Origin of the sequence: Mediterraneibacter agrestimuris (assembly GCF_943193195.1) — a bacterium.
Taxonomy (GTDB): domain Bacteria; phylum Bacillota; class Clostridia; order Lachnospirales; family Lachnospiraceae; genus Schaedlerella; species Schaedlerella agrestimuris.
On sequence record NZ_CALPDG010000011.1, the window covers coordinates 1 to 96,084 of the forward strand.

The window sequence follows — 96,084 nt, forward strand, 5'->3', positions numbered from 1 at the left end:
AACAAAGATCCAGTGTTTTTGCATTTTTATTTAAAAAACAGTAATTGTGATGACTTTAAAAAATGGGGAAACTCAAAAAAAATCCGATATGATGTTGTCTCCCGTTTTGGTTGTTTTTTGCTATGAGTACAACCCCAGTGTAAGTACAAAACATTTCCTTTTCGCAGCGCATTTACCAATTCGGCTTCATTCCCGTCCGTATGTTCAGCGCCATCAAATGCTTTTTTATTACGAAATATACCGTTTCATAATCAGCGGCTTTTTCTTCTCGTATCATCATAAAAGATACCGACCTATTGCAATCTATTACTTTCTTTTCCGTTATTGGTCTGGTCTTTTCAGCGATTATTCGGGTGCATATAAATAGCACCTTTTCACATGGTCATTTACCATTCCGATTGCCTGCATATACGCATAGACAATCGTACTGCCTACAAACTTAAACCCTCGTTTTTTTAAGTCTTTGCTGATTCTGTCTGAAAGCGGTGTTGCTGCAGGAATTTCAGCTTCCGATTCAAAATGATTATAAATCGGTCTGTTCTCAACATAAGACCAGATAAATGCGTCAAAACTTCCGTATTCTTCTTGAACTTTCATGAATTGCTGTGCGTTTGTGATTGCCGACCTGATTTTCAGCCTGTTGCGAACAATATTGGCATTTTGCATTAACCCGTCAATCTTCACTTCATCATAGAAGGCTATCTTTTGATAATCAAACGCATCAAAGGCTTCTCTGAACGCCGCCCTTTTATTCAGTATCGTCAGCCATGACAAGCCGGCCTGCATTCCTTCGAGAATGAGCATCTCAAATAATTTTCTATCATCATGAACCGGCTTTCCCCACTCCGTATCATGATACTCCTTATAGAGTTCCGTGGTTGCCCACGAACATCTTTCTCTATTGTCCTTTTTCATGAGGTCTTCCCTTTCGCAAATACCCTTTTCTTACGCTATTCGCTGTGTCTATCCTATCATAGAACTGCGATTTTTTCCATCACGAATAAAAATCAGATTTCCGTTTTTTAATGTTGCCTGCTCCCACAGCTTTCTAAAGAGATTGCTTGCCAAACCATACAACCCGTCTATTGCTAATGTTTTTTATCTGGTCGGTCTGATTGAAAGCTGGGGACATGGAATGGAAAAATTTCAGGGACAGCCTCCTGTTTAAAATTATTTTCTTTTTAAATATTTGATGGCACAAATAATTACCAGAATAATTGCGACTATTGATAGAAATTCTTTAAAAACATTAAATATTATCAATAAAATTGCATAATTCATTAATACACCTCCTATATTGCATTATGGGGCTGTCGGGAAATGGCAGATTCACTACAATATATACAGGAGTTTATTCAGACTCATAACCGTATATTGTATATGGATTCCATTTCCCGACAGCCCCTGATATTTTACTATATATATTTTGTAATAATATCATCCCGTTCCTTTGCGTGGCTTTTTGACCACTGCTCCCATCGTTGGCCGGAAGCCTGCGCCGCCTTGCCTAGTTCTACCATAAGAGCCGGCATATCCTGTTCCAATATAGTAACAGAACCATCACCAAACCGTGCCTCACCGAGCCGGTCACTTCCCCCAAGAGTCATTTTAAATGCAGGACAAGAAGCCTTGTCTACCTTCTTCACGCCCCCCTGAAATCCGATACTTCCCGCCTGATGGGCTGCACAGCTAGACGGGCAGCCGGATATACAAATTTTAGGCAATGCGCCGTCTGAAATTCCCGCTTCCCGTACTGCCTTTACGATTGACCGCAGCACGCCCTGACTGTCACGTACGCCCTGCTGACAAGTAGCAGCGCCAATACAGGCAACGCTATGCTCAAATTCTGTCTGCGCACCATCATCGGTTGCCGCAAGAATCTTCTTTGCCTCATAAGAATTGAGATTTATGATATATAAACTCTCATCTGGAGCAACTCGGATTTCTGCCCCTTCCATATCCTTAAGCAGCTCATAAAGCTGACGTGGTTTCTCTACAGGCAGCAGACCGCCAATCGGATGATACTTCACCGCATACAGACCAGGCTGCTTTTGAGGAATGGCACGGACATGTTCTATCAGATTATCATCTGTCTGTTTTGTAATCTCCGCCTTCTCAAATCCTGAAAGCTCCAAGTCCCCGGCGGCTCTAAGCGATTCTACTTGTTTTAAAAAAGCTTCCCTCAGACCGTCACATCCCAGTGTGTCCTGCAGAAACCGTGTACGCGCTTTGGCACGGTTTTCATAATTGCCATGAGCACAAAAAACATCCACCATTGCCTGAACATAATAGAGTATATCCTGCGGTTTCACATGTTCTTCCACTAATACCCCCATCGAAGGATTGACCGCTCCAAGACCGCCGGCAATACGCAGTGCAAAAGTTCCATCCGGCTGAGCCAGAAACCCCATATCCCGGAAAGCACTGTGAACGCAGTCATCCACACCGTTGCAGAAAGCAATCTTAAGTTTACGGGGCATGTGAATATCCCGGCATATAGACAAAAGATAACGGGTTACTGCCTCTGCCCATGGTATCACATCAAAAGCTTCCCCCGCCTGAACACCGGACAATGGACTTGCCATTACATTTCGGGGATTGTCACCGCCTCCGCCTTTTGTATAAATCTCACAGCCAATCGCCTCTTCCATAATCTCTGGTACCTGTACAACAGACAAATCGTGAAGCTGGATTGTCTCGCAAGTGGTCAGCTTTATTCTGCCAATCTGCTCTCTCTCTATAATCTCTGCTAAAAATTTCAGCCTCTCCAAAGTCAGCCTTCCGCCGGGCAGGCGCAGGCGCAGCATGTGTCTGGAAGGATCTCTCTGTGCATAACTGCCCAAACCGCCGGAAATGCCTTTATATGACTTGCGCTCGATTTCTCCTTTATCAAATGTATTTATCGTATTTTTGAAATCTTCAATTTCTTCAAGGAAAATACTTGTCCATTGTTTGTCCATCTTTTTACCCTTTCTTTCAGACTGTCATAATATTTCAAGTAGTTCAAAACCGGCTTCTGCTTCGGATTAGTATACTACAAAAATAGTTTCTTTATAACAACTTTTCTCAGCTTACTTTACAAGCAGTGATTTTCCTGTCATTTCTGCCGGTTGTTCCATTCCCATCAGTTCGATCAGAGTAGGTGCAATATCTGCCAGACATCCGCCTTCTCTGAGTGTATATGCCGGATCGGCATTTACCAGAATGAAAGGAACTGGATTGGTTGTATGAGCAGTAAATGGCTCCCCTGTCTCATCATCGATCAACTGTTCTGCGTTGCCGTGATCAGCACAGATAAACATCTGTCCATCCACATCTTTTATTGCCTGAACAGTCTTGCCAACACATTCATCCACAGCCTCGATCGCCTGGATTGCTGCCTCTTCCACACCTGTATGTCCTACCATATCTGGATTTGCAAAGTTAATAATGATCACATCATATTTTCCGGAACAAATTGCTTCTGTCAGCTTATCGCATACTTCATAAGCGCTCATTTCCGGTTTCAGGTCGTATGTTGCAACCTTCGGAGATTTTACGAGAATTCTGTCTTCTCCCTTATTTGGCTCTTCTACACCGCCGTTGAAGAAGAATGTAACATGCGCATACTTCTCTGTCTCAGCGATACGCGCCTGTGTAAGACCATTGTCTGCAAGAAATTCACCAAATGTATTTGTAATCTCTTCTTTTACAAAAGCCACCTGCTTATTCTCAATAGTTACATCATATTCTGTAAAGCAGACAAATGTTGTCTTCACTCTTTCCCCTCTTTCAAAGCCTGTAAATTCATCATCACAGAATGTTCTTGTGATTTCTCTTGCTCTGTCCGGGCGGAAGTTATAGAAAATAATGGAATCATTTTCCTTGATTGCAGCAAGCGCCTTGCCATCCTTTACAACAACAGTAGGAAGCACAAATTCATCTGTTACTTCCTTATCATAAGAGGCCTGGATTCCTGCAGGTGCACTTTCACAAGTCTCGCCTTCACCGAATACAAGCGCTCTGTACGCCTTCTCTACACGATCCCAGCGGTTGTCTCGATCCATTGCATAGTAACGTCCTGCAACGCTGGCTACCTGCCCCACACCGATTCCTGCCATCTTAGCTTCTAATTTCTCTACATATTCTTTTCCAGAAGCCGGAGGCGTATCACGTCCGTCAAGGAAACAATGTACATATACTTTTTCAATTCCCTGTTTTTTTGCCAGTTCCAGAAGACCTGCAACATGGTCAATGTGGCTATGCACGCCGCCGTCGGACATCAATCCCATCATATGCAAGGAACTATTGTTTTTCTTTACATTTTCACATGCTGCCAAAAGCGCTTTATTTTCAAAGAAATCGCCGTCCTGAATTGCCTTTGTAATCTTCGTCAGATCCTGATATACAATTCTTCCTGCTCCCATGTTCAGATGTCCTACCTCTGAATTACCCATCTGTCCGTCCGGCAGCCCGACTGCCATTCCGCTTGCATTTCCTTTTACAAAAGGATACTCTTTCATCAAGTTGTCCATAACAGGAGTTTTCCCCTCTGCCACTGCATTTCCTTTTGCATTATCATTCAGTCCATATCCGTCTAAGATCATCAATACGGTTGGTTTTTTACTCATCGTTGTTCTCCTTTATTATTTGAAATCATAAAATCGTGGAGAGCTTCCGCAGAAACTCCCCACGACTTAGGTTCTCTGATCTATCGGCTTATTTGTAATTTACAATCTTACCAAAATCAGCCTTCAGGGATGCTCCGCCCACAAGACCGCCGTCAATGTCTGCCTGCGCAAACAGTTCTGCAGCATTACCCGCATTTACAGAACCGCCGTACTGAATACGAACTGCCTCTGCTGTTGCCTCGTCATACATCTCAGCAATACAAGCACGGATGCCTGCGCAAACTTCTTCTGCCTGCTCTGTTGTAGCTGTTTTTCCTGTTCCGATTGCCCAGATCGGCTCGTAAGCGATTACAGAAATCTTAGCCTGATCTGCTGTCACATTCTGGAATCCAACCTTTACCTGCTGACGGATAAAGTCCATTGTCACACCCTGTTCTCTCTGCTCCAGAGTCTCGCCGCAGCACATGATCGGTGTAATGCCGTGCTCAAGTGCCTTCAGAACTTTTTTGTTTACGTCTTCATTTGTCTCACCAAAGTACTCTCTTCTCTCAGAATGTCCAAGAACTACATATTTTACACCTGCATCTACAAGCATGTTCGGTGCGATCTCACCTGTGTAAGCGCCGCTTTCCTCAAAATACATATTCTCAGCGCCAACCTGGATGTTGCTTCCCTTTACAGCCTCTACTACCGGAACAATGTCGATTGCCGGTACGCAGAATACTACATCCACTTCCTCATTAGCAACAAGTGGTTTCAGTTCCTCTACAAGTGCAACAGCCTCACTTGGAGTTTTGTTCATTTTCCAGTTACCTGCGATAATTTTCTTTCTTGCCATAATAATGGTCTCCTTTTAAGTATATTTTCTAATTCGCTCTCGCTCGTCCTCGCTAAGTTGCTTTTGTGCTCACTGCCAAAGCTGGTATCTTCTCTCAACTAACCTCGCGCCCGTGCGCTCGCTAAGGTTCGAGAAGGACCTCGCACTAAGCTCTGACTTCGCTCCCGCTCGTCCTCGCTAAGTTGCTTTCGGTCTCGCCAAGCTTTTTACGGGTATGTTCAGTCTCGCTAGGCTCGAGAATACCTCGTCAACCTCGCTGAACTAAGTAAACGCTAGGCTCGAAAACACCTCGCCAAGCTTTTTACTTATCGTTAGCTGCTGCTACTCCCGGGAGTTCTTTACCTTCTAAAAATTCCAGTGAAGCGCCGCCGCCTGTAGAAATGTGTGTCATCTTGTCGCCATATCCAAGTTGGTTTACTGCCGCTGCGGAATCTCCGCCGCCAATAATTGTTACAGCATCTGTCTCTGCCAGCGCTTTTGCAACTGCTTCGGTACCTGCTGCGAACTTCGGCATCTCAAATGCGCCCATCGGTCCGTTCCATACAACTGTTTTAGCTTCCTTTACAGCATCCGCATAAATTTTTGCAGTCTCAGGTCCGATATCCAGTCCTTCCCAGTCCTCTGGAATCTCTCCACGTCCGACAATCTTTGTATTTGCATCATTTGAGAAATCATCTGCAATAACGTTATCTATTGGGAGAAGCAGTTTCACACCCTTGTCTTCTGCTTTTTTGATCATATCCAGTGCATACTGGCAGTAATCCTCTTCCAGAAGAGATTTGCCAACACTTCCACCTTGCGCTTTACTGAATGTATAGGACATTCCTCCGCCGATGATCAGTGTATCTACTTTCTCAAGCAGATTTTCAATTACGGAAATCTTACTGGAAACCTTTGCACCGCCAAGAATTGCTACGAATGGTCTCTCTGGATTGTTAACTGCATTTCCGAGGAAGTCAATTTCTTTCTGCATTAAGTATCCGACAACAGCCGTATCTACGAACTGTGTCACGCCTACGTTAGAACAGTGTGCTCTGTGAGCAGTACCAAACGCGTCATTGACAAATACATCACACAGTGAAGCAAGATCCTTGCTGAATGCTTCGCCGTTCTTTGTCTCTTCTGCTCTGTAACGTGTATTCTCAAGAAGAACTACCTCTCCATCCTGCATTGCCTCAACAGCAGCCTTTGCATTCTCTCCTACAACCTCTGCATCTGCTGCAAATTTCACTTCCTGTCCAAGCAGTTCAGATAAACGTGCAGCAACCGGTGCCAGTGACAGTTCCGGCTTCGGCTCTCCCTTTGGCTTGCCAAGGTGAGAACAAAGAATCACCTTTCCTCCATCGGAAATCAGCTTCTTAATTGTCGGAAGCGCTGCAACCAGACGGTTCTCATCTGTGATTTTCCCGTTGATCAATGGAACGTTAAAATCACATCTGCAAAGCACACGTTTGCCCTTTACATTAATATCATCTACTGATTTTTTGTTAAGCATAATATTGCCTCCCTTATATTTAATAAAAGTAACTATTCAGCCTTCCGGCTTCATAGTCACTGAATCCCCCTGTTAAGTTCACTTCGGTGAAAAGGCGGATTCTTTATATTTGCAGATATAAACAGGGTCCGGTCCTTATGAGACCGGACCCTGTGTGAGTCTATTTTTGGATTATCATCCGTTCAATATTCTCAAGCTTCGGATTACATTAATGTTCCGAAGTGTTTGATTGTTCTTACCATCTGGCTTGTGTAAGAGTTCTCATTGTCATACCATGATACTACTTGTACCTGTGTTGTTCCGTTATCCAGCGGAAGAACCATTGTCTGAGTAGCATCGAACAGAGAACCATATGTCATTCCAACGATATCGCTGGATACAATTTCATCTGTGTTGTATCCGAATGACTCATTAGCTGCTGCCTTCATAGCTGCATTGATCTCGTCAACTGTAACTGTTCCTTCTACTACTGCTGTCAGGATAGTTGTTGATCCTGTCGGAGTCGGAATACGCTGAGCAGCTCCGATGAGCTTGCCGTTCAGTTCTGGAATAACCAGACCGATTGCCTTAGCTGCACCTGTGCTGTTCGGTACGATATTAACTGCTGCTGCACGAGATCTTCTCAGATCGCCTTTTCTCTGCGGTCCGTCAAGAGTCATCTGATCTCCTGTATAAGCGTGGATTGTACACATAATACCTGTCTTAATCGGAGCAAGATCATTCAAAGCCTTAGCCATCGGTGCAAGACAGTTTGTTGTACAAGAAGCTGCAGAGATGATCTTATCATCTGCTGTAAGCTTATCGTGGTTTACATTATATACGATTGTCGGCAGGTCGTTTCCAGCCGGAGCGGAAATAACAACATATTTAGCGCCAGCATCAATATGAGCCTGTGCTTTAGCTTTAGATGTATAGAAGCCTGTACACTCCAGAACTACGTCAACACCGATTTCTCCCCACGGAAGCTCTGCTGCGTTAGCTTTTGCGTAGATTTTGATTTCCTTTCCGTCTACTACGATAGAATCTTCTTTTGCTTCTACCTTGTCAGCCAGAGCGTATTTACCCTGAGATGAGTCATACTTCAACAGGTGAGCAAGCATAGTCGGAGATGTCAGGTCGTTAATTGCTACAATTTCAAATCCCTCTGCTCCGAACATCTGTCTGAATGCAAGACGTCCAATACGTCCAAATCCATTAATCGCTACTTTTACTGCCATGATTAATTCCTCCTAAAAGTTTATAAATTGTTAACTGTTACTACAGTCTATTATGGTGAAATCTCAACACCCAAAAAGTTTGTTAAAGATTCATCAACTGAAATTATTGTACTAAATTGAGAACAAAAATTCAAGTCCTATTTCCATTTTTTCGGACATTGAATATATTTTCTCTATTCCGTTTCTCTATTCCGTTATATTTTCAAGAATTCCGGTTTCCGGTTCCTGAACTGGGTATAGTAAGTAAAACCACATAGTTTCAATACTTCCTCAGCTCTTTTGAAATCATATGCCACATGTTCCGGCTTATGTGCATCAGAACCAACCGTAATGATCTCGCCGCCCAGCTCCCTATATCTCCGAAGCACATCCGGATGCGGATGGCAAAAATCCAGTCCATATTTCCATCCCGACGTGTTCAGTTCAATTCCCCTGCCGGAAGCAATGACCTTTTTCAAAACTTCATCCAGTATATCACAAAATCTTTCATAAGAATAGGCTTCTTCCTGCCGCCTTCCATATCGCACAATATAGTCAATATGTCCAAGCACATCAAAATCTTCAATCTGATCTAAATTGCTGAGTGTCTCGTCAAACGCTTTCTGGTACATCTGTCTGTCTGTGTATTTGTCCCACCAGTCTTTATAATAAGGATCATCCTTTCCTATCACGTGAACAGAACCTATAACAAAATCATAAGGATACTGATTGACCAGTTCTTTATAAAAACTTCCCAGATGGGGCTGCATTCCAATTTCAATTCCGATTCGCACGTCCAGCTTTTTGGCGTATTCTTTTTTAACCGTTTCTAATCCCCTGACATATGCTTCACTGTCAAACTGAAACAGCACTTCCTCATATTTCTCAGGGTAATCTGCATCCCAGTGGTCTGTGATACAAACCGTTTTCATTCCTTTCTCTATGGCAGAATTCAGAACAGCATGTACATCTGCTTCACTGTCTGCTGAAAATGCCGTGTGTATATGAAAGTCTCCTGAAATCACAGTATTGTTCCACCTCCCAGCACATAGTCATCCTTGTAAAACACGACTGCCTGTCCCGGAGTCACAGCCCTCTGCGGTTCATCAAACATACAAACCAGCTCATCCTCACCTGTCTTTTCGATCGTACCCCAGACACCCTTATGATTATATCGTATTTTTACAAAAACATGCATGGATTCCGTTAAATCCTCTACTGCCATGAAATTCAGCTGATTCGCTCTCAGAGATTCTGCCATAGATTCTGCATGGGTTCCGATAACCACCTCATTGGTTTCGGGACGGATTGCCAGCACAAAAGCAGGATACCCCAATGCCAGCCCAAGACCTTTTCTCTGTCCTACGGTATAATGTATAATACCTTTGTGCTGTCCCAAGACCTTTCCCTCTAGTGTTACGAAGTTGCCTTCCGGCATTTTTTCTCCGGTTTTTATTTCTATATAAGAAGCATAATCTCCATCAGGTACAAAACAAATATCCTGACTGTCCGGCTTGGATGCCACTCGAAGCCCGATTTTCTCTGCGATCGCGCGAATTTCATTCTTAGAATAAGCCCCCGCCGGCATCAGCGTCCGCTTTAACTGCTCCTGTGTCAGATTATACAAAGCATATGTCTGATCCTTATCGAGTGTGGCAGAACGCTGAAGTGTATACCGTCCGTTCGGAAGCTGAACCACTCTTGCATAATGCCCTGTCGCAATATAATCCGCACCGATCGCAAGACTTCTCTGCAGAAGAGATTCCCATTTTACATACCTGTTACATGCGATACACGGATTTGGTGTTCTGCCCTCAAGATATTCCTCTATAAAATAATCGATGACATTTTTCTTAAAAGACTCTTTGAAATTCATCACATAATAAGGGATGTCAAGAGCTGCCGCAACACGTCTTGCATCATCTACAGCGCTTAATCCGCAGCAGCCTCCGTTTTCTTCCTGTACTGCCTGTTCCTCGTCCTGCCAGATCTGCATTGTAACACCGATCACATCATACCCCTGCTCCTTTAACAGATATGCCGCTACAGAAGAATCCACACCTCCGGACATTCCAACCACTACTTTACTCATTAATATTCCTCTTCTTCCTCTTCCTCATCCTCGTGGATATCAGATTTTGGTTTCTCCAGTCCCTCAATCTTGATGTCGTGTTTCTCTGCATAATCCCAAAGTGCAGCATGAATTGCTTCTTCTGCAAGCAACGAACAGTGTACCTTTACCGGTGGAAGTCCATCCAGCGCTTCCATAACTGCCTTGTTTGTCACCTGTAACGCTTCATAGATTGTCTTTCCCTTTACCAGCTCTGTTGCCATACTGCTTGTCGCAACAGCGGCTCCGCAGCCAAACGTTTTGAACTTCACATCACGGATCACTTTATTTTCATCAATATCCAGATAAATACGCATGATGTCTCCGCACTTCGCATTACCCACAGTTCCTACACCACTGGCATTTTCAATCTCTCCTACATTTCTTGGATTTTGAAAATGATCCATCACTTTTTCTGTATACATAACCTGTTACCTCCTAAATTTCCCTCTGTTTCTCTTTTCTATTTCACGTCTTAAGTTCTATTGCAGAAGATATTACTGTTCACAGCCTACTGTTGTGCACAGCAACCTGAAGATATTTCTTATTTACTCTGCTTCTTCACAAAATCCTCGTACAACGGAGACATATTTCTTAAATTCTGCACTATTTCTTTCAGAGATTCTGCTACATAGTCCAAATCTTCCTTCGTAGTCTCGTCACTGAGAGTCAGCCTAAGTGAACCATGTGCAATCTCATGAGGCAGTCCGATCGCCAGAAGCACATGAGACGGATCCAATGAACCAGATGTACAGGCAGAGCCGCTGGAAGCACAGATTCCTTTCATATCCAGCATAATGAGCAGAGATTCTCCCTCGATAAACTGAAAACTAAAGTTTATATTGTTCGGCAGACGATTCGCTCTGTCACCATTTAACCGGCAGTATGGAATCTCTGTTTCTATCCTCTTTATCAGATAATCCCGCAATTCACGTTCTTTTGCAGTACGCTCCTTCATTGTTGTCACAGCACGCTCTGCCGCTTTTCCAAAGCCAACGATTCCCGGTACATTTTCCGTGCCCGCGCGGCGCTTTCTCTCCTGTGCCCCTCCATGGATAAAGGAACGAATCTTCACCCCTTTACGGATATACAAAAAGCCGATTCCCTTCGGTCCGTTCAGCTTATGTCCGCTGGCACTTAACATATCGATATGACATGCATCCACATCGATCGGCACCTGTCCAAAAGCCTGCACCGCATCTGTATGGAATAGAATTCCATGCTCTTTGGCAATCGCTCCGATTTCCTGAATCGGCTGGATCGTTCCGATTTCGTTATTCGCAAACATAACAGAGATCAGGATCGTATCTTCCCGGATTGCCTCCCGAAGCTGCTCCAGCTTCACCTCTCCATTCCCATCCACATCCAAATAAGTAATCTCAAATCCTCGTTTCTCCAGATATTCACAGGTATGCAGAATCGCATGGTGTTCAATCTTGCTTGTAATGATATGTTTTCCTTTTGCTCCATAAGCCTCCGCCGTTGCAACCAGCGCCCAATTATCAGACTCACTTCCGCCCGCAGTAAAATAAATTTCATTGGGTGCAGCGCCTAATGCGCCTGCAATCTTCTCTCTCTGAGCTGTAACCACTTCTTTATTGGCTGCCGCAAATCCATACACACTGGACGGATTACCATAATACTCTGTAAAATACGGCATCATCGCCTCTACTACTTCTGGTGCTGTTTTTGTTGTTGCCGCATTATCCAGATATATCAGTCTGTCCATTTCTCTTCCTCCTGTCTCTTCTATATCTTAATTTCCACATGTAATCTTGTCAGATGTACCACACAGCTTTTTGCTTTCCGCAACGAGCTGATCCAGTTTTATCTCATCTACCGTCTGGTTGATACTGTCATTGATCCGCTTCCAGACATATTTGGTTACACAACTGTCCGCAGACTTACACCCATCTTCTGGCAGAAGCCCCGGACAATCTACTGGTTCCAGGTTCCCTTCCAAAGCCCGCAGAACATCCCCTACGGAAATATCTTCCAGTTTCTTTGCCAGCATATAGCCGCCCCCTGCGCCACGGGTACTTTTAACAAGACCACTCTTTTTCAAAAGTCCCATCAGCTGCTCTAAATATCGTTCCGAAATTCCCTGCCTGTCCGATATACTTGTGATGGAGACAGGCTCTTTTGTACTGTATTTTGCCAGATCGATCACAGCACGCAGTCCGTATCTTCCCTTTGTAGATAATTTCAAATTCTCACCTTCTTTATTCCTAGAATTTTAATCCCTATTATTTTACTGGGATTTATTCCTTCTGTAGGATATCACCCTTCCTCTGTTCTGTCAAGGCACAAAATGGAATATGATGTAAAAACCATGTTATATCAGGAGATTTCACGTGTCTGGAAAACAAAACATCATCCGTGGTACTATTATATTAACTTTGACAGGGTTCCTAAGCCGTTTCATGGGTTTCTTCTACCGTATTTTCCTAAGCCGTACATTCGGAGCCGAAGGAGTGGGATTGTATCAGCTCATTTTCCCTGTTTATGCACTCTGCTTTTCACTGACCACCGCCGGGATTGAAACTGCAATTTCCCGCACAGTTGCCTGTAAGATGTCTCTCGGAAAACGAACCGAAGCCCGGCAGATTCTTCGCGCCGGACTTCTGATTGCTTTTACACTTTCCTGTATATGCACTATTTTACTGCAGCACTATGGGAAATTTATTGCCACCCAATTCTTAGGTGACGAGCGTTGTATCCCATTACTGACAATCCTTTCCTATACCATGCCTTTTTCTGCCATCCACAGTTGTATCTGCGGTTACAGCTATGGATTAAAACAAACAAAAATCCCGGCACTGTCCCAGCTTGCTGAGCAGACTGTGCGCATTCTGGCCGTTTACTTATTGTACCAGCTTCTTATAAAACAAGGACGGACTGTATCCATTTCTATTGCAGTATGCGGACTTGTCATCGGAGAAATGGCTTCTGCACTTTACACATGTCTTGCCTTATCAAAAGAAACCAGAAAATTCGGACGCCTGTCACTGAGTTATCAGGCATTCTGGAAATCTTCCCGTGAACTGCTTGTCCTTTCGGTTCCGCTGACTGCCAACCGGATCCTGATTAATTTCCTACAAAGTGTGGAAGCGATCTCTATCCCCGGAAAGTTACAGCTATACCGGCTCAGTGCATCAGAAGCATTGAGTGTTTACGGAGTCTTAAACGGAATGGCGCTGCCTTGTATCCTCTTTCCTTCTGCCATCACAAGCTCTGTTGCAATTATGCTCATGCCGACTGTAGCAGAAATTCAAGCAGCTGAAAACAAAAGGAAATTATGGATCATCATCCGCAAATCTACAGGCGCCTGCTTCTTATTGGGCATGTTCTGTTGTCTATTTTTCCTGCTGACTGGCAGTTTCATCGGCATAACATTATTTGGCAGTAAAACTGCCGGACAATTTATTGTTACACTGGCATGGATCTGTCCGTTTTTGTATACAAACAGCGCCCTGATCAGCATCATCAACGGATTAGGGAAAACAGGCTCCACTTTCCTGATCAATACCTTGGGTCTGGTGATTCGTATCGGAGGGGTTTTCTTTGCCATCCCCAGATTCGGAATCCAGGGATACTTGTGGGGACTGCTTGCGAGTCAGCTGGCGGTGAGCCTTTTGGCAATAAAAAACATCTTTCATATTCTAAAAAAATAAAGCCGCAAAACAGGTTGCATAGCACCTTTCATTTCCTGTTCGGGCTGAGTGCTCACCTACTGTTACTCAGCCCGCGTAACGGAAACCTTTCGTTGCTATTATAAACCTGTTTTGCGGCTTTAATCCATTAAAGAGCTCCATCTCTCAAAGGGTTTTTAGAAAAACTTGTAAAAATAACGGATTTATGTACGCTTCCAGAACAATTCCCATAGTCATCATCAGTACGACAAAGACTGTCTTCTGACGGTTCCAGGTACTTATAGATACAGTCATAGCATACCAGAGAAGTACCACATATGCGGGTATATATAAGATAAATTGAGGCATCACACCCACAATACAGAGAATAATTCCCTTCACTCCCATGCTAAATGCCGCCATTGTAAGAAGCATTCCGCCCAAAAAGCCCGTCCACACAAGAAATATTCCTGCTGCTATCCTTCTTGCCCTTGTAAATATAAGTCCAGTCATCACCAAAAACGGAAACAGCCTGGTTCCCGCCAGATATACGATGTATTCAGGCGCCGTCACTTCTGCCAAAGCATACTGCTTCAAAAAATACTCACTGAATATCCCCGATTCTGCCAGATATTGTCCGGCGATCAGATTCACATACAGAATCCCCAGCAGAAATCCCGGCATAAAAAATGCAAACATCCGCTTTTTAGTTTGAAGTGTCTTCACAGCTTTTCCTCCCAATGCTCAGATACTTCAATATATGCCTCAAATCCTATATTTATTCACAGGATGCACTGCTCAGCGCAGCCTCAACTCCCGGACTGTCATTTCCTTCTATTTCTGATATTTGACTGCATACGCCATTAATGCAGAAACTGTCTTAGAATCTTCGATTTCTCCTGTCAAAATCTTTTCTTTTAACTCATCCAATGTGTACGCTTTCAATTCAATAAATTCATCTTCGTCTAGATGCTGGCTGGATGGAATCAAATTCCGTGCGACAAACACCTCGATTCGCTCATTACAAAAAGCCACAGTTGTCCGAAGTGTGATCAGCCACTCCAGATTGTCACAGCGAAATCCTGTCTCTTCCTCCAGTTCTCTTCCCGCACATTTAATTCCCGGCTCATCTTCTGCATCTAAAGCTCCTGCCGGAATCTCCAGTGTATACCGCTCCAGAGCATTTCTGTACTGTCTGACCATCAAAATCCGTCCGTCTTCCATGACCGGCACAACCGCGGCTGCTCCTTTATGACGGACAAAATCCCAAATTGCAGTATGTGTTCCATTAATCTCCATCGTATCCTGATAGAATTCCAAAATAGTTCCTTTAAATTTTAACTCTCGTTTAATACGCTTTACTTGTTCACCCATTGCTTTAACTCCTGTTTACTAGTATTTTGTTCTCTATGACATTCTGCCTGTCGTATACATAGCACACTACCATAAAACCCCTGCCTATTAAATAGGCAGGGGTCGTACTTTCTAAACTGGTCTGATTCAAATCGTCCCTTCTTTTGAGACAATTTCTGATTATACTATTTCGCGTAATCAGTTACCCGTGACTCGCGAATTACATTTACCTTGATCTGACCCGGATATTCCAGCTCAAACTCAATCTGCTTGGCAATATCTCTGGCCATAAGTACCATCTCATCATCAGATACCTGTTCTGGAACTACCATTACTCGAATCTCTCTACCTGCCTGAATAGCAAAAGACTTATCAACCCCCTTAAACTGGTTGCTGATCTCTTCTAATTGTTTCAATCTGTTTGTATATGTCTCGATGGTTTCACGTCTTGCGCCCGGTCTTGCCGCTGAAATTGTATCAGCCGCCTGTACAACACATGCGATCAATGTCTGTGGCTCCACATCACCGTGATGTGATTCTACAGCATTGATAACTGTTGCAGACTCTTTGTATTTTCTGCAAAGATCTACTCCGATCTGAATATGGGAACCTTCAACATCATGATCGATGGATTTTCCTATATCATGTAAAAGTCCCGCACGCTTTGCCATGCGGACATCCAGCCCGATTTCTCCAGCAAGAAGCCCCGAAAGCTGTGCAACCTCTATGGAATGCTTTAATGCGTTCTGTCCATAGCTGGTTCTGAACTTCATACGTCCCAGCAGACGGATCAGTTCCGGATGGATGCCCGGCACACCAACTTCCAGTCCTGCGGCCTCCCCTTCTTCCCTGATCATCGAGTCAACTTCTTTCTGCGCTTTTTCTACCATTTCTTCAATTCTTGCCGGATGAATACGCCCATCGACAATCAATCGCTCTAAGGCAATTCTTGCCACTTCGCGGCGAATCGGATCAAATCCGGAAAGTACAACCGCTTCCGGCGTGTCATCGATAATTAATTCCACACCTGTCAGCGTCTCCAGAGTACGGATATTCCGTCCCTCTCTTCCGATAATTCTCCCTTTCATCTCATCGTTCGGCAGCTGGACTACAGAAATTGTAGTCTCTGCCACATGGTCAGCAGCGCATCTCTGAATTGCATTGACAACATATTCTTTCGCTTTCTTATCAGCGCTTTCCTTTGCCTGTGCTTCCAGTTCTCTGACCATCTTAGCAGTGTCATGCTTTACATCATCTTCAACAGTTTTCAACAGATATTCTTTTGCTTGTTCGGAGGTAAGTCCTGAGATTCGTTCCAGTTCCTGTAACCTTTGCTTGCTGAGTTCTTCCACTTTCTCTTCGCGTTTTTTCAGCTGCTCTTCTTTAGCTGTAAACTTGGCTTCACGTTGTTCAATCGCCTCGGACCGCTTATCAACAGATTCTTCCTTGGCAAGTACACGTTTTTCATAACGCTGCAATTCAGACCGTCTTTCTTTCGTCTCTTTCTCCAGTTCATTCTTCGTCTTAATAGACTCTTCCTTCACCTCTAAAAGAGCTTCTTTCTTCGTTGTTTCAGCAGTCTTAACGGCATCATCAATGATTTCTCTTGCTTTGCTTTCTGCATTCCCAATCTTAGATTCTGCATTCTTCTTCAGATTGGATACAGTCACAAAGTGTACAATAACACCTACTATCAACGCGAGGGCCACAGCAATAATGATTTCCATTATCGGCACAGGAGCACCTCCTTATTTAATTTTCATTGTACAAATATAGCTCAATACAACAGTTAAATTTTATACTGTTTTCACAATTCTGTCAAGCATTGCCGTATATCTTTCGTCAGTTTATGTGTAACTATTGTTTTTCATCCTGACATCTCTTCGATTACTTTACGGACCTCTTCATAATGAAATCCTTTTCGTGCCAGATAACCATAAAGTTTATATATCTCTCCCTCATCCGCCTGAGTAATATCTATACGGCGTTTTACGATCAGCCTGCGTATAGCTTCTGACTCTCCTTCTTTCTCATAACAGACTTCAAAGGCAAGGTCAATCTGTTCCAAAGACACTCCTTTTTTCAAAAGAGCAGCACAGATTTCCTTCTTGCTTTTACTGCTTTTACGGCTTTCTATATAGCTCTCCGCATATTTATCATCATTCAAATATCCAAAAGAACGGACATAATCCATTGCCGTCTCTATAATATCCTCTGGATACTGATTCAGCCGCAGTTTTTCTTTAAGTTCCTTTTCCGTCCGCGCCATATCCGTCAGCAGATGAAGGGCCCGGAGCTTCGCCCGTTTTAACACAACTTCATTATAAATCTTCTCATAGACTTCCCCTGTAATCTCTGCCTCTTCAGCTATCCCAAAACGTTTAAGTTCGCCTTTGTATAACACAAAGGCGAACTCCTCGTCTATTTCTACTCTGAACTTTGTTTTTGTAACTGATTCTACTTTCGTTACCTGCATCCTGTTCCCCGTTCTTTTACACAAATCATATCCGCAGCAGTTCTTTACTTTTCACTGCTCTCTTCTACTTTATCTTTCGCTGTCTTGTCCTTCGCTGTCTTAGCCGTCAGCTTCAGATCATCAGCTGCGCCCGCACTCTGAGTTTCCTCACCGAGATGATAATGTGCCCGCACCTTCTGTTCAATCTCCTCCATCACTTTTGGATTAGATTCCAGATAATTCTTGGCATTCTCGCGTCCCTGGCCAATCTTATCACCCTCATAGGCATACCATGCGCCGCTTTTCTTTACGATATCAATCCCGGCTGCCAGATCCAGAATGTCCCCCGAACGGGAAATCCCTTTTCCGAACATAATATCAAACTCTGCCTCCTTAAACGGCGGCGCAATTTTATTCTTTACAATCTTGATACGTGTCCGGTTACCTACCATCTCACCGCTCTGCTTCAGCGTCTCTGTCCGTCTCACATCCATACGTACAGACGCATAGAACTTCAATGCACGTCCGCCTGTTGTCGTCTCCGGACTTCCAAACATCACGCCTACCTTCTCGCGCAGCTGATTGATAAAAATAACGATGCACTCAGACTTGCTGATCAACGGTGTCAGCTTACGCAGCGCCTGCGACATCAGCCTTGCCTGTAATCCCACATGGCTGTCCCCCATCTCGCCTTCAATCTCCTGTCTGGGAACAAGAGCAGCCACCGAATCAATAACGATAATATCCATTGCACCGGAACGTACCATTGTTTCAGCGATCTCCAATGCCTGATCTCCGCTGTCCGGCTGGGAAATATAAAGCTCGTCAATATCCACACCAATATTCTTTGCATATACCGGATCAAGTGCATGCTCCGCATCCACAAATCCCGCAATTCCTCCGCTCTTCTGCACTTCTGAAATCATATGTAATGCAACGGTCGTCTTACCACTGGACTCCGGCCCGAACACTTCTATCACACGTCCCTTCGGAACTCCGCCCAGACCCAGAGCCAAATCCAGACTCAAACATCCGGTTGGAACTGTTTCTACACTTACACGAGCAGAGGGATCTCCCAGCTTCATCAAGGCTCCCTTGCCAAAATCTTTCTCAAGCTTCGCTATAGCCGCCTCCAATGCTTTCTTCTTATCTTCACTGTTATTTAACTTTTCAACACTCACACTTGTACTTGTCTTTGCCATAATTCGTCTCCTTTTGATACGAACAGTTGTTCGTTTCTATTGATATAGTATTATACTTGTTGTAAAATGTCAACAAGATTTTTTATAAAATAATTTTACACCTTTTCCTATGTCATAAATAGGACTCAAGTATGGATAAAAAAGCTTTTTCACTTTTGGGATCACATATCAGATTTTGATATTTTTGAATCTTAGAATCATTACTTTTGCGGGTGCATTTATCTTAACACACCCGCACCATATTCACAATAGAATTTGAACTATTTCTCTTTTAATACGACCTTGCGGATATAGGCAAATGTCTTCACCTCTCCCTTCTCCGCAAGCATACGTAAGAGCTTCTCCAGGAGTGCTTTCGTCTCTGGGTGCATCACATATGCTTCTGTTCCGCCTTTCATGAAATAATTCAGTGCATCACAGTCCTTATATTGCCGCCCCCGGTACACTTTGCTGGCCGCCATCCGGTCCAAAAACATTTCCACAATATATTTCACCGGCATTCTCATACCGATCAGATTCTTGCTGCCATCAACACCATAATCAATCCAGTATTCATAATGATGCTTATTGCGGCCCTTGTGATGAAGCCATGCACGTGACAGTCCCGTTGCCTCCCGCTCTGCGTTGTTAGGGCTTCTGTTTCCCTGGTAATACTTACATCCCACCAAAAATTCCGCAGGGCTGTACTTTGACAAGTCATGAAGAAGTCCCTGTTTATATAACCCTACTCGGAAACACGCTTTCATCACCAGTATTTTATGTCTTGTGATTGTACAAAAATGTCCAATTGCTTTCATTTTTTCATCACCTTCCAACCAGAAATGCTATACTTCTTGCTTCCAGTCTGATCCTTTTCTGATCTTCTATCAGAGTTTCTTCTGTCTGCATGTCCGTTCCGGTATTGTATACCAGATACCACTTCTTCCTGTTCGGCAGAGTCGGCAGGGCATATTCATGACCGGTCCAATGCATATTGCAGGCAATGTAACAATCCACATCCTTTACATCCGCACCACTGTACATCACACCAAGCTGACGGCTGGGCACTTCCGCCGGAGCCTGCCATGCATTTTCACCGTGATAAGACACATCCGGCATTCCGCACCCGATCACATCCTGTTCCAGAAGTCTCTGCTCCTTATGAAGCGCCGGATGCTCTCTGCGAAGGGCGATCAGGCATTTCACATATTCCAGAAGTCCTCCGTTTCGTTCCGTACCATTCCAGTCCAGCCATGCGATCTCATTGTCCTGGCAGTAAACATTATTATTGCCTTTCTGACTGTTCCCAAATTCATCTCCCGCCAAAATACACGGAGTTCCCTGTGCGGTCAGCAGAAGAGCAAATGCATTTCTGATCTGATTGTTCCGCAGCTCCACAATCCGTTTCTTTCTGCTCGGACCTTCTACACCGCAGTTCCAGCTGTAATTATAATCTGGTCCATCGAAATTTCTTTCTCCATTTGCCTCATTGTGCTTGCCGTCATAGGACACCAGATCATGCAATGTAAACCCTGTTTGTCCCGTAATATAATTACATTTTCCATCTGCCTTTGTATTATGCTTGAATGCCTCCATCACATCACGCACCATTCCCTCGTCCCCTTTTAAAAAACGGCGCATAATATTCTGAAATCCATCCTCCTTCTGCATCAATTTTATGCCTTTTAGCAAAGGATCCTGCTTCAACGAATCCCACGGAACAATATACGGATTCACAATAAACCCGTCAATATGATATTCCAGCATATAGTATTTGAGACATTCTACTGCGATCTGCGGCAAAATTCCCTCATAGAATGGCATCTCGAGGACTACTTCAATTCCTGCCTTATGAAATGCCTTCACCATATCCTTTAATTCTTCTGCCGCATGTCCGCAAGCGCTGTAGGCTGTCTTCGGCGAGAAAAAATACCCCTTTCCATATCCCCAGTAATTAACCTTTCCATCTACAATTTCGTCAAATTCATATATCGGCATACACTGAATCTGATTAATTCCTAGTTCTTTCAAATAAGGAATTTTCTCTGCGGCTCCCGCAAATGTTCCTTTTCGCTTCACTTTAGAAGAACTGTGCTTTGTAAATCCGCGTATATGGAGACTGTAGGCGGTCACCTCATGATAAGGAATCTTTAAATATGTGTCTCCTTCCCAGTCATATTCTGCATCTGGAAACTTTCCGCGGATTTCATGAGCTTCTGCGTTTATTTTTTTCCCAAACTGTCTCGTTCGGGCAAGTCCCTTTACAAAAGGATCCACAAAAACCTTGCCGCCAATTCGATAATTGTACTCGTATTTTCGTCCGTCCAGACCTTCCACTGCCAGAAAACGGACTTCTCCTAATCCTTCCTCTTCCGGCATCTCAAATATTGTTCCCGGCTCCTTATGTCCTACCCGATACAACAGCAGCTCACACCGCTTTCCCGCCGGTACAGATACTGCAAAATTTACTTTTCCGTTTCCGTACGTTACACCAAACGGCTGCGGGTAACCTTCCACTTTTTTCATACTCTGCCTCTCCTTCTACTGCCATCCATCGGTTCCATATAATTCAACATTATCTCTGGTGATCAGAAATGTTTTTTCAAATATCTCATTTTCAAAACTATCTCCGTTCAATACTGCCAGCGCAGTTTCTACTGCCCGTTTTCCGATATTGATCGGCGACTGTGCACCTGTTCCTATTAAAGACAGATTATTCTCTGCCAGTTTCTGTTTCACCTCAGGAGAACCATCCACTCCATAAATCAGAACCCCTTTCTTGTCTGCTTCCTCTACTGCTTCCAGCGCTCCCAGCGCAATAGGGTCGTTTCCGCACATAACCGCGTCTATTTCAGGATATTCTGCCAGAAACTTCTTCATTGCCTCTTTTGCCTTTTCCCGGTCACCCTCCACATCTGCACGGTTGAGCACCTCGAATCCGGAATTGGCAATGGACTCTTCAAATCCTGTAATCCTCTGATTAACAGAATTATGTGAAGAACGTTCTAATATAACAACCTTCCCGCCGTCTGGCAGGCGTTCCTTTAAATCTTCTCCGCATACGAACCCGGCATTTTTATTGTCTGATCCGATAAATGCTTCTGTAAGACTGCTGTTCTTTACTTGTGTATCCACATTGATCACCGGAATTCCTGCATCATCAAGAGCTTGCAGCCCCTCATTAATCTGTTCACTATCCACCGGACACAGGAAAACAGCCTTAACGCCCTCGTCGATCAATTCCAAAATCTGCTCATTCTGAAGCTGTGCATCATCCTGCGGGTCTCTGCTCATCATACGATGCCCCTGAGCCTCAAGTTCCGTTCGGACTGACAGTTCAAGTGTCTCAAAATAAGGATTTCCCGTACCAGTTCCGCTGTACCCGAAAAGGTATCCGCTTTTCTCTTCTTCTGTTCCTTCCTTATCCCCTTTCTCGATAACTGCATTATCTTCCGGTGTTCCTACATTCTTTTTGCAGCCGGTTACCGCTGCTGCAACGATCATTACTGCAAAAAGAACACTCAGTACCCTTTTTTTCATGCTGCATCCTCCTGTTATATAATTACTGAATTTTCATATATGCATACTTGTATAACATTGTTTTTCAATATAATATGTACTTTTCATTTTACAGTGGCTTTTCTATGATTGTCAAGTAACAGAATCCTCTTGCGTTTTATCTTCAGATTTGCTAGAGTAAACTTAGCATTTGAATAACGAAAGGAGATTACCATGAACGAAACAATGGATACTGTTACACTGCTTCTGGACAATGACGAATCTGTAGAATGCGCAATTCTCTGCATCCTCCCGGTACAGGGCAAGGATTACATCGCTCTGCTTCCGTTGGATGACGAGGGAGATACCGAGGAAGAGAGCCGCGTATTTCTCTATCGTTATATCGAACATGAAGACGGCGAACCGGAACTTGAGAATATTGAAGACGATGAAGAGTTTGATGTCGTTGCCGATGCTTATGACGAGTGGCTGGATACACAGGAATATGAAGAACTGGATTTAGACGCCCTTGGATTAGATTCCCTGGAATAATCACACTACTATTCAAACAATTCATCAACAAAGCGGGAAGGCGCTGCGTCCTTTCCGTTTTTTATTTTCACATAAGTAATCTGAAGAATCTCCTTTGCCCGTGTCATTGCCACATAGAACAATCTCCGTTCCTCTTCTTCCCCGGTTTCTTTCAATGCCTTCTTATAAGGAATCTGTCCCTCATTGGTCTGAATCACAAAAACCGCATGAAATTCCAGTCCTTTAGCTGCGTGCATAGTCATCAGTCTGACTCCCGAACGATTCTGATCCTGTTTCTGTGTTCTTGCCCTTAGTTCACTGGTATATGCTTCAATCTGTGTAAACCACTCTTCTGCCGTCTCATAAGGCTTTGCCGCCTCTTCAATTTCCGAAAGCACCTCTGACAGACTGCTTTTCTGGATTCCTTTAGACTGGGCATATTCCCTCAGAAAGTCATCATAGCCGATTCGTTTTCTTATATACTGTATCGCCGCATAAGGAGCCATCTTCTTCAACATTTTTAAATCCCACTCGAATTGGTCGATCCGGTCCTGCATCCACTCTTTTTCCTCATATACTTTCCGCAATTCCTCAAAAGAAATGTCTCCGCCTCCTGCTGCTGCATCCCTCCCCAGATACCGCAGCGGACGGTTCATTACCTGCAGGAAATCCGCACGGGTAATATGTCCCGACGCCATACGCAGATAGGCACAGATATCCTTTGCAATAAAATGGTCATACAGGTTTGGCATGTGTTCTCTCATTTGAAATGGAATCTTTTGCTCTACCAGCCGGGCAACTACCGCCCTGACATCTGTATGAATCCGGTAAAGAATTGCAATCTGCTCTGCTTCCACACCTGTATTCAAATATTTCTCAACTTCCGAGACAACATATTCCGCCTCTTCTGCAGAATCCTTTACTTCCTGCACATGAAGGCTGTGCCCTGCCGGTTTTTCCGCCTGAATCACCTTTTTAAAGCGCACCTGATTATGTCCGATAACCTTCTGGGCATTTCGCACAATATTGACTGTTGAACGGTAGTTCACATCCAGTACGATCTGCTTCGTCTCAGGATAGTCCTTTTGAAACTGAAACATCAGTTTTGCATCTGCTCCCCTGAATCCATATATAGCCTGATCATCATCCCCAACAGCAAACAAATTCCGCTCCGGCTCTGCCAGCATACGGATAACATCATACTGCACCTGATTGATATCCTGAAACTCATCAATCAAAATATATCGAAACTTATCCTGCCACAATTTCAGTGCATCAGGGCGCTTCACAAACAAGTCATAACACAATACCAGCATATCGTCAAAATCAATTTTCCGAAGCTGTTTACGCATCTTCTCATATTCCAGATAAATACTGCGAAAAACATCAGGCGCACAGCATTTACTTTTATATTCTTCTATAGAAGCCCTGTGATTTTTCACAATACTGATTTCATTGACGACTTCCTGCAAGAAATCTTCTTCGTCAAAAATTTCCAGATCCTCCCGCTGATCAATAATCTGGCGCAGCAGCCGGTATCTGTTCTCTTCTGCAAAAATATTTTCTGGTCCCAGTTTGTATGCCCACTTCAAAATCCCGTAATAAATTCCGTGAAAAGTACCCATTGTAACCGGAAGCCGTTTTCCATCCATCAGCGACTGCAGTCTCAGCTTCATCTCCGCCGCCGCATATTTAGTAAAAGTAATGACCAGAATTTCTTCTGGCCTTACTTTACAAACCTCTATGAGGTACTTAATTCTGTTTACAATCGTCAGTGTCTTCCCAGAACCCGGTCCCGCCAGTACAAGGCACGGCCCCCTGTTGTGAGAAATCGCCTGTTTCTGAGCCTGATTAAAACTCATTTCCACCTCTTTACTTCTAACTACTTATTGTCTCCAGCTATACAACTCAAGCAAAACGCTATGCATTGAGCTTTTCAATTGCTGCATAAATTCGCTTCAGGGACTCTTCCCTGCCAAGAACTTCCATGATTTCCGTTGCCCCTCCCGGTGTATTCTGCTTACCGGACACGGCGGTACGGATCGGCCACATCACATATCCGATCTTATATCCCTTCTCACCCGCGAATGCCTTCAGGCTTTCAAACAAAGCGTCATTACTATAATCCCTCTGAGCCTCCAGTACCGGAATAAGTTCTTTTAATGTCTCCAGAGAATTTTCCGCATTAGTTTTCATCTTCTTATGTGTATACATGACATTGTCATACTCTGGAACTTCCTCGAAAAAGTCAATCTGCTCCTTAATATCAGGCAAAATTTCAATTCTTGTCTTCACAAGAGCAGCAATCTTCTTTAAATCGAAATCTTTCGTTACAACCTCGCGGATATACGGCTCTGCCATCTCGTAAAAACGGTCAAAGTCCATCGCTTTTAAATACTCGCCGTTCATCCATTTCAGCTTCACAATATCAAATACAGCCGGAGATTTGCTCATATGACGGTAATCAAATGCTTCTACCAGATCTTCCAGGCTGAAGACCTCACGGTTGTCTGTCGGACACCAGCCAAGAAGCGCCACATAATTCACAACAGCCTCTGTCACAAATCCCTGAGCAATCAAATCTTCAAAAGAAGAATGACCGCTTCTCTTGCTTAACTTCTTATGCTCTTCATCCGTGATCAGCGGACAGTGTACATATACCGGAACCTCCCAGCCAAAAGCCTCATACAGCCGGTTATACTTTGGCGCAGAAGACAAGTATTCATTGCCGCGTACCACATGACTGATTTCCATCAAATGGTCGTCTACCACATTTGCAAAATTATAGGTCGGATATCCGTCAGACTTAATGAGAATCATATCATCTAATTCTGCATTGGGAACGGTAATGTCTCCGTAAATCTCATCATGAAAGGTGGTCATGCCTTCATTTGGTACATTCAGACGTATAACCCACGGCTTGCCCGCCGACAAATTTGTCTCTACCTCTTCTTTTGTAAGATTCAGGCAGTGCTTGTCATATACAACAATTTCCGTACCGCTTTCGGATACAGATGTCCGCAGAGAATCCAGACGTTCCTTATCACAGAAGCAATAATATGCATCTCCCTGTTCTACCAGCTGTTTCGCATACTTCAGATACAGACCAGAAGCCATACGCTCGCTCTGGATATAAGGACCGTATCCTTTATCCTTATCTGGTCCCTCGTCATGAACAAGCCCTGTCTTCTCCATTGTACGGTAAATGATTCCCAATGCTTCCTCTACAAATCTCTCCTGATCGGTATCCTCAATACGCAGCAGAAAATCTCCATTCTCATGCTTTGCGATCAAATATGCATAAAGCGCCGTGCGAAGATTCCCGACATGCATTCTTCCTGTGGGGCTGGGCGCAAATCTTGTTCTTACTTTACTCATAATCCATTCTCCTATCTTCCTTTTCATTTCAGAAACTTCTCTTATTATAGAACAAGTATGAAAAATGTTCAAGGAGAAACAACTTACAAAATCAGTACGTCATAACCTGCAAATATTTCCTGGTACCATAAAATATGTTCCTCTGGAGCCCTCACTTCAATTCCATTTCCGTTGTGGACCCCGAATATATTTTCGCCGAGTTCTATTGCTTTGCACTGCCAGAAATCAAGACGCGAAATCGCTGTATCTTCAAACGCGCCTGATGCTATTCTCGTCACCTCTGCCGGAACAACATACATATCCATTCTTCCTCCCGGAAATGTAAGAAGCGTTGTCCCGTTTCTATCAAACAGTACTCCGTCAATACTCACGCATCCTGGATTTCCCGCGGCAGCTTCTATCCATTCCAGAAAGTGCATCCCTGAAAATGCGCCTTCTTCAATAATAGAAATATTCGGCGGAATGTAAATTTCTGTAATCCCTGTCCCAATTTCCGCAAAAGCACCGCTTCTGATTCCCACACATTCTTCTGACGGCAGTTCCAGGTACCCATCCGTAGCTGCCAGCAAAGCGCCGTCACTTCCACAGATCATTCCCTCTCCGTCAATCAGAAAGCCCGCAGGCGCAGCCGGAGTTTCCGGTATCTCTTCTGTATTACTGTCATCTTCCATAATTATATCATCAGCAGATTCATCTACAGCCGGTCCGTCTGTCACAAAATCATCCTCAATATCATCATCTCCCGGCGTCACTACATCCTCAGATGTATCCTCCTTTGGCACTGTAATATCTCCTATCTCATTTTCCTCTGGCATGTCATCCCCTGGCAAGACAATATCATTATCTATATCTTCTGTAAAACCTGTATCCGGTACAATGACATCTTCTTTCAATTCCTCCGTATCATCTCTTCCTGATATAATGAGGTCTCCCGGCAATTCATTTATATCATCGCTCTCAGATATAATAATATTTTCTTTCGGTATATCTATTTCCGGTATCAGTACTCCTGTCACACTTTCAAACGACTCCTCCGGCGCCGTTTCTTCCATTGTTATTTCCACGACTGGTATTTGCATGGCAATTTCCGTCAGCATAAAAAGTTCTGTGCTTTCTTTCCATTCTTCTAATTTTGCCCCAGCTTTAAGGAACGAGCCGGATGCCTTATCACCGGCAAATGCTTTTGAATGGAACATCAGATCAAACTTTGTATCTGCAACTTTCTTCACTTCCGGAATTTCTTTTATGCTGTAGTTCATAGTGTCCGGTTCTGCATATTGCGTATGCAGCGGAGCCAGAACCTCCATTGCCGCCAAAAATCCGGCTGTCACTATTGCTGCTTTCGCAATGTCAAAGCTATAATTCTTCTCCCTGCTGCAGCTCAGTATGCCGTCATCACATATCCCGATTTCTGGAATACACACCAGTTTTATTCGATTTTTCATAACCCCAACCTGTCCTTTTCCACTAATCTCCAGAAATTCTACACAAGAAAAAGGAACGCCGCAATCATATGCAACATTCCTTTGCTTTTCTTTTTATAGACTTTTAGGGAAATCAAATCAAACGTTAATTTCTGCTTTTACACCAAGAATCTCTTCATTTCCTTCCAATAACGGACGAATCACACTGTTCAGATATCTTTCTGTCTGCTCTTTCGCACGTCCTACATATCTGGATGGGTCCATCGTCTTCTGCAAGTCTTCCAGACTCATGTTAAATGCGTCGTCTGCCGCAATCAGTTCCAGAAGATTATTGTCCAGCCCTTTTTCCTTCACGTTACGCCCCGCTTCCATAGACAGCTCACGGATTCTTTCATGCAGCTCCTGACGGTCACCGCCTGCCTTTACAGCATCCATCATAATGTTCTCCGTTGCCATAAAAGGCAGTTCAGAACGAAGACGCTTCTCGATCACTTTTGGATATACGACCAATCCGTCTACCACATTCAGGCAAAGATCTAAGATTCCATCAATTGCCAGAAATCCTTCCGGAACACTCAGCCGCTTATTGGCAGAATCGTCCAGTGTTCTCTCAAACCACTGGGTAGCAGAAGTAATCGCCGGGTTCAGTGCATCCAGCATCACATAACGAGATAAGGAAGCAATACGCTCACTTCTCATTGGGTTTCTTTTATATGCCATCGCAGAGGAACCGATCTGTGTCTTCTCAAATGGCTCTTCCACTTCTTTCAAATGCTGTAACAGACGGATATCATTGGAGAACTTATGAGCGCTTGCCGCAATACCTGCAAGAACATTCAGTACCCTTGTATCCACCTTTCTGGAATAGGTCTGTCCAGATACCGGATAACATGCCTTAAATCCCATCTTTTCGGCGATCATCGGATCGATCTTATCAATCCTCTCCTGATCCCCGTCAAATAATTCAAGAAAACTTGCCTGTGTTCCTGTTGTTCCTTTAGAACCTAAAAGTTTCAGACTGCCAAGGACATAATCCAAGTCTTCCAGATCCATCTCAAATTCCTGCATCCAAAGTGTCGCTCTCTTGCCTACCGTAGTCGGCTGCGCCGGCTGAAAATGTGTAAAAGCCAGTGTAGGCTGCGCTTTATATTCATCCGCAAACTTCGCCAGTTCGGCAATTACATTGACCAGCTTCGTACGAACCAGCTTCAAAGCCTCTGCCATCACGATCACATCCGTATTGTCACCCACATAGCAAGATGTAGCGCCCAGATGGATGATCCCCTTCGCCTTTGGACACTGCACTCCATATGCATATACATGTGACATCACATCGTGACGGACAATCTTTTCACGCTCTCTTGCAACATCATAATTGATATCATTGGCGTGAGCCTTCAACTCTTCAATCTGTTCTTCTGTAATATTCAGTCCCAGTTCCTTCTCTGTCTCTGCAAGAGCGATCCACAGTCTTCTCCATGTGCAAAACTTCTTGTCCGGTGAGAAAATGTACTGCATCTCCTTACTTGCATAACGCTCAGAAAGAGGACTTATATAACGGTCTGTAGCCATAGATAATCTCCTTATTTGATACCGATTCTCTTGAATACTTCCTGATAAGCGTCTTCCACATTGCCCATGTCTCTGCGGAAACGGTCCTTATCCAGCTTCTCGTGTGTCTCTTTGTCCCACAGACGGCATGTATCCGGTGAAATCTCATCTGCAAGAATAATTTCACCATGGTATCGTCCATATTCAATCTTAAAGTCGATCAAATCAATTCCTGCATCTGCAAAGAACTTCTTGAGGACTTCATTTACTTTGAATGTATACTCTGTAATCTTATCGATTTCCTCTCTTGTGGCAGCGCCGATTGCAATTGCAAAATAGTCGTTGATCAGCGGATCGCCAAGGTCATCGTTTTTGTAGCTGAACTCCAGTGTCGGCGCCAGCAGCTTAGAACCTTCTTCAATTCCCAGTCTCTTACTGAAACTTCCGGCTGCCACGTTACGAACGATTACTTCCAGCGGAACAATCTCTACTTTCTTAACTGCTGTCTCACGGTCGCTTAATTCCTCTACAAAATGTGTCGGAACGCCCTCCTTTTCGAGAACCTGAAAAATATAGTTCGTCATACGGTTGTTGATGACGCCTTTCCCTACGATCGTTCCCTTTTTCTCACCGTTAAATGCAGTTGCATCATCCTTATAGTCTACGATTACGACATCCGGATCCTCCGTTGTAAAAACCTTTTTCGCTTTTCCTTCGTAAAGCTGTTCCAATTTTTTCATACGTTTCACACCTGTCCTTTTCTTTTCATTCCATTCACTGTGTTATTAACATTGATGATTATAATACAAGGCAGTTGGAAAATCAATATTCTCCACTGCCTTGTATTTGCTTTTTCTCATTATTTATTTTCGTCCGTTATATTAGTTTTTCTAATATATCATTTTAGATTAAGAAGTCAGAAGAATAATATTTCTTTTCTATTTCACTTCCAAAGACCGTTTTTTTGTAATGGTCACCGGCTCCTCATAACAGGAAAACAGCGCTTCCATTTTCTTCGCATTTGGCTTCGGTGTTATCAGACTCACAGCAGGAACCACCACCAGTCCTGCAACCATGGCAATTGCTCCCGCATTGATCGGAGAAGCGATATATCCTAAGAACAGATTGGAAACGGTAATTCCCACTCCCGTAATAAAGCTTGCCCATACTGCCGCCTTTGTCACACGTTTCCAATATAGTCCGTATAAGAACGGCGCCAGAAATGCGCCTGCCAAGGCTCCCCACGAAATCCCCATCAACTGAGCGATAAATGTAGGAGGATCCAACGCAAGCAAAACAGAGACAACCAGAAAAAACACAATTAAAATCTGCATCGTTACCACTTGTTTTTTCTCACTCATATTCTTGATAACCTGATCTTTCAACAGATCCAGCGTCATCGTTGAACTGGACGTAAGCACCAGAGAGGATAAAGTAGACATGGATGCCGAAAGCACCAGCACCACTACAACTCCGATCAAAAAATCCGGCAATTTTGACAACATGCCTGGAATGATACTATCATATACAACAGCTCCTGTCGTCTGGTCATAGATCTGCGGACTGTCAAACAATCTGCCGAACCCTCCGAGGAAATAACTTCCTCCAGCAACGACAATGGCAAAAATCGTTGAAATCACCGTTCCTGTATTGATTGCTTTTTCATCCTTGATCGCATAGAACTTTCCGATCATCTGCGGCAGTCCCCATGTACCGAGTGAGGTCAATATTACAACGCCCAGCAGGTTCAATGGATCCGGACCGAAAAAGGACGTAAACGCTCCCGGCTGCCCTTTCGTAACCGCTGCATCGCTTGGGATTTCCGCCATCGTACGGACTGCCTCCATAAATCCGCCCTGCCCATTCAGAACTGCCGCAATCACTGCCGCGATGCCGATCAGCATAATGATTCCCTGTATAAAGTCATTGACCGCAGTCGCCATATAACCTCCCAGTATCACATACACTGCTGTAAATACCGCCATTACAATGACACAATATGTATATGGAATATGAAATGCCATTTCAAACAAACGGGACAATCCATTATACACCGACGCTGTATACGGAATTAAAAATACAAACACAATTACAGAAGCCACGGTCTTCAATGCCTTGCTTTCATACCGCTCCCCAAAAAAATCCGGCATTGTCCGGGAATGCAGATGCTGTGACATCACCTTCGTGCGTCTTCCCAATACTACCCATGCCAGCAGACTTCCCAGCACTGCATTGCCAATTCCGATCCATGTGGACGCAATTCCATACTTCCACCCAAACTGCCCTGCATATCCGACAAATACGACCGCAGAAAAATAGGATGTTCCATAAGCAAACGCGGTCAGCCACGGTCCCACTGAACGTCCGCCAAGTACAAATCCATCTACGCTTCTGGTATGTTTCCGGGAAAAAATTCCCACACCCACCATGATGCCAAAAAATATAACCAGTAAAATCAATTTTATCGTCATCTTTTCTCCCTTTCTCCTCTTTTCTTTTCCACGCTGAACCGTTGCGCTTTAAAGCATTAAAGTCTTCTGGTATATAATAACACGGGCAGATTGCCCGTGTCAATTTCTTTCTTATGCTAACTGCTCCATCGTATCAAAACGTACCGACGCGATCAATCCCAGCAGCACAGTCACAACAAATGTATATATAAGTGTAACCGGGAATATCAAATTTATATTTACAAGCATACCAATAACAACCGCCAGCGTAATTCCGATTCCCAGTATGACCATCTGCATCAAAACACGGATGATATCCTGTCCCGCCTTACCGAGCAGATTCCCCACAAGACACTGGGCAAGCACCCGCATATACAAACGGTTTGCCTGTAATACCGTATAGATCAAAATCGTCTGTACAACATAAACCGGAGACACGCCCCACGCAAATCCAATCGACACACACATTATGGTTCCGTCCAGCATAGCTTTCACATGCTCCATTGCAGTTGCATACCAAAGCTTCTTGTATGCCTTATCCGGGATGAGGAAAAGATACGGATTCTGTAATTCCTTTTCCCATTTCCCCATATATCCGCTCATCACAAGACACATATACGCAATGATCCCCAACAGAAAAAACTGCGGCACACCGCTGTCTACTGCCGATTCCCGCATCGTATATGCCATGATCGCCGCCAGAACCAGGCTAAACACCGTCATTTTAGAAAAAATAAAATACTTCTCTTTCTTATATTCCAGCAATTGCCGTGAAAAAATCGCTTTCGCTCCTTTTGCATCATAGGCATTGTTTACCTTGCGGAAGGCGCGGCGCTTTTCCCCGATTCTTGTCACCATCTCACCGTTGTTTTTCTTCTTCTTCATCTCCACATAATCGTCTGCGAACTTTGCCGCTTCTTCATAATAGCCGCCGTCACATTTCATGCGGAAGACAATAAATACCAACACTGCAACCGATACCAGATATAGAACCGATCCAATGAGATTTAAGGTAGTCGGTCCCAGTAAGATCAGCCTGTAGATCGAGATGTTCCATCCCACAAGAGGAAGCATCTGCAATACTGGCCAGTCAAAAAACGCACTAGCAGACCCGAGACTGATCCCCTCCCTTCGGAAATACAGAAAAATCACAAGTGTGATCGCCGCTAAGAATCCTTTAATCCCCCACCCCAGAACCTTTACCGCCTTTTCCGAAAGTTTCTCATTTGTATAAAACCATACCATAATACTGCATTCGCATACAATCTCAAGCATGCAGCCAGTCAAAAAAAAGAGAAACATTCTCCATAACGCAACACCAAATACCGTGACTCCCATAATTGCAAACACTACACTGATCACCAAGGAAATAATATAATTCATCCACGCACTGTGCAGCAGAACCAGTTTGGGAGAAATGGGTGCGGTGAATACAAAATGCGCATGTCCCTGCCGGAAAATCACACCTTTCCGGGAAGAATAGGAGAGAAAATTCGACAAAAATATATAAAGTGTCCAAAGTGTCACAAAGACAACCAGTCCCTGCACCGAATCAAAATGCAATTCCTTCATTAACATACCTATCCCAAATACAACAAAAATCGCATATGCAGTAAGGAAAATCATAAGCAGCAGCGTTATCGGTTTATGTAATGCCTTCTTCAGATTATTTACAAAACTTCGTTTTGTCAGATACATCAGCGCTTTCATGCTCTTTCACCACCTGTCATTTCAAAGAAAAGGGCATCCAGATCCTTTTCTCCCACTTCGCTCTTTTGATAAGAACCGATGATCTGTCCTTTTTCCATAACAAACATGACGTCCCACAAATCTTCTACCATCTCCAGCATATGTGTACTGATCAACACTGTTACACCGCTGTTACGCAGCTCCAGCACTACTTCTTTTAACTCTTTGATGGCACGCGGATCCAGTCCCACCATCGGCTCATCCAGAAGCATTACTTTCGGCTTTACTGCCAGAGCGCAGCAGATGCTTACCTTCTGCATCATACCCTTGGAAAGTTCATTTCCCAACTTTTCCTGCTTATCTTCCAGTTCAAACCGCTTTAGTATTGTTTCTACTTCTTCATCGGTAATAGAACTTCCATATGCCTTTCTCACATATTCAATATGCTCTCTGACTGTCAGCGCCTCGAACATAGCTGGAATCTCCGGCACATATGCAAATATTTTCTTTGCCGCCAGATCCTTTGCCAAAATCCCCTGAATACCGATCCGCCCTTTGTACCGCAGAAGACCCGCAATACTTTTGATAATGGTAGACTTGCCTGCTCCGTTTGGACCCAGCAGTATTCCCACCTGTCCGTCGGGTACAAAAAAACTCACCTTATCTACCGCCAGTGTTTTTCCATATGATTTACTCAACTCTTGAATTTCCAGCACAATATTCCCTCCCTATTTTCACCTGCAAACTACGTCTGCTCCTGTCTTTGTATTTTAGTTACTATTCAGCCTTTCGGCTTCATAGTCACTGAATCCGCCCTATTTTAAGTTCACCTATGGTGAAAGGGCGGATTCTGTTTTTCCATCACACATTTTTACGGAGTTTGCAGCAAGTGCAAACTCCTATGCTGAACTGTTACGTATTTTACATCTGCTTCTTACCGCTTTATTCCTGGCATCAGATACGTTTTTATTCCTCTTCTACTTCCGTCACTTCATAATATTTCGCCAAAGCCTGCGTTCCCAGATCTCCACATCCGTCTGCTTCCAATTCTTCGCAGTTGGCAAGCGCCTGAGAAAGAATTCCCAGATCCAGACCACTCATATTCGCCTCAATTAGCGCCAGCTTCATATCCTTGATAAAATGCTTCATAAAGAAGCCTGGTGCATAATCCTCCTTCACGATTTTCGGTCCCAAATTGCTGAACTGCGCGCTTCCCGCCGCACCAGAAGACAAAGACTTCAATACAATATCTGCATCCAGACCTTTTGCCTTCACATAAGCAAGCGCTTCACAGACGCCGGAAAGCGCTCCCGCAATGAGTATCTGATTAGCAAGCTTACAGTGCTGTCCCGCACCTGCTACACCCTGATAATTGATGTTCGTTCCCATTGCCTCAAACAATGGCTTACAAGCCACATAATCACTCTTATCTCCACCCACCAGAATGGACAATGTTCCCGCTTTAGCTCCGGTATCGCCTCCGGTGACCGGGGCATCCAGCACATGGAATCCTTTCTCCGTTCCAATCTTATAGATTTTCTCTGCCAATTGCGGGCTGGTCGTTGTCATATCAATCAGATATGCACCCTTCTTTGTGCTGTCCAGAATATTTCCCGCATCAAAATAAACCTCTTCCACATCCTGTGGGAATCCCACGATCGTAATCACTGCATCACAATCCTTCACACATTCTCCGATACTCTCATGGAATACTGCCCCCTCTGTAATTACATCCTCTACCTTTGCCTTATTTCTGGCGTAAATGTGCAATTCAAATCCTGCCTTCATCAAATTACGCACCATAGATTTCCCCATAATTCCTACACCGATAAATCCGATTTTCTTCATCTTACTTGCTCCTCTGCATTATTTTGTATATATTTACTGCTATTTTTAATCCTCGTCAACCTTCCATGCTCTGACCGGCTCCTTATAGAACACCCGATTCTCCTCTGTGATCTTCATCACACCGTCTTTGACATCTACAATCGTCACTCCACAGTTCGGCGGCACATCTTCCGCCCAGAAATTTCCCGGATCAAGATTACCTTTGATACAATTGAGCAGCGCTGTCATCGCCGCTCCGTGAGTCGACAGCAGAATGATTTTACCAGTAAGCTCTTTATTATGATTCAGTTCCTCCAAAAAACGACCTGTCCGCTCTAACAGCTCCGGCACAGACTCTCCGCCCTCCGCTGGGATAAAATGCCCTGTATCTGTAAAAAACTTATTAAACTCTGCACTTTCCGGCGCTCTATGCTCTCCGCTGCAGCACATTCCCTCATAAACTCCAAAATTCATTTCCTGAATTGCAGGCGCATCGATCAACGGAACATTTCTGCCTGCCAGTATCACCTCCGCCGTCTTCCTCGCCCGGATCAGCGGCGACGTATAAGCAATGTCAAACTCCACAGTTTCCAAACCTTTTGCCGTCTCTTCCGCCAGATAGATACCATAATCATTCAACGGAATATCTGCCGACCCCTGTACTCTCCGTTCTTTATTCCAATCCGTCTCACCATGACGTACCAGATAAATCCTCATAACGTTCCTCCTGACCTTGTATTATTAATCTTACATTATCAAATATAGTATAAACACTTCCAATACTCGAGTCAATTATTACTGAGCACAGCTCAATGTTGTTTTGCTCAGTAACACAAAAATCCATGCAAAATTCGTAATAGTTGTTATTCCCATGCATTTTCGCTATAATAAACATACACAAAACACCAGAAAGGACAAGACATATTATGGAAAAAATCACCAGCTTCACGATCGACCACATCAAATTACAGCCTGGAATCTATGTTTCCCGCAAAGATACTTCTGCGGGAACAACTGTTACTACGTTCGACATCCGCATGACCAGCCCCAATGAAGAACCGGTTATGAACACCGCCGAAGTACACACATTGGAACATCTGGGCGCCACTTTCCTTCGGAATCACCCACATTTCAAGGAAAAAATCCTCTACTTCGGTCCGATGGGATGCCGCACAGGCTTCTATCTGCTCCTCTTTGGGGACTACAAATCCGAAGAGATTGTACCACTGATGTCAGAGATGTTTGCATGGATGTCCGAATTTGATGACGAAGTACCGGGCGCTTCCGCAAAAGACTGCGGAAACTATCTGGACATGAACCTGCCGATGGCACGCTTCACTGCCCGCCGATTCCTCACTGAAGTCCTGACCGGCATTTCTCCTGACCGCTTAATCTATCCTGAATAAAGGAAGAATGTGCAAAGGAGCAGAATTCTGTTATTTAAATCAGACTTCTGCTCCTTTGCTATTGTCATATTACTTTGCGGATAGTTTTCCAAGAAATTCCCGCATTCTTACATTGCCTGAAGTAAAGACTTCTTCCGGTGTTCCTTCCACTGCGGTCACACCTTTATCCATAAATATAATCTTATCTGCCACATTCCGCGCAAAATCCATCTCGTGTGTAACAATGACCATCGTCATATGCTCCGCGGCAAGATCCTTGATCACCTTCAAGATCTCTCCTGTCAGCTCAGGATCCAGCGCCGAAGTAGGTTCATCAAAAAAGAGCACCTTCGGCTTCATTGCCAGAGCACGTGCGATCGACACACGCTGCTGCTGTCCACCGGAGAGCTGATACGGATATGCATCCGCTTTGTCTGAAAGTCCCATTTTATCAAGAAGCTGCTTTGCTTCTTCATACACCTCCTCTTTGTTACGTTTCTGCACCTTAATGGGCGCATCAGTAATATTTTTAATTACAGAAAAATGGGGAAACAAATTGAAGTTCTGAAATACGAGTCCAACCTGTCCCTCATGATATATCTCTCCTGCATCCGGTGTTTCCAAATTGGTCGCACACCGCAAAAGCGTGGACTTGCCGGAACCGGAAGGACCTATGATCGCAAGCACCTCTCCTTCTTCTACCATAACAGAGATATCTTTGAGCACTTCCGCATCACCAAAACTCTTCTTGATGTGCTTCATTTCCAATAAACTCATTTTCCTTCCCCCTTATCGATAATAATTCATCTTGTTTTCAATCCGTTCCATCACAAATGCAACCACAAAATTCAGAATATAATAGAAAATTCCGGCAAATACATACGGAATCATATTTGCCTGAGAAGACGCCAGCGCTTTGGCAACTGTAAACATTTCCAGAATTCCAATTGTAAATGCCAGTGAAGTATCCTTGACAAGCGTAATCGTTTCATTAGTAACCGAAGGCATGATCCGCTTCATTACCTGCGGCAGAATGATCCGCATAAACGTCTGGCTTTTTGTATATCCCAGTATTCTCGCAGCTTCATACTGTCCCTGCGGCATTGACTCGATTCCGCCGCGGTAAATCTCTGCAAAATATGCCGCGTAATTCAGTACAAATCCAACTGCGGTCGCGCCGTATTTCCATGTAGGTGTATTCTGAATCCCGAAAATATAATATGGTCCGAAATAAATCACCATCAACTGCAGCATCAGCGGAGTTCCCCGCATAATGGATATGTATAGTTTAAAAAATATACGAATCACCGGATTCTTAGACATTCTGCCAAATGAAACAAGCAGACCAAGGGGAAGTGAAAAAAGCAATGTCACAACAAAGATTGCCAGTGACACTCCCATTCCTTCCATCAGTTTACCTAACATAACCGATATTGCCATACCAATACTCCTTTTCGCAGAAAATGGGCCGTCTCGTTCTGACAGCCCGTTTTTCTTTTTCTTATTGATTATTTCATTACCGCACACACCGCATACTTATCTGCGCGTCTGCAAACCGGTACTGTAACATTATTTTCCAATTATTGTGATATCATCCTTAAACCACTTTGTTGAAATCTCGGCAAGAGTTCCATCTTCCGCCATCTCTTCCAGTACCTTCTGTATCTGGTCTCTAAGGACTTCATTACCCTTTGCAAAACCAACGCCATACTCTTCTGCCGCAATCTCATAATCAAGAATAATGAAATCCGCATCCCGCTGTTCAATCTGGTATGCCGCTACTACAATATCCATTGCAACCGCGTCTGCCGCACCGGATTCCAGATTCATAAAACCTGTATTATAATCCGGAACCACTTCAAGATTACCAAATGTCTCCGTCAATTCCTGATTATCAGCCAATGCTGCCTGTGCAGAAGAATCTGTCTGCACATCCACTACCTTACCTGACAGATCCGCCTCTGACTTAATGTCTGCGTCACCTCTTACAACAAACACCTGCTTGTTGTTCAAATAAGGTTCTGACCATGTATAGGAATCCTCTCTGCCATTCATGGTAAATCCATTCCAGACACAATCGATTCCGCCCGAATTCAATTCTGCATCCTTCGCATCCCATGCGATCGGCTTCGGCACGAACTTTAACCCAAGTCTGTCACAAACCTCTGTTGCCAGTTCAAGATCAAATCCTGTATATTCTCCGTCGTCTCCTACAAATCCCATCGGCGGAAAATCCTGATCAAAACCTACTGTAAATGTATCGCCTTCTTCTTTTACTGTAAATCCTGCATCCTTTTTTGTGTTATCTTCTTTAGCAGAATCTGCATTCTTGTCTGTTCCGCATCCTGCGAGTGCAATGGATACCATCATCGTTCCTGCTAAAAGTAAGGCTAATTTCCTTTTCATATCTGATTCCTCCCTGAATTCACGTTGTTGTATTAGCAATTGACCACTTTACCACGCTAAATCACCCACTCATAATAACATAGAACCGGAAGGTTGTCAAATCCTTTTACTGAGGTTTTTATATATACCATTTTTATATATGACTTCTTCTATATTGCCGCTTCCACTTCTCCAGCATCTCTTCTCCGATTTCTTTCGGAATCTCCGCTTTCAAGTCCTGCATCTCCTGCCGCATCTGAGCGTTGACCTCTATATACTCCTCGTGTTTCGTCAAAAGAATGTGATACTCCTCCAGAGACATATACTTATAGGAAGCATAGAGATACGGCTTCAGAAGAACCTTATCATCGCAGATCTGATAGGCCCTGTCATACATTCTCGCAGATTCCTCATACAAAAACAGTCTTCCATAAGCAGCACCCAGCCCCGCATAAATTCTGCCGTAGAATTTATTGTCTACTGTCTCATCCTTCTCCTGATTCAAAATTGCCTGATATACAATGATCGCTTCTTCAATCTCGCCGCTTTCCAGCAGATTGTCGCCTTTATATTTCTGACGTTCAATGTCTTTCTGATTTTTCAGTCTTTCCAATACATTCTGAATCCGGATCATTTCCGGCTCACGGTAAATTCTGGAATATTTCAGAATCGTCAGAACAAATTTTTCCACAGAACCATGCAGACGAATTTCATCCCGCAGCATTCCGGCAAGCTCTCCCATTCCCAGTTCTTCTTCCAGCCATGTACAAAGCTGCTCGTTCATGATCGTATAATCAATCAGATACAGATTGTTGCACAGATAGTAGCATAATTCTTCAATTGTAAAAATCTTACAGTGAATCCTCGAGATCTCATATGGATGTGTCGAATGTCTGTCATGACAAAGAACTAAACTTCCCATCGTTGCCTCCTAAATGTATAATCTTCTCTTCCTGAAAATCTGTTGCCGGAAAAAACTCTCCGAATCCTGCATCTTTTACAGTAACTTTGCAAGTTTTTTCATTTAAGAATAATGTCTCGATCTGTAACCGGGTGGAATACTCTGCCCGCTTCGGCAAATGATCCAGTGAGATCGTTTCGGTCTTTACACTGCCCTGTACCAAAGACTCCACATGAAAATCAATTTCCTGCAGATCGTCCACCAGCACCTCAATCTGGCTGTTGGATTCATACCACTGAGCACCCCAGGATACTATTGGATAATTCATCTCCTGTCCGTTCACCCGCATATTAACCGTAATCTGATCTGTCAGTTTGCTTTCTGAAAGATAAACCGGATTCTCAATATGCATATATTCCTTACGGTATGCTGTATAACATGCGCCCTTACTGTACAGGTTATTCCCAATAAATGCACGTCTTCCGTTACAAAGCACCCTTAAGGATTTAGGATACCAGTTATTATCAAATCCCTCCCCTGTAAGGAATACCGAAGAAACAATCCGTTTATCAAATACCCCCTCAATAAATCTGCAAAACATGGAATCTGCTTCCCGCGCCTTGTCTTCATTAAGTACCGGATAAACCGCAGCCAGTTCTTTCATATGTGCACTTGCCACTTCATCTACCGTCACAAACGTAGTCTTGCCGCCGCCTAACCCCGCCTTCAGTCTGCGAAGCATATATGCCTTAATCTCATTTCTGTCACAACAAAACAATGCCGCATCATACTGCCACAGCTCTTTTGGCTGATAAAACAGATAGTTACAGAAGCTTTCCTTGTAATCCTGTATAAAAATATGCTGTTTATCTATCCCCATCCGCACCGCGATCCCCCGTAGCAGCTGTGCCAGTTCCTCTGTCAGTTCCGGCACACTGAACACGATACCGTCAATTTGAGGAAATGCATGAAGCGACATCTGTACAAACTTGGATAACAACCAGACCGCATCGTAAGTCTCTTCGGCAAATTCAATCTTCTCACCTGCCAGACTACGTTCCAGAAGCCTTGTTACTGCAAAACCTTCTTTGACCGTTGCCAGCCGTTTTGCCTCTTTTCCATATGCCCATGTATCTCTGAGCTTTCCGATCATCAGCGGAATCTGATAATTATCTGTATCTGCCTCCAGTGTCTCCGGCTCAAGCTGCTCTTCGTTATAGTAACTGATCTGGCATGTCTTTTCATTTATTTCGTACCCTATGATACTGCCCTGTCCCATAACAGTATGCCTCCTTAATATTGCTCAAACATATGTGCCGCAGTCACATCTTCCAGTGTATATGCTTTCATCCTTGCTTCCCGCTCTGCGCATTCTGAAAGTAAAATATCATTCAGGCGGCCATATCGTCCCTTTTCCCCTCTCGGAAGTTCCTTGGAACATTCCTCCTTGTCACTGCGGTATGAGTTGCCATCTATCGTCTCCTTAAAATAATATTTTAATGTTTCATTTGCAAAAAGAACAAACTTCTTCACATAAATATTTTCGTACATCGGTGTCAGCACTTCCGTTGAGTAGTCTGTCGTCTCCTGTCCGCCCTTCTGAAGCTGATAATATAACATGACTCGGCTGCCCTTTTGACCTTTGTATTCTATCAGCGTCTTGTCCCAGATCTGCAGTTCAATCAGCCAGTCTTTCTCATAAGAAAGATAGAATGGGAAGTAAATCTGCTTGCCGCAAAGCTCCTGTAAAAACTGCTTCACGGTTTTACGTGCGTTGCCATACTCCCGTGCGGAATAATATTTCAACACCGCAATTTTACAGATATCAATCACTTCTTCACCTTTTTCATATTCCCTGCAGATAATATCAATAACACTCTTGCTGATCTTACGTTCTTCGGTCACATACTCTCTCGACATATAAGCCAGATATGCCTGCTGCAGCCGGAAATATGCTCCCTCCGCATAATAGTCTTCAAAGATTGCAGATTCACCAAAAATCTCTTCCGCAAATAACATCTGTGTCAGAATCCGCTCTGCCAGCTTATGGGTATGTACCTCATACTCCTTTGCTTCTCTCCAGAGGCGTTTCATCTCAATAGTCGCACCGCAGTAGAACGCCGCCAGATAAGTAAGAATGACCTTATCATATTGATTCTTCTTAAACAATTCAAAACACACATAAGTAAGAAAATCATCATTTTCATAATTATTTTCCCGGATCGTCCTGCTGCACAATGTCAGAAGCTCCGTGTCATTGTACTTTTCCAGTCCCTTTCTGCGGACAACTTCCAACGTCATTTCTTCTGCTTCTTCCTCTTCCCGGTTCAGCTTCAGACCGTTGATATATTTGCGGCACATATCCATATAACGCAATTCGTAGAACAATCTCCTGCTCTCATATGGAATGGAGTCAGTATAATGTCTGCCGTCCTTGCCCTCCCATACCAGACGTGCGGTCTTGGAATACAGAAATACCTGTGTACCATGTTCCGAATACGGCACTTTCTGTGACACAGTACCATCCTCTTCAACAACATGAATATACTTCATATAAGGCACTTTTGTAGTAATATCATAAGCATGGCAAATATCATACAACGCTTTCACACGGTCTGGATTCATAGTCTGTTCTACAACAAAACGTTTGTAGATAATACGCAGCTGTTCATCAATATGTCTTCGATCCAGCTGATTCCATGCAAATGCCTCCATCTCATCCCGGTAATGGGCATAGATTTCACTGCTCTCATCCATATATGTAATCAGATTTGAATACAAGAAAGAACATCTCCTGTAATCCAGTGTGTTACCATGCATAAAATACAGATATACACTTCTCGGCAGCGCCTTCTTAAAATGATACAAATCCAGAGACGCCATATAATATTCATAGAGCTGTGCAATCTTAAGTTCTGATTCCACTGCTTTTTCATACCATTTGAAGCAACTTCCGTCAATCCGGTTTCCTTTGATCAGCAACGTACAAATTGCAGTCAGAATCATAGATTCCGGATACATATCATAAGCTCCCGCAAGAGTCTCATAAAGATGCTTGTCATAAGTCTTCAGCTGACTCGCCAAATTGGCAGTGTAAAGCGCCAGTTCCTTAGTCATCAATTTATATTTGACTGCAAAAGAGAGCACCCTCACTTCAAAGGTTCCCAGCTTCTTCAATGTCATGCTCTTTTCACGATAGCACCTGAATGCCTCCATATAGAAAATCAGACTGTGAACCTTTTCTTCATTAAATATCTGTTCCATCACACGAAGACGCTCCGTCAATATCTTATATTCTGAATCCACATTGACCAGCATACAGAGAATCTTCCAGCTATCCGGATGTTTCAGATAAGACTTGGCAAGCTCTTCCGCCACCCGTCTCTGTCCGATAGAATCGTTGCTCAGAAATGTTGTCAGATATAGGTAGTAAGAACTCATCTCCACGTCTTTTCCAATAGAAAACCGATTGTAGTTATAAGATTCCAGCAACCATTTTGCTTCATCCATCCGGTGTCCGAGCAGACAAATATGGGCATGGACAAGAAGATAAATCTCATTTCTGTCATCCACCTTACGAAGATGTTCAATGCGCTTCAGCGCTTCATCTGTCCATGTATTGATATCCTTTTTTCCCGCCTCGTACTGCAAGTATCCTTTTAGAATACTTGCGAATTCGAGTTCATTTTGATGCCGCTCATCGTCCCTGACAATATCTTTCTCCACAATAATCTCATAAGCCAGTGTCTCATATGGAGTATCCAGCACAATCTGACCGAAATTACTTCCCCTGTGAAGTTTATCATGTCGGACAAAATATTCAAGCCTGTAAGAATTGCCGACAAATTCCTCTGTCGTAATTCTTGTACGGTCCACATCCAGAAAATCTCCCTCTACACGTACATCTATAGTGAGAAATCCCCATGTATTCTTCTTAACTGTAAATGTTTCTTTTCTCGTTTCTGTAAGAGATGTAAACGCACGGCTGTCCTCTTCCAGCGATAGAAAAATCTTCTCTTTCTGCTTACAGCCCACCAGAAATTCCTCCAGAGCCTGCTGATCCAGCTCCCAAGTGCGCATATTATCATAAAGTGCCTGTATCCGCTTGTCCTCATATTTTAAGATTTCATAAAAATCTCTGGAACGAAACAACTTTTCAGCCTCAGCAGGATCACGAAATGCCAGCTTTTTAAAATCATCAAGACTTTGTACCTTGCCGTACTGTGTCATGACGAAAGTTTTCTCAATAATGGCAGTAAATGCCACATCATATTCACCGCCATTGCAGACAATCGTAAACTTACCGTGTTCTACATGTCCCGGCACCAGCCCTGTTCCGTCATATGTATAGTAAATATTTACCGGATTACCGTCAAAGCCCTGTTCATCACACTGGACACGAAAAGAAGACGGATAAACAAGCCCTCTTATGCTTCCTTTACCCTGATTCTGTAATGAAAAGCTTCCTCTATACTTTTCACCCTCTCCCACCCTCATGATCAGATGTGTTTCCGGAAAAATAATCTCCGGCTGGGAAATATGAAATTCTCCTTTTGACAGACGTTTGATTTTATTCTTCAACTTAGCCACCTACTCCATTTACTATATCTGTGCATAGTTACGCATTCTGTATTGAATTATAACATTATTTTTCGGGCGGTTCAATGGGGAATCAAAGATTTTATTTTTAGAATTGTATACACGAATACCCGTTTTTCCATTCAATGGAAAGAAAGTATAGAATTAATAATATGAGAGGGTTCAGATGCAATAGATATAGGATAAAAAAGAACAGCAAGTTTTTATCTTCCTGCTGTTCTCCCAAATCACTCAACAAACTTTTTCTTAAAATTCACATTCCATTTTACTTCACGATTCTGTAATACTCTTTTGATGTGAGCAGAAAAACAATTACATAAAAAATTGAAAATACAGCTACCGTTCCTACCGTACATGCAGCTTCCAGAGGCACATTCGTCAGATTGAGCATTGCCATTAATTTGGTCAATACCTTAAACGCCACTGCCACATGCACCACTGCCACGCCCAGGGGCAGGAAGAACACAGTCAGTACCTGGCTATGGATCGTTTTCTTTACTTCCTTCCGGCTCATGCCTACCTTACTCATAATCTGGAAACACGCTCTGTCATCAAGACCTTCTGATATCTGTTTATAGTAAATGATCAATATCGTTCCCATCAAAAACAGAAATCCGACAAACACACCAATGAACAAGAATCCGCCGTACAATTGGTAAAATTCCTCCTCTGAATTCTCTCTCCATTCAAAATAGGTTCCGTCTATCTCTGCTCCCCGTTCATAAATCGCATTCATTGCGGCTGTACATGCGTCCTTTTCTCCTTTCGGATTAAAATACTGGTGATATACAATTGATCCCTGCCCATTAAATGCATATTTATCAGCTATTTTGTACAGTTCATTCTGGTCAGACACAACGACATATACATTTGGAGTCACTGCCGAATCTTCATAAGTCTCCATTTTGATCGAGTCCAAGTATTTCTTTACATGGAAATTGCTGTCCCCGATGGTCACTGTATTGCCTTGCATTTCTCCCTTCGCCGGACATAAGAGAATTTCTCCTTCGGCTAATGTTTCATTCTTGTCTTCCATGAAGTTATAGCAGTCCAATGTGGTAACTACTATACTGTGCGTACCGCCAAGATTCATCATTCCGTCCGACACAGACACCGTATTCCCAGACACAGTTCCCACAAGATACAAAGACACCAGTTCTTCCTTCTCTTCCACCTGCGCCTGTTCCCGTTCCAGTTCCTCTTCCACAATCTGCTGCATTTGGGAAACTCTCTCTTGATCTGGATCGTAAACTGCCACATGGTATTCCATCGGAAACCGTAGTCCCAGAATATCCTGCATTCCTGCATACAACGACACGGTTACAGAAATCAATACCAAAACAATCGTACTCATGATACAGATATTTGCCAGTCCCGCCGCATTCTGTTTCATCCGGTACAACATGCCGGATACAGTTGCAAAATGATTGGACTTATAGTAATAATTCTTATTCCTCTTCAACAGTTTTAAAAAAGCAATACTTCCTGCGGTAAATAATGCATAAGTACCGATAATGACCAGAATTACGGCAAAGAAAAAATTCTCCAGAGAAGCAAGCGGTGATTCTGTCAAAAGCGCAATTCCATAACCAACTGCGATCGTCGCCGTACCAATACTCGTCAACAGCCACTTTGTCTTAGGCTCCCGCTCCCCTACGTTTCCGCCATGGAGCAGATCCACCGGATCGACTTTCCGAAGCTGTAGCAGATTGAAGCAAAAGGTGACTGCAAATACCGCTCCGAACAAAATCAATGTACGGACAATGGATTCTCCTTCAATCGCAAACGAAAGAGGGGTTGCAAAACGAATCATTTTGAGCAAGATAAGGAAAAACAATTTTCCAAGCAATATCCCCAGCACAAGTCCGATCCCGATACTGACAACCGCCGTCAGAAAAGTCTCGCACAAAAGCATTTTCATCAAATTCCGTTTGTCCATGCCCAATACCTGATAGACGCCGAATTCTTTTTTCCGCTGTTTTATTAAAAAGCTGTTTGTATAAAATAGAAAAATTGCTGCAAAAATACCGGTGATCCAAGATGCCATATTCAGCACGGCAATCATAGCGTCACTGCCACGCATCTCATAAACTCCTTTGTTTTTACAGATTGCATCCATTGTGTAGAACATCATAATCGTAAGAATACAAGTCAGGATATACGGGAAATAACTCTTCCGGTTCTTTCTTATATTCGTCACAGCAAGCTTTGGATAGAACATCAATGATCACCTCCCGTTGTCAGCACAGTCAGCACGTCTGCAATCTTCTGGTACATCTCCTCGTTGCTTAAGTTGCCTCTGTAAATCTGATGGAATACCTCGCCGTCCTTGATAAACAGCACACGATTGGCGCTGCTTGCCGCACGGACACTGTGGGTTACCATCAAAATCGTCTGCCCGTTCCGGTTGATGTCCGTAAACAGCTCCATCAGATCATCTGCGGTTCTGGAATCCAGCGCTCCCGTAGGTTCGTCAGCAAGAATCATCTGCGGTTTGGTGATCAGCGCTCTTGCCACTGCGACACGCTGTTTCTGTCCGCCTGACACCTCGTATGGATACTTTTTCAACAAATGTGTAATACCAAGCTGTTCCGCAATCGGCTGCAGACGGCTGTTCATTTCCGCATATTTCTTTCCCGCCAACACAAGCGGCAGGTAGATATTATCCTCCAGTGAAAATGTATCAAGCAGGTTAAAATCCTGAAATACAAACCCCAGATTCTGTCTTCGGAAAGCCGCCATCTCTTTGTCCTTGATGTCGCCCAAGTCTCTGCCCTTCAGACACACCTTCCCACTGGTCGGTTTATCCAGCGCCGCCAGAATATTAAGTAATGTAGTCTTACCGGAACCTGACTCTCCCATGATCGCTACATATTCTTTCGGTTCTACAGAGAAGGTCACATCAGAAAGCGCCTGCACCTGCTGTCCGCCATAACGAGTCGTATTGCGCTTATTATAGCGTTCCATCGGCAGGCTATGCCATAACTTTGCCTTGCAGGCAGCTTACACTTTTGTAAGATAGTTACTGTTTACACCCTACGGGTGTTCCAGTAACAGTATCCAGCCCATTTTAAGTCGCCTTCGGCGAGGGCTGGATATATCGCTGTCATCACTTCATTGGTCGGACACCTTGCAGCGCAGTGCAAGATGCCGTGTGAACTGTAACGTAAGGTACATTTTTTAATCATCACTCTACTGTCAATTCCCGTCTCTTCAATTCCAGATAAATCCAGGTCCCTTTTCCGATATCTGATTCCGCTGCGATTCCGTGATTCAGCTTATCACAGATACTCTTACATAAATACAGCCCGATTCCGGTTGATTTCTTATGTTGACGTCCATTGTATCCGGTAAATCCTTTTTCAAAAATGCGGGGCAGGTCTTCCGGCGAAATACCGATTCCCGTATCCTTTATCACAAGGCGGCCGTACTCCCCTTCTTCCTGATAAATCGTGATCGTTCCCTTTGCAGTATATTTCAAAGCATTGGATAATAACTGCCCCAGTACAAATACCAGCCATTTTTCATCCGTCAGTACCATCGTTTCACATTTCTGGTATTCCAAACGGATTTTCTTCATAATAAAGAGCGGTGAGAATTTCTTCACAGCCTGCCGCACGATTTCGTCCAGCGGATACCATTGCAGCACCATATCCGAAGACATTTCCTCCATACGAAGATAGGACAATACCATATCTACATACTGCTCCGTTTTAAACAGTTCCATTTTCAGATTTTTAAGAAATACCGTTTCCTGTTCCTCAATCTCCTCGGCTGTGCTCCCGCGCTCCTCCAGCTCCATATTCTCCTGGCTTTGAAGCAGAAGCCGGATCGCTGCGATCGGTGTTTTAATCTGGTGAACCCACAAACTGTAATAATCCAGCATATCCTGCCTGCCGATCCGCATCTTAGATTCCATCTCCGCCGAATGCACATGCTGCACAATTACCTTCTCTTGATACAATTCCTCGATTGCATCCTCTGCTCTTGGTAATTCCCGTACTTCATACGGGATTGCCGCCAGCGCCGCAGAAAGCTCTTCATAATGCCGTAAATACCGGATATAGTCTATGAGCAATCTCACTGCCAGAAGAACGCCCGACAGGACTGCACCGTAACTAACGGCATCCAGACTTACATTATATAGGTAAAGAACTGCACAGAAAATCCCCACACACCCCAGATAGCCTCCGATATATTTCATTTCCTTACGAAAATAACCTGTCAAAAACTTTCTCATTCTATCAGATACCCGATTCCTTTCTTTGTCGTAATAAAGCCGTGCACACCAATACTTTCTAATTTCTTACGAAGTCTTGTCATATTAACGGTCAAGGTATTGTCATCGATAAATTCATCACTCTCCCACAACCGTTCCATAATCTCTTCCCGCCGTACGATCTTTCCCGTATGCTCCATCAAAAGCTGTAAAATCTTAAAATCATTTTTCGTCAGATCCAGCTTTTCTTTTTCATAAACAACAGTCGCATCATTCAGATTTAAAATGACGCCTCCATGTTCCAATTGATTCTTCTGCCCCGCAAATGCATAAGTCCTCCGAATAAGTGCCTGAATCTTTGCGGTCAGCACATTTAGATCAAACGGTTTTTCTATAAAATCGTCTCCACCCATATTCATTGCCATCACGATATTCATATTGTCGCTTGCCGAAGAGAGAAAAATGATCGGCACATTAGAACTCTTGCGAATCTGTGTACACCAGTGAAAACCATTATAAAAAGGAAGCAGAATATCCATCAGCACAAGCTGCGGCAGAAAGCCCTGAAAAGTTTCTTCAACCCTTTTGAAGTCCTCGATGCAAAGAACCTCATAATCCCATTTTTCCAGATGTGCCTGAACGGTCTTTGCAATGGTGTGATCATCTTCTACAATTAAAATACGGTACATAAGCTGCTCCTTTTCCATTATTTTTAGTGATTTCTCACTATTTCTATTTGTTATTATACTGAATATCCCGTTAATTTCAACATATTTCCTTCTCTCTATTACATGTTCTTATAGACTTTGCGGGAAAAACAATTTCCTATAATAAACCGCTGCATATCCTTTCTTCTGTTTGTTACTGTGCACAATAACTTCTGTTTTTCTTTAGAATTTCTTTTGATTATATGTATTGACTTTGTATATTATATATTATATATTATATGTAAATCAAATATATAAATATATTTAACATATACTGTTGAAGAAAGGAGTAATGATATGACATTTCCATTAAGCGCACCCATGTTTGATATGCTTGTACTTTCGGTGATTGCCGAAGAAGATGCTTATGGCTACCAGATCAGCCAGATCATCAAGCGTGCGTCTTCCTCCACCAAGGATTCCACCTTGTATCCGATTCTGAAGCGGCTGCAGGAGAATCTTTGTGTAGAAGCATACGACCAGCCATTTCAGGGACGCAACCGTAAATACTACACCATCACAGATGCAGGCAGGCAGTACTTAACCGAGCTGATGGATGAATGGAGCCGTTACCGCTCAATCGTAGATGATATTATAAGAGGAGGGACTGACAAATGACCAAGAAAGAATACATGAAAACACTTGCCTACAGTCTGCGGCGCCTTCCAAAAGAAGACTTCGGACAGGCAATGGATTACTTTGAAGAATATTTCGCAGAGGCAGGTTCGGAAAATGAGCAAAAGGCGATCGAGGATCTGGGTACGCCGGAAGAAGCAGCGAAGGAACTGATCCTGAACCTCGCTGCCAAAAGCATGGAAGAACCGCCGAAAACAGTAAAACGCAGCTTCAAAGCTGTCTGGGTCGGTCTGCTCGCTATATGCGCCGCTCCGATTGCGCTGCCGCTGGCGTTCTGCCTGGTAATGGTCATTGCCGCTTTGATATTTTCCGTTCTCTGCGTACTGGGCGGATTATTACTTTCAGCCTTCTGCGTGATAGCCGCGGCAGTCGTTGGATTTGTTGGAGGAATTGCGCTGCTGTTTCACAGCTTTGCCAACGGCATCGCCACATTAGGCTTCAGCCTTTCCTGTGCGGGCGTCGGTATTTTGTTCGCATATGTTTTATTCTGCCTGTGCAAATGGTTTTTACAGAAAACCGCACAATTCTTAGGACGTATTACAAAGAAGGGAGGACGTAAAAATGAAAACATTAACTAAACGGATACTGGCAGTATCTGCCATTACAGCAGGCGCCGGTCTTGCCATTATGGGGATCGGAATGGGACTTGGCGGACATCCCGGCGTTGTGTTTTCCAGTTCTGGAATCCGCTCCTCTTATGAAGAATCAGAACCTTATTTCCAGAAGAAAATGCAAATAGACGCATTTTCTAACTTGGACTTAAATATCGATTCCGAAGCAGACATCCAGATTCTTCCATCGGATGATAACAAATACTATGTAGAATATTTACTCCATGGAGATTACAGTAAGCCGGTCTGCAAAGTGGCAAATGACACTCTCACGCTCTCACAGACTGCTTCGAGGGAGCATGTGATGACTATCTTAGGATTTAATTTCAGGCCCAGTGAAACGACATCGCCATATATAACACTATACCTGCCGGAAGACACAACGTTAAAGCAAAGTGATATTTATAATGATTACGGCATTGTCGAAGTCTCCGGTCTCAAAAGCCAGGCAGTTTCCATTGACGCTTCCTATGGAAATATCATACTAGACCACATTTCTGCAAAAGATATGAAACTAAAAACCGACACTGGAACAATACTTGCAGACGCGTTAAAAGCCGATAAACTTTCTGTCGTTTCTGAATACGGTTCAGCCGAATTCAAGGAATCTGTCCTCGGTAACGCTGATTTCCAAATGGATGATGGAGATTTAGTGTTTGATATCGTAAAATCCGACTCTCTGAACGTTATTTCAGAAGACGGAAACATACATTTAAAAGATACCTCCTGCAAAACAGCAGATTTCGCGCTGGCATATGGAGATCTTGACTTTGACGCGGCAGCTATGGATAGTCTGGACTGTACAATGGAATATGGCAGCTTAAACCTGTCTCTTCCGGTGACAATTCAAAATTATCAGCTTGCGGTCGAACTGGAATACGGTGATCTCTCTCTTCCCGAAGATGCGCTGCTTGAACATTATCAGGACGAAGACGGGGAAGTATCCTATCACACCGCTTCCTCTAAAGAAAATACAGAAAAGATCATTACAATCCGCAGTCAGGACGGAAATGTAAATATCAATTACCGGTAACCAAAGGTGCCGGATACACAGATCTGCCGCTTCTGCAGATAAATAACCAGCAGAAGTGGCAGCTCCGTTATTACACCCAAATTCAAGAAACAGAAAATTTACAATGTTTCCCATTCTTTCTCTTTAAAGCCTGTCAGCACCTTATCCTCTGTGATGACAATGGGACGTTTTACAAGCATTCCATCTGTCGCCAGAAGAGATAGCTGTTCTTCTTCGCTCATATCCGGCAGCTTGTCCTTCAATTGCAATTCCTTATATACCATTCCGCTCGTATTAAAAAACCTCTTCAGCGGCAGTCCGCTCTTCTGATACCATGCAGTCAATTCGTCTTTGGTCGGATTGTCCACTTTGATATCGCGCTCCTCAAATTCCAATCCTTTTTCCATAAGATATTTCTTTGCCTTCTGGCAGGTCGTACATTTCGGATAACCTATAAATAACATCTGCTTTTTCTCCCTTTTTAAATATATTCTAATCTTTCAAAATACTGCATCAGTATATTGGTACAGTTCTCTATCCCAAGCTCAGAGGTGTCCAGAATCATATGGTAATCATTGACATCCCCCCATGTTTTGCCTGTGTGCTCATAGTAATAAGCGGCGCGTTCGCGGTCTGTCTCTTCCAGTTCGTGTTCAGCTTGTTCACAGGAACAGTCTTCCAGTTTCATGATTCGCTGAATGCGGTCCTCTTTGGATGCACAGACGAAGATATTCAGCACATTCATCCGATCCCTTAAAATATCACAAGCACAGCGGCCGAGGATGATACAAGGTGTTTCAGCGAGCTTGCGGATGGCTTCCGCCTCTGTTTCGTATGCACGCTCACCGAGCTTTTGCTCAATATATACTCTATCATATACAGGAATCTCAAGTCTTTCGGAAAGCTCCTGTGCGATCACACTGGCTCCGGTTCCAAAACGACGGCTCATAGTAATGACTAATTTCATGATTCGTTCCTCCTATTATTCTTATGTGAGATGTCGGATGACACGTTTCTATATAATTATAACACCAAATGGAAAGATGGGGAATATAAATTTGAGCTGCCGGATCTCAATTCTCCGACAGCCCGATTATATACTCCTAATCTTCTCTTTTCTCTACCACTTCACCTTGTTTTTTATAAATGCTTCCTGCCGGAACAAAACCGCGCACAGAAGAAAGCGGATAAATATTCGTATGACTTCCAACAACAGTTCCCGGGTTCAGAATACTTCCGCATCCAACCTCTACCTCATCGCCAACCATTGCGCCGAATTTCTTCATCCCTGTTTCCATATTGCCTTCTGGTGTCTTTACGACAACCAGCTTCTTATCGGACTTCACATTTGACGTAATAGAACCGGCGCCCATATGAGACTTATACCCAAGAACAGAGTCGCCGACATAGTTATAATGAGGCACCTGCACTTTATTGAACAAGATAACGTTCTTAAGCTCTGTCGAGTTGCCTACTACAGCGCCTTCACCGACAATTGCATTGCCGCGGATAAATGCACAGTGCCTTACTTCTGCATTCTTTCCAATGATGGCAGGACCATTGATGTATGCTGTCGGGGCTACCTTCGCAGATTTTGCGACCCACACATTCTCACTGCGCTTCTCATACTCCTCTTCACTCAGCTCTGCTCCCAGTTCCAGAATAAATCCACTGATCTTCGGAAGTACCTCCCACGGATAAGTCACACCATCGAATATATCCTTCGCTATTGTTTCGTCCAAAGTATATAGCTCCTGTACTGTCAGTTCCTTCATTGCTGTCCTCCTCTTCTGCCGCCGTTCAGGCAGCGCTCCTGTTACAAGTCTATTCCTTAGAGACCCGTTTTACTTTCTTTTTTGAAAATTTTCAGTTACAATTTCTGATTGTGATTTGATGATTTTTAAGGAAAACATTCGCTGTTATATTTTATTATTAAAATTTCCGTTAACCCTTGAAAACCCTAAATTTATAGCAGGTGAGCTTTCCCTTACGTTATATCTTCCCATAGGGCATTATGAACCCTGATAAGGGAAAAAAGAGGGAAATAAAATCATACAAAACATTATAACACAAAATATACGGGAATTGGTAAACTGATTGAAATGCCTCCGCGTAAAAGCCACACCACACTATCGCCGGCAAAAGTATGTCCTGATTTTCCTCAATTTGAACATCTCATGTTAATTTTGCCGAAAATGTATAAAGATTATGTAGTTTGTTCATTGCCAATTGACTATCCTTTGATTTAATCTTATTTGTAGCACCTAAAAGGTCAATATACGCAACAATATATTCATCTGTTTTTCTGTCATAAGTATCTTTATTTTTATTTACTAACATAATAACTTTTCCATCCTCCCCTATCAATAGAAATGTGTTGTTCCTAAAACTTTTTCCAAGATTCACTGGAACTGTGGTAATGTGTATCAAGAGAGGTTCGGTTTGTGCCTTTCTTGATCTTCAAATTATATTTTTCACACTCTGCTTCTAATTTGGGGAAATTCAAGCAGCGATCCCTGCCTGCAAATGACTCATTGGATAGGTATTTCTTATACAGGACATTTGCTTTATTGCAGATAACCTCATTATTCGTCTGACACCATTCCAGTTCCAAAGTACATAACTTCTTATAATATCTGATGTTTTCCCTGTCTCTCTTAAAAATGGTGGTATCAACAAGTTGTAATTGCTCTTCTTCAATAGGTATCATTAGATTAAAATTTAAAACGCCTAATAATTTTCCATTTACTTCAATTTTGGAAAAGTCCATAGAATTTTTCATGTTCTTATGTTTTTCCTTTGGCGATGAAAGTGGTATGCAATATTTGTGAACGCCACAAATAACAACAATCCCGATGAAAACCCTATTATCCTTTCCTGCTTGTGGCGAAACAGAAAGCACCTTGTCGTCTATATTATGTAGATTACGGATATATTTCATATCCACCTTGTATAATTGAAAATCTGTTTGCATATATCTCCCCGTTAAAAATGGCTATGCGTTTCCACATAGCCATTTGTGTAGTAACTCCATTAGAGTTGCTAACGCTTTTAGCAGTCCACTTTGCGGTAGGACTCACCACTAATAGTATAATACCATATCTCTGAAAATAGTCAATCGCTTTTCAAAAATAAAATAAATGTCTGGTTTCTGATTTCTATGAAATCTTTCTAATTTTACTACGACACGTTGGATAAAAATCATTAGATTATTATCCCCGTTTTTTATAATATCCCGCCGCCTTCTCATAACAGCCATGAAGCTGATGCTGGTTATTCAGTCCCTTTACTCCGTTCGTCCGGCTCACAATAAAATGATCCAGCTTCTGCATATATTCTTCCGGAGTAATATCTCCGTCGGCAACATACGTCAACCCCTTCTCCCAGCTTGCCGTCAGCTCTGGATTCAAAAGGGACTTAATGGAATTATCTACCACGTCAAACACCATTTCTCCCTGCAAAGTCGGAGTAATAATCTGTGTCTTTTTATTCAGCGCCAGATATTTGATATTGATCAGTTTTTTCAAAATTTCCGCGCGGGTGGCGCTGGTTCCGATTCCACTTCCCTTAATCTGGGCGCGTAATTCTTCATCTTCAATCAACTGTCCTGCATTTTCCATTGCAAGAATCATAGAGCCGGAATTGTATCTCTTCGGCGGAGAGGTTTCCCCTTCCTTAATATCCAGTGCTTTTACCGGAAGGACAGCGCCCTTTTTCAACCCCTGGATCATCTGGAAAAATACGGTATCCAAATTCTTTTCTGAATCCGTATTCTCTTCCCCCTGATCGCCGGTATCCTGACTGTCATTCTTCTGAACGCCGCCTGTACCGGAAACATTCTTCTGAGGAACTCCAGTTACTTTCAGATACCCTTCTTCTGCCAGCACTTTAAAGCTGGAAAAAAATTTTTCTCCCTTAATCTGTGTCGTGATTGATACCTTCTGATATACCGCAGGCGGATAGAAAATGCTTAAAAATCTCCTGACAATACAATCATACACCCGTTTCGCTGTTGCAGACACAGAATTTAACGCAGACAATCCTTGACCTGTCGGAATAATCGCATAGTGATCCGTAATCTGTTTGTCATTGACATATCTTGTTTTCGCCAGTCCCTTGTGACTTCCAAACTGCAAAATATCCTGAAGATACGGCGCTGCCATGGCATATTTGGCTAAACCATTCAAGTTCCGGCTGATTTCCTTTGCCACCGCGGTAGATAATACACGGGCGTCTGTTCTCGGATAAGTCACCAGTTTCTTCTCATACAATTCCTGTACGATCCGAAGCGTCTCGTCAGGACTGATTTTAAACCGCTTGGAACAGTCATTCTGCAGCTCTGCAAGATTATATAAAAGAGGCGGGTTCTTTTTCTCCTTTTTCTTCTCAATGGAAGTAATCTGACAGGTAAGCTTTATATTTTCCTTCCATGCCTCTTCTCTGGTCGCTTCATCCCCTGCCAGACTGCTCAGATAGGCGATCAGTTCTTCTGCCTTCTCCCTCTCCTTAAATCCATTTTCCTTATATAAATCAAAGGATTCAAAATATCTGGATCCCTGTACTGCACGCCATTCCCCTTCAAATGACTTTCCGTTTACATCCATCGTACTAAGTACACGATAAAATGGTGTTTTCACAAAATCCCGGATTTCCCGTTCCCGCCGTACTACCATTCCAAGTACACAGGTCATCACACGTCCCACGGAAATCACGGAATATTTTGTTTTCAGAAAATTAGAAATACTATTTCCATATTTCAAGGTTAAAAGTCTGGAAAAATTGATCCCCATCAAATAGTCTTCCTTGGCACGAAGATATGCAGAAGCGCTCAAATTATCATATTCCGACAAATCCTTTGCCTCCCGGATCCCCCGCAGAATCTCTTCTTCTGTCTGGGAATCAATCCACACACGCCGCCGTTCTTTCCCTTCTACATGTGCCGCCTGCTCTACAAGACGGTAAATGTACTCCCCTTCCCGTCCGGAGTCCGTGCACACATAGATACAATCCACATCTTTTCTATTCAGAAGTCCGCTGACAATCTTGAACTGCTTCGCCACTGCCGGAATCACTTCATACTTAAATTCCTGCGGGATAAACGGAAGTGTATTCAGATTCCACCGTTTCAAAGCCGGATCATACTCCTCCGGGTAACTCATAGTCACCAGATGTCCCACACACCATGTAACAATCGCTTCGTCAGATTCAAGAAACCCGTCCCCCCGTCTTGTTTTCAGTTTTAAAGCCTTGGCAAACTCCTGCGCCACGCTAGGCTTCTCCGCTATGTATACTGCTTTCCCCATAAAAATCAATATTACCTGTACTTTCCTGTAACCATACGGGCGGCGCAAAAACGCCGCCCGCTATATTTACATTATTTCCTTATACAAACTTATACGCTGTCACCGTATGATAACGCTCTCCCGCCCTACAAACCGGGCTTACAAAATTCTCTTTATTTACTGCATCCGGGAAATACTGAGTTTCAAAGCAGACCGCCTCTCTTCTGTCATACACCGTGCCCTCTTTTCCCTTTTCTCCACCAAGGAAATTGGCTGTGTACATCTGCATGCCCGGAAGATCTGTCCATACTTCCATAACAATGCCGCTCGTCTCTCCCTCTGCTTGTGCTACTTTATCAAATTTTCCATTATTTTTCAAGACCCAGTTGTGGTCATAACCGCCGCCAAACCGGATTGCCTCATAATCAGCATCGATCTCATCACCGATTGCATGTGTATTTCGGAAATCCATCGGCGTTCCAGTCACATCTACGAATTCTCCTGTCGGAATGGATTCTTTGTCTGCACGAGTAAAGTAATCTGCATGCAGAGTCACCTGATGTCCCAGAATATTTCCGCTGTTATGACCATTTAGGTTGAAATAGCTGTGATTTGTCATGTTGATCACCGTATCCTGATCCGGCATCCCGTCATATGTAATCCGCAGTTCATTCTCTTCGGTCATTTCATAAGTCACCCGCATATCCAGATTGCCCGGATACCCCTGATCTCCGTCCGCGCTGTGGAGTAAAAAGGTGACCCGCATATCCTCAACTGTCTCCGCCTCCCACATTCTCTTGTTGTATACATCGGGACCGCTGTGCAGATTATTTCCATTATCGTTTTTTTCCAACTCATACTTCCTGCCATTGATGGTAAATGCCGCGCCGCCGATCCGGTTTGCATTCCTTCCCACAGTAGCGCCTATGGAAGCACCGTCTTCCTCATATCCCGCCGCATCATCATACCCAAGTACCACATCTCTAAAATCACCGTTTTTGTCCTGCACATTCAGAGACACCAGATTTGCCCCGTATTCCGTTACAGAAACTGACATTCCCACATCATTTTGCATTGTAAACAGACGTACCTTCTGTCCGCTTTTTAAAGAACCAAATTCGCTGACTTTTATTTTTTTCATATCTCTGACTTCACTCTCCTTTTATTTTTTGCAAAAATTTTGTTCTTTTTCAATTTATAAACAAAGAATCTTTCACTCTGCTTGTTACTGTTAACTTTACTTTTTGAAGAATCCTTTAACCCTTACAAATACACCTTTCTTTTCTTCTGCCTTTACCGGGCGTTTAGCATTTAATGCCTCTTTCATAAAATATTCCTGCGCACAGATCCGCTTGTCTCCGCCTTTCTTTTTACAGTAGGTTCCATCACTCAGCATTTTCCTTGCCTTGACATTATCTGACAGCATGATATTCAGACAGCGCACCAGCCGTTTTTTAATCTGCGCATCATAAATCGGACAGGCTACTTCTACTCGTTTCTCCGTATTTCTTGTCATCATATCCGCAGAACCGATATAAACCTTCTGGTCCTCTCCCCTGCCAAACACAAACACTCGCGGATGTTCCAAGTATCGACCCACAATACTGGTCACAGACAGATTCTCCGTCTCTCCCGGAATCCCCGGCAGAATACAGCAGATTCCGCGCACAATCAAATCCACTTTCACGCCAGCTTTAGATGCTTCCGCAACTTTCCTGATAAAATCTACATCTGTCACAGAATTCATCTTCATTACAATGCGGCCTCCTGTACCCTTTTTCATCTCTTCATCCATCAAAAGTAGTACCTTCTGTTTCAGGCTGGTAGGTGATACGATCAGATGCTTATACACTCCTGACAGATTTCCGATAGCCATGTTCTTAAAAAATACAGACGCATCTTCACCGATTGACTGATTGGCTGTGATTAATGAATAATCCGTATACATTTTTGCCGTCTTTTCATTGTAGTTTCCTGTTCCGATCTGGGTAATGTAGCGGATCTCGTTCCGGCTGCGGTATGTGATCAGACAAATCTTGGAATGCACTTTATAGCCCTCAAAACCATAAATCACACGACATCCTGCCTCTTCCATCCGTTCAGACCAGTCAATATTATTCTGTTCATCGAATCTCGCCCTCAGCTCGATCAGAGCCGTTACCTCTTTCCCGTTCTCTGCTGCCGCACAGAGGTATTCTACCAGACGGCTCTTTTTCGCCAGACGATAAATCGTAATCTTAATCGTCATCACGTCCGGATCTGTAGATGCTTCACGGATCATTTGAAGGAACGGATCCATACTCTCATACGGATAAGACAGCAGTACGTCATGCTTCTTTACCTGCGCCATAACGCTTCCCTCCGCCAGAGAGGATGATGGCTGCGGTGAAAATGTCTCGTCCGTCAGAGAGCGCTTCATAGACATTGGTACTTTATCAATAATAGAAAAAATAAAATCCAGCTTCATCGGCATTTTCGTACGGAAAATACAATTCTGCGTAATCTTGAATTTCTCACAGAGATACCGCTCCATCTCCTTCTCCAGAGGGGATGCTACCTCCAGACGTACGACTCCCATTCTTCTGCGCTTATGCAGCGTTTTCTTCATAATATAACGAAAGTCGTCATTATCGGCGAATGCTTCGTCATCAGGCGAAATGTCGGCATTTCTCGTCACTCGGATATAGTTCTTGTCAGACACCTGATACTGCTCGAATACCAGTTCCAGATATTCCATGATCACCTTTTCCATCCGCACATAGCGCATATCATGCCCCGGAAGAACAACAATCCCAGATATGAATTCCGGCACCGGAACAATTCCGATCATTGTACTGCCGCTGCCCGGCTGTTTCAAATTAGCAACCACATAGATCTGGTTGTTAAGAAGATGTGGAAATGGATGATTGGCATCTACGATCTGCGGAGACAAAATCGGCAGGATCTGCTCCTTAAAATATTTCTTGATATATTTCTTCTCCGGACTCTCCAGCTCCTTTATGTTCAGTCCACAGATTCCATATGCCGTAAGCTGTTTCTTAATGTCAGAATATGTCTTGTCCCGTTCCTTATACAACGGCGCCACCGCTGCATAGATTGCCTCAAGCTGTTCTCTCGGTGTCATCCCCGACTTGCTGTCCGCCTTCTTGTTATCCATCTCTGCCATATCGCACAGACTTCCCACACGAATCATAAAAAACTCTTCCAGATTACTTGTAAAGATAGACACAAACTTCATCCGTTCCAAAAGCGGTACACTCTCATCCTGTGCCTCTTCTAATACCCGCTGATTAAAACGCAGCCATGACAATTCTCTGTTCTGCGTATATCGCAATACTTCTTTTCCCATTTCCATTCCCCTTTACTTCTGCCTTCCGGCTTCATAATCACTCAAAACAGTCCACCGGACTGTTTTATCGCATGCTTGGCAACTGAATCCGCCCTGTTTTAAGTTCGCCTTCGGTGAAAGGACGGGTTCCGCATCTATTTTATTGCCGCATATATTCCTGCAGACGCTCATATTCCTTTTCCATCAATTCATATCCGTGCGTATAAAACCCCATCAATGTGTCTGTGTCACGCTCTATTCTGGAAACGGGCTTCACCTGCGGGCGCAGTACAAAAATCTTTCCCTCCTGCTCCAGCCTGTCGATCAGATCCATCTCTCTGTTATACCAATAGCTTCTAGTGCGGATCGCCCTCACCAGATTCGGATAAGAACGATAAGCCCTTTTATATACCCTTGCCATTCCCTGAGAAATCGGCTTCTTACGATATCCTTCATTTCTCGTCAGAATCACAATAACTTTATCATTACCTTTCTTCATCGCACGTTCCACCGGAACTGAATCAGCCAGTCCGCCATCCACATAAGGAACATTATCCACATTCACAATAGGCGTGATGAGCGGCAGGCTGCATGATGCACGGCAGATTTTCATCAGCCGTTCCCTGTCTGACTTCTCTGACAAATATTCTGCCTTTCCCGTTTCACAATTGGTAGTTACGATTTCACACATGATTTCTGACTGAAAATAAGTATCATAATCAAATGGCAATTTCTCATTCGGATAAATATCAAAAATCAGATCCATATTCATCAAGCTTTTCTCCTTAACAAACTTGCCGACTCCGTAAATGTACTGCCCGCTTTTATCTGTCGGTATCATACAGTCTCTTGTGCGTCCCGGCTGCCTTGATACATAATCCACTGCATTGCATGAGCCTGCCGACACCCCGATCACATGCGATGTATAAAAATCCTGTTCCATCAGGTAATCCAGAACACCAGAAGTAAATATCCCCCTTGTTGCGCCGCCTTCTAAAACCATTGTTGCTCTCTCTATCATAATTTACCATCCTTTATTCATTCTTTGTGTTCGTGTATAATCGTAAAGTCATTATACTCTGTTTTTATGAATTCGCAAACCACTATTCTTTATATTTTTTTTAAAATTGTAACATACCTTGCTATTTCTGCTCAACTCATGTTAAGATAAGCGTTGGATATCAGTATATAAATAGGAAATACAAGGAGAATTATCATGATTAGCGCTAACAACATCACACTTCGCGTTGGAAAAAAAGCATTGTTTGAAGATGTAAATATCAAATTTACCGAAGGTAACTGTTATGGTATGATCGGTGCTAACGGCGCCGGCAAATCTACGTTCTTAAAAATTTTATCCGGTCAGCTCGAGCCTACCAGCGGCGAGGTTGTCATCACACCGGGCGAACGTCTTTCTTTCCTGCAGCAGGATCATTACAAATACGACGAATATCCTGTACTGGATACTGTCATTATGGGAAATGCACGCCTCTACGAGATTATGAAAGAAAAAGAAGTCATTTATGCCAAAGAAGACTTTACAGACGAAGATGGTATCAAAGCCAGTGAACTAGAAGCAGAATTCGCAACTATGAACGGCTGGGAGGCAGAGTCTGACGCCGCCAACCTGTTAAATGGTTTGGGCATTGAAACAGACCTGCATTACAAATATCTAAGAGACCTGACAGGTGCAGAGAAAGTCAAAGTTCTGCTTGCACAGGCATTATTTGGCAACCCGGATATCCTGCTCTTAGACGAGCCGACGAACCATTTGGATCTGGATGCCATCGCATGGCTGGAAGAGTTCCTGATCAACTTTGAAAACACTGTTATCGTCGTATCTCATGACCGTTATTTCTTAAATAAGGTCTGCACACAGATTGCGGATATCGATTACGGCAAGATTCAGCTTTATGCCGGTAACTACGATTTCTGGTACGAATCCAGTCAGCTTCTCATCCGCCAGATGAAGGAAGCCAACAAGAAAAAGGAAGAGAAAATCAAAGAATTACAGGAATTTATTTCCCGGTTCAGCGCCAATGCTTCCAAATCCAAACAGGCAACCTCCAGAAAACGCGCATTAGAGAAGATTCAGCTTGACGAAATCAAACCGTCCAGCCGTAAGTATCCTTACATTGATTTCCGTCCGAACCGAGAAATCGGTAATGAGGTATTGACCGTGGAAGGACTTTCCAAGACCATTGACGGCGAAAAGATTCTGGATAACCTGACATTTACACTGAACCACGATGACAAGGTTGCTTTTGTTGGAAGCAATGAGCTTGCTAAAACTGTACTGTTCAAGATTCTGACCGGAGAGATGGAACCGGACGAAGGAACTTATAAATGGGGAATCACTACTTCACAGGCATATTTCCCAAAAGATTTTGGCGGCGAATTTGACAACGATTACACTATCACAGAATGGCTGACCCAGTATTCTGAAAACAAAGACGCTACTTATGTCCGCGGTTTCCTCGGACGTATGCTCTTTGGCGGCGAGGACGGTGTAAAGCGTCTTAAAGTGCTTTCCGGTGGAGAAAAGGTACGCTGCCTTCTGTCTAAGATGATGATTTCCGGTGCAAATGTACTCATCCTCGACGAACCGACTAATCACTTAGACATGGAATCCATCACTGCATTGAACAACGGAATGATCAAATTCCCTGGCGTACTGTTGTTCACTTCCCGTGATCATCAGATTGTACAGACAACCGCTAACCGTATTATGGAAATCGTACCGGGCGGCAAACTGATCGATAAGATTACAACCTATGATGAATATCTGGAAAATGATGAGATGGCAAGAAAACGCCAGACTTACACTGTACAGACAGAAGACGAAGATTAAAAGTCCCTACTCAGTAAATTGCTAAATATATAATTAAAATCCCCTGCACTGTGTTGCACATACACAGAGCAGAGGATTTTTTTATAAATTCATCCTGCATAGATTTTCTTATTCACCTCTCGCTTCATTCCTTTATATACTATAATAAACAAACGAAATGAGGTTGCAAAATGTACCTGTTATTTCCAGTTGTACTTTTTATTATGATTTTCTTCTTTTTCATAAATCATGCCCGCAAAAAACGGATCATCTGTAAAATACGCTGTATGTCCTGCTGCGAAAAATGTGAGCTTTTAAACCACCTTGCAGAACCCTTTGGTTTTTGTTACGATTCAAAGCAGGATATCTTTTCCTCCCGCACTGATGCATGGCAGAAAATGTTTGGCTATGGAACTGCCTATGATAAAGCTGCCCTTCCTTTGAACATGATTTTTAACACAGAACCTGTTTATTTCAACTATGACAAAAAAACATGGCTGATTCAGATGTGGAAAGGTCAGTATGGAATCAATGCCGGAGCGGAAGTCGGTATTTATCATGCAAACCGGACCATAGCTCCCGCACTCAGACATCAGACGATATTTACTGCCGTAGATGAGTCAGAAATGCTCCCGCTTGAAATCTGTCTGTTCTTTGGGGAAGAATTGCTTTTTACCACTTCCCATACTCATTGGTGGCTGACTGGATTCTATATGGGATTCTGGGCACCGCCCGCTTCCTTAAGTGCCCGGATCAAAATCACATTCCCAAACTCAGAAATGTGCGCGTCTTTCCTTCATGCTCTGTCTGATTTAGGCTACAGACCAGGAGAATACTGTCAGGACTTAAACACCGTACACCTGCTTTTCACTCAACCCAAGACCGTATCCGCAGACCTTCTGTGGCTCAGCGACTGGCGGGAAAAATTAGCCCTGTGGCGTACAAAGATGCTCTGCATTTTGTTTTTGAAAATCACGGATCCATTCCACTGTACTGTTGACAGAATATTGTATCTATATTACTACCTGCCTTCTGTCTTTCGCAAGACCATCTGTATCCGCTCCTTCCTGCCGAAGCGGAAAGAACGAAAATATCGGAAGGGAATATTGTCATGAGCTATATGACCCGCTTAAACCGCGCCTTTTCAAAAGCTCCGATACTGCAGCTTTCAGAACAAACTTCATATGTACTGTTCAGCGACTGTCACCGGGGCACAGGCAATTCAAATGATAATTTTTTAAAGAACCGGACTCTCTACTATGCCGCCTTAACTTATTATGAACAAGAAGATTATACCTATATTGAACTTGGAGACGGTGACGAACTTTGGGAAAACCGCTGTTACTCCCGGATCATTGACATTTACCGCGATATCTTTCTAATGTTCAAAAAATTGCATGAAGAAAACCGATTGTATTTGCTCTACGGCAACCATGACCACTGTAAAAAGAACAGACGCTATTGCAAAAAACACTGCAGCACATATCAGCCTTCTTATATCTGCTGCAATAAGTGTCATACATCTGAAAAGCCTGCTGATCCCGGACACTACATCTCGCTTCTTCCCTGCATGCAGTTCTTTCCCGCACTAATTCTGAAAAATGCACAGACAGGAACTGAACTATATCTGACTCACGGACACCAGGCAGATTTCCTGAACAGTACGCTGGCTCCCTTATCCGGTTTTCTCGTCCGCTGGATTTGGAAACCATTGGAACACCTTGGTGTACAGGATCCTACCAGCGCCGCAAGAAATTACACCCGCAAACAGACAACTGAGAAGCGCCTCACTCAGTGGGCACGTCAAAATCATAAAATTCTCATCGCAGGACATACACACCGCCCTATGACCGGAAGCCCCGCTTCCCCTTACTTTAATACAGGAAGCTGCGTTCACCCAGAGAGCATTACCTGTATCGAGATCTCCGGCAATGCCCTGTTACTTGTCCGTTGGCGGTTGGATACAAAAAAAAATAGAACTATATATGTAAAGCGGGAAGTTCTGGAACATGTTATTTTATGGTGAAACAAAAAACCGGCATCATTGAGAAAAAATCCTGTTCTCAACCGTGCCGGTTTTTTTACTAATACTTATTTTGGTAACAAACATAAGGATTACTCTGCATCCGGAATCTCATCATACTGGTCATTACTTTCCTTAATTGTCACACCCTGCTTTGCAAAATCAATCTTGTCCCATATTTTCTCATCTTCATTGATTTGTGAATTTTTTCTCCACTTCTCAATCAGACCATCATACTGCTCTTTCTTGCGCTCTTCAACAATATTCTTCTTTTCCTGATCTGTCGCCCCACGGTCTAACAGACTTGTCAGCTTACCGACATACAGACCATAATCCGATTCAATCACATCTGTCACGCCGCCTTCCGTCTCCAATGCATCCACCGCTTCTACCAGCTTTGCATCAGGTGAAACAGAATCAGAATCAAATGTTGTAGATTGTACTTCATATCCTGCTGCCTGTGCTGCCGCGTCAATATCTTTTGCGTCACTGTCTTTCAAATTTTTCGCAAATTCCTGGGCAGTCTTCTTGAGATCCTTTTTCTCCTCGTCTGTCATATCTTTACTATTACCCTCTTCATCTTTTGTAGAATATGCAAAATAGACATACTTCATACTCTTCTGAGCGGCTTCCTCATCAGACACTTCTTCATCCACACCTTCCTTCATCGGTGCATCCATCTTATAAGCAATTGTCGTCAGGCGCAGGTACTCTTCTACATATTTCTGATAACCGGAAACTGCCTCCTTATCCTCTAAGGCATTGTCCTCATCAAACTTGACTGCCGCTTCCTGAATATCCTTCAATTCCTCTTCTGTTAATACTACCTCATACTCACTTGCATGCTGCTTCATCAAATAAAGGTTCTCCAGGGATGTCAGCAGACTTTCCTTCACCGACTCTTCATATGTCGTTCCTTCCTCATCTACCTGCTGTGTCCACATTGCCTCTCCTGAAGTTCCCATCATACTTGCATAATAACTCTCATACTGTGCCTGCTGCATTCTCGCATAGAAGTTTGCCATTCCCGCTGTAATCTCATCATTCCCCACGGTTGCCACAACTTCGTCACTATCGAAAGAACCACAGCCTGTCATAGTTGCCATAACCAGCATTCCTGCCAAACCTGCTGCCGTTCTTTTAAACATCTGTCTCATAACTACACTGTGCGCCGTCTTCTTTATCTTCTGCGGCACACACTCCTTTCCGTATCTCAGTCTAAATATTTTTCTTATATATTATAAAACTTCTTTCTTATTCTAACAAGCCTTTTATATCATTTAACAGCTTTTTCACAAGTTCCAGTGTATCTTCATCCTTCTCACGCTTATTTTTCCCATTTCTCTGATACAGGAAAAAAGGCGGATTCTCCGGCTTAAACACGAGAGAATTGCCGTAGGACTGAATCAGCAGCGGAATCTTCTGCGGCTCTACCTTTGCATTTTCATGCATAATAAACTTAAGCTCATCATTTTTTTGCTCCACCCCAGTCACATAAGCCGAGTGAGCCAGCGCCTTCAAAGCCGCAATCTTCAAAAGCTGCTGCACCTTCTTCGGAATATCTCCAAAACGGTCGATCAGTTCTTCCACCATATCGTCCATTTCCTCTTCATTCTCAATTCCGGCAATTCTCTTATAAATATCCAGCTTCTGGAATTCATTCGGTATATATCCATTTGGGATATAAGCGTCCACATTCAGATCCATTGTAGTAGCAAATACATACTCGTCCAGTTCTCCCTTCTCCTGTTTCACCGCCTCTCCCAGCATCTTACAGTACAAATCATATCCAACAGCTTCCATATGTCCGTGCTGCTCCGCGCCAAGAAGATTTCCGGCTCCCCGGATTTCCAGATCCCGCATAGCAATCTTAAATCCCGAACCAAGATCCGTAAATTCCCGAATTGCTGCCAGACGCTTTTCCGCCACCTCTTTGAGCAGTTTATCCCGTCTGTAGAGAAGAAATGCATAAGCCATGCGGTTAGAGCGCCCTACACGTCCGCGGAGCTGATATAACTGAGAAAGTCCCATCTTATCCGCATCGTGGATAATCATTGTATTGGCATTAGCTATATCAAGCCCTGTTTCAATAATTGTTGTAGATACCAGTACGTCAATGTCGCCGTTGATAAAATCGTACATGATATTTTCCAGCTGACGCTCATTCATCTGTCCGTGGGCGAACGTGACATTTACATCAGGAACCAGCTTCTGAATCCGTCCTGCCACATCCGCAATGTCGCCAACCCGGTTGTATACATAATACACCTGTCCGTCACGAGAAATCTCCCGCTCAATTGCTTCTCTGACCATCTCGTCATTGTATTCCATGACATAAGTCTGAATCGGCATCCTGTCCATAGGCGCCTCTTCCAGTACACTCATATCACGGATTCCGATCAGACTCATATGCAGTGTTCGAGGAATCGGTGTTGCAGTCAGTGTAAGTACATCAATATTATCCCGTAATCTTTTAATCTTCTCCTTGTGGGTCACGCCGAATCTCTGTTCTTCATCAATGATCAAAAGTCCCAGATCCTTGTACTGCACATCTTTGGACAACACACGGTGGGTTCCGATCACCACATCCACCAGTCCCTTTTTCAAATCCTCAACCGTCTTTTTTTGCTCCGCCGGCGTACGGAAACGGCACAGCAGATCTACCCGCACCGGAAAATCCTTCATCCGCTGAGAGAATGTATTGTAATGCTGCTGCGCTAATATCGTTGTGGGCACAAGATAAACGACCTGTTTCCCCTCTTGTACTGCTTTGAATGCCGCACGGATCGCAATCTCTGTCTTTCCAAATCCCACGTCCCCGCAGATCAGACGATCCATGATCTTGTGGCTTTCCATATCCTTTTTTGTATCTTCGATTGCCTGTATCTGATCATCTGTCTCTTCAAACGGAAACATTTCTTCAAATTCCTTCTGCCATACCGTATCCGGCTCGTATACATAGCCATCCGCCTGCTGCCGCGCCGCATACAGTTCCACCAAGTCCTTCGCCACAATTTTCACAGCCTTTCGGACCTGATTTTTCGTCTTTGTCCACTGGCTCGTGCCAAGCTTGTTCAGCGTCGGTTTCTTTGCGTCTTTGCCTGCATATTTCTGGATCAAATCCAACTGAGTCGCCGGAATATAAAGATTTCCGTCACCTGCATAGGTAATCTTCATATAATCCTTTGTAATCTTATCTATTTCTATCTTCTCGATTCCCTGATAAATTCCCAGACCGTGATTCTCATGCACCACATAGTCACCGGTCTTTAACTCCGAAAAATTCTGAATCTTCTGCCCGTCATACTGCTTCCGCTTCTTTTTCTTCTTTTTCCGTCCAAAAATATCTGACTCTGCAATGACCATAAACTTCAGCATCGGATACTCATATCCTTCGTTTACATGCCCATAAGTAACAAGTATCTCGCCTTCCTTCACTTCCCGCTCAGTTTCCTCACTGTAAAAACTGCTCAGGTCATAATCCCGCAAATCCTCCGCCAGACGTCTCGCCCTTGTGCGTGAGCCGGACAGCAAAACAACACGGTATCCACTGCGCTTCAGGCGCTTTAAATCCCGTGTCAGCATCTCAAAACTGTTGTTATATGGATTCACACTTTTTGTATGAATAGAGTAAGTTTTTCTAACCGTAAAACTGCCGCATTTAGATTCCAGTGTAGTAAATCCGATACTGCTGTAATCATTGATTTTCTCCACAATTGAGTCTGGTGAAAATACCTGCAAATCACCGCTCTCACCATAGATTCCTCGGTTAGTTCCGCTTTCTGCCTCTGCCCAGTCTATATCCTCCTCCGAAAATGTATCCCTTTCACCAATTCCCCGGTTTATAAGACTCTTTCGATACTCCGCCTCCACTTCTGTGCATCGTTCGATCAGACGGACAGGTTCATCCAGAAACAGCAGTGTATTCTTCCTCGGAAAATAGTCCAGAAAAGACACACACGACTGTTCATCCCCTGTCAGCTCTGACGCCGGGTAGATGATAATCTCTTCCAGGTTCTCGATGGAACGCTGGCTTTCCACATCAAATGCCCGCAGAGAATCAATCTCATCTCCCCACCACTCGATCCGCACCGGTACTTCCTCTGTCAGCGGGTAAATATCCAGGATCCCGCCGCGGACAGCAAACTGTCCAGGTCCTTCAATCTCAATTTCACGTACATATCCCATCTCTGCCAGCAGGTACTGCAGTTCAGTCAAGTCCACGGCATCCCCGGATTTCAGACTAATCTGGCTGCCTGAAAATTCCTCCAGAGGAAGAAGCCCGTCCAGGAGCGCGTCCGCCGTCGTAATAACTGTCAGTTCTTCCTCTTTCTCTGCTTCGATCAATGCACGTACCGCTTCCATCCGCTGCCCGAGCAGGTATTTTCCCTTAATATCAGCATGATAAAACAGCAAATCCTTTGCCGGATAATAATACACGTTATCATCCAAAAAACGATATTCATCATATGCCTGTTTTGCCTTTTCATCACTGGAAAAGACCCCCAGACGATATCTGACACCGCCGCCGAGAGCGTACATCAAATGTGTCTTCTGGGAGCTCACACAGCCTGCGATCTGCACCATTCCATATTCTTTTGTCCGCGTCTTAATAATCTCTTCGTAATCCGCCAGTTCTGCAAGCGGCATTGTCAATGCTCTCATAATTGTTATGCTTCCTTCTTTTTCCGGTTATATTCATTCATTGCTTCTGTTATCTTGTCCTGAACGATCAATTCGGCGGCATGTATCGCCTTATCATATCCCCCGTCCATCAGTTCCTGTTCCGCCTTAGAAAAATGCCCCAGCACATAATCCGCCAGATCATATTTCGGCGGTTTTTCACCGACACCTACTTTAATCCGCGGGAACACCTGACCGCCCAGATGTGCGATGATATTTTTGATCCCGTTATGCCCTCCGGCGCTTCCCTTCGCACGGATCCGGATCTGACCGTTATCCAGACTGACATCGTCATAAATGACAAGCAGTTCCCCTTCTTCATCTATTTTATAGTAATCCAAAAGACTTCGCACACTCTCGCCGCTTAAGTTCATATATGTCTGAGGCTTCGCCAGAATCACCTTCTGCCCCTCTATCATTCCCTTGCCGATATAGGCCCGGTGCTTCTTGACGTCTACAGAAATATTATATTTCTCCGCCAGTCTGTCTATCACTTCAAATCCTACATTATGTCTTGTTCCTTCGTATTCCTTAGATGGATTGCCAAGACCTACGATAATAAACATATTCTTCACCTCAAATAAATTTACGTTTTCTAATATTTACGCCGCTATTTATTGTACATGAATCCGGCGGCTTTGTCACGGGGATATCACACTTTTATGGGAATAAATCCCTTTTGTTCTACATATATTAATAAAAAATCGTTATTAACATATCAGGGGGCACTTATGAGATCTAAGACGAAAATTGTTGTTCTTCACATGAAAGAAATTATATACACCGCTGTTTTTCTTGCGCTTGGCATCCTGCTTATCTTTCTGCTTGTATTTATGTTCAGACCAGGAAGCGGCAAGAAAGCAGCCGGTGCTGACAAACAATACACTCCCGGTATCTATACTTCCACACTTACACTGAATAATACCAATCTGGAAGTAGAAGTCACAACAGGTGAATCCCGGATAGAGTCCATTCGTTTTGCTAATCTGGATGAAACTGTTACTACCATGTTTCCGCTGATCCAGCCTGCCATTGAAGAAATTGCCGACCAGATTTACGAGACCCAGTCACTGGAAAATATCAAAATATCCGATGAGACCCCATATACTTCTCAAGTCATTCTGGATGCCATCTCTGAAGCATTAGGAAAAGCCGCAGCTGATTGATCTGCGGCTTTTCCGTTGCTATTTTTTAGTTTCATATTTTGCATTTTTGTATTTAACAGCTATACAAATAAGTAAAGTAACAATAATACATGTTGGAAATAATACACAAAAATATTTCATAAAAAGTATAAAGCAAACTTTAAACTCCACACTATCCTTGATAAAAACAGCTACTGGAGAAATCAGCGAAAAAGCAAAAGCAAAAATAAACCCATATAGAAACAGTAAATATAACGTAGCTCCTTTAAGTTTCCATAGGTCTTGCCTTATATAGCCTACGGTTGCCCATGTTCCTCCTATTACCATTGCTATAAATTCCCCCATAATTGAAGTTATGTACATATTAAAAACGAATAATTGTATTACAATTGTTACAATCAAAATAATATATGTAACTATAAATGCAGGACTTTCAGCCCTTTGTCTTTTTCTCTGTTCTTCGTTATCTTTACAAAAAAACATTTTAACCTCCACTTCTCCGCCTTTCAGCTAGCAACATAAATAATTATAAAAATAAGCCTTACAGATTCATCCGCAGATATATCATATCTACAAGCTGTATTCCCTCTTCATAAATGGGATGGTCATAATTGTCCACAAAGAAATTTTTCATCACATGGGATTTCCGAAACCCACATTTCTCATAAAAAGGAATCGTCAGTTGACTGTCCCCTGTTCCAGCCTGCAGCACATCAAAGGAATCTGTGTATTGCTTCTTCACGAATTCAATCATTGCTCTGCCATATCCTTTTTTCTGACTCTCTGGCGCAACTGCCAAATTTTTAATTTCCAAAATCCGTTTCCCCTCTTCTTGCCCCTCATCAGTCACAACACAAACTACTTTTACATCCTGTTCTTCCAGCACATACATGGTTCCTCTGTTCAGATAGCTTTCAATCATACTCTCCTGCTCATCCGCAAGGAGAAGAAGCGGCAAATATTTCTTTTTATTTTCAATTATCTCACAAATCATCCTTCATATTTCCTTTACAATTCAACAGATTCTTTATTTCCGGCTCTTCCAGTATATATGCCGTATCTTCATCCTGACGGATACTGTCGATCAATACTTCCTGTAATTTTGATCCGAAGGTTTTGTCAGCCTCCTTTGTCTGAATATGGCGGTATAACGGAGACTGATTGATATTCCACTTCCGGGTAAGTGATTTCAACATGGAACTCATCACTTTTGCCGCCTTTACACGTTGTTTTGTTGCAGAATAAAACAGTGCATGAGCAGCATAAGAGTTATACTCCCACAAATCGAATAACTTTGCACTATTTTTAGAAACATTGGCTATATATTCTGCATCTTCCATACGATTTTCTTTAATTGCAATTTCCAGAAGCAGCATCAAAATATTATAAATATTACTGGTAACAAGCAACATCTGTTCCTCTGCCATTTTAGCTGCCGCACCCAAATCTCCTGTTTCTATCCACAAACCAATCTGAAGCTGTTTTTTATCAAAAAAATCCTTATCCGGCAGCGAATCCAGTAATTCCTGTGCTTGTTCATACTCTTTCCGTTTTCTGTACTTTGAAATCAACATTGCCTTCGCCTGATTTCTCACAGCGCTGTCCTGACTATCTAAAACACGGCGATACAACGCTTCTATCGTATTTTGATACTCTTCCCTTCCTTTTATTTTCATATTCATGACCAGCAGCCCTTCTAATAAAGTGGCTGTCTTTAAAATCAACGGATAACAGGTTGGAAACTGCCTGATTTTATCCTGTGCAATATCGAAAACCTTGTCGATTCCTTCCTTTTCAGCCATCTCCGCCAAATAATTCATAAACAATCCAATCTCTTTCTCTGACAGATCATCTTGAAAAGATAACAACGTATTCAGATCCGTATCCAACAGTCTTGCCAAAGCCGGAAGCAGTGTAATATCTGGATAAGACATACCTTTCTCCCACTTATTTACGGCGGGAGCCGTCACTCCTAGATATGCAGCCATCTGTTCTTGAGTTAATTTTTTTGCAGTACGGCGTTCTTTGATAATTTCATTTATTTTCACAATATTTTTCCTCCTGGACCAATGGACAAATGATACGTTTCTAATTAAATTATAATTCTCCGTCCGCCATATCACAATTAACCGCTTATTAAATAATAGTGTAAAAAATTAACTACTGGTGAATATAAACATACATCACATTTTTTTCATTCCTCATTATTACTCCCTTCTTTTTCACAATATAAATTTAGTCTGTGTAACGCCCTTGTACAGGCAACATACAAAAGATTTTTATCATCTTCTGTATTGTAGTTTTGTTTGTCCGCATCACAGATCAAAACAGCATCAAATTCTAAACCTTTAGACATGTATACTGGTATAACAAACACCCCCTGTAAATCTGATATGCTGCCGTTTCTTATTAATTGAATATCCAGTCTATGTTTTATTCTCTCATATAAGCGGATGGAATTGCTTTCGGTTTTGCATATTAAACCTATTGACTGAAACCCTTTTTTCTGACAAATTTCCACTTCTTTTACAATCTTGTCAATAAAGCGTTCAGGGTTATCATCTGTGAATACTGCCGGACTGTCCCCTTTACGGTTAAAACTTTTTATCTCTGGACTTTGTTCAATGAATTTTAAACTAAAATTCAAAATTTCATTTGTACAACGGAAACTTTTATTTAATGTGATAAGAGATGATTTTTTCTTATCCAATATTTTTTGAATTTGCCCGTATAGAGACATATTCTCTTTCTTTGCAATAGTTTGATTCATATCTCCTAAAACTGTAAATTTTGCTTTTGAAAATAATAAACCAAAAATCTCATATTGAAGCGGATAATAATCCTGTGCTTCATCGATAACAACCTGCCTGATACTTTTATATACAGTGGTTCCATATATCTTTAAATGCAAATACGTGATTGCTATTGCATCATCATAATGCAGACAGCCTGTTTTCAGATTTTCCCTTGTGGATCTCCATATTTCCTTTATACTTTCCGAAGGCTTATCATTTTGAATCAGAGTGTAAAAATAGTCTTCATTATCAAATAAAATCTGGTATATTTTAACAACATCTATCTTAATAAATTTCTGGATTTCTTGCTGCACCAGATTTTTTTCTGTTTTAAATCCCCGTCCCTTTCCTGTGCCGAATATCGATTCTAAAACATAATCTTCTAACTGCTCTAATTTTATACCCAGCGGTGTTTCCGCCCTTCCTGTGATTTTATCCTTTAACGTTTGTTTTTTTACAACACATTTTCCTTCATAATATATATCATCAAATTCAATCCATCGATATGGAATGTCATAAAGAAACCGGTCCAGCATTTCCTTAAAGAGAGTCGATGTTTTAAATTCAATACTGTTTTTATGAACTTCTTTAAATTGTGAATGGGTAATTATTGTTTCTAAAAACTCATTTCTTGACTGAATTTTTCTGCCCTTAAGTATTGTATCAAGCATATCTTCAAATACGACAGAAACAACATTTTCTTCACCCAGTTCTGGTAAGACATCGGAAATATACTGCTCAAAAATTGTGTTAGGAGAAATAATCATTATATTATTTGCGGACAACTTTTTCTCTAATCCCTGATACATCAGATACGCCGCCCGGTGAAGCGCTATAGATGTTTTGCCGCTTCCCGCCACTCCCTGAACCATTAACAGATCATTTTCCATATCCCTGATCACAACGTCCTGCTCCTGTTGTATGGTTTCAATTATCGCTTTCATTTTTGCAGTCGTATTCTGTGACAGCAGTTGCCTCAAAAATTCATCAACGATCTGCACATCAGCATCAAAAAAGTATTCCAGTGTTCCGTTCTTTATTTCGTATTGTCGTTTTAAACCAAGTTTACCTGTCACACGTCCGCATGGAGCATCATAAAATGCTTCTCCCGGCATAAAACGGTAAAAAATACTTGCAATCGGAGATCTCCAATCATAAACGTACATTTCCTGGCGATCATTTTTCTTTAATGAAGATTGCCCGATATATATTTTTTCAAAATCCTCCTCATCTTCAAACTTAAAATCAATCCTTGCGAAATAAGGCGACTTTATCATATTTTGCAGCAAAAATATCTTATGTTCCTCTTCTTCGTAATCAATAATATTGTCTGTTACAGGGTTCATGTACTGGTTTAATTCAACCAGTGCCTCAAATCCGTCCGAATTATATAGACTTGTAATTCCATGTACTGTATTTTCACGAGCTTCTTTTTTTGCCTCAATAATTTTCGCTTTCTTTTTCTCAGCCATATCTTTCGCCCGTTTTAATTGCTCCCCGGCTAAAGCTACTGTCTGTTTTAACCTTTCTTCCTCATATTTTTTCTCGGATTGATTATTTCCCATAATAATATACTCCTCCCTGATAAAAAATAAACTGTGTACTTGGATCTGCGTATTTACTGCACTAACCGTAAGAAACCATACAACTGCTGGAAAAATCCATCGCCCAAAGCGATTTTACACGGGTTTTTACAGATTACCGCGAACAGAGCGGGCAGCAATCCTAAGTTAGTTTAGCACACATTAATCCACATATACAGCCTTGTAATCATGGAGTCTGCATGGTAATATTATAGTGGGAAGAGGATTTCATATACCTCATGCAAATCTGTTATTTCGTAATCTATTTTATATTCCTCTGCCGCTTTTTTCTTTCCCGGATTATACCAGCATGTAATGATTCCGGCATTGTTGCCTCCCTTGATATCACTGGTCAGGGAATCTCCGACAATCAGTATCTGCTTCTTATCGACCTCCCCAAAAGCCTCAAACACCTTATCAAAAAATCCTATATTTGGTTTTTCGGTTCCAAGCTCTTCAGATAAAAAAATACCGTCCATCACTTCTCCGATTCCTGACAGGCGCAGCTTTTTTGTCTGTGCAGCCACGGTTCCATTAGAGACTACATATTGCTTTACTTTCCCCTGAAGAGATCTGATAATATCCAGACTGTCGTCACAATACACAATCGTATCACCCAGACGAAGCTGATATTTCTCATTGAATTCTTGCGCTATTGATATGTCAATTCCTTCTTCTTCAAAAAATTCTATAAAACGTCCTACCAGCACTTCCCGCTTTGTAATTTCTCCGCGCTCCAGCCGTTCCCAATATTTCCTGTTAATTTGGGAATAACGCTGAATTCTCTCGTCTGAACATTCCCCTAATCCATATTCCTTAAACAGAGCTTTCATCGCTGCCTTTTCTGCAGCAATAAAATTCAATAAAGTTCCGTCAACATCCCATAATATTGTTGTAATCATTTTAAATTCCCCTTTCGTATATGTTCCTGAAGAATCTCTTCTGTTACCTCAAACAGTTTCTTAGATCCCAACGCGGTTTTGCTCTGGCGCTTATATACATTTTCTGCGGTCACATCATGCTCTTTCCAGTCTCCGCCGTTATTACTGTGATTCAAAAGCAAGGGCTGAAGATTGTCCATGGCACGCGCAAACTTCGCCTCCGGTGTCTGATATTCCTCAAATTCATCAAATAAAGCCGTTAATCCTAACTTTTGTTCCTCCGGCAAAATGGAAAAAATACGTTCCTTCGCCGCGTCTTCCCTTGCCTTCTGAGTCTGAAGCCCTTCTGTATCATATGCATATGTATCCCCTGCATCAATTTCTACAATATCATGAATCAGGCACATCAGCATAACCTTAGTGATATCCACCTCTTCATTGGCATATTCCCGCAGCAGATATGCCATAATCGCAAGATGCCATGAATGCTCGGCATCATTTTCATTTCTGCCTTTCCCTGATAAATGTGTCTGTCTGAATATATTTTTCGCTTTATCAATTTCTAATGCAAATGCCAATTGCCTTTTCATACGCTCATCCATTTTGCCTTCTCCTTTTCCATTCATAATCCTGTACAAGTTGTCACTTCTGGTTATATCATATGATGTTATTGTACCAAGTCAACAGCACTAAGGCTAGTCCCGAATATATGATTTTAAGGAAGGTAAATTATGAATGTGCCGGGACACTTATAAAAGAAAAGTTATGCCTGGCACTCAGACCTAAGCATAACTTTTCTTACTTTTCATTCATTTCTTAACCTTCCACGATCAGGTATTGTCCATTTGGAAGCGGAAATACCTCGGATGCCTCCTCTAGTTCATCGGAACTCATAGAATCTACATCTGTTCCATTTTCTTCAAAATATTCCCGTACTTCATCCAGGGAATCTACCACAACTGCCATACAGTCCTCCAGAAATGCTTCTGCCTCTTCCAGACTCTCCGCCACCGGCTCGTCAAATAACTGTGACTGTTTCTTCAAAAAAGTCACCAAACACTCCTCACTGTACTCATTCATGTTACAAAACCTCCCTATTTATCAACTTCATAATCTCCTGAGGGGAATCTGCGATATTCTCTGCGCCTGCATCCTCCAGGACACTTCGTTCCCGAAATCCCCATGCCACACCGATGGTAAGCATACCCGCCGCCAGTCCTGTTGCCACATCCACCTCCGAATCACCAATATATACTGTTTCTTCCGGTGAAGCGCCCAGCTCACTGGCAATCTGAAGTGCCGCCGTTGGATCCGGTTTTCTCGGCACATTGTCTTTCTGCCCCTGAATCCACTGAAATCTATTCTTGCCGAAAATCTCTTCAACTACATGAACAGCCTGTCTATGGGGTTTATTTGACAATACTGCCAGTTCAATTCCTTTTCGGCTCATCTCTTCCAGCATGGAGATCACTCCAGAATATGGTATTACATGATATGTGCAGTTTTCATCAAATATACGTCCATATCTCTCCATCGCCTCATCCATACGGCTTAAATGTTCTTTTCCAGATACAGACACCGCCTTTTCCATTAGAAAACGCGCGCCATTACCGACAAATGCCCGGCACTGTTCCTCTGTAATCTCTGGGAGATCCATCTCCTTCAGTGTTTCATTTACAGAAAAAGTCAAAGATTCCAATGTATCTGTCAATGTTCCGTCCAAATCAAATATGCAGGCCTTATACATCTCTTCCCATCCTTTTGTAAATATTTCTTTGATATACATATGATAGTATGAAGCCATAAAAATTTCAACAATAAATTTAACTGAAATCTATCTTTTTTTACCGATTAAAGGAAAACATCATTTTCCAAGCAGATACTGTCGCATGACCTTCAGCGCATTTTTCTCCAGCCGGCTGACTTGAGCTTGGGAAATGTCAATCTGTTCCGCTACTTCCATCTGTGTCTTACCTTCAAAGAAACGAAGCTTGATAATGTAGCGTTCCCGTTCATTTAACCGTTCCATCGCCGCTTCCAGGGACAGTTCTTCAATCCAGTTTTCCTCCCTGTTCTTCTTATCACTAACCTGATCCATCACATACAAAGTATCCCCGCCATCACTGTAAACCGGCTCATACAGGCTTACCGGCGCCTGTATTGCATCTAATGCAAATACAATATCTTCCTTAGCGATTCCAATCTCCTCAGCAATCTCCTGCACAGTCGGTTCCTTCATATGCTTCTTCATATATCCTTCCTTCGCATAAATTGCCTTATACGCCGTATCTCGAAGTGAACGGCTTACCCTGATGGAATTATTATCCCTCAGATATCTCCTGATTTCTCCAATAATCATAGGTACCGCATAGGTGGAGAACTTCACTTCCCGGCCCGGGTCAAAATTATCCACCGCTTTCATCAGCCCTACACAGCCAATTTGAAACAAATCATCAGCATTCTCATTACTATTTGCAAATCGCTTGATAACACTTAACACAAGCCGCAGATTTCCTTTAATGTACTCTTCCCTTGCCTCCTCATTTCCCTCCTTGATACGCATAAGCAAAGCTTCCTTTTCTTCTTCTTTCAAAAGTGGAAGCTTCGCAGTATTTACTCCGCATATTTCAACCTTATTCAAAGCCATCGTTTCACATCCTCCTGCCAGATTATTTTGAATCTAGTAGAATTCTGCTCACTATCATTCCGGCTTATTCTATTCATCTATAAAATAAAAAAACTTTTATGCCTTGACATCACCTTCCCGCCTTTTCTCTGTCTAAATAAAAAGAAAACAGCTGAACCCATACGAAATCCAGCTGTTTTTGTAGTATAAAATATTTACTTTCCTACTGCTTTATTAAACTCCTCGATAATCTCCCGCTCTGGTGCACCCGTTGCCAGACTTACAATCACATTCAGCGTAATCGCCACCAAAAATGCCGGAAGCAGTTCATAGATATCCCATGCGCCCCCCATCGGACGCACCAAATACTTCCAGACAAAAATCATGGTTCCGCCGGAGAGCATACTTACCATAGCGCCATAGCGGTTAGAACGTTTCCAGAACAACGCCAGAAGCATCACCGGACCAAATACAGCGCCAAATCCCGCCCATGCAAAGGAAACAATTCCGAACACAGAGCTGTTTGGGTCTATCGCCATGAGCACGCCCATTATAGAAATGACAACCACTGTAATTCTGGCAGCCACAAGAGACCATTTCTCATTCAAATTCAGGTGAAATACACCTTTTAACAAATCCTCAGACACACTTGAAGATGCTGCCAACAACTGGGAATCTGCCGTAGACATGGTACATGCCAGAATTCCCGACATGATCAGCCCTGCAATAATCACACCCACCGCACCAGTCTTGCTCATCAGTGTACCAACCATAATAATCAATTTTTCAGAATCCGCGCCTGTCAACGTATCAATAATTCCGTTCTCTGTCATACTATGTCCCATCAAACCGATAAAAATCGCAACACCCATAGAAATCACAACCCATACAGATGCAATCCTTCTGGAAATCTTCACTTCGTTTTCATCTCGGATCGCCATGAAGCGAAGAAGCACATGAGGCATACCAAAATATCCCAGCCCCCATGCAAGCATGGACGCTATCTTGATTGTTCCGTATTCTGCAGCCGCTCCGTCTACATAGCTCTGTGTCAGGGACAGATAACCTGGCAGTTCTCCTGCATCATTCATCACTACATCTGCTCCGCCTACCGTACTGATACCAAACAATACCACACAAATCAGCGCACCAGTCATAACAATACTCTGGATCAGATCCGTCATACTTGCCGCAGAGAAACCTCCAAGCGTCGTGTATGCCACAATAACAATGGCACTCACAACCATCGCCTGTGCATATGGTACATGAAACAATGTCGAAAACAACTTTCCGCATGCTGCAAATCCAGAAGCCGTATATGGAATGAAAAAGATTACGATAAAAATTGCAGAAATTGCCACTAACAGTTTACTTTTATCTCTGTAACGATTGGAAAAAAATCCTGGAATCGTAATGGAATTGTTGGAAATCTCTGTATATCTTCTCAGTCTCTTTGCCACGATCAGCCAGTTCAAATAAGTTCCGATTGCCAGTCCGATTGCTGTCCATGCAGCATCCGCCACACCTGTCAGATATGCCACCCCCGGAAGTCCCATCAAAAGCCAGCTGCTCATATCAGAAGCCTCTGCACTCATCGCTGTTACGAATGGTCCAAGCCCGCGTCCGCCAAGATAATAATCTCCGGCAGAACTGTTTTTCTTCATGTAATATACTCCGATTGCCACCATTCCCAACAGATAAATGATGATAACTCCAAAAATTCCCCACGTTCTACTATCCATTTGTCTCTCTTTTCCTCGCCTTTCTCTAATTCCTGTAATTCAAATCAGTCTGTTTTGACCGTTTTATCCTATACCGGCATACTCTTTTAGTCCCATCTGCCCCACTTATCACATAAATGGTTAATCTGTGACTCAAATCTGGCTTTGTCTTTATTTGCCAGACCTTCATTCTTATAAATAATATCAAGCAGCCGTCTGCCTGCCGCCAGAAGACGCTCGAATGCCGCATCTGCCTTCTTCTGGGAAGCTTTTTTTGCTTTCACCGGAATCTTAACGCCTGCCGTCAGAATCTCATTTTCTGCCAAATCCACTTCTCCGCTTGGATACGGCGCAAATGCCGGATACCCAAACCTCTCTTCTACAGTGGCTGCAAACTGGTCCGTCACATCATCCTCACCATGTACGACAAAGACATGCTGGACCGGCGTCTCAAATCCCTCCAGCCATCTCAGCAGACCATCCATATCTGCATGACCGCTGACTCCGCGCAGACTTTCTATCCTGGCACGCACTTCTATAGGCTCGCCGAACAGTCTCACACTCTTTTCTCCTTCAATCAGCCGGCGTCCAAGTGTTCCTGCTGCCTGATAACCAACAAACAGAATCGTACATTCTTCTCTCCACAGATTGTGTTTCAGATGATGTCTGATACGGCCCGCATCACACATACCGGAGGCAGAAATTATCACCTTCGGTTTTTCTTTAAAATTAATCATCTTAGAATCTTCGCTTGTTGTAGAAATCTTCAGTCCCGGAAATACAAGCGGATTGATTCCCGCACTGACAAGCTTCAGTGCAGCTTCATCAAAGCATCCCCTCATATTCTTTGTAAATGCTTTCGTTGCTTCTATGGCAAGCGGACTGTCCAGATATACTTCAAAATCCGGATATTCGCTAAGCAGATTCTGCTCCTTGATCTCACGTATAAAATATAACAACTCCTGTGTTCTTCCTACTGCAAAAGAAGGAATGACCACATTGCCTCCCCGTGCAAACGTCTCCCGGAGTACTTTCGTGAAATCACCTACATAATCGATCTTTTCCCCAGTATTGTGCAGCCGGTTGCCATAAGTCGACTCAATAACTACATAATCTGCTTCCTTTGTCTGCTGCGGATCCTTGATGATCGGCTGATTGCTGTTACCCACGTCTCCGGAAAACACAATCTTTTTATGTACATCCCCCTCGGTCAGCCAGATTTCAATACTTGCTGAACCAAGCAAATGCCCCACATCTGTAAACCGGATGTCCACACCTTCACAAAGTGTAATCCGCACCCCGTACTGGCAAGGATGGAACAATTCAATTGCATCCAATGCATCCTGCATCACATATTCCGGCTCGAATTCCGGTATGCCGGCACGCCGGCCCTTACGGTTACGCCATTCTGCTTCAAATTCCTGAATGTGCGCACTGTCCCGAAGCATAATGTTACACAGGTCTGAAGTGGCAAATGTGGTGACAATCTCTCCTTTGAATCCATTCTTTACCAGCTTTGGAACCATACCTGAATGATCAATATGTGCATGTGTTAAAAGTACATAATCCACATCGGTCTCTGGAATCGGCAGTCCTGGATTCTCATACAGATTAGGTCCCTGTTCCATTCCGCAGTCTACCAAAATATTCTTGCCCGCTGCCTGTAGTAAGTGACAGCTTCCGGTAACCTCATGTGCTGCTCCAACAAATGTCAGTTTCAACTTATCCACCAGCCTTTCTTTATAAGATAAAGTTAATTATACCACTTTACCCCACTGCCGTAAAGAAAAACTATTCGTAGCGTATCATCTCCCGTTTCAGCCTTTGCATAATTTTTTTCTCCAGACGTGAAATATAGGACTGGGAAATCCCCAGATAATCTGCCACCTCTTTCTGTGTTTTTTCCTCTCCCTCCGGATCGTCCAGCCCAAACCGCATTTTAATAATCAGTTTTTCTCTGCTGGACAGCTTGTTAATTGCTTTTATAAGCAAACGCCGCTCTGCCTCCGTCTCCAGATCTTTATAAATGGTGTCCTCTTCTGTGCCGAGAATATCCGACAGAAGCAGCTCGTTTCCGTCCCAGTCTACATTTAAAGGTTCATCGATGGATACTTCCAGCTTTGTCTTATTATTTCTGCGCAGATACATCAGAATCTCATTTTCGATACATCGGGAAGCATAGGTTGCCAGTTTGATTTTTTTCGTAGGGTTAAAGGTGTTAATTGCTTTGATCAGCCCAATTGTCCCGATTGAGATCAAATCTTCGACTCCCACCCCTGTATTATCAAATTTCTTGGCTATGTATACGACAAGGCGCAGATTGTGTTCGATGAGAAGTTTTTTCGCCTCCTCGTCATATTCTGTCCCAAGTCGATTGATCACCTCTGTCTCATATTCACTTTCCAGCGGCGCCGGAAGAACCTCCGATCCTCCAATATAATGAATCTCTTTCTGATTAGAAAAGAAAATACTTCTAAAATCAGGTACAATTTTCAATTTAAACTGTTCCGGTACTGCTACTTTTACTACCATGTCTGCACTCCTCCTGTTACAATATGTCCGCGTTTAAAATCATTTGATAATCCTCTTTTTCCGATATCATTTCCCCACAAATACCAAGAATCGGCCGCTCAACCTGACATTCCTGCTCTCCTTTGACACACATTTTTTCCACTCGTACTATCGGCATTACTCCTGTACCATTCACTGTTCTGTACGGAATATATCGAAGTCCAAACAGCGTTTTCATTCCCAGCTGTTTCGCAGTTTTCATGTCTATTACATGTACAGGTTCTTTCGACACTGGATCTGTCAGCCTGTTTCCAGTATCAATTAAAGCCTGAACCGTCTCATTTTTTCCTTCAAAGGACAAAACAACCTCCAATATCCTTTTTTGATGATTTCGTACTTGTGTAAACATTTTCCAGCATCCTGCCAAAATCATGTAAGAAATCACCGACACTGCAAAAAACAAGCTTCCTGCGTGTAAATACGGCTGAAATATCTGTAAGATTCCACTCAGTAAAAATGCAGAGACAAACAGTACGCCTATTCCTCTTTGCCATTCCCTCCACGTACGTAATTTGACCCCCGCCATCAGCATCACAGTACTGATCCCAAACAGACTCAGTACTGCTTTGAGAACTCCGGGCATGGGAATTACAAACACCAGGCATGTCAATACTGATCCCACAGCGCCTCCAAAAAATACCTGAAGCACCGGCACTTTCCTTTTGAGAACCTTTCGCACTGCCAGTAAAAGCAGCGAATCCATCATAAAATTTGTAAAAAATAATACGTCTATATAAACCTCATAATGCATATCACTACACTCCGTTCCGCGTTATGCACGGCAAATGTACATTCCTTTACTGAACGACAAAACACATTATATAAGGTATTCATTTGAAACTTTGTCAGATACTGACGAGAAAAACAAAAGATGTTTCGACACCAACCGGAGACACTCAAAACAGTCCACCGGACTGTTTTATCGCATGCATGGCATCGAACAAAGCAGACAAAAAACCGGCAGAGGAAATCCCTGCCGGTTATATATACTCTTTATTTCTTAAAAAAATCCGGAATCTTGATAGACTGCTCTTTTACAGTACCAGACGGAGTTCTTGGCTGCTGCAGTGTCGGCATTGTACCTCCTGTTGTTCTTGGCGCAACTGTTCTGCCCACTGCTCTGTTCTCCAAATCTACACTTCTGCTTACCATATCTCCTGACGGAAGAATAGAACCAACCTTCTGCTGTCCTTCCAGTCTTGCTTTCAGCTTAGAGGAACTTCCGCCTACATTGTGCAGCCCTGTCGCAATAACAGTAATGGTGGCTTCATCTGACTTGTTGTCGTCATATGTAGCACCAAAGATAATGTTTGCGTTCTCTCCTGCCAGTTCCTGCACATACTCTGCTGCATCAGATGCATCCATAAGAGTGATGTCACCGGATACGTTAATGATAACGTGTGAAGCTCCCTGAATGGTCGTCTCAAGCAACGGACTTGCAACCGCCTGCTTAACAGCCTCAAGAGCCTTGTCATCACCGCGCCCCGCACCGATACCGATGTGAGCGATACCCTTGTCCTTCATAACAGTCTGAACATCTGCAAAATCTAGATTAATCAATGATGGTACATTGATCAGATCAGTAATACCCTGAATACCCTGCTGCAATACTTCATCAGCCTTCTTCAGAGCTTCCGGCATTGTTGTTCTTCTGTCTACTACTTCAAGCAGCTTGTCATTCGGAATGACAATCAATGTATCTACATTTTCTTTCAGCTTGTCGATACCTGCAAGAGCATTCTGCATACGAGTCCTGGACTCAAAGCGAAACGGCTTTGTAACAACACCGACTGTTAACGCACCCATATCTTTTGCTATACGTGCTACAACCGGAGTAGCTCCTGTACCTGTACCGCCGCCCATACCACAGGTAACAAATACCATGTCTGCGCCTTTGATCGCTGCCGAAATCTCTTCTGAACTTTCTTCTGCTGCCTTTTCCCCTACCTCAGGCTGTGCTCCGGCACCCAGTCCTTTCGTCAGTTTCTCGCCAATCTGCATAAGTGTCGGTGCCTTGCAAAGCTGCAGCGCCTGCTTATCTGTATTAATTGCGATAAACTCTACACCTGCAATCTGTTCATCAATCATTCTGTTTACGGCATTGTTACCGCCTCCGCCGACTCCAATGACGATTATTCTTGCAGCTGCTTCTGATTCGTTGGTTTTAATTTCTAACAAGAGTATTTCCTCCTTTGTCGTCTTATTAATTAAATTATTATACATCCCTTTTAGATTAAATTATACACTCCAATAAGTATATAATAATGTCTTTCTTGCAAATAATCAATAGATTTTTATGTATTTTCCTGTTTTTTTATATAATTCAGCATCTTCAAACAATTTTCCTTCTCGAATCCCGTTGATTTATCACTGCCATACTGTTTCTTCAGAAGTATCCCATGTGATGTCCGAAGCTCCGTCCCATATATTCTCTCCATATGTATCATCACCAGCTGCACCGGCAGTATCTTCGGACGGCTCTCCCTCTGCTGTTTCTGCCGGCTGGGGGTCTGGCACAAACCGAATATAAGAATCAAAATTCGCATAATTTTCCAGGTGAAGAACCCCCGCCTGACCCGGATACAGTTCCTGAAGTTTCGCCAGAATCGGAACTGTCTGGTTCAGCTTCTTTGCAAAATCACTGCTCCCCACCTGTACCCTGACTACACCAAAATACAACGTCAGATCACTTCCGTCACAGCTAATTTTATCCGCTGTCAGTTCTGCCTTGTTCAGAATCCCGGTAATGGAATGAATAGCCTCAAAAACCTTCTTATCCGTAACCGGAAGCATCTTTCCCAGCTTGACTTTATCTGTATCCAGTTCCATTCCTTCAATATAAGGAACCCCTTCGATCACATCCGGTGTCTTTAGGCATGCCATACCATCCTTATCAAAATACAGCCATTCTCCGTTAACATCCACACGACCGCTGAATGCCTTTTCTGTTAATTGTATGTTCACTTCCCAGGGTGCCTTTAATTTTACTTTTATCTTCTCGACCGTCGGAAGCTGTTCAATATCATCCTTGTTATATTTCCACAATATATATAATGTGTTGGAAGAATATTTGCCAGACTGCACCCACTCTTTCACTTCCTGAACAAGAGTATACTGATTGCCCGTCACATTGATTTTCTTTGTTTCAAAAAGCTTTAAGGTAAGATAACAAAGAATCACCAGTATTGTTATGACGCCCAGCAATGTAAAGACAGCCCTCCAGAGAGCTCTGCGTCTTTTTCTTCTTTTCTTTCGTGCCATCTGTCATGTCCTCCTCCACGTAGTTCATTTTACCAGATTCGATACACTTAACACAAGCCCCATTTCTAATAAAAGAAATAAAACCGATGTACCTCCATAACTAATAAAAGGCAGCGTGATTCCCGTATTCGGTATGGAATTGGTCACGACAGCAATATTTAAAATCACCTGAATCATCATATGTGCCATAGCTCCCGACGCAATGAGCGCCCCCTGCAAATCTTTTGCCTTTGTAGCAATAATGAAAAACCGCCATATTAATATCAAAAATAAAATAACGATCAGCCCTGCGCCTACCAGTCCCAGTTCCTCACATATGATAGAAAATATCATATCATTCTGAGCTTCTGGAAGAAACCCCAGTTTCTGTACGCTTTCTCCCAGTCCCCTGCCAAAAAGCCCGCCGGAACCAATTGCATACAGACCTTGCAAAGTTTGATAACCCTTCTCATATTTTTCCGGATTGCGCCAGATAGCGATGCGTTCCAGACGATAACTTTCCAATGCCAGAAAAATTGTCATAAACCCAACTGCCGCCGCTGCCATCCAGATAAACTGAGAATATTTCGGGCTTGCCACGAATATCAGCACTGCCGCGATTCCTAAAATGATAATCGCTGTACTTAAGTTACTTGCTCCGACCAGTCCCACGATTGGAAATACCGGAATCATGACTTTGACCAGCGTGGAGAAGTTTCCCATTTTTTTGACATTTTTTGTAACAAGACATGCCAGAAACAAAATAAGCGCCACCTTTGCAAACTCAGATGGCTGAAAAGAAACAGGGCCCAAAGACAGCCATCTTTTGGACCCATTATACTCGTCTCCCACGAAGATTACCGCAACAGATAAAAGCACCGCCGCCAGATATCCAAGCCCCGCAAGCGGTACCCACTTATGATAATCAATGTCCGCCATTATAAACATTCCTGCAATTCCCAACGCAGATGCAAATCCCTGTTTTTTCAGATAGTAAAAAGGATCATTGAACTTGACCTGACCGTTGTACGCACTCGTACTATACAAAAGCACCAGACCGATGCCAACGAGCAGCAGTATCACGATCAGCATTGTATAATCATAATGCTGTTTCTTTGCCGGACGCTCCAATCTAAATTCACTCCTTATAACTGATTTACAAGTTCTTTGAATTTATCTCCGCGTTCTTCATAGTTGCTGAACATTCCCCAGCTTGCACAGGCAGGTGATAAAAGAACTGCGTCTCCCGCCTCTGCGTGTTCCACACAGATCTGTACTGCCTCTTCAAATGTGTCGGCAAAAACAATCGGCTCAAAACCGTGCTCTCTTGCCTCTTTTGCTATTTTCTCTTTCGTTGCGCCGATCAGCACCAGCTTCTTCACTTTCCCGTCAAATGCATCGATCCATTCTCCATAAGAAGAATCTTTATCATATCCGCCTCCGATCAGAAGGGTCGGCCGGTTCATTGCCTGAATGCCCTTGATTGCCGCATCCGGGTTAGTTCCTTTGGAATCATTGTAATAAGCGACTCCTTTCTTCTCTGCAACAAATTCAATTCTGTGTTCCACGCCCTGAAATGCGCGGATTGCCCTGCGGATACTCTCCATAGGCACTCCATAAGCTGCCGCCATAGCAACTGCCGCCATTACATTTTCATAATTATGGGTTCCCAGCAATTTCAAATCATTTACATTGCAGACCTTTACTGGCTCTCCCACATTATAAATGATATCGCCGTCTTCCAGATAGATTCCTCTTTCCAGTTTATGCTGACTGCTGAAATACAGAACCTTTGCCGTCAGATTTTCTCCGAATCTGCGTGTCACCTCATCCTCATAATTCAGGACACAGGTATCTTCTGCTGTCTGATTCTTCGCAATATTTTTCTTTGCTTCAATATATGCTTCCATCGTATGATGACGGTTCAAATGATCAGGACTGATGTTCAAAACTGCACTAACCTTCGGTGCAAATGTACGTACCGTTTCTAACTGAAAGCTGCTCATTTCCGCTACTGTAACAGAATCCTCCGTCTGTGTCAGCGCCACGCTTGTGTATGGATTTCCAATATTGCCTACCACATAAGTATGTTCCTTATACGCCTTCATAATTTCTCCCAGAAGCGCTGTTGTGGTCGTCTTGCCGTTAGTCCCTGTAATAGCAAGCACATCTCCTTTTCCATACGTATATGCCAGTTCAATCTCTCCCCAGATCGGAATATTTTTTTCCCGCATCCGGTCTACAACCGGCAAATCTGTAGGTACTCCCGGACTCATCACAATTAAGCTGATCCTATCCATAATGTCCTCCGGCAGTTTCCCCAGAACAATCTGAACATTTCCTGTTACCTCACCGGACACATTACTTAATATCTCCTCCCGGATTTTCTCCGGCTCCAGCTTCTCATTCCCGTCATGCAATACCACATCTGCGCCTTCTTTCAGCAAAAGCCGGCTTGCAGCCACACCGCTGATCCCAGAACCGAATACCAGTACAAATTTTCCCTTTATATCCATTTCCCTATACCCCCATCAGTGCGATCAGGCAAAGAACTGCAGTAACAATAGAGAATACTGCTACAACCCGTGTCTCGGACCATCCGCACAGTTCAAAATGATGATGGATCGGCGCCATCTTAAAAAACCGTTTTCCTCCGGTTTTCTTAAAATATGTCACCTGAATCATAACAGACAGTACTTCGATCACATAAATCAGTCCTACAATGATAATAAACAGCGGCATTTGCATCAGATATGCCGTGCCTGCCACAAACCCGCCAAGCGCAAGAGAACCTGTATCTCCCATAAATACACTTGCCGGATACACATTAAACAGAAGAAAGCCCATCAGCGCCCCAACTACCGCACAGGTAATCGGTTCTATCCCGCTCTTGGTCCCCACTGCCACAACCGTGAAAAATGTTGCCACAAGCACTGTCACACTAGAAGCGAGACCATCCAGTCCGTCCGTAAAGTTCGTTCCATTTACCGTTCCCAGCACGGCGATAAACAGTACTGGAATCGCAAAAAATCCCAAATCCAGATATGCCCCTCCTGAAAACGGGATCAGCATTGTAAGCGGAACTTTTGCTACCTTTACTACATAAAATGTAAAAACCGCAGTTACCACAATCTGCAATGCCATCTTCTGCATTGGAAAAAGTCCATCAGACCGTTTCATTACAACCTTCAGATAATCATCCAGAAATCCGATCAGTCCGAATCCCGCCGTTAAAAACAAAACCGGAATAATCTTAGGATAATCTTTCACATAAAACAGGGATGTGATTACTACACTTGCCAGAATCATCACTCCGCCCATAGTCGGGGTGCCTGCCTTTTTCAGATGAGACTGCACGCCTTCTTCCCGCTCAGTCTGCCCCATCTTCAGTTTTCTTAAAAAAGGGATTACAATTGGTCCCATAATCAGACTTAATAAAAATGATATCAAAACCGGAATCACTACATGATTTACCATATATCCACCTCTTCATTCTTTTGTTTTGCATACTTTAACTAATTAAGTATACCGCATAGCTTAACCTTTTTCAATCCCCAGATAAGGAAGTACATTATCATAAATATCCCGAAGTACCGGCGCTGCAATCGTACCTCCATAGTATATCCCCTGTGGATCATGAATAATTACCATACCAATAACCTGTGGATTTTCCGCCGGAGCGAATCCTATAAAGGAAGAAATATACCGGTTTGCACTTCGCGGCAATGTCTGGGACGTGGCCGTTTTGCCGCCAATGCTGTAACCCTCGATATAAGCATTTTTCCCAGATCCCTCTGACACTACGCTTTCCAGCAGCATCCGCATCGTAGCAGAGGTTTCTTCCGATACCACGCCTTGCCGTTCTTTATAGGAAAAGGTCTTCAGCGTCTGTCCCTCTTTATCTTGTACGCTCACTCCAAGATGGGGCGTTATCCGCCGCCCGCCATTGATGATAGAGCTTACTGTTGTCAGCATTTGGATCGGTGTAATCTGAAAAGACTGTCCGAATGTCATTGTTGCCAATTCCACAAGTCCAATATCTTCTTTTTTATGCATGATCGTTCCTGCTTCTCCCGGCAAATCTACATTTGTCAGGCTCATAAGCCCGAACTGGGAAAAATAATCACAAAATTTATCTGAACCAAGCCGCAGCCCGATATCCATAAACACCGGATTGCAAGAATTCTGGATTCCCTGCACAAAATTCTCGCCTCCATGTCCCCCCACTTTGTGACAACGGATTTTCCGGTCTTCCACGATCCGGTAACCCGGACAGGAAAAAGTATCGTCCAGATGTACCACCCCTTCTTCCAGACAAGCAGCCGATGTAATAATCTTAAAAGTAGATCCCGGCTCATATGTATCATTGATACATCGGTTTCTCCACATCTGATTCAATAATTCCTGCTTCTTTTCATCCGTCAGATTTTCCGTTTCCGTATTTTCCGTATTTAGCGTAAAAGGATCATTGAGATTGAACTCCGGTACATTTACCATAGCAAGTACCTCTCCGTTCTGGGGATTCATCAGCATAATAGATACTGCTTCTGCCTGCTTTTCTTCCATTACTTTTTCCGCCGCCTGTTCACAAAAAGACTGAATATTGTAATCCAGACTTACTTTCAGCGTATTTCCCGCAACAGGTTCTATCCTGTCTTCCGCCACTCCCTCCAACTCGATTCCTCTGGCATCTGTCACAGTCAGAATGGTGCCGTTCGTTCCTTTCAGCACATCCTCATATTTCACTTCCAGGCCGATGATCCCCTGGTTATCACCGCCTGTAAATCCCAGGACTTTAGATGCAAGCTGATTATAAGGGTAGTACCTCTTGAAGTCCTCGTCCACCTTTACTCCTGCCAGATTGTAGTTACGAATACGGTCCCCCACCTCTTTTGCTACATTAGTCTTTACCTTCTCCATAGAAGAGACCTTCTCCACACGTTTTCTAACCTCTTCCTCTTCCATCTCCAGTTCCTTTGACAAGACAGCAATCACCTGCTTTGGTTCTTCAATCTGACTGTGAATTACCGATATCGTACAGACCGTTTTATTGGTTGCAAGCACCATCCCATTTCTGTCTACGATCTCCCCTCGTGCTGCTTTGATTTCCCGTTCACGCTCATGCAAGGCTTCGGCTCGTTTCTGATAATATTCTGCGTCAAAAACCATCAGATACACAAGCCGTCCGAGCAATGCTCCGATGACCAATACTGCCCCGCTGAACACAACAAGCATTTTTTTCTTATTATATGTCTTATTTTTCATAAAAAACCTTGCGGAAGATATTTTTATAACATATTATATCTTCTGCAAGGTTATGCATTTTCAGGCAAATATTTTATTCTGTTGTATATCCCGTTGCCCAGTCATCCAAATCCGGATTATAATTTTCGTCGATATAAGCTCCATCGTAATTGTTATAAGGATCTTCATAATTTGCGCTAAAATTCGTATATTCTTCTGACTCAGGCTTTATTTCCTGTGTCTCCGGCTGCTTCGGCACCGGCATTGTCTCGGATGATACATATCCGTCTATCATCGTAACATCCAGATACGGAAACGCCTGTGACATAATCCTCCGTGACAGATCCAGTACATACCAGCTTGATGCCTGATCTTGCACATTTGGTTCATCAATGACTACAAATATCAATACCTCAGGATTGTCCAGAGGGGCATACCCAATATAAGACAGAACATGATTGCCGTTTCCTCTTGGCAGTTTCTCTGCTGTTCCCGTTTTAGCTCCAATATCATATCCTGGTACCGCTGCATTCATCCCTGTACCATAATCCATCGTTGCTTTCAGATATGGTTTTAACTGATCCGCTGTTTCTCTCGAAATGGTTTTCCGCAGTACCACCGGATCCTTGGTCTCAATAACTTTTCCATCACTGTCTTTAATCTGTTTTACAATATGAGGTTCATAATAATAGCCGCCGTTGATCAAAGAGCAGAATGCTGATGCCATCTGAGTCATAGTCACATTAAATCCCTGTCCGAAAGAACAGGTTGCAAGCTCTGCTTCATACATGTTCTCCGTTGTATATAACAATGCCTCTGTTGCTGCTTCCCCCGGCAGATCAATCCCCGTATACTCTCCAAAACCAAAAATATGCTGGTATCGGACGAAATCCTCCACTCCGATGGCTTCTGCCATATCCATCAACCCCACGTTACAGGAATAGGCAATAGAATCCTGCACAGACACATTTCCATGTCCGGAAGTCAGATGACAGGCAATATCATAATCCCCCACATGCTTATATCCGCCGCAAAAATAATTTTCATGCCCCGTTAGCTTTCCTGTCTCTAACCCGGCAGCCACGGTAAATGGCTTCATGGTAGACCCTGGCTCAAAAGCGTCACTGACACAGAAGTTCCTCCAAAGCGTATTCATCGCATCCAGCTTCTCATCTTCCGACATCTTTTTCCATTCTTTCTCAGTATAAATAGAAGATAAATCTCTTGGTTTGTTTAGATTAAAATTAGGGTAAGAAGCCTCTGCCAGTATTTCACCGGAATTCGGATCCATAATAATCACCGCTGTATTCTTACTGCCCGGTTCGTCTGCCCTATACTCTCCTCTATGTTCCTCATTAAATTCTAAAATATTCTGCTCCACGATGCTCTGCAGTGTTACATCAATGGTAGAAACTACAGTATTTCCATTCTTAGCGGCTTTTACGGTTCTCTCAAGAGAGGAATCATCGGAAAAATACCCATATTCTCTTCCGTCTGTCCCATTGAGCACATTATTATAGGCACTCTCAATTCCGATTGCACCTACATTTCCATCCACAGTGAAGCCAATTACATCACTGGCAAGTGTCCCATAAGGATACGTCCGTTTATAATCTTCTTCCAGCCATATTCCTTTCACATTTGGATACTTCTTTGTATCAGCTTCTATCTCATCAAATTTCTTTTTTATATCATATGTTACATTCGTTTTGAGAATCTCGTACCGGCTGTCTGGATGTTCCGAAATTGCCTCCCTGACATCTGACTCTTTAATACCAAAGCAGTCTTTCAGTACTTCAATTGTAGGCTCTTTATATACTTCGTCAGAAAGCATCACATATATATCCAGAATCAAGTTGTATACACGCTCGCTTGTTGCCATCTTGGTTCCATTACGATCTGCAATATCCCCCCGTTTGAATGGAATCTTTCGGCTGTCATAAGCCTGCTGGTCCAATACAATCTTCGTATATCTGCTCCCCTTAGACGCATTGATATACGTAATTCTTCCTACCAAAACAACAAAAGCCAGTATAATTGCCATAAATAGCATTACCAGCTTTTTTTGCATCCTTTTCGGAAATTTCTTAATTAAAAAATCAAACCTATTTCTCTTTACTCTTCTTGCCATAATCTGTTCCTTAATTTGTTTCTCCTGACTTTGCAAGGATTCCGTTTGACGGTATGTCATTGTACTGCGTCACGGATTCATTTGCCGGAGCATCATACTCTATGACTGTTCCCTGCGACTCGTATACCATCCCCAGTTCTCCTACCGCTTTTGCACGGACTTCTTCCAGATTCACAGAGTCCTCCGCTGCATGCAGCGCCGTATCATTCGCCTCCGTCATGACACTCAATTCTTTCTGCAGCGCCGTAATATTCTCTGAACGGCTGATCGTATCAGACTGCAGTCTCAGATAGCACACGCATACTAATACGGCAAACACGGCTGCCACTGCCAAAAATCCCGCATATACCGGATTAATGCTCATCGCACGGTTACGGTTCTTCCGCACCTGGCGGCTCATCCTTACTTCAGTTTCCGGTTCTCTTTCCGGCTTTCTCTTTGGCAGAACCTGTTGTTTGGGTACAGCATTTCCATATACATACATCTGTCCATAACCCTTTTCTCTGTGTGCAGTTCTTCTGTTTCCTGTTCGTTTTACTGCCATGATTCTGCCCCTTTCCGTCCATCAGGCTCTCCCCTTCCTGATGAATCTATTTTATATACTCCTTTTCACATAAAGTTCCCTATACTTTAATGAATCTATTCCCGTTCAAAAATACGGAGTTTTGCGCTCTTAGAGCGACTGTTATACTCCAATTCAGCCTCCCCGGGAAGAATTGGTTTTCTCGTAATTACTTTTCCTTTTGACATATTTCCACAGACACATACTGGAAAATGACTCGGGCAGGTACATGGGTTCTCGTTCTTACGGAACACACTCTTCACGATTCTGTCCTCCAGTGAATGAAATGTGATGATACAAATACGTCCTCCCGGATTCAGCATCCCGATCATATCATCCAATGACTCACGAAGCACTTCCAGTTCCCGGTTAAGCTCAATCCTGACCGCCTGAAATGTTCTCTTTGACGGATGTCCTCCCGTCTTCTGAAACTTCATTGGGATAGCCCTTCGTATGATCTCATTCAACTGTCCTGTTGTCTCGATTGGTTTTCTTTCACGTTCCATTACAATATGCTTTGCAATATTCTTCGCAAACTTATCTTCCCCGTAATCCCGAATGACACGGTATAGTTCTGCCTCACTATAACAATTCACAATGTCTTTTGCCGTTGTCTGCTGTCTTTGGTCCATTCGCATATCCAAAGGTGCATCTGCCCGATAGGAGAATCCCCGGTCTGCCGTATCCAGCTGATAAGATGAAACGCCCAGATCAAGTATGATCCCATCGACTTTCTCAACCCCTATTGTGTGGAGCTTCTGCTTCATGTCACAATAATTACTCCTGATTATTGTGACCCTCTCCCCGAAGCATTCTAACCGGCTGCCTGCTGCTTCAATCGCAGCCGCATCCTGATCGATCCCTATCAGTCTCCCCGTACTGCCTAACCGGCTGCACACTTGATAAGAATGCCCGCCACCTCCCAAAGTGGCATCTACATAAATCCCATCCGGCTTAATTGCCAGACCATTTACAGTTTCTTCTAGTAATACTGATGTGTGTTCAAATGCCATGTCATCCTCCATTTGTATATGTCTGCTCTATCAGATACGAATTCCGATTGCTTCCATACGCTCTGCAATCGCATCCAAATCTTCCTCACTGACCACACTTCTCTCTTCCCAAAGTGCCTTGTCCCAGATTTCTACACGGTCCTGAACTCCCACAAGGACAACATCCTTTTCAAGATTCGCAGCTTTTCTCAGAGACGCAGGAACATTCACTCTCCCCTGTTTATCAAATGTTCCCTCTGATGCACTTCCGAAGAAATATCTTTTGAAGATTCTGGCATCTTTATTCATTCGTGGTAAAGTTTCGAGTTCGGAAACGAATTTGTTCCATTCTTCCTGGGAATAGACAAAAAGACACCCCTCCAGTCCGTTACATATCACGAAACTGTCTCCCAGATCGTCGCGTAACTTGGCTGGAATAATCAAACGGCCCTTTTCATCAATGCTGTGATTAAACTCTCCCAGTAACATTTAAAACTCCTTCAGTAAAGTGAGTCTCCACATCTCCCCCACTTTATTCCACTATTCACCACTCCCTACCACTTGTCTCCATTATATGCCACACGTCTCCCCTTTGCAAGCATTTTTTTGTTTTTCCGGAAATCAGAAATCTCTGGCAGTAATCTTTTCTTTGCAAACTGCATGTTTTTTCCACCACTCAAAACAGTCCACTGGACTGTTTTATCGCATGCTTGGCAACGTAAAGAGAGGGCGATTCCATCGGAATCGCCCTCTCAGACTGTAGACAAAGTCCCG

The 96,084-nt window shown here is 43.2% G+C and carries 84 protein-coding genes; 10 read left to right on the forward strand and 74 right to left on the reverse strand.

The features are described from left to right. Nucleotides 1–345 precede the first annotated feature (345 nt). The 11 genes from NFS18_RS07495 to NFS18_RS07545 all read right to left on the reverse strand — a co-directional run bounded on the left by NFS18_RS07495 (nt 346) and on the right by NFS18_RS07545 (nt 12,458). The gene (locus tag NFS18_RS07495; RefSeq protein WP_251389466.1) at nt 346–915 is read right to left on the reverse strand and encodes a DNA-3-methyladenine glycosylase I; all 570 of its coding nucleotides are present in this window, start codon (nt 913–915) and stop codon (nt 346–348) included. A gap of 500 nt (nt 916–1,415) precedes the next feature. Beyond that, nucleotides 1,416–2,960: a nitrite/sulfite reductase gene (locus NFS18_RS07500; RefSeq protein ID WP_251389467.1), complete on the reverse strand. Its 1,545-nt coding sequence runs from the start codon at nt 2,958–2,960 to the stop codon at nt 1,416–1,418. 111 nt (nt 2,961–3,071) lie between these two features. Further along, entirely contained in the window at nt 3,072–4,610 is a 1,539-nt protein-coding gene (gene gpmI, locus NFS18_RS07505; protein ID WP_251389468.1) for a 2,3-bisphosphoglycerate-independent phosphoglycerate mutase, read from the reverse strand. Between the two features lie 88 nt (nt 4,611–4,698). After that, nucleotides 4,699–5,448, reverse strand: a complete 750-nt coding sequence (tpiA, locus tag NFS18_RS07510; RefSeq protein ID WP_251389469.1) for a triose-phosphate isomerase — start codon at nt 5,446–5,448, stop codon at nt 4,699–4,701. A 301-nt stretch (nt 5,449–5,749) separates the two neighbouring features. Then, a complete protein-coding gene (locus NFS18_RS07515) occupies nt 5,750–6,943 on the reverse strand; it encodes a phosphoglycerate kinase (RefSeq protein ID WP_251389470.1) in 1,194 nt (397 codons plus the stop codon). Between the two features lie 203 nt (nt 6,944–7,146). Next, on the reverse strand, nt 7,147–8,160 hold the full coding sequence (gap, locus tag NFS18_RS07520) for a type I glyceraldehyde-3-phosphate dehydrogenase (protein ID WP_251389471.1): 1,014 nt from the start codon (nt 8,158–8,160) through the stop codon (nt 7,147–7,149). Between the two features lie 194 nt (nt 8,161–8,354). Continuing rightward, the gene (locus NFS18_RS07525; RefSeq protein WP_251389472.1) at nt 8,355–9,164 is read right to left on the reverse strand and encodes a histidinol-phosphatase HisJ family protein; all 810 of its coding nucleotides are present in this window, start codon (nt 9,162–9,164) and stop codon (nt 8,355–8,357) included. Then, nucleotides 9,161–10,231, reverse strand: a complete 1,071-nt coding sequence (gene mnmA, locus NFS18_RS07530) for a tRNA 2-thiouridine(34) synthase MnmA (protein ID WP_251389473.1) — start codon at nt 10,229–10,231, stop codon at nt 9,161–9,163. The genes NFS18_RS07525 and mnmA overlap by 4 nt, the downstream gene beginning before the upstream one ends. Then, nucleotides 10,231–10,674 carry a Fe-S cluster assembly scaffold protein NifU gene (gene nifU, locus NFS18_RS07535; protein WP_251389474.1) on the reverse strand — a complete coding sequence of 148 codons (444 nt, stop codon included), beginning with the start codon at nt 10,672–10,674 and terminating at the stop codon, nt 10,231–10,233. The genes mnmA and nifU overlap by 1 nt, the downstream gene beginning before the upstream one ends. Nucleotides 10,675–10,793: 119 nt before the next feature. Next, nucleotides 10,794–11,978, reverse strand: a complete 1,185-nt coding sequence (nifS, locus tag NFS18_RS07540; protein WP_251389475.1) for a cysteine desulfurase NifS — start codon at nt 11,976–11,978, stop codon at nt 10,794–10,796. Between the two features lie 27 nt (nt 11,979–12,005). Then, on the reverse strand, nt 12,006–12,458 hold the full coding sequence (locus NFS18_RS07545; RefSeq protein WP_251389476.1) for an RrF2 family transcriptional regulator: 453 nt from the start codon (nt 12,456–12,458) through the stop codon (nt 12,006–12,008). A gap of 145 nt (nt 12,459–12,603) precedes the next feature. On the opposite strand from NFS18_RS07545, the gene NFS18_RS07550 reads away from it, so the two are divergent. Continuing rightward, nucleotides 12,604–13,923 (forward strand): polysaccharide biosynthesis protein, encoded by a 1,320-nt coding sequence (locus tag NFS18_RS07550; RefSeq protein WP_251389477.1) that lies wholly within the window; start codon nt 12,604–12,606, stop codon nt 13,921–13,923. Between the two features lie 144 nt (nt 13,924–14,067). Here NFS18_RS07550 and NFS18_RS07555 read toward each other — a convergent pair whose 3' ends face one another. The 8 genes from NFS18_RS07555 to NFS18_RS07590 form a co-directional block, all read right to left on the reverse strand. Beyond that, nucleotides 14,068–14,607: a stage II sporulation protein M gene (locus NFS18_RS07555; protein ID WP_251389478.1), complete on the reverse strand. Its 540-nt coding sequence runs from the start codon at nt 14,605–14,607 to the stop codon at nt 14,068–14,070. A gap of 108 nt (nt 14,608–14,715) precedes the next feature. Next, nucleotides 14,716–15,255, reverse strand: a complete 540-nt coding sequence (locus NFS18_RS07560; RefSeq protein WP_251389479.1) for an NUDIX hydrolase — start codon at nt 15,253–15,255, stop codon at nt 14,716–14,718. Between the two features lie 164 nt (nt 15,256–15,419). Continuing rightward, on the reverse strand, nt 15,420–16,961 hold the full coding sequence (gene rny / locus NFS18_RS07565; RefSeq protein WP_251389547.1) for a ribonuclease Y: 1,542 nt from the start codon (nt 16,959–16,961) through the stop codon (nt 15,420–15,422). Nucleotides 16,962–17,101: 140 nt separating this feature from the next. Next, nucleotides 17,102–17,710: a regulatory protein RecX gene (locus NFS18_RS07570; protein ID WP_251389480.1), complete on the reverse strand. Its 609-nt coding sequence runs from the start codon at nt 17,708–17,710 to the stop codon at nt 17,102–17,104. A 44-nt stretch (nt 17,711–17,754) separates the two neighbouring features. Then, the gene (gene recA, locus NFS18_RS07575) at nt 17,755–18,891 is read right to left on the reverse strand and encodes a recombinase RecA (RefSeq protein ID WP_251389481.1); all 1,137 of its coding nucleotides are present in this window, start codon (nt 18,889–18,891) and stop codon (nt 17,755–17,757) included. A gap of 260 nt (nt 18,892–19,151) precedes the next feature. Further along, a complete protein-coding gene (locus NFS18_RS07580) occupies nt 19,152–19,688 on the reverse strand; it encodes a DUF5662 family protein (protein ID WP_251389482.1) in 537 nt (178 codons plus the stop codon). A 7-nt stretch (nt 19,689–19,695) separates the two neighbouring features. Further along, on the reverse strand, nt 19,696–21,396 hold the full coding sequence (locus NFS18_RS07585; RefSeq protein ID WP_251389483.1) for an alpha-amylase family glycosyl hydrolase: 1,701 nt from the start codon (nt 21,394–21,396) through the stop codon (nt 19,696–19,698). A 15-nt stretch (nt 21,397–21,411) separates the two neighbouring features. Next, complete coding sequence (locus NFS18_RS07590) at nt 21,412–22,410, reverse strand: sugar ABC transporter substrate-binding protein (RefSeq protein WP_251389484.1); 999 nt, start codon at nt 22,408–22,410, stop codon at nt 21,412–21,414. A gap of 192 nt (nt 22,411–22,602) precedes the next feature. Between NFS18_RS07590 and NFS18_RS07595 the strand changes: the two genes are divergently transcribed. Beyond that, on the forward strand, nt 22,603–22,920 hold the full coding sequence (locus NFS18_RS07595; protein ID WP_251389485.1) for a DUF1292 domain-containing protein: 318 nt from the start codon (nt 22,603–22,605) through the stop codon (nt 22,918–22,920). 8 nt (nt 22,921–22,928) lie between these two features. Here the strand turns inward: NFS18_RS07595 and NFS18_RS07600 are convergent, their stop codons facing one another. The 10 genes from NFS18_RS07600 to NFS18_RS07645 form a co-directional block, all read right to left on the reverse strand. After that, complete coding sequence (locus NFS18_RS07600) at nt 22,929–24,761, reverse strand: ATP-dependent helicase (protein WP_251389486.1); 1,833 nt, start codon at nt 24,759–24,761, stop codon at nt 22,929–22,931. A 58-nt stretch (nt 24,762–24,819) separates the two neighbouring features. Next, nucleotides 24,820–26,277 (reverse strand): glutamate--tRNA ligase, encoded by a 1,458-nt coding sequence (gene gltX / locus NFS18_RS07605; protein ID WP_251389487.1) that lies wholly within the window; start codon nt 26,275–26,277, stop codon nt 24,820–24,822. A gap of 83 nt (nt 26,278–26,360) precedes the next feature. Next, nucleotides 26,361–27,722 (reverse strand): leucine-rich repeat domain-containing protein, encoded by a 1,362-nt coding sequence (locus NFS18_RS07610; protein WP_251389488.1) that lies wholly within the window; start codon nt 27,720–27,722, stop codon nt 26,361–26,363. Between the two features lie 117 nt (nt 27,723–27,839). Beyond that, nucleotides 27,840–29,273 carry an adenylosuccinate lyase gene (gene purB, locus NFS18_RS07615; protein ID WP_251389489.1) on the reverse strand — a complete coding sequence of 478 codons (1,434 nt, stop codon included), beginning with the start codon at nt 29,271–29,273 and terminating at the stop codon, nt 27,840–27,842. Nucleotides 29,274–29,284: 11 nt separating this feature from the next. Then, nucleotides 29,285–29,992: a phosphoribosylaminoimidazolesuccinocarboxamide synthase gene (gene purC / locus NFS18_RS07620; RefSeq protein WP_251389490.1), complete on the reverse strand. Its 708-nt coding sequence runs from the start codon at nt 29,990–29,992 to the stop codon at nt 29,285–29,287. Nucleotides 29,993–30,190: 198 nt separating this feature from the next. Next, nucleotides 30,191–31,723 carry a sodium:solute symporter family transporter gene (locus tag NFS18_RS07625; RefSeq protein ID WP_251389491.1) on the reverse strand — a complete coding sequence of 511 codons (1,533 nt, stop codon included), beginning with the start codon at nt 31,721–31,723 and terminating at the stop codon, nt 30,191–30,193. A gap of 111 nt (nt 31,724–31,834) precedes the next feature. Continuing rightward, the gene (locus tag NFS18_RS07630; RefSeq protein ID WP_251389492.1) at nt 31,835–33,412 is read right to left on the reverse strand and encodes a putative ABC exporter domain-containing protein; all 1,578 of its coding nucleotides are present in this window, start codon (nt 33,410–33,412) and stop codon (nt 31,835–31,837) included. Next, the gene (locus NFS18_RS07635; protein ID WP_251389493.1) at nt 33,409–34,107 is read right to left on the reverse strand and encodes an ABC transporter ATP-binding protein; all 699 of its coding nucleotides are present in this window, start codon (nt 34,105–34,107) and stop codon (nt 33,409–33,411) included. The genes NFS18_RS07630 and NFS18_RS07635 overlap by 4 nt, the downstream gene beginning before the upstream one ends. Before the next feature lie 250 nt (nt 34,108–34,357). Continuing rightward, nucleotides 34,358–35,239: an NAD(P)-dependent oxidoreductase gene (locus tag NFS18_RS07640; RefSeq protein ID WP_251389494.1), complete on the reverse strand. Its 882-nt coding sequence runs from the start codon at nt 35,237–35,239 to the stop codon at nt 34,358–34,360. A gap of 45 nt (nt 35,240–35,284) precedes the next feature. Continuing rightward, nucleotides 35,285–35,935 carry a histidine phosphatase family protein gene (locus tag NFS18_RS07645; protein WP_251389495.1) on the reverse strand — a complete coding sequence of 217 codons (651 nt, stop codon included), beginning with the start codon at nt 35,933–35,935 and terminating at the stop codon, nt 35,285–35,287. Between the two features lie 209 nt (nt 35,936–36,144). Here NFS18_RS07645 and NFS18_RS07650 point away from each other — a divergent pair, with 209 nt between their 5' ends. Further along, nucleotides 36,145–36,624: an S-ribosylhomocysteine lyase gene (locus NFS18_RS07650; RefSeq protein ID WP_251389496.1), complete on the forward strand. Its 480-nt coding sequence runs from the start codon at nt 36,145–36,147 to the stop codon at nt 36,622–36,624. Between the two features lie 69 nt (nt 36,625–36,693). Here NFS18_RS07650 and NFS18_RS07655 read toward each other — a convergent pair whose 3' ends face one another. The 10 genes from NFS18_RS07655 to NFS18_RS07700 form a co-directional block, all read right to left on the reverse strand. Continuing rightward, nucleotides 36,694–37,380 (reverse strand): amino acid ABC transporter ATP-binding protein, encoded by a 687-nt coding sequence (locus tag NFS18_RS07655; RefSeq protein ID WP_251389497.1) that lies wholly within the window; start codon nt 37,378–37,380, stop codon nt 36,694–36,696. Nucleotides 37,381–37,392: 12 nt separating this feature from the next. After that, on the reverse strand, nt 37,393–38,043 hold the full coding sequence (locus tag NFS18_RS07660) for an amino acid ABC transporter permease (protein ID WP_251389498.1): 651 nt from the start codon (nt 38,041–38,043) through the stop codon (nt 37,393–37,395). Between the two features lie 129 nt (nt 38,044–38,172). Then, nucleotides 38,173–39,009, reverse strand: coding sequence for an amino acid ABC transporter substrate-binding protein (locus tag NFS18_RS07665; protein WP_251389499.1), 837 nt, complete (start codon nt 39,007–39,009; stop codon nt 38,173–38,175). Between the two features lie 133 nt (nt 39,010–39,142). Beyond that, a complete protein-coding gene (locus tag NFS18_RS07670) occupies nt 39,143–39,910 on the reverse strand; it encodes a hypothetical protein (RefSeq protein WP_251389500.1) in 768 nt (255 codons plus the stop codon). After that, nucleotides 39,885–41,168 (reverse strand): DUF5716 family protein, encoded by a 1,284-nt coding sequence (locus tag NFS18_RS07675; RefSeq protein ID WP_251389501.1) that lies wholly within the window; start codon nt 41,166–41,168, stop codon nt 39,885–39,887. The genes NFS18_RS07670 and NFS18_RS07675 overlap by 26 nt, the downstream gene beginning before the upstream one ends. Nucleotides 41,169–41,182: 14 nt before the next feature. Next, on the reverse strand, nt 41,183–44,470 hold the full coding sequence (locus NFS18_RS07680) for a DUF5717 family protein (protein WP_251389502.1): 3,288 nt from the start codon (nt 44,468–44,470) through the stop codon (nt 41,183–41,185). Nucleotides 44,471–44,753: 283 nt separating this feature from the next. After that, nucleotides 44,754–46,709, reverse strand: a complete 1,956-nt coding sequence (locus NFS18_RS07685) for an ABC transporter permease (RefSeq protein WP_251389503.1) — start codon at nt 46,707–46,709, stop codon at nt 44,754–44,756. Continuing rightward, a complete protein-coding gene (locus tag NFS18_RS07690; RefSeq protein ID WP_251389504.1) occupies nt 46,709–47,455 on the reverse strand; it encodes an ABC transporter ATP-binding protein in 747 nt (248 codons plus the stop codon). Before NFS18_RS07690 ends, NFS18_RS07685 begins: the two co-directional genes overlap by 1 nt. Before the next feature lie 220 nt (nt 47,456–47,675). Further along, nucleotides 47,676–48,716: a sensor histidine kinase gene (locus NFS18_RS07695; RefSeq protein ID WP_331477592.1), complete on the reverse strand. Its 1,041-nt coding sequence runs from the start codon at nt 48,714–48,716 to the stop codon at nt 47,676–47,678. An 8-nt stretch (nt 48,717–48,724) separates the two neighbouring features. Further along, the gene (locus NFS18_RS07700) at nt 48,725–49,396 is read right to left on the reverse strand and encodes a response regulator transcription factor (protein WP_251389506.1); all 672 of its coding nucleotides are present in this window, start codon (nt 49,394–49,396) and stop codon (nt 48,725–48,727) included. A gap of 315 nt (nt 49,397–49,711) precedes the next feature. Between NFS18_RS07700 and NFS18_RS07705 the strand changes: the two genes are divergently transcribed. The 3 genes from NFS18_RS07705 to NFS18_RS07715 are packed head-to-tail and all read left to right on the forward strand — an operon-like array spanning nt 49,712 to nt 51,694. Continuing rightward, entirely contained in the window at nt 49,712–50,032 is a 321-nt protein-coding gene (locus NFS18_RS07705) for a PadR family transcriptional regulator (protein WP_251389507.1), read from the forward strand. After that, nucleotides 50,029–50,628, forward strand: coding sequence for a DUF1700 domain-containing protein (locus NFS18_RS07710; RefSeq protein ID WP_251389508.1), 600 nt, complete (start codon nt 50,029–50,031; stop codon nt 50,626–50,628). The genes NFS18_RS07705 and NFS18_RS07710 overlap by 4 nt, the downstream gene beginning before the upstream one ends. Continuing rightward, nucleotides 50,612–51,694, forward strand: a complete 1,083-nt coding sequence (locus NFS18_RS07715; RefSeq protein ID WP_251389509.1) for a DUF4097 family beta strand repeat-containing protein — start codon at nt 50,612–50,614, stop codon at nt 51,692–51,694. The genes NFS18_RS07710 and NFS18_RS07715 overlap by 17 nt, the downstream gene beginning before the upstream one ends. 98 nt (nt 51,695–51,792) lie before the next feature. Here NFS18_RS07715 and NFS18_RS07720 read toward each other — a convergent pair whose 3' ends face one another. The 9 genes from NFS18_RS07720 to NFS18_RS07760 form a co-directional block, all read right to left on the reverse strand. Next, on the reverse strand, nt 51,793–52,137 hold the full coding sequence (locus tag NFS18_RS07720; protein WP_251389510.1) for an arsenate reductase family protein: 345 nt from the start codon (nt 52,135–52,137) through the stop codon (nt 51,793–51,795). Nucleotides 52,138–52,154: 17 nt separating this feature from the next. Further along, nucleotides 52,155–52,640, reverse strand: a complete 486-nt coding sequence (locus NFS18_RS07725; RefSeq protein WP_251389511.1) for a cytidylate kinase-like family protein — start codon at nt 52,638–52,640, stop codon at nt 52,155–52,157. Nucleotides 52,641–52,776: 136 nt separating this feature from the next. Then, nucleotides 52,777–53,448 (reverse strand): acyltransferase, encoded by a 672-nt coding sequence (locus NFS18_RS07730; protein WP_251389512.1) that lies wholly within the window; start codon nt 53,446–53,448, stop codon nt 52,777–52,779. A 400-nt stretch (nt 53,449–53,848) separates the two neighbouring features. Next, complete coding sequence (locus NFS18_RS07735) at nt 53,849–54,013, reverse strand: hypothetical protein (RefSeq protein ID WP_251389513.1); 165 nt, start codon at nt 54,011–54,013, stop codon at nt 53,849–53,851. 43 nt (nt 54,014–54,056) lie between these two features. After that, nucleotides 54,057–54,647, reverse strand: coding sequence for a type III toxin-antitoxin system ToxN/AbiQ family toxin (locus NFS18_RS07740; protein WP_251389514.1), 591 nt, complete (start codon nt 54,645–54,647; stop codon nt 54,057–54,059). Nucleotides 54,648–54,885: 238 nt separating this feature from the next. Further along, nucleotides 54,886–56,976, reverse strand: coding sequence for a DNA topoisomerase (locus NFS18_RS07745; protein WP_251389515.1), 2,091 nt, complete (start codon nt 56,974–56,976; stop codon nt 54,886–54,888). A gap of 79 nt (nt 56,977–57,055) precedes the next feature. Continuing rightward, a complete protein-coding gene (locus NFS18_RS07750) occupies nt 57,056–58,096 on the reverse strand; it encodes an aldose epimerase family protein (protein ID WP_251389516.1) in 1,041 nt (346 codons plus the stop codon). Between the two features lie 96 nt (nt 58,097–58,192). Next, nucleotides 58,193–60,304: a polyphosphate kinase 1 gene (ppk1, locus tag NFS18_RS07755; RefSeq protein ID WP_251389517.1), complete on the reverse strand. Its 2,112-nt coding sequence runs from the start codon at nt 60,302–60,304 to the stop codon at nt 58,193–58,195. Nucleotides 60,305–60,443: 139 nt separating this feature from the next. Continuing rightward, nucleotides 60,444–61,304, reverse strand: coding sequence for a patatin-like phospholipase family protein (locus NFS18_RS07760; RefSeq protein WP_331477595.1), 861 nt, complete (start codon nt 61,302–61,304; stop codon nt 60,444–60,446). A gap of 195 nt (nt 61,305–61,499) precedes the next feature. Here NFS18_RS07760 and NFS18_RS07765 point away from each other — a divergent pair, with 195 nt between their 5' ends. From NFS18_RS07765 to NFS18_RS07775, 3 genes are all read left to right on the forward strand, one after another. Beyond that, a complete protein-coding gene (locus NFS18_RS07765) occupies nt 61,500–63,134 on the forward strand; it encodes an ABC-F family ATP-binding cassette domain-containing protein (RefSeq protein WP_251389518.1) in 1,635 nt (544 codons plus the stop codon). 170 nt (nt 63,135–63,304) lie between these two features. Then, nucleotides 63,305–64,228, forward strand: a complete 924-nt coding sequence (locus NFS18_RS07770) for a DUF4474 domain-containing protein (RefSeq protein WP_251389519.1) — start codon at nt 63,305–63,307, stop codon at nt 64,226–64,228. Next, nucleotides 64,225–65,139: a metallophosphoesterase gene (locus NFS18_RS07775; RefSeq protein ID WP_251389520.1), complete on the forward strand. Its 915-nt coding sequence runs from the start codon at nt 64,225–64,227 to the stop codon at nt 65,137–65,139. The genes NFS18_RS07770 and NFS18_RS07775 overlap by 4 nt, the downstream gene beginning before the upstream one ends. A gap of 89 nt (nt 65,140–65,228) precedes the next feature. On the opposite strand, the gene NFS18_RS07780 is transcribed toward NFS18_RS07775, so the two are convergent. From NFS18_RS07780 to pth, 3 genes are read right to left on the reverse strand one after another with little or no spacing between them, the layout of a single operon-like run. Next, the gene (locus NFS18_RS07780; RefSeq protein WP_331477596.1) at nt 65,229–66,332 is read right to left on the reverse strand and encodes a SurA N-terminal domain-containing protein; all 1,104 of its coding nucleotides are present in this window, start codon (nt 66,330–66,332) and stop codon (nt 65,229–65,231) included. 58 nt (nt 66,333–66,390) lie between these two features. Further along, nucleotides 66,391–69,801 (reverse strand): transcription-repair coupling factor, encoded by a 3,411-nt coding sequence (gene mfd / locus NFS18_RS07785; RefSeq protein ID WP_251389521.1) that lies wholly within the window; start codon nt 69,799–69,801, stop codon nt 66,391–66,393. Between the two features lie 5 nt (nt 69,802–69,806). Continuing rightward, complete coding sequence (gene pth, locus NFS18_RS07790) at nt 69,807–70,385, reverse strand: aminoacyl-tRNA hydrolase (RefSeq protein ID WP_251389522.1); 579 nt, start codon at nt 70,383–70,385, stop codon at nt 69,807–69,809. A gap of 165 nt (nt 70,386–70,550) precedes the next feature. Here pth and NFS18_RS07795 point away from each other — a divergent pair, with 165 nt between their 5' ends. Further along, nucleotides 70,551–70,985, forward strand: a complete 435-nt coding sequence (locus NFS18_RS07795; RefSeq protein ID WP_251389523.1) for an FMN-binding protein — start codon at nt 70,551–70,553, stop codon at nt 70,983–70,985. Nucleotides 70,986–71,003: 18 nt separating this feature from the next. Here NFS18_RS07795 and NFS18_RS07800 read toward each other — a convergent pair whose 3' ends face one another. From NFS18_RS07800 to mraZ, 23 genes are all read right to left on the reverse strand, one after another. Continuing rightward, nucleotides 71,004–71,447, reverse strand: coding sequence for a DUF6773 family protein (locus NFS18_RS07800; RefSeq protein WP_251389524.1), 444 nt, complete (start codon nt 71,445–71,447; stop codon nt 71,004–71,006). Between the two features lie 58 nt (nt 71,448–71,505). Continuing rightward, nucleotides 71,506–71,958 carry a GNAT family N-acetyltransferase gene (locus NFS18_RS07805; RefSeq protein WP_251389525.1) on the reverse strand — a complete coding sequence of 151 codons (453 nt, stop codon included), beginning with the start codon at nt 71,956–71,958 and terminating at the stop codon, nt 71,506–71,508. Beyond that, nucleotides 71,948–73,012 (reverse strand): helix-turn-helix domain-containing protein, encoded by a 1,065-nt coding sequence (locus tag NFS18_RS07810; RefSeq protein ID WP_251389526.1) that lies wholly within the window; start codon nt 73,010–73,012, stop codon nt 71,948–71,950. Before NFS18_RS07810 ends, NFS18_RS07805 begins: the two co-directional genes overlap by 11 nt. 146 nt (nt 73,013–73,158) lie before the next feature. Next, a complete protein-coding gene (locus NFS18_RS07815) occupies nt 73,159–75,324 on the reverse strand; it encodes a HelD family protein (protein WP_251389527.1) in 2,166 nt (721 codons plus the stop codon). Nucleotides 75,325–75,551: 227 nt separating this feature from the next. Beyond that, complete coding sequence (locus tag NFS18_RS07820; protein WP_251389528.1) at nt 75,552–76,244, reverse strand: YjjG family noncanonical pyrimidine nucleotidase; 693 nt, start codon at nt 76,242–76,244, stop codon at nt 75,552–75,554. Continuing rightward, the gene (locus tag NFS18_RS07825) at nt 76,241–76,825 is read right to left on the reverse strand and encodes an HD domain-containing protein (protein WP_251389529.1); all 585 of its coding nucleotides are present in this window, start codon (nt 76,823–76,825) and stop codon (nt 76,241–76,243) included. Before NFS18_RS07825 ends, NFS18_RS07820 begins: the two co-directional genes overlap by 4 nt. 214 nt (nt 76,826–77,039) lie before the next feature. Continuing rightward, nucleotides 77,040–77,303, reverse strand: a complete 264-nt coding sequence (locus tag NFS18_RS07830; RefSeq protein ID WP_251389530.1) for a glyoxalase — start codon at nt 77,301–77,303, stop codon at nt 77,040–77,042. A 1-nt stretch (nt 77,304) separates the two neighbouring features. Further along, entirely contained in the window at nt 77,305–77,970 is a 666-nt protein-coding gene (locus tag NFS18_RS07835) for an HAD family hydrolase (RefSeq protein ID WP_251389531.1), read from the reverse strand. 117 nt (nt 77,971–78,087) lie between these two features. Further along, nucleotides 78,088–78,870, reverse strand: coding sequence for an RNA polymerase sporulation sigma factor SigG (gene sigG, locus NFS18_RS07840; RefSeq protein WP_251389532.1), 783 nt, complete (start codon nt 78,868–78,870; stop codon nt 78,088–78,090). A gap of 194 nt (nt 78,871–79,064) precedes the next feature. Then, nucleotides 79,065–80,591 carry a sodium/proline symporter gene (locus NFS18_RS07845; protein WP_251389533.1) on the reverse strand — a complete coding sequence of 509 codons (1,527 nt, stop codon included), beginning with the start codon at nt 80,589–80,591 and terminating at the stop codon, nt 79,065–79,067. 86 nt (nt 80,592–80,677) lie between these two features. Beyond that, entirely contained in the window at nt 80,678–82,291 is a 1,614-nt protein-coding gene (locus tag NFS18_RS07850; RefSeq protein WP_251389534.1) for an MBL fold metallo-hydrolase RNA specificity domain-containing protein, read from the reverse strand. Between the two features lie 70 nt (nt 82,292–82,361). Continuing rightward, nucleotides 82,362–83,102, reverse strand: a complete 741-nt coding sequence (gene sigE / locus NFS18_RS07855; RefSeq protein WP_251389535.1) for an RNA polymerase sporulation sigma factor SigE — start codon at nt 83,100–83,102, stop codon at nt 82,362–82,364. Nucleotides 83,103–83,118: 16 nt separating this feature from the next. Continuing rightward, nucleotides 83,119–83,892: a sigma-E processing peptidase SpoIIGA gene (locus NFS18_RS07860; RefSeq protein WP_251389536.1), complete on the reverse strand. Its 774-nt coding sequence runs from the start codon at nt 83,890–83,892 to the stop codon at nt 83,119–83,121. A gap of 242 nt (nt 83,893–84,134) precedes the next feature. Beyond that, entirely contained in the window at nt 84,135–85,319 is a 1,185-nt protein-coding gene (ftsZ, locus tag NFS18_RS07865) for a cell division protein FtsZ (protein ID WP_251389537.1), read from the reverse strand. A 189-nt stretch (nt 85,320–85,508) separates the two neighbouring features. Next, nucleotides 85,509–86,402: a cell division protein FtsQ/DivIB gene (locus NFS18_RS07870; protein WP_251389538.1), complete on the reverse strand. Its 894-nt coding sequence runs from the start codon at nt 86,400–86,402 to the stop codon at nt 85,509–85,511. A gap of 24 nt (nt 86,403–86,426) precedes the next feature. Continuing rightward, nucleotides 86,427–87,512, reverse strand: coding sequence for an FtsW/RodA/SpoVE family cell cycle protein (locus NFS18_RS07875; RefSeq protein ID WP_251389539.1), 1,086 nt, complete (start codon nt 87,510–87,512; stop codon nt 86,427–86,429). A gap of 14 nt (nt 87,513–87,526) precedes the next feature. Continuing rightward, complete coding sequence (gene murD, locus NFS18_RS07880) at nt 87,527–88,897, reverse strand: UDP-N-acetylmuramoyl-L-alanine--D-glutamate ligase (RefSeq protein WP_251389540.1); 1,371 nt, start codon at nt 88,895–88,897, stop codon at nt 87,527–87,529. Nucleotides 88,898–88,901: 4 nt separating this feature from the next. Continuing rightward, entirely contained in the window at nt 88,902–89,858 is a 957-nt protein-coding gene (mraY, locus tag NFS18_RS07885; RefSeq protein WP_251389541.1) for a phospho-N-acetylmuramoyl-pentapeptide-transferase, read from the reverse strand. A gap of 60 nt (nt 89,859–89,918) precedes the next feature. Continuing rightward, nucleotides 89,919–91,646 (reverse strand): peptidoglycan D,D-transpeptidase FtsI family protein, encoded by a 1,728-nt coding sequence (locus NFS18_RS07890; protein WP_251389542.1) that lies wholly within the window; start codon nt 91,644–91,646, stop codon nt 89,919–89,921. A 73-nt stretch (nt 91,647–91,719) separates the two neighbouring features. Beyond that, entirely contained in the window at nt 91,720–93,756 is a 2,037-nt protein-coding gene (locus tag NFS18_RS07895) for a peptidoglycan D,D-transpeptidase FtsI family protein (RefSeq protein ID WP_251389543.1), read from the reverse strand. 10 nt (nt 93,757–93,766) lie between these two features. Continuing rightward, nucleotides 93,767–94,300, reverse strand: coding sequence for a hypothetical protein (locus NFS18_RS07900; RefSeq protein ID WP_251389544.1), 534 nt, complete (start codon nt 94,298–94,300; stop codon nt 93,767–93,769). 95 nt (nt 94,301–94,395) lie between these two features. Next, a complete protein-coding gene (rsmH, locus tag NFS18_RS07905; protein WP_251389545.1) occupies nt 94,396–95,331 on the reverse strand; it encodes a 16S rRNA (cytosine(1402)-N(4))-methyltransferase RsmH in 936 nt (311 codons plus the stop codon). Between the two features lie 30 nt (nt 95,332–95,361). Beyond that, entirely contained in the window at nt 95,362–95,799 is a 438-nt protein-coding gene (gene mraZ / locus NFS18_RS07910) for a division/cell wall cluster transcriptional repressor MraZ (protein WP_251389546.1), read from the reverse strand. Nucleotides 95,800–96,084 lie beyond the last annotated feature (285 nt).

Coding starts and splice junctions, on each gene's coding strand:
- NFS18_RS07495 (WP_251389466.1), bottom strand. CDS start 915: ATGAAAAAGGACAATAGAGAAAGATGTTCGTGGGCAACCACGGAACTC.
- NFS18_RS07500 (WP_251389467.1), bottom strand. CDS start 2,960: ATGGACAAACAATGGACAAGTATTTTCCTTGAAGAAATTGAAGATTTC.
- gpmI (WP_251389468.1), bottom strand. CDS start 4,610: ATGAGTAAAAAACCAACCGTATTGATGATCTTAGACGGATATGGACTG.
- tpiA (WP_251389469.1), bottom strand. CDS start 5,448: ATGGCAAGAAAGAAAATTATCGCAGGTAACTGGAAAATGAACAAAACT.
- NFS18_RS07515 (WP_251389470.1), bottom strand. CDS start 6,943: ATGCTTAACAAAAAATCAGTAGATGATATTAATGTAAAGGGCAAACGT.
- gap (WP_251389471.1), bottom strand. CDS start 8,160: ATGGCAGTAAAAGTAGCGATTAATGGATTTGGACGTATTGGACGTCTT.
- mnmA (WP_251389473.1), bottom strand. CDS start 10,231: ATGAGTAAAGTAGTGGTTGGAATGTCCGGAGGTGTGGATTCTTCTGTA.
- nifU (WP_251389474.1), bottom strand. CDS start 10,674: ATGTATACAGAAAAAGTGATGGATCATTTTCAAAATCCAAGAAATGTA.
- nifS (WP_251389475.1), bottom strand. CDS start 11,978: ATGGACAGACTGATATATCTGGATAATGCGGCAACAACAAAAACAGCA.
- NFS18_RS07560 (WP_251389479.1), bottom strand. CDS start 15,255: ATGGGTGAACAAGTAAAGCGTATTAAACGAGAGTTAAAATTTAAAGGA.
- rny (WP_251389547.1), bottom strand. CDS start 16,961: ATGGAAATCATTATTGCTGTGGCCCTCGCGTTGATAGTAGGTGTTATT.
- NFS18_RS07570 (WP_251389480.1), bottom strand. CDS start 17,710: ATGCAGGTAACGAAAGTAGAATCAGTTACAAAAACAAAGTTCAGAGTA.
- recA (WP_251389481.1), bottom strand. CDS start 18,891: ATGGCAAAGACAAGTACAAGTGTGAGTGTTGAAAAGTTAAATAACAGT.
- NFS18_RS07580 (WP_251389482.1), bottom strand. CDS start 19,688: ATGAAAGCAATTGGACATTTTTGTACAATCACAAGACATAAAATACTG.
- NFS18_RS07585 (WP_251389483.1), bottom strand. CDS start 21,396: ATGAAAAAAGTGGAAGGTTACCCGCAGCCGTTTGGTGTAACGTACGGA.
- NFS18_RS07590 (WP_251389484.1), bottom strand. CDS start 22,410: ATGAAAAAAAGGGTACTGAGTGTTCTTTTTGCAGTAATGATCGTTGCA.
- NFS18_RS07595 (WP_251389485.1), top strand. CDS start 22,603: ATGAACGAAACAATGGATACTGTTACACTGCTTCTGGACAATGACGAA.
- NFS18_RS07600 (WP_251389486.1), bottom strand. CDS start 24,761: ATGAGTTTTAATCAGGCTCAGAAACAGGCGATTTCTCACAACAGGGGG.
- gltX (WP_251389487.1), bottom strand. CDS start 26,277: ATGAGTAAAGTAAGAACAAGATTTGCGCCCAGCCCCACAGGAAGAATG.
- NFS18_RS07610 (WP_251389488.1), bottom strand. CDS start 27,722: ATGAAAAATCGAATAAAACTGGTGTGTATTCCAGAAATCGGGATATGT.
- purB (WP_251389489.1), bottom strand. CDS start 29,273: ATGGCTACAGACCGTTATATAAGTCCTCTTTCTGAGCGTTATGCAAGT.
- purC (WP_251389490.1), bottom strand. CDS start 29,992: ATGAAAAAATTGGAACAGCTTTACGAAGGAAAAGCGAAAAAGGTTTTT.
- NFS18_RS07625 (WP_251389491.1), bottom strand. CDS start 31,723: ATGACGATAAAATTGATTTTACTGGTTATATTTTTTGGCATCATGGTG.
- NFS18_RS07630 (WP_251389492.1), bottom strand. CDS start 33,412: ATGAAAGCGCTGATGTATCTGACAAAACGAAGTTTTGTAAATAATCTG.
- NFS18_RS07640 (WP_251389494.1), bottom strand. CDS start 35,239: ATGAAGAAAATCGGATTTATCGGTGTAGGAATTATGGGGAAATCTATG.
- NFS18_RS07645 (WP_251389495.1), bottom strand. CDS start 35,935: ATGAGGATTTATCTGGTACGTCATGGTGAGACGGATTGGAATAAAGAA.
- NFS18_RS07650 (WP_251389496.1), top strand. CDS start 36,145: ATGGAAAAAATCACCAGCTTCACGATCGACCACATCAAATTACAGCCT.
- NFS18_RS07655 (WP_251389497.1), bottom strand. CDS start 37,380: ATGAGTTTATTGGAAATGAAGCACATCAAGAAGAGTTTTGGTGATGCG.
- NFS18_RS07660 (WP_251389498.1), bottom strand. CDS start 38,043: ATGGCAATATCGGTTATGTTAGGTAAACTGATGGAAGGAATGGGAGTG.
- NFS18_RS07665 (WP_251389499.1), bottom strand. CDS start 39,009: ATGAAAAGGAAATTAGCCTTACTTTTAGCAGGAACGATGATGGTATCC.
- NFS18_RS07670 (WP_251389500.1), bottom strand. CDS start 39,910: ATGGGAAGTTTAGTTCTTTGTCATGACAGACATTCGACACATCCATAT.
- NFS18_RS07675 (WP_251389501.1), bottom strand. CDS start 41,168: ATGGGACAGGGCAGTATCATAGGGTACGAAATAAATGAAAAGACATGC.
- NFS18_RS07685 (WP_251389503.1), bottom strand. CDS start 46,709: ATGTTCTATCCAAAGCTTGCTGTGACGAATATAAGAAAGAACCGGAAG.
- NFS18_RS07690 (WP_251389504.1), bottom strand. CDS start 47,455: ATGGAACGCTATAATAAGCGCAATACGACTCGTTATGGCGGACAGCAG.
- NFS18_RS07700 (WP_251389506.1), bottom strand. CDS start 49,396: ATGTACCGTATTTTAATTGTAGAAGATGATCACACCATTGCAAAGACC.
- NFS18_RS07705 (WP_251389507.1), top strand. CDS start 49,712: ATGACATTTCCATTAAGCGCACCCATGTTTGATATGCTTGTACTTTCG.
- NFS18_RS07710 (WP_251389508.1), top strand. CDS start 50,029: ATGACCAAGAAAGAATACATGAAAACACTTGCCTACAGTCTGCGGCGC.
- NFS18_RS07715 (WP_251389509.1), top strand. CDS start 50,612: ATGAAAACATTAACTAAACGGATACTGGCAGTATCTGCCATTACAGCA.
- NFS18_RS07720 (WP_251389510.1), bottom strand. CDS start 52,137: ATGTTATTTATAGGTTATCCGAAATGTACGACCTGCCAGAAGGCAAAG.
- NFS18_RS07725 (WP_251389511.1), bottom strand. CDS start 52,640: ATGAAATTAGTCATTACTATGAGCCGTCGTTTTGGAACCGGAGCCAGT.
- NFS18_RS07730 (WP_251389512.1), bottom strand. CDS start 53,448: ATGAAGGAACTGACAGTACAGGAGCTATATACTTTGGACGAAACAATA.
- NFS18_RS07735 (WP_251389513.1), bottom strand. CDS start 54,013: ATGTTAGTAAATAAAAATAAAGATACTTATGACAGAAAAACAGATGAA.
- NFS18_RS07740 (WP_251389514.1), bottom strand. CDS start 54,647: ATGCAAACAGATTTTCAATTATACAAGGTGGATATGAAATATATCCGT.
- NFS18_RS07745 (WP_251389515.1), bottom strand. CDS start 56,976: ATGGGGAAAGCAGTATACATAGCGGAGAAGCCTAGCGTGGCGCAGGAG.
- NFS18_RS07750 (WP_251389516.1), bottom strand. CDS start 58,096: ATGAAAAAAATAAAAGTCAGCGAATTTGGTTCTTTAAAAAGCGGACAG.
- ppk1 (WP_251389517.1), bottom strand. CDS start 60,304: ATGGGAAAAGAAGTATTGCGATATACGCAGAACAGAGAATTGTCATGG.
- NFS18_RS07760 (WP_331477595.1), bottom strand. CDS start 61,304: ATGATAGAGAGAGCAACAATGGTTTTAGAAGGCGGCGCAACAAGGGGG.
- NFS18_RS07765 (WP_251389518.1), top strand. CDS start 61,500: ATGATTAGCGCTAACAACATCACACTTCGCGTTGGAAAAAAAGCATTG.
- NFS18_RS07770 (WP_251389519.1), top strand. CDS start 63,305: ATGTACCTGTTATTTCCAGTTGTACTTTTTATTATGATTTTCTTCTTT.
- NFS18_RS07775 (WP_251389520.1), top strand. CDS start 64,225: ATGAGCTATATGACCCGCTTAAACCGCGCCTTTTCAAAAGCTCCGATA.
- mfd (WP_251389521.1), bottom strand. CDS start 69,801: ATGAGAGCATTGACAATGCCGCTTGCAGAACTGGCGGATTACGAAGAG.
- pth (WP_251389522.1), bottom strand. CDS start 70,385: ATGTTTATTATCGTAGGTCTTGGCAATCCATCTAAGGAATACGAAGGA.
- NFS18_RS07795 (WP_251389523.1), top strand. CDS start 70,551: ATGAGATCTAAGACGAAAATTGTTGTTCTTCACATGAAAGAAATTATA.
- NFS18_RS07800 (WP_251389524.1), bottom strand. CDS start 71,447: ATGTTTTTTTGTAAAGATAACGAAGAACAGAGAAAAAGACAAAGGGCT.
- NFS18_RS07805 (WP_251389525.1), bottom strand. CDS start 71,958: ATGATTTGTGAGATAATTGAAAATAAAAAGAAATATTTGCCGCTTCTT.
- NFS18_RS07815 (WP_251389527.1), bottom strand. CDS start 75,324: ATGGGAAATAATCAATCCGAGAAAAAATATGAGGAAGAAAGGTTAAAA.
- NFS18_RS07820 (WP_251389528.1), bottom strand. CDS start 76,244: ATGATTACAACAATATTATGGGATGTTGACGGAACTTTATTGAATTTT.
- NFS18_RS07825 (WP_251389529.1), bottom strand. CDS start 76,825: ATGGATGAGCGTATGAAAAGGCAATTGGCATTTGCATTAGAAATTGAT.
- NFS18_RS07830 (WP_251389530.1), bottom strand. CDS start 77,303: ATGAATGAGTACAGTGAGGAGTGTTTGGTGACTTTTTTGAAGAAACAG.
- NFS18_RS07835 (WP_251389531.1), bottom strand. CDS start 77,970: ATGTATAAGGCCTGCATATTTGATTTGGACGGAACATTGACAGATACA.
- sigG (WP_251389532.1), bottom strand. CDS start 78,870: ATGGCTTTGAATAAGGTTGAAATATGCGGAGTAAATACTGCGAAGCTT.
- NFS18_RS07845 (WP_251389533.1), bottom strand. CDS start 80,591: ATGGATAGTAGAACGTGGGGAATTTTTGGAGTTATCATCATTTATCTG.
- sigE (WP_251389535.1), bottom strand. CDS start 83,102: ATGGTAGTAAAAGTAGCAGTACCGGAACAGTTTAAATTGAAAATTGTA.
- NFS18_RS07860 (WP_251389536.1), bottom strand. CDS start 83,892: ATGCATTATGAGGTTTATATAGACGTATTATTTTTTACAAATTTTATG.
- NFS18_RS07870 (WP_251389538.1), bottom strand. CDS start 86,402: ATGGCACGAAAGAAAAGAAGAAAAAGACGCAGAGCTCTCTGGAGGGCT.
- murD (WP_251389540.1), bottom strand. CDS start 88,897: ATGGATATAAAGGGAAAATTTGTACTGGTATTCGGTTCTGGGATCAGC.
- mraY (WP_251389541.1), bottom strand. CDS start 89,858: ATGGTAAATCATGTAGTGATTCCGGTTTTGATATCATTTTTATTAAGT.
- NFS18_RS07890 (WP_251389542.1), bottom strand. CDS start 91,646: ATGAAAAATAAGACATATAATAAGAAAAAAATGCTTGTTGTGTTCAGC.
- NFS18_RS07895 (WP_251389543.1), bottom strand. CDS start 93,756: ATGGCAAGAAGAGTAAAGAGAAATAGGTTTGATTTTTTAATTAAGAAA.
- NFS18_RS07900 (WP_251389544.1), bottom strand. CDS start 94,300: ATGGCAGTAAAACGAACAGGAAACAGAAGAACTGCACACAGAGAAAAG.
- rsmH (WP_251389545.1), bottom strand. CDS start 95,331: ATGGCATTTGAACACACATCAGTATTACTAGAAGAAACTGTAAATGGT.
- mraZ (WP_251389546.1), bottom strand. CDS start 95,799: ATGTTACTGGGAGAGTTTAATCACAGCATTGATGAAAAGGGCCGTTTG.